The sequence below is a fragment of the Marinomonas pollencensis genome (assembly GCF_003387375.1).
In the GTDB taxonomy this organism is placed as follows: Bacteria; Pseudomonadota; Gammaproteobacteria; order Pseudomonadales; family Marinomonadaceae; genus Marinomonas; species Marinomonas pollencensis.
In genome coordinates this window covers 57,672-173,014 of the sequence record NZ_QUNG01000004.1, presented here as the reverse complement: position 1 = coordinate 173,014, position 115,343 = coordinate 57,672, and the positions used below count along the sequence as shown (strand labels likewise).

The following is a 115,343-nucleotide window of genomic DNA, read 5'->3' as shown; positions in this document are numbered from 1 at the left end:
CGCTAACAGAATTTGTGGTGCGCGCTCTTGGTGCAAAAAAAAATAATTCACCTTCTTTCTAAATTATTTTTATATATTAAATCTGAAAAAACACCTTTCATAGTTCTCTTGTATAGAATAAAAATCTTTTCCATTCATGATCTTAACCGTTTAGTTAACTTTAAGGTTAACTAAACTTTAGTTTTTAAGTTCGTTGTTGGTGCGTGTCTGCACTAAAAAAAACAATTTACTCTATTTTAAAATCTTGATATTAATTTTTATACCAAATGGTAAAAAACTACATTCAATATTTGGCCGGGAGTAAATATGATCTCTGTTTCTGAAGCTATTTCTTATGAGTTTGTTACTGGACCAGACTTATATGCTCTTTGTCAGCAAGCGGCGAAAATACGCGATGCACACTGGGGGAAACAGTTAACTTATTCGAAAAAAGTGTTTATCCCCCTGACCAATATGTGCCGAGATGCCTGTGGCTATTGCACCTTTGTGCAGGGGCCTGATTCTCCTTATGCGAATTACATGTCCCCAGCAGAAGTGTTCAAAACCGCTTATGAGGGACAGCAGTTAGCGTGCAAGGAAGCCTTGTTTAGTTTAGGAGAGCGGCCAGAAGAGAGGCATCAAAAAGCCCGTGAGTTACTCAATAATTTAGGCTACCGCAGCACATTAGATTATCTGCATGATCAATGTGAGAACGTGCTTTTGAATACATCATTGTTACCCCATGTGAATGCGGGCGCCTTGTCTTTTGCTGAGCTAAAACAGCTTAAGCCGGTTGCGGCGAGCATGGGAATGATGCTGGAAACTGTCTCCAATGATTTACTGAAGAAGGGACAGGCCCATTATGCCTGCCCCGATAAAACGCCAAAACGCCGTCTTGATACGATTGAGCAAGCGGGAAAATTGGACATCGCTTTTACCACAGGCCTCCTCATCGGCATCGGAGAAAGCTGGCAAGATCGCATTCATAGCTTGCTGGCAATTCGAGAACGCCATCTGACCTATGGGCATATTCAAGAAGTTATCATTCAGAACTTTCGTGCCAAAGAAGGCACCTTAATGGCGGCTTATCAAGAGCCAGATTTAGAAGATATGAAACGCACTATTGCGGTTGCTCGTTTGCTGTTGCCTGCGCAAATTAGTATTCAAGCCCCGCCTAATTTAGAGCAGGAATACGGTTGTTATATCAACGCCGGTATTAATGATTTTGGTGGAATATCCCCCCTAACTAAAGATTTTATTAACCCAGAACGAGCCTGGCCACAAATCAGCAGCGTCGCGCAAGCCTGCCAAGGTTTAGGTTATTCATTGGCTGAGAGATTAACGATTTATGATCGTTTTTATCAGCAACAAGAGACGTATCTTACTCCGGATCTTGCCCATCGAGTGGCGTTATTAGCTGGGCAATCGGCTTACCCTAAATCGCATCAGTCAGGAGGTGTTCTAGCATGAATCCTATCCAGCCTAGTCATCAAGATATGCGTCAATCGACTTTTATTGACCACACGATCAGTACACCAGTAGAACGGATTTTAGCGCAATGCTTGCAAGGTGAGGAATTGTCAGTCGCTGATGCTTGTGTGTTGTTTGCAACCCAAGGAAGTGAAGCCCAAGCTGTGTTAGACACGGCGGATCAAGTGCGACAGCAACGGGTTGGCAATACCGGAAGCTATGTTATTACGCGCAATATTAATTTTACCAATGTGTGCTATATGGGCTGTCGATTTTGTAATTTTGCTAAGCAAAAGGGTGATAAAGAGGCAGAGTTTTTAAGCGTTGAGCAAGTGGCAGACAGGGCACAAGAAGCCTGGGAGCGTGGTGCTACAGAAGTGTGTATTCAAGGTGGTTTGCACCCAGATATTGATGCGGATTATTACCGCGACCTGATTGTTGCGGTGAAAAAACGGGTGCCTGAAATTCATATTCATGCCTTTTCCCCTTTTGAAATCTGGTACGGCTGTAAAAAAGCACGCCTTACCCCCGAGGTATTTCTAGCGGAGTTAAAAGCATTGGGCCTTGGCTCTATGCCAGGCACAGCGGCAGAGATTTTGGACACCGAGATCCGCAAGCAATTGACCAAAAATAAGCTCACCACAGAAGAGTGGGTACGCATTGTAAAAGCCGCTCACTCGGTAGGTGTTAAAACTACCTCGACCATTATGTATGGCCATGTGGATCAGCCGATTCATTGGGCAAACCACCTTAAATTATTGCGAGATATCCAAAAAGAAACCGGCGGTTTTACTGAGTTTGTACCATTGGGTTTTATCCATTATGAAACCCGTTTGTATAACGATAACCCAGAGCAAGTGCGTCCCGGTCCAACCCGAGATGAACACTTTAAAATGCACGCCATTGCACGGCTAATGCTGCAAGGTCATATTGATAATATTCAGGCATCTTGGGTCAAGATGGGGCCTGACGTGGCGGCTAAAATGTTGCGCTCTGGCGCCAATGATCTTGGTGGTACTCTGATGAATGAGAGCATTTCCCGTGCCGCTGGCGCCACCCACGGACAAGAGGTGATGCCAGCGGATATGGTCGCCAACATTCATTCTGCTGGGTTGCAGGCGATCCAGCGAAATACCTTCTATGACCCCATTGCACACTTTGCATTAGAGACGTCTGGTTTGCAGCGTATCCCTATTCAAGGAGTCGCCTAATGTCTGATTTGACCATTACTTTGCTCGCCGGTGGTGTGGGCGGTGCAAAGGCTGCAGAGGGGCTCGCTGCCAGTATTTATGCTGCCAACACCCAGGTGATTGGGAATATTGCCGATGACGAAGAATTCCATGGGTTATGGGTTTCACCAGACATAGATACCTTAATTTACTCCCTAGGTAATCAGATAGATAGGGAGCGAGGTTGGGGGCGTAAAAACGAGTCTTATCGCTTATTAGAGGAGTTATCCTTACTCGGCCAAGATACTTGGATGACGCTGGGGGATCTTGACCTTGCCACTCATATTTATCGCACTGAGTTACGTAAGCAAGGGGTGCGAGCCAGCCATATTGTGCAGCGTTTAGCCAAACGTTACGGGGCGAGCTTGCCGATTTTATTGCCCACCGATGATGTGGTGCAAACACAAGTAAATACCCCTTCTGGGTGGTTGTCTTTTCAGCAATATTTCGTCCGCGAGCAATGCAAACCTGAAGTGTTAGAAGTGGACTACAAGGGGGCAAATATTGCCCGAGCAACCTCAGAAGCGCTGTTTCAGATCGCAAAAAGTGACCTGATTATCATTGCGCCAAGTAACCCAATAGTAAGTATAGGCGCCATATTAGCAACCCCAGGGATCCAGCAAGCGATTGAAAACAGTAATGCTTATGTGCTGGCTATTTCGCCTTTAATTGCAGGTAAAACGGTTAAAGGGCCTGCGGATAAAATGTTGGCTAGCATGGGCCTTAGCACCGATTCGAAAGGTATTTATCAAGGTTACTCCTCTTTTCTCGATGCCATGGTGATTGATGAAGCAGATCGTGGCGATCTGCCTTGGTTGCATGATCAGGGGCTGGATGTGTTGGTCACGCCGACGCTAATGAAAACCCGTGAAGACAAATGCGCCTTATTAACCAGAGCGGTGGATTTCGCTCAGCAACGCCGCAAGCAGAGGGCCGCTTAATGACGCACTTATGTATTGTGATCCCGATGAAATCTCCCAGTTGTGCCAAGCAGCGTTTGGCGGGATGTTTGTCGGCGAGCGAGCGACAGCAATTGGCGGTCAGTTTGTATGCCAATACTCTGGCGTTTTTTCAGCAGCATTTTCCGCAACATCAGGTCGTGGTGATCAGTCAGTCCTGTGTTGTCTTGTCATTAGCTAAGTCCTACGGAGCTCACGGTCTGCGAGAAGAGGGAAAGGAGGGGTTAAATGAGGCGTTATGGCAGGCATGCCAATGGGTAAAAAAAGCAGGCTTTACTCATCAGGTGATAGTGCCAAGTGATATTTCTTTGTTAGATAAACAAGAATTTGATCTGCTATTTGCCGTCGCCACACAACAGCAAGTGGTCATTGCACAAGCCAAAGATGGAGGCACCAATGCTCTTGTCAGTTCTCCACCTGATGCCATTGGTTTTCATTATGGTCTCCATTCGGCGGCACAACATGCCCAAGCGGCTAAGCGCCAAGGTTTGTCTTTTTGTCAGCTGAGATTGCCTCATTTAGCACAAGATATTGACCAAGGGGAGGACCTTGATAGGGCCATTACACAACAAGCTGAGCATTTTTTGCCATGGTGTGAAACGACTCGAAAATGGCCAGTAAAGGAGCGCCAATATGCCTGATTCTATGACCATGTTTCGCCTTGAAGGCTTGCCAGATTTCCAACAAGGGGATGACTTGGCTGGCTCTATTATCTGCACTTTGGAAGCGCAGGATAAAGTATTAAAGGCCGGTGATATTTTAGTGATTGCCCATAAAGTGGTGTCAAAAAGCGAAGGGGCTTGTATCGACTTAGCTCAAGTGACTCCCAGTGCGGATGCCTTGGCGTTAGCTAAAACCGTCAATAAAGATGCTCGTAAAGTGGAGGTTATCTTATCCCAATCCAAGCGTATTGTGCGTGCGGTTAAACGCCCAGATCAGCAAGAAGGTGTGCTGATTGCAGAGCACAAAAATGGCTATGTCTGTGCCAATGCTGCCGTAGATGAATCCAATGCGGATCACCCTGGGCAACTGATTTTACTGCCGGAAGATCCAGACCTTAGTGCGCAAAGGCTGTGTCAGCGTCTTAGCCGCCACTTTTCCTGTGAAATCGGCATTGTCATCAGCGATACCTTTGGTCGCCCATGGCGATTAGGTCAAACCAATGTGGCCATTGGACTGGCTAATGTGCCAGCGGTGATGAAGATGGAAGGTGAGTTGGATGCGTTTGGTCGCCCATTAAGTGTCACGGCGCCTGCGTTTGCTGATGAGTTGGCCGCGGCGTCTGGTTTATTAATGGAGAAAAGCGCGAAAGCCCCGGTCATTGTGTTTCGTGGCCTTGATTGGCCGATTACTCAGAGCAGCAGCCAGGATCTTATTCGGGCGCAAAGCGAAGATCTTTTTAAATAACAAAAAGGCCCATTTAGACGGCTTTAAGAAAAGGGAAAGAGCATGAGCACAGAGAATGAAAAAGTCGCCATTATTGGTGGTACAGGCCCCCAGGGGAAAGGTCTGGCATTGCGTCTCGCGATGGCTGGAACCCAAGTAATATTAGGCTCCCGTGACGCTGCTAAAGCGCAACAAGTGGCCCAAACGTTAACGGCCCAGTTGGCAGAGCGTGGCGTCCAAGCTGAGATTACAGGATTATCCATGGAAGCCGCCACCCAGGCAGCAGACAGTATGGTTATCTTGTCTGTGCCTTACAGCGCCCATGATGCCACTTTGGATGCACTCAAGCCCTTGTTAGCGGGAAAAATTTTAGTGGATATTGTGGTGCCATTAGCGCCTGGTAATCCGAAGGCCGTTGAGATGCCTGCCGCTGGCTCGGTAACTGAACACGCGCAAATAGTATTGGGCGAGTCGATTCCCGTGGTCGGGGCACTGCACAATGTGTCTGCTATTACCTTGAACGATTTATCGCGTCCGATTAATTGCGACATTTTGGTTTGTGGTAATGATTTGGCGTCGAAAAAATCTGTTATTGGGCTGATAGAGTCCATGGGCACCAAGGCCTACAACGCAGGCTTAGCAGAAAGTGCCCGTTGTATAGAAGCCATTACCCCCATTTTGATTCGCTTGAATATCTCAAAGGATGTGCCTTTCAGTCACGCCGGTATTGCTATTTGCCCGCCTGAGCATTAACGCCATCTAGGGCGGCAATTCGCTGCGCCGCCAGGGGCACAAGGGGTCATTCAGAACGAAAAAGTCAGCGCTAAAAAACGATTAAAAAAGCATAAGAGGAACACATCATGGAATTCGGTATTACTTTTAAAGGGTTTGTTAGCCCAGATCGCGCACGAAATCTGGTTCGTCAGGCGGAAGCGGCGGGTTTCGACTATTGCTGGTTTTACGATTCACACATTTTGTGGCGCGAGTCTTTTGTAGCAATGGCCATGTGTATGGAACACACCAAAACCATGCGTTTTGGCCCCTGTGTGACCAATCCTAATATCCGTGATTGGTCATTGTCGGCCAGCTTATACGCAAGTTTGGCCCATCAAAGTAATGGTCGTTTTGATATTGGACTGGGGCGAGGGGATTCTTCCATGCGAGTGATGGGCAAGAAGCCGGCCACCTTAGCTCGCTTGGCTGAATTTACCACCAAGGTAAAGGCCATGGTTCGTGGTGAAGAAGTCGAGTATGGCGAATGCCCAGAACCGGTCAAACTGCCTTGGGCAACGGGCTATGATTTACCAGTCTGGATTGGCGCATACGGTCCTAAAGCCTTGGCCACAGCCGGTCAGGTTGGCGACGGTTTGATTTTGCAAATTGGTGACCCAGACTTGGTTAAATGGTTTAAGGACCAAGCGCTTAGTGCGGGAAAAGAAGCAGGTCGAGACATGTCGAATTTCAAAGTACAGGCCGCTGCCCCAGCCTATTTTGGCGACATGGATTACTGTATTGAACACACCAAATGGTTCCCCGCTATGGTCGGGAATCATGTGGCAGATATCGTTGAAAAATACGGTAATGACTCTGGATTGGTGCCAAAAAGCTTAACCGATTATATTGAAAAGCGTCGAGGCTATGATTATTCAAAGCACGGACAAAGCGATAATCCATTCTTAGACTTTATCAGCGAAGACATTGTAAAAAGCTTTTGTGTTCTCGGTACGGTGGAAGATCATATTGGCAGAATCAAAGCCCTTGAAGAAGCGGGGACGACGCAGTTTAATATCTACTTAGACAGTGGCGATGAAGAAGAAATTATTGCGCAATATGGCCGTCATATTATCCCTAAGTTTAACCAAGACTAGTCCTAAGCGTTGTGCTCACCATTCTAAATGGTCAACGATTATGTTGGCCATTTTTTATGCGTTATGGCACTGACCAGCGTGCTGTTTACGGTTTTAATTGTCTTACCCTTATTTTTTACAAAGTGCTGATGAAACCTTTGCTAATTACATCACTATACACGCTACTTATAGTAACCATTCAGTTATAAAACATAACCAAGAGGTTAGTTGATAATGAAGCTTAATTCTAACGGGCGTATAATGCCGCCCAATTCGTCATATGTAATTTAATGACATTTCAGGAGTATAGACATGGCAACACCTTCCCAGCACGACCTACGTAATGACTTTCGTGCCTTATTAGCAAGCAATCAATGTTACTACACAGCTTCTACTTTTGACCCTATGTCAGCGCGTATTGCTGCAGACCTTGGTTTTGAAGTCGGTATCTTAGGCGGTTCTGTTGCCTCTCTTCAGGTGTTAGCGGCTCCTGATTTTGCATTGATTACATTAAGTGAGTTTACTGAACAAGCGACTCGTATTGGCCGTGTGGCGCGTTTGCCGATTATTGCGGATGCAGATCACGGTTACGGAAACGCTTTGAACGTTATTCGTACCATCACTGAGCTAGAGCGTGCTGGTGTCGCGGCGTTGACGATTGAAGATACTTTGTTACCTGCTAAATACGGTCATAAATCAACGGATTTGATTCCACTGGAAGAAGCGGTTGGCAAATTAAAAGCCGCATTGGATGCGCGAATTGATCCTGCGATGAGTATTATTGCTCGTACTAATGCAGGCCAGCTAACGATTGAAGAGACGATCACGCGGGTTAAAGCTTATCAAGCGGTCGGAGTCGATGGTATTTGTATGGTGGGGATTCGTGATTTTGATCATTTAGAGCAAATCACTCAACACCTGACTATCCCTGTTATGTTGGTTTCTTACGGAAATCCAGAGTTAAATGACCGCGAGCGTCTAGCTGGTAATGGTGTGCGTATAATTGTAAACGGCCATGCGGCATATTTTGCTGCCATTAAAGCGACTTACGATTGCTTGCGCGAACAACGAGGCATTGCTGAAGGCACTCTTAATGCGTCTGAGCTGTCGACTCGATACTCCACATTAGAAGAAAACCGTGTTTGGGCAAACAAATACATGGATGTGCAGGAATAATTTTTCTTTCGCCGCTGTTCGTTTTATCAAAGCCAAGGATCACCGTGTGATCCTTGGCTTTTTAGTTTTTGAAGAAAGAGGCTGTTAGCCGATTTTATTGAACTCCTCATAGACTTTGCGTAGCCAGACTTTCATGCGCTGACGCTCTGCAATGTTCATGATGCTGCGATCATTAGCCACTGACCAAAAGCTGCTGTTATTAAAGTCAATTTTTTGTGTTAGCTTGGTTTGCAGCTTGGCCAGTTCTAGGATCAAAGCGTCCCTTTTTAGGGCTGTTTGATAGCCATCGGATTTTCTGAAGCGGGTGAAGTCTGTTCCTCTGCCTAAATTTTGTAGCACAATAAAGTCCACAGAAGGCTGCTGATAGCGTTCCAGTAATTGCTCAAGTAATTGGACTGAGTCTGCCCCATCGTCCATGACATGCCATAAACAGACTTGATAGCCCAGTTCATCGAGCAGACCAAAAACGTCGGTTTCTTCAATCCAGACGCCAAGTGGCTGGGCAGCTTGTGCGGCTAGGTCAATAATGAGATCTCTTTCAGGGTAGGCTTCAATAGCGGCTAACATGCCATCTAGGCTGTCTTCCTCACCCATAATAATCGGTGAAGAGTAGTCTTGATAAAAACGTGAAAAAGTCCCATGGGAAGAATCACAATCGAAGCCAATAAAAGGACGTTCGTGATCAATGTAATATTGAGCTAACACACGTGCGGTCATGGATTTTCCAACACCGCCTTTTTCACCACCAACAAAGTGTACTTTAGCCATCCAACTCTCCTTGCAATACATCATGTAATCGACGTTATCTTGGTTCAGTGTCTAGGGGAACCCCTTTTCCTAAGCAGATACTTTAGCAATATTTGATGACGAAAAGTGCCTTTTTCTGAGTATAAAAAAGCCAGCATGAGAAACATGCTGGCTTTGCTAACAAGAGTCGCTTTCTAAAGGGGCAAGCTAGATCAGTTCAAGCTCAAGCATGGCTTGGCGAATGGTCGCTTTGCTACTGTCTTGAAGAGGCACCACTGGCAGGCGACATTCTTCAGAACATAAACCCAGAAGTGACATGGCGTATTTTGGGCCGGCTGGGTTAGGCTCAATAAATAAAGCGCTATGAAGGTTGAATAATTTGTCTTGCAGTTGCGCCGCTTCGGCGAATTTGTTCTCACGACACAGGCGTTGCAGTTCAACAACTTGTTTTGGTGCTACATTGGAAGACACCGAAATACAGCCATTACCACCGCCCACGTTATAGGCAACTGTGGTGACATCGTCACCGCTCAAGAAACAAAAAGGCTTATTGACCAGAGCTCGTTCACGAATAGGGCGAGTGAGGTCTCCCGTTGCATCTTTTACCCCGATAATGCGAGGCAATTCGGCAAGACGAGCTAGGGTGTCCACTTCTAGGCCAACAACGGAGCGTGGCGGAATATTGTATAACACAATGGGTAATTTGCTGTTGTCATGAACGTATTTAAAGTGCTCGTACAACCCAGTTTGGTTTGGGCGATTGTAGTAGCCAGCAACATGCAAAGTGGCATCGGCCCCTGCTTGATAGGCAAACTCAGAATAATTCACCGCTTCGACAGGGTTGTTGGACCCAGCACCGGCTAATACAGGAACGGCCTTGTTGGTTTCTTCGACGGTGATTTCGATGACGCGCTTATGTTCGTGCTCACTTAATGTTGGAGACTCTCCGGTTGTGCCGACAGGCACAAGACCATTAATGCCTTGATCTATTTGCCAACGCACAATGTTACGCAACGCGTCTTCATCTAGCTGACCGTCACGAAAAGGGGTGATTAAAGCGGTAATTGCACCGTGGAACATACTCTAGCCTCATTAAAAGTGGGTAAGCATGTCGCTGAAGAGGAGATAAACCCGTCAGCGAGACATGCTGCCGGGGAATTTTTTATCTTACATCCACACGCCAGCGTTGCAGGGCTTCTTAGCCTTACGTTTATCGCCGTTGTGTTTTGATAAGATAGTATTAAGCATAATGATTATAAAAATCTAATGTCTATGTTGTTATCTATCATGCTGCCGTTTTTGCTATAGAAGGTCAAGGCTCGTAGCCCAATTATCTAGGATTTAGCAATTAATGCTGGCAAAATAATCTTCTACAGCATAGATGTTTTGTTTGATAAATTAAAATTGAAAAATAAGAGAGTTTAAATGGAATTTGCCACTTGGTTATCCTTGGCCGCTATTTGTACTATGGGGGCCATTTCTCCTGGGCCAAGTTTAGCGGTTATTTTAAGAGTGACTTTATCGCAAGCCCCTTTGCATGGCATGGTTGCTGCGATTACACACGGCTTAGGCGTTGGTTTTTGGGCATTATTAACCATGCAAGGCTTGGCTGTATTAGTGACTGAGCATCCTACTATATTTTATTTCTTATCGGTGGCTGGTGGTTTGTATTTGGCTTGGTTAGGAGTGAAGTCAATTCGCTATGCAGGTAAAGGGAATGATATTGATACTGTAGCGCTGAAGTCCTCTTATTGGGAATCGGCTCGTGATGGTCTTCTGGTTGCTTTGATGAACCCCAAGGCTGGGTTGTTTTTTCTGGCTTTGTTTAGCCAGTATGTGCAGGCAGAAATGGCGGCACTGGTAAAGCTTCAGCTCTGGGCAACTGTGGTTGTCATTGATGGTGGTTGGTATATTTTAGTGGCGTTATTGCTAGCGGGTGGACCGCTTTTAGCTTGGCTGCGTCGTCATCGCGTGTGGGTAGACAGAGGTATGGGTTGTCTGCTTATTTTATTGGCCTTAAAAGTGATATTAGGCTGATAAGTGAATTAAAATGAGTGCAAAAAAGAGGTTCAGACATTTTCTGAACCTCTTTTTTTATGCTTTCACTATGAGCCAAAAATGAACGTTTTTTGTTGATTTAGCTGCTTAGTCCAAATGTCGTAAGCTTTACTATTTAGGTGCAGTTTATCCCCTTCAAAAAGAGTGTCTTTAATGTCACCTTGTGAGTCCAGTAGGTTGGCAAATAGATCTAGGTAGCGGGTATTAGGTCGTGTTTTCGCCAAGCGCTCAAGTTGCGCATTGGCTTTTTCTATAGTGCTGCGCATGGCACGTCGTGCAGGGCTACATTTAATGCTTAACAGCATCACAGGAATACCCGGTAAATAACGATCGATTTTTTGCAGCAGCTCGATATAAAGCTCAGTGACCTTATTGCAATCACAGTGATTTCCGATGTCATTGTCGCCTGCATAAATGACCAAAGAGCGAGGGTTATGAGGCAAGATAATCCGTTCAAAATAGTAAACGCAAGCTTCTAATGTCGCGCCTCCAAAACCGAGATTAATGGCTTCTTTAGGGTGAAAATGCTCATCAAAATCATGCCATAAACGCATAGTAGAAGAGCCATAAAATGCCACTGGACGGTCTTTATAAACCTGATGTGCAGTGCGGAATTCAAGCTCGCGGACGTCGGATTCAAACTCGACATCCAGTTGGTTTAATCCCAAGACATTCGAACGGTAACCCGCACGTCCACTGAGGATAGGGTACTGGCGGATTTCTCGCGCAAGCTCAACGGCTTCGTTGACATAGCCACGATACTCTTCTTGGTATTCAGCTAAGAAGTGCGCAACCGCTTTCGGGTCTTGGATATCCACCCGATCAGACAATTTGAATGCCGGCTTGATAACCACTGTATAGATATTATGATCAGCTCGACGGTCAAAGTTAGCCACGGCTAGAGGCACAATCCAAGGTTCGTCGCTGCCCATGGACCCCGCTAATTCAAACGCGTGAGGCAAAAAGGCACCAGGCGACTGATGGGTGCCATAGCTCATGCCCTCGGGGGAGATCATTAATGGGTAGTTCTCTCTTAATGTGTCTTGTGACTGCTGAATGAACTGTGCGTATTCTGGGGTGCCTTTACATAGGTTTTCCCAGCTATCTACAAAGACATTGCCAAAACGCTCATAGTAATCGTCACGCCAGAATTCATTTTCATCACTGCGGCGAACAATACGCTGACCTGAAATACCGTATTCGTTGTCGATAATCATGGCGCTAATGAATTGCGCATCGATAGAGAAACGAAATCCATTCGGCAGGCGATTTGTCGGCGACCCTAACAGGTGGTTGTAAATAAATAGACTGCCGGCTTTTTTGGGCAGATTTTCTAGTCCTTTAATAACGTAAGGCACTTGTTGAAAAGCGAGTTTAAACTGTTCGGTGCCAAAGCGTCTGACATCCAACGCAGGGGTGTCTTTAGGTAAGCTGTTGATGTTGTCATAGGCTTTTTGCAAGTGACGATAGAAGGCATTTTCACGTTGCAAATCTTTTAATATATCCAGGCACATACCTGCGATGGTTCTTTCTAATACGCTACCGAAATGTAGGCATTTATACAGAACACCAAAGGCAGAGGCGGTGGTGATCGCACTTTTGAGTAGCTCACTGACTTTATAAAGAGGTGAACTGACGGGTAATACCGCGGCGTTTTGTTCAATCACATTGCTGACCGCCAATACTTCGTCGTTGGCGATTTGAGATAAGTAGCGCATGCGTGCAGCGAGTAGGTGAGTGCCGACGAGCCAGATCAAACGGTGTAAATATTTGACCGCCAGTTTTGGCATGCTTTCAAACAGAGACAAAAGTTTTTCTTTTGGGATAAACAAAATACTGCTGTCTCGGGAAGAAATAATAGACGTTCTGTTTTTGAGCTCATTGCCCGGAGTACACCAGACTAACAAAGTCCCGGCGCGGGAAATGGAGCGGGTGGTAATAATATCGCCGGTATCAGTTTGGTAACTAATGACCGCTTTGCCTTTGATCAGAAAATACAGGCCATCAGGATACTGATCTTGTTGAGAAATAATGTCCCCTTGGTGGGCCAATAAGATAGAAGATTGTTTGGCTAAGGCATGGATTTCTGTTTGGGTGAAGGTCTCACAAAATGGCGCGTAATTCAGTAACGCAGAGGACTCTTTTAGTGACTGTGTTTGTTGGTCTGGGTTGATAAACGGGCGGGTTTCTTCGAAGGCCAAGGACTCATTAGAAAAAAACGGACGCGTTTGGTTGTGAATGCTTGTCAGTACGGGCAGAGATTGCTCGTAGATAAAGCGCAAGAAGGTATTGGCGAAATCAATATCGCTGTCTAAAAGTTTTTGCAATGCGACGATTGGCAGCGCCAGTACCGTGGACGATTTTGTCGCTTGAAAGGTTGTCGCATAGCGTGATGGGTGGCGGAACGCGGACCAGCCAATCGGTGTGTATTTTTCACTGATTAAGCCAACATTGTAGGACTTTCCTTGTTCTCGGAGAGGGATAGAAATGGCAATTTCTCCGGTTAATATAAAATACAAAGAGTGACCTATTTCAAACTGCTTAGCCAGTAACTCGCCAGAGTTGAGCTTTCTTATGCTCGCAATATCAAGCAATGAGGTGTGCATGTCTTTGCTGATATCAGCCATAAAAGGCATGGCTTGTATCTGTTCAGTTATGTCCATCGTTATTACCTCGATTCTTTTGGCTCTTATTCAGGGCGTTTGATCGTCAGTGTTTGACCAATAAGTGCGTAATCGTTTCCACCAAGACGGCTTAGCGGGTTCAGTTGGGCGCTGTTGATAAGGTTACGCCCGTTTTCTTGTCGCAGAATGTCGTCGTCGACATGTAAGCTTAAAATTTCCAAATAACAGGCACTGAATGACGATGAGCCTATAGGATGCATGTCATAGAGGCGGCAGTGCATCGCAACTTTGGCGTCTGCAATGCGCGGTAGCTGTGTGGTGAAAGTCGTCAACGAGAGTGTTGATCTGGTTAATTCCGATTCTCCGTAAGCTAAGGTTGCGGCGCTGAGGTTTACTGCCTCAACCAGTTCTGCACTGGGAATATGCAAAACACATTCCTGTTCACGAATTAGGTTTTGTTTAGTGTCTTTTTGCTGTTCGGCGTTTTTATTGCCAATAGAGACAACGAGCAGTGCTGGATCGGGGCAAAGCGCAGAAAAGAAAGAAAAGGGGGCAAGGTTATAGGTCTGATTTTCATTGCGAGTCATGATCCAAGCTATCGGTCTTGGGGTGACAGTTTGGGTGATCAAGTGATAGCGGTCGGTGCCGCTGAGTTGATCAAATTGAAACAGCATAAATCTACCTAATCAAATCAAAAGTCAATACTGGTTAAATTACTACAAGTGTTGATGACTTGTGAATGCTTGATGAGAAAGTTAGGCAAATTACTTTTTTATAAATGCAGCTTTGGGAACGCAATGGCAAGGAAAAAAGTGCATTTAAGATAGAAATATGAATTTTGTTTTTTGAATTGTTTAGTTTGATTGTATTTTGAACGATCGAAAGCGCTTAATTTTCAGACACTTATTCACCTAATATCTTGTTTTGGTGAGGATATTATGAAATGAGACTTTGCATTAAAAGCCTTGAGTACGGCTGAGACTATGCTAAACCTAATAAACATACCCAGTTTCTTTCTGCCGGAAAATTTAGGTAACGCCCGTGATTTTAACGGCAATAACCTTGCGACAACGTACCATGAGAGGATGCAGTAATGAGTATTTTTGACCATGTCCAATCTCGCTATGACGCTCAAAAAGATGAAGAAATGTCTCTCGCTGAGTATCTCGCATTATGCAAACAAGATTCTGCTGCTTTTGCTTCCTCAGCCGAACGTCTATTAATGGCGATTGGTGAGCCTGAAGTGATTGACACATCCCGCGATACTCGGTTGAGTCGAATCTTTTCTAATAAACTAATCAAACGTTACCCTTCGTTCGAACATTTTTACGGAATGGAAGAAGCCATTGAACGCATTGTGGCGTTTTTGACCCATGCTGCTCAAGGTTTGGAGGAGTCGAAACAGGTCTTGTACCTGCTAGGGCCTGTAGGCGGTGGTAAATCGTCCCTGGCAGAAAAATTAAAAGAGCTTATGCAATCGGTACCATTTTACGCCATCAAGGGGTCTCCAGTCTTTGAGTCGCCGCTTGCCTTATTTGATGTCAATGAAGACGGTGACATTCTTCAAGAGGAATATGGGATTCCTAAGCGCTATTTGAAAAATGCGATGTCACCTTGGGCGACTAAGCGGCTAAAAGAGTTCAACGGTAACATTGAAGAGTTTAAAGTCGTAAAAATTTACCCATCTGCTCTTAATCAAGTGGCGATTTCAAAAACCGAACCAGGTGATGAAAACAACCAAGATATTTCAGCCTTGGTAGGTAAGGTAGATATCCGTAAATTGGAATACTTTGAGCAAAATGACGCCGACGCTTACAGCTATTCTGGCGGCTTATGTCGTGGTAACCGCGGTATTATGGAATTCGTGGAAATGTTTAAGGCACCAATCAAGGTGCTGCACCCATTGTTAACTGCGACGCAAGAAGGGAACTATAACGGTACAGAAGGGCTGGGCGGTATTCCTTTTGACGGTTTGATTCTCGCTCACTCGAATGAGTCTGAGTGGCAAACGTTTAAGAACAATAAAACTAACGAAGCCTTTATTGACCGTGTGTATACCGTCAAGGTGCCTTACTGTACGCGTGTTACTGAAGAAATGCATATCTATCAAAAATTGCTTGAGCACAGTTCATTGCAGCATTCCCCATGTGCTCCAGATACGCTAAAAATGTTGGCGCAATTCTCGGTTCTGTCTCGTCTCAAAGAACCTGAAAACTCCAGTTTGTTTTCTAAAATGCGCATCTACGACGGGGAGTCATTGAAAGACATAGACCCCAAAGCAAAATCTTTACAAGAATACAAAGACGCAGCGGGAGTGAATGAAGGGATGGACGGCTTGTCGACTCGATTCGCCTTTAAAATCCTTTCTCGAGTGTTTAACTTTGATCCAACAGAGGTCGCCGCGAATCCGGTGCATCTGATGTATGTCTTAGAACAGCAAATTGAGCAAGAACAATTTGACCAGGATCGACATGACCGATACTTACGTGCCTTAAAAGAATACCTAGCACCACGTTATGTGGAATTTATCGGCAAGGAGATCCAAACCGCTTACCTAGAGTCTTATTCAGAGTACGGTCAGAATATTTTTGATCGGTATGTTATTTATGCCGATTTCTGGATTCAGGATCAAGAATATCGTGACCCAGAAACCGGTGACATTTTAGACCGTTCTTCTATTAATGATGAGTTGGAAAAAATCGAAAAACCAGCGGGTATTAGTAACCCTAAAGACTTCCGTAATGAGGTGGTGAACTTTGTGTTAAGGGCGAAAGCCAATAACAATGGTAAAAATCCAAGTTGGTTGAGCTATGAAAAACTCAGAGTGGTGATCGAGCGTAAGATGTTTTCCAATACTGAAGACCTATTACCGGTTATTTCATTCAGTGCGAAATCGTCCAGTGAAGATAAAAACAAACATAATGAGTTTGTTAAACGCATGGTAGAGCGTGGCTATACTGAAAAACAAGTTCGTTTATTGTCTGAGTGGTACTTACGCGTCCGTAAATCTCAATAGAAAGTTAGGTCGATGTGGTATCAGCGAAAAGGCGGGTAGTGTTTATGCGTAAGACTAAGATGTACTGTCTGATCAGTGAAAGGAGGTGGGTATGTCATACATAATTGACCGCCGCCTAAACGGAAAGCATAAGAGCAGTGTAAATCGGCAGCGATTTTTGCGCCGTTATCGTGAGCATATTCGAAAGGCCGTGGAGGAAGCGGTAAACGAACGTAGCATTAAAGATCTGGATCGAGGTGAGAAAATAACCATTCCTCAAAAAGACATCCATGAGCCTACTTTCGGCCATGGTCAAGGTGGAACTGGGTCTATTGTACACCCTGGTAATAAAGAGTTTTCGACCGGTGATCGTATTCCTAAGCCCCGTGGAGGCGCGGCTGGGGGAAGTGGTAACGGTGACGCCAGTGATAGTGGAGAGGGGGAAGACGATTTTGTCTTCCAAATATCCCAAGAGGAGTTTCTTGATTACGTTTTCGAAGATTTGGCGCTGCCAAATTTGCTGAAAAAAGAACTCAAAGAGATCAAAGAGTATTCTTTAAAGCATGCGGGTATTGTCAGTGATGGAACACCGTCTAAGTTAAACATAGTTCGCTCTATGCGCAATGCGTATGCGCGACGTATGGTGATGAACGGCGGTGCAAGACGTGAGCTGAAAGAAGTAGAAGCCGAAATGGCTCGTTTAATGGCGGTGGATTTTGCGTTACGGGACAGCGCGAAAGTGACCGCGCTCGAAGAGCAGATTGAAATGCTCAAGCAGAAGATTGACCGAACGCCATTTTTAGATACGTATGATTTACGTTATAACCACCATATAAAGGAACCTAAACCCAGCAGCCAAGCGGTAATGTTTTGCGTGATGGATGTGTCTGGCTCAATGACACAAGAAACTAAAAATATTGCTAAACGGTTTTTTATTCTTTTATACCTATTTTTGCGTCGCAATTACGAAAAAATAGACGTGGTGTTTATTCGGCATCACACCAGCGCTAAAGAAGTGAGCGAAGAAGAGTTTTTTTATTCCCGTGAAACTGGTGGCACGATTGTCTCCAGTGCACTGACTTTAATGGATAAGATTATCGCCGATCGATACCCATCAGATGCTTGGAATATCTACACGGCACAGGCGTCTGATGGCGACAACTGGGACGATGACTCGACCACTTGTCGTAAAATTTTAGAAGACAATATCATCGATAAAGTGCAGTACTTTACTTACATAGAAATTACTCCAAGAGAGCATCAAAGTTTGTGGTATGCCTATGAACAGGTGCAAAGTGCGCACCCTAAATATTTCTCAATGCGACACATCACCGAGGTTGGCGATATTTACCCTGTTTTCCGGGACTTGTTCCAAAGGAGGCAAAATGAGTCAAGCGGCCAGTAAAGCGAAGCGTCAATATTTGTCAGAAGGGCCTGAGTGGTCTTTTGAATTGATTCAAAAGTATGAGCAAGAAATAGACAAAATTGCCAAAGAGTTTGGCTTGGATACTTACCCCAACCAAATTGAGATCATTAGCTCTGAGCAGATGATGGACGCCTATGCGTCTGTCGGCATGCCATTGGGCTATCATCACTGGTCGTATGGCAAACAGTTTCTCGAAGTGGAGCAAAATTACAAGCGCGGCCGCATGGGGTTGGCGTATGAAATTGTGATTAATTCATCCCCTTGTATTGCCTACCTGATGGAAGAAAACAACATGATGATGCAGGCGCTCGTCATCTCTCATGCGTGTTATGGGCACAACTCATTTTTTAAAGGAAACTACCTATTCAAAACCTGGACCGACGCCAGTGCGATTATAGATTACCTTGTGTTTGCTAAAAAGTATGTACAAGAATGCGAAGAAAAATATGGCATAGAAGAAGTGGAGCTGACGTTAGATTCTTGTCATGCGTTGATGAATTTTGGTGTCGATCGCTATAAACGCCCAGTGCCTTTGTCAGCCGAAGAAGAGCGCTCTCGACAAGAGGAGCGAGAGCAGGCATTGCAGCAACAGGTAAATGATTTATGGCGTACTATTCCGGTGCTGGGAAAGGACGAAGAGAGCATACGTAAAGAACGCATTTTTCCGTCTGAACCCCAGGAAAATTTGCTCTACTTTTTGGAAAAACACGCGCCTTTACTGCGTCCTTGGCAACGGGAATTGATCCGTATCGTCCGTAAAATGGCGCAGTACTTTTACCCACAGCGACAAACGCAAGTAATGAATGAAGGGTGGGCGTCATTTTGGCACTATACCTTGATGAACGCCTTGTACGATAAAGGGCTAGTCAATGACGGCTTTATCTTAGAATTTTTGCAATCACACACCAGTGTCGTGTATCAGCCAGGTTTCGATTCGCCTTACTATTCTGGTATTAACCCTTATGCATTAGGGTTTGCGATGTATTCTGATATTAAACGCATGTGTGAACATCCAACAGAAGAAGATCGTCGCTGGTTTCCTGACATAGTAGGGAAAAATTGGCTTGAGGTATTGGATTTTGCGATGCGAAATTTCAAAGACGAAAGTTTTATTTTGCAGTATTTGTCCCCCAAGTTAATGCGCGAATTTCGTTTCTTTGGCATGGAGAATGATGTGCTCGACCCATTTGTAGAAATTAAAGAAATACACAATGACGAGGGCTATCAAAAACTCCGCGAGAGATTATCTCAGCAATACAATTTAAGTTACCGTGAGCCGAATATTCAGGTACAAAAGGTCAATATTAACGAAGACAGAAGCCTGGTGCTGCGCCATATCATGGATGGAGATCGGCCTCTTAATGAAGACACAGTTGAGGTTATGAAACATTTCCGCAGGCTGTGGGGCTTCGAGGTGCGATTGGAGTCTTGGGGCAAAGATGGTTTAGTTCAGACTTACACCTGCGCTCAAGAAGAATGAGAGCAGGTATGTCAGAGACTGAAACCTAGCCGTTAATACAATTCAATAATGCTGTTAAAAGCAATCACAACTCGGTCTTTGTCACCAAAATAAGGCAAGGCCGAGTGTTTCAAATAAGAGGGAAAAAACACGACTTGACCCTCTATGGGAGTAAAGTCCCAAACCCCTTGAGCACCGAGATACGCTGTGCCAGGGTCCGTGTAATGTTCTGCATTTATGCGTGGGTCGTAAAAACGGTTTAATCCTCCACTGCCTGGTGTTGCCGCGTCTCCAGGTTCTAGGTAGTAAATACCACACCAAGAACAATTTGGGTGTGAGTGTACATCATGGTAGCCACCTTTTTGGGTGACGTGGTACCAAGACTCAATAATATGAGCGTCGGCAGTTGCCTCTTCAGGCCAGAATGAATGATTAAGGCTTGCCGCCACTTCTAAGGTTAATTCTTCTAATATTCGTTTGGTTTCCATCACAGTAGGGTCTTCTTGGTCGAGAAAATCCAAGGTGCTTTCATGCATCCCATGCTTGGCTGTGGGGGCGACAAGGCTATCAATAGCCGTTTTTTGAGCGGCTTTTTGTTGGTAGATTAGATCCAGTAGTGCCTCTTTTAGAAACTCATGGTCTGGTAATTGACTCACAAATAGAGGCGTATTCCAAACATTGAGTGCTTCTAAGGTGATGGCTTCATCATTCATTCTTTTCTACCTAATAACGTAAGAGAGTTATAAAAGTCGTGTGCGAAGGGCGCATGATAACAGGCTAAAAGAATAAATGAAGTCCAACTGGGAGCGCTTTTTCTCTAACTAGAAATGCAGGAATCCTTTGCTTAAGATTTGCCACCTACTGGTGGCTTGGTTTGCTGCTGGCTATTCCGGTCGTGTTTATTTTGCATGTTCTGCAACGGCTTGTTTTATCACGCATTATAGACAATTAATAAAATCAAAAAACTGTTTGTTTGAAGTCTGATTTAGCGGGCTCCTAGCTTCCGCCTTGTTCCACGAAGGCTTATACTGCGGCGTTGATAATGAAACTCAAAAACCAAACGCACAGGGGTGATCGCATATATGGAATTATTTTCAGACAAGCCAGGGGACGAAGGACTGATAGGGCGAGAGCGTCGCTTGGCAATGCTGGCAGTGATGACCACTACAACGATGGCGGTGTTCGATGGTTCTATGGTGAATATTGCTTTGCCGCAGATTGCGCGTTCATTACAGATTTCATCCAGTGACGCAGTACTGGTATCGAACAGCTACTTATTATCGACGGCAATGACCCTGGCTATATTTGCTGCTTTTGTAAAACAAGTCGGCTTCCGTGTGCAATTTACTATGGGGTTGAGTGTGTTCACTTTGGCCTCTCTGGGGTGTGCTTTATCGTCTTCACTGCCGATGCTGGTGGGTATGCGCCTATTGCAAGGGGTAGGAGCAGCGGCTGTGTTAAGTATTGCACCAGCCATTTTCAGATCTATTTTCCCCAACCGCCTATTGGGCCGTATATTGGGAGTTAACGCCTTATTGATTGCCAGTGTGACTGCCATCGCCCCAGTGATTGGTGGTACTTTAATATCAACCTTAAGTTGGCAGTGGCTGTTTATTATCAATATTCCTTTTGGCCTTGTTGCTTTGTTGTTAACGCAACGTGCGATTCCGGGAAAACAAAGCAGTGGACGAGAGGCGTTTGATATTTGGGGAGGACTTTTATCTGCGATAATGCTCGGTGCACTTATTATGACCGCCAATACTTTTTCTCAGGCCGGCGAAGTGGGTATTGACCTTGATACCTTGTTAACAGCTTTGCTTTACGCTGCGGTGTCTATGGTGTCTGGCATTTTGTTCTTTCAGCGACAAAAACGCGCCCCAAAACCTTTGTTGCCATTGCAGATTTTCGCATCATCGCGCTTCTCATTAGCTGCGTTAACTTCATTGGCTTCTTTTATTAGCCAGGGCATTATCTTTATTACCTTGCCGTTCCTCTTCCAAAACGTCTATGGCTATAGTGCTTTTGGCTCTGCATTGCTCTTCACGCCTTGGCCTTTAGGTATTATTTTGGCCGCTCCACAGGCGGGTAAGCTGGCTGATCGATATTCTGCGGCCTTAGTGTCAACGGTAGGTTTATGTATCTTTGTTGTAGGAATCGCACTGCTGGCGCTATTGCCAGAGCAGGCTTCAATTTGGGACATTGGTTTGCGCAGTTTGTTATGCGGCATTGGTTTTGGTTGTTTTCAAAGTCCAAATAACCGCGAGTTGCTGTCAAATGTATCGCGAGAGAATAGTGGTTATGCTTCGGGTATTTTGGCTATTATGCGTACCTTTGGCCAATGTCTAGGGGGCGCGTTTGTGGGCGTGATTTTGGCGCAATACAGCTTGTCTAATGGTACTGAGTCCAGCTTTATATTACGCGAAGCTCAAGGTGTGAAAGTGAGTCTTTGGGTTGCAGCGACGGCTACTATGTTAGCGATTATTATCAGTTTCAGTCGCTTGCGAGCGGTACAGAAAGGGGCCAAAGGCGCGCAATGAGTTTGTCGTATGTGCTGCCAGCGTTTAATACGCTGGCAAATCTAATTCGGTCGTAACCGGTTTAAAGCTACAAAACATCATCACAAGATTGCGAAAGCCTATGTCTAAATCTGGACCTTCGAGCCCTTTAATACCTTGGTCCATCAAGGCAAGATAATTCTGTAAGTACGGTAGCGTTGCTTGGTTATGGCGTGACATCGCGCTTTCGTAAAAAGGAATTCGCTTGTCCCAGATTCTTTGTGCTTGGCAGGCTTGGCGTAAACTACCGGTGCGCATGGCCTGCAATAAGCTCACGAGGGTCTGAGTTTCACGGTTAAATAGCCAGAGGATAATATTAGGTTCCACCCCTTCGCCCAGTAACTGGCTTAAGCAGTGCATGGCCTCTTTGGTTTTTCCCATTAGCAAGCGGTCACTTAAATCATAAATGGAATAGCGGCTGCTGTCCGCGACGGATTCTGCGACCTTTTCTGCGTCTATTTTCGATCCAGTGCCATGTAGTAAAGCGAGTTTTTCAAGCTCTTGGGAGAGGGCTAATAAGTTACCTTCCCCGCGTTCACAAATAATGCTGGCGGCATCTCGAGTCAAAGACAGGTCCAATGCCTGAGCGCGCTGCTGTACCCAAGCGGGTAGGCGATTTGTGTCTATAGGCCAAATTTGAACAAATACCCCCTGTGATTCCAGCTGGGTAAACCATTTGGCTTTTTGTGTGCGTGCATCTATCTTGGGCAAGGTGATCAAGATAGTGTTGTCTGGGGTAAGAGACTGGGCCAGTTGGGCCAGGGCTTTAGTGTGTTTCTCGCCCATTTTGTCTATCTGGATGTCAAACAGACGTTGATTTGAGAACAGCGATAAGCTTTGGTTTTCATTGATGACATCTAGCCAATCGAATTGTGCATCGGCAACAAAACGAAGGCGCTCACTGATGCCTGCCTGCTGGGCGGCACGACGAATGCTGTCGGCCGCTTCTTGGGTCAATAATACCTCGTCCCCTGAAATAATATACAAGGGAGCGAGATTTTTATTGAGTTGTTGAGACAGTTGATCTGCTCTTACTTTCATCAGTGAATTGGCCTGTATGCGAGCTTATTTAATGGGCGCGTAGCCTAAATCATAGATCAATTGGTTCGCCAGCTCTTCACTCATCTCTTCTTCTTTAGACTTGTTGTAAGCGGCTTTGGTGCTTTCTTCAGAATTCTGATTTGAAAGGGTCTTACTGGTGCTTACCGTACGAGGGCCGTATAACGATTTACCATCATCTTGACGAATGAAGTAGCTGGTGCGCATGCGACGTTCGATTTGCGTGATGTCATTAGACGAGTTACGCGCTAACACAGTATCCGCCGTCGTTATGGCGTTTACTTTTAGCTCTAATACATCATCCGCCGCATCTTTAGCGTCAACCACAGTAATGCCAGCACGGGTTAGGGCGATGCGCAAAGAAGTGTTAAAAGTATTGGATTTTGCTTCAGAGGTGAGCGTAATGGTTTTCAGAGCTTGTGGTATCTCGGCTTGCCCGCGTAACTGAAAGCCGCAAGCGGTTACACTTAGCGCGATAAAAGCAAGAAAAAGAGAGCGGGTAGTATTGTTAAAGAATGCTAGCATGGCCATGGTCTCTTATTTGGCAAGAATGAAAAGGGATGGCAATACCATCCCTTGTTGAACACATTAGTTGGCGACAATGTTAACCAAACGGCCGGGCACAACGATGACTTTACGGACCGTTTTACCTTCCAAGAATTTGGCTACATTGGGGTGAGCTAATGCTTCCGCTTCAATCGTTTTGTTGTCTGCACTTGCTGAGACGGTTAATTCAGCGCGTTTCTTACCTAGCACTTGAACCACGATGTTCAACTCGTCTTTAACGAGCGCCTCTTCATCTAACATTGGCCAAGGTGTATCCACAACATGGTCTGTATGTCCAAGGTCAGCCCATAGTTGGTGAGCGATGTGTGGCACGATAGGAGACAACAATAGCGTAGCGGCTTCTAGTGCTTCTTGAGCCACTGCTAAGCCAAGTGGAGAAGTGTCTTCAAATTTACTGATCTCATTACACAGCTCCATTACAGCGGCAATGGCCGTATTGAAGGTTTGACGACGCTCAATATCATCAGTAACTTTTTGAATGGTTTCGTGGGTCTTACGACGTAATGATTTTTGCGCGCCATTAAGAGCGGCAATGTCGAGTTTACCCACTTCACCTGCGTTAGTGTGACGGTAAGACAGCGCCCATAACCGACGTAAGAAGCGCGATGCGCCATCGACACCGGCATCGTTCCACTCCAAAGACTGTTCTGGCGGTGCAGTAAACATGATGAACAAACGGACTGTATCAGCACCGTATTTTTCAATCATTTGCTGCGGGTCAACGGTGTTGCCTTTGGATTTAGACATCTTAGTGCCGTCTTTATTAACCATGCCTTGTGTTAACAAGCGTTTGAATGGTTCGTCAGAGTTTACTAAGCCTGCGTCGCGTAGCAGTTTATGGAAGAAGCGTGAGTACAGCAAATGCAAGATAGCGTGTTCAACACCACCAATGTATTGGTCAACCGGTAGCCAGTAATTGGCTTCTTCTGTCAGCATGGCATCCGTAGCGTCAGGGCAGCAGTAGCGAGCAAAGTACCAAGAAGATTCCATAAAGGTATCAAAGGTGTCGGTTTCGCGTTCTGCTTCTTCGCCGTTAAACATGATGGACGAAAAGTCAGGGTTGTTTTTGATTGGTGAATTAACCCCATCCATGACGACATCGGTTGGCAGTTCAACAGGCAATTGATCCGCAGGAACAGGTACCACAGAACCGTCTTTTAAGTTGATGGTTGGAATTGGCGTACCCCAGTAGCGCTGGCGGCTAACACCCCAGTCACGTAGGCGATAGTTTACTTTTTTCTCGCCAATACCGTTGTTTTCCATCCAGCTGCAAATCGCATCGAAAGCGTCTTGGAATGCCAAGCCATCAAATTCACCTGAGTTGCATAATACGCCTTTCTCGGTGAACGCCGCTTGCTCTAGGTCTATTTCTTCTTCGCCAGCAGGCTGAATAACTTGCTTGATGGTTAGGTTGTACTTCTTGGCAAATTCGAAGTCGCGTTGGTCATGAGCAGGAACCGACATAACCGCACCAGAACCGTATTCCATCAACACAAAGTTGGCGGCAAAAACAGGGACGATTTCGCCGGAAATAGGGTGGATAGCTTTAAAGCCAGTATCCATGCCTTTTTTCTCAACCGTTGCCATGTCTGCTTCAGTGGTTGACATGAGTTTGCTTTCGGCAACAAAGTTAGCCAGCTCGGCATTGTTTTCAGCCGCTTCTAGGGCTAAAGGATGCTGAGTCGCGACCGCCACATAGGTGACACCCATGATGGTGTCAGGGCGAGTTGTGTAAACGGAAAGGCGCTCTTCTTTACCTTCAACGGCAAAACTAAATTCTAAGCCTTCAGAACGGCCAATCCAGTTACGTTGCATGGCTTTGACTTTTTCTGGCCAGCCATCAAGTTGGTCAAGGTCGTTTAACAGCTCTTCTGCGTAATCCGTGATACGGATAAACCACTGTGAGATTTCTTTTTTCTCTACTGTGGTACCACAGCGCCAGCAAGCCCCTTCTTCTACTTGCTCGTTTGCCAGTACAGTTTGGTCTTCTGGACACCAGTTAACGGCCGCTGTTTTTTTGTAGGCTAAGCCTTTTTCGACTAACTGGGTGAAGAACCACTGTTCCCATTTGTAGTATTCAGGTGTGCAGGTTGCGACTTCACGATCCCAGTCATAACCAAAGCCAAGCTCTTTAAGTTGGCCTTTCATGTAAGCGATGTTTTCTGTGGTCCACTTAGCCGGTGCTGTTTTGTGTTTGATTGCCGCGTTTTCTGCTGGCAAACCAAAAGCATCCCAACCCATTGGTTGCAAAACGTTTTTGCCTTGCATACGCTGATAACGAGAGATCACATCACCGATGGTGTAATTACGTACGTGACCCATGTGCAAACGGCCGCTTGGGTAAGGGAACATAGACAAGCAGTAGAATTTTTCTTTACTGGCATCGGCGACGGCTTTGAATACTTTGTTTTCATCCCAAAATGATTGAGCGGCTTGTTCAACCTGCTGAGGATTATATTGTTCTTGCATGATGTTTTATGGTCCCGTAATAGGCGTTAGGTTGGTCGTCACTACACACTTGCTTCTCTAACTAAGGAAAAGACAAGGATTGCATTAAAAATTTGCGTAGAGCCCAACAGAGTCTAAGAATATTCGCTATTTTATAGAGATGAAGCTCTAATGAGAAGGCACAGAGAAGAGGAGTTATGAAAACAATGAAAAAAGATGACCTAAAAGAGCAAAACAACACAGATTTAGTGGCTGAAGCTCGTAAGACCTTGCAAGGGGCGAAGGATTGGCTACTGGACGACGTGTCACTAATAAAAGCTTACTGGCACGACAAAATGGGCTATACCGAGGCCTGGGTGGATGCCAATTGGCATCTTATTCTAGATGAGGGGCATGAGCTGGTTGAGGAACTGGATGAAAAAGAAGATGCCGCGTTGCTATGGCTAATAAATCATGCGAACAATAACCCAGTCCCGCTTGAAGAATGTCATGTGGCTGGGCAGCCAGCTAAAGCTGGGGTTTATCATTGTATGTCTTGCGGCCACGATAACATCATGACAGAAGAAGGGACATTAGCAACTTGTGAAGTGTGTCACTACGGTTTGTTATCGACACATTAATTAGCATCTATTGAAGTAACTAAACCCTTCAGTGCAGGCCATTTGAGAGAGAAGGATTTGCACTGAAGAGTGAGTGACTTATTGATAAAGTCGGCTTTTTAATAGGCTTTTCTTTTCGCTGATACGGCGCTTGCTTAATGCTTTATTACTGCCGTAAGACAACACAAAAGTAATCAGCAAGAGCAATATCACTGGCCAATAGCCCCACTGTACATAGGGGGTAATGCCGCGTAATGTGTTTACTGTGGCGGTTAATGTTGTTCTTTCAAACTGCTTGGCTTCAGCAATAATGTCGCCATTTTGGTCGATAATGGCAGACACTCCGGTATTGGTTGCTCGAATCAAATAACGGCCAGATTCTTTGGCGCGAAAGCGGGCAATTTGCAAATGTTGCCAAGGTCCAATAGAAGCACCAAACCATGCATCGTTACTGATGGTGATCAAGAAGTCACTGTCACGTACCAACTGTCGCACTTGCTCTGGATAGACTATCTCATAACAAATGAAGGGCGCTGCTGCCCATTCACCAACTTGTAAAGTTGGCTGGTTGCTGTCTCCAGCCGAGAAAGACGACATCGGCATGCCAAAGATATCTAAAATAGGCCCAACCAGTGATGCGAGGGGTATGTATTCGCCAAATGGCACCAGATGGCGTTTGTAGTAAAGGCCAAAGCCGTTGCCTGTGGCCCACATCGCATTGTAGTAGATGTTGGTTTTTGAGTTGTAATCCGGCACACCTGTGATCAGCGTGGTGTCGGTGTCGGCTAACTGCTTTCTTAGGGGACTTAAGAAGGGGCGAACTTCATGGTAAAAATAAGTGATGGCGGTTTCAGGCCATACCACTAAGTCACTGTCTAGGTGTTCACGGGTGGCCTTTTCGTAATAGGCTAAAGAGCTTGAGGCCGTGCTTTGCTGCCATTTTAACTCTTGAGGCACATTGCCCTGTACTAGGGTGGTTTTAAGGGTGCCGGTTTGCGAAACCCACTGCTCAGGGAAGTAGTGCAAATACAGGCCTGCTGACCAAGACAGTAATACCGCAAGAATCAGCGCAATATGGTTATGGCTGCTAAATAAGCGTCCCGGAATCAGACAGGCCGTGAGTACAACAATGGCACTGGTGAGCCAGATTCCTCCAATGGGCAATAATTCATACAGCCAAGTTTCCTGAATAGCGTAGCCAGGTAACAACCAAGGAAAGCCAGTGAAAAGGTGGCTGCGAGCAAATTCGCCCAGCAATAGGCTGAAGGCAATCAGCAGCGCAGGGGAAATATGTTTAAAACGTTGAATTAAGCGCCAAGCCAACCAGCCAGATAAAGACCAAAAGAGGGTGACCACGAGTACAAACAATAGGGTGATCAGGGTTGAGGCGATATCGCCGACCTGACCATAGGTGTCAATACTGACGAAAATCCATGATACCCCAGCGCCAAAAAAACCTAAGCCTACGGAAGTGCTACGCCAAAACGCTGATTTGGCTGTTGAGCTGGATAAAATCAGCGTAGCAAAAGCCATCAGAGTAACGAAGTAGCTGGGCCAGAAATTAAATGGCGCAAAGCTGGTTACACCGATCGCGCCAGTTAACAAACCTATGATAAAAACGATATAGGGTGAACGGTTTTTTAACGCAGAAGGGCGTTTCCGCCCCGCTCGAGTGGTTAAGTCGGGGAGGCGATCGGACATATTATTCCATTGCTTCTTCTGTAAGGGTTGAAACTTGTATGGTTTTTACTCGGCGACCATCTGATTTTAGTACGTGAAAATGCAGTTGGTTGAAGGTGATTTCTTCGCCACGGACAGGAACATGTCCAAATTGCTGAACCAGAATGCCACCAATGGTGTCAAACTCTTCTTCGCTGAGATCGGCTTTAAAGAACTCATTGAAGTCCTCTATGGTACACAGCGCAGGGACTAGGAAAACATTACTGTCATCCGTGCTTTGAATATCGTCGTTTTCTAAACGGTCGGTTTCGTCTTCGATTTCACCAACAATTTGTTCTAATACATCTTCAATGGTCACTAGGCCAGAGACACTACCGTATTCATCAAGTACCAATGCCATGTGATAGCGCTTGGTTCTAAAATCATTCAACAGGACATTGAGGCGCTTACTTTCAGGAATGAAGTTAGCCGGGCGTAGGCGTGACATAATGTCATCGAGTACGATCTCTTCGTCTTTGAACAGTAAAGGCAGTAGATCTTTCGCGAGTAAAACACCCAGAATTTCGTCGGGTTCTTCACCCACCACAGGAAAGCGTGAGTGGGAAGAGTCGATGACTTTTCGGATCGAGGTTTTTGGATCGTCTTCGGATTTGATGATTACCATCTGAGAAGGTGGAATCATAATATCGCGGGCTTGTACTTCAGACACTTCCAAAGCACCCTCTACAATCGTAAAGGCATCACGGTCGATAACATCAGATTTTACCGCCGTTTCTAATAGTTTGACGATGTCTTCTCGGCTACGAGGTTCGTCATGAAACGCTTGCGCTAATCGCTCAAACCAAGATTTATGATCGTTGGAGTTACTCGATCGGTCTTCACTCATGGGGTTGTGAACTCACTCTTTTATCAAATAGGGGTCAGGTATCGCCAGAGAAGCAAGCAGTTGTACTTCTAGCGCTTCCATTTCTTCTGCTTCGTCATCATTTATATGGTCATAACCACGTAAATGCAATATGCCATGAATGGTTAAGTGTGCCCAGTGGTGCAAAAGCGGTTTTTGTTGCTCTTTTGCTTCTTGGTTAACCACTTGAGTGCAAATAACCAAATCACCCAGCAGGGGAACCTCTAAATCCATTGGTGCTTCAAATGGAAAAGAAAGGACATTGGTGGGTTTGTCTTTGCCACGGTATTCGTTGTTCAATGACTGACTTTCTGCTTCGTCTACAAGGCGAATTGTCACTTCAAATTCATCGCCAATGGTGGGCAAAGCCGCGGTTACCCAGCGTGAAAAATCTTCCTCGCTGGGTAAGTTGTCCGTGTCTTGGCTGGCGATTTGTAGATCTAACTCTAAATGGGCCATTATTCTGTATTGCTCTTAGTTTCAGCTTGCGCTTTTAGGCGGGCTTCAGTGCGGGCTTTTTTCTCAACTTCCTCTTCTTCATCAAAGCGCTCATAGGCTTCCACGATACGCTGTACAAGAGGATGGCGAACCACATCGGATGCGGTAAAGTGTGTCAAACTGATGCCGTTTACACCGCGTAATACGTGCATGGCATGTGCTAAACCTGACGATGTTCCACGGGGTAAATCGACTTGAGAGGTGTCACCAGTGATCACGGCGGTCGAGCCGAAGCCAATACGCGTTAAGAACATTTTCATTTGCTCTCGTGTGGTGTTTTGGCTTTCATCAAGAATAATAAACGCATTGTTTAGAGTGCGGCCTCGCATGAACGCAAGAGGGGCGATTTCAATGACGTTTTTCTCGATCAGCTTATCGACTAGCTCAAAGCCAAGCATTTCATAGAGGGCATCGTACAAGGGGCGTAGGTAGGGGTCGATTTTTTGCGATAAATCGCCTGGTAAAAAACCCAGTTTTTCACCCGCTTCAACAGCAGGACGAACCAACATGATACGTTCTACTCGATCCGCTTCTAGCGCTTCAACAGCACAGGCGACAGCCAAATAAGTTTTGCCCGTTCCGGCAGGCCCAATACCAAAGTTGATATCGTTTTTGCGAACTTCGCGGACATAGCCTTGTTGGTTTTTACCCTTTGGCTTGATGTAAGCTTTGCGAGTTTTGATAACCAGCTGGTCACTTTGTCTCTTACTGCTTTTGGTCAGCGACTCAATCGCTGATTCCTGCAAATAAAGGTGCACAGTCTCGGTGCTAATGGCGGCTTCAGCCAAGGCTTCTCGATAGAGGTTTTCGATCAAGGTTTTGGCGGCGGCAACACGCTCAGCGTCATCCCCTGAAATATCAAATAGCTCACCACGATAACGAATAGTGACATCAAGGCGAGCTTCGATAAGCTTAATGTTCTCATCAAGCTGGCCGCATAATGCCGCTAAAGCAGGCGCTTCAGCGGGCATTAGACGGGTTTGTTGTGTTGTCTGTGTTGTATCCAAGGGTAACCTTATTTAGTGAAGAACAAAGTCTGTGTCTAGCTCAGAGCTAATCAATTCACCCAGTAGGGAATTGGGGTAAGCGTCTGTTACGACCACATCGGCAAACTTGCCGATTAGCTGCGGATCAGTTGCGCGGAAATTGACAATACGGTTGTTTTCCGTGCGGCCTTGCAGCTGTCCTGGATCGCGTGGAGAGTAGCCACTGATTAGAATGCGTTGAACCTCGCCAACCATAGCCAAGCTAATATCATAGGCTTGTTGGCTGATGCGACGTTGTAGAATAGAAAGGCGCTCTTTTTTCACTTCTTCCGGAGTGTCATCTTCTAAATTAGATGCAGGTGTGCCAGGGCGTTGGCTGTATACGAAGCTGAAAGAATGATCGAAGCCAATTTCTTGGATCAGGTTCATAGTGTCGATGAAATCTTCGTCGGTTTCACCAGGAAAGCCGATAATAAAGTCAGAGGACAAGCTAATGCCTGGGCGCGCTTCTTTGATGCGATTAATTTTATCAATGTAATATTGACGATCATGACCACGTTTCATCGCGCTTAGGATGTTGTCTGCACCGCTTTGTACTGGTAAATGTAAATGGCTTACCAATTTAGGCTCGTTGCGGAAGGCTTCCACTAAACTGTCCGTGAACTCAACTGGGTGAGAGGTGGTAAAGCGTATGCGTTCTACGCCATCGATTTGAGCCACAGCATGAATGATGTCGGCCAGATCGGTTTCGTCACCTTCTTCGTTTTCACCACGGTATGCATTGACGTTTTGACCCAGTAGATGGATCTCACGCACACCTTGTTCAGCCAGTTGGGCGACTTCCACTAGGATGCTTTCAAATGGACGGCTCACTTCTTCACCGCGAGTGTAAGGCACGACACAGAAAGTACAGTATTTACTGCAACCTTCCATAATGGAAACAAACGCTTCAGCGCCTTCAACTCGAGGAGCCGGTAAGTGGTCGAACTTTTCGATTTCCGGAAACGTCACGTCTGTGATGGGAATATGGCTGCCCGCTGCATTGACCATTTCTGGAAGTTTATGCAGAGTTTGTGGGCCAAAAATCATATCAACATGCTTAGCGCGTTTACGAATAGCATCGCCTTCTTGACTGGCCACACAACCACCCACACCAATGACCAAGTCTGGGTTTTTCTGTTTTAGCTTTTTCCAGCGGCCAAGTTGGTGATACACCTTATCTTGTGCTTTTTCACGGATAGAGCATGTGTTTAGCAGTAAAACGTCAGCTTCATCTGCATTATCTGTTAGTTCCATCTCATGACTTTCGCCGAGTAAATCTGCCATACGAGAAGAATCGTATTCGTTCATTTGGCAGCCGTGAGTTTGGATAAAAAGTTTTTTTGCCATGTAACTTATAAACCTAAAATGTGTTCGTCTTATCGACTTTGCACCCATTATATTGGGGATTGACTCTGAATCACAGAGCTGTTGGACATTCCGCGTACTTTAACGTTGAAATAGTTTGTTAACAAGCCATGATGACTTTGCTTTATTTGCCCTGCGATGCCACATTTATAGGGTGGTTTGGGCAAGGGGACGTTATGAAGTATCTGCTTTCAACTTTCATGATTTTAACCATTTTCAATGGGCAGGCTTGGGCAAATGATGAGTCGCCTAATTTCGAACTTGGTTTGGGTGGTGGATTATTAAACAGCAAAGCGCTGTTTAACCTAGATGTGTTGTTAAATATTCCATTAAATGAGGTGTATTCCACTCAAGTTCTGTTAAACAGTAACTATTTAATGACAGGTCGTTCTAAAGACAGTTTTGCGCAATCTGAACTGGCATCTAACTGGTTTGCTCGAAATGAATACGGTCGGCTTGGGGTGGGAGTAGGCGTTTCGGAGCTAAAACCGAAAGACGACAATAAGGAAACCGACCGCAGCCTCGTTGGTCGCGTCATGGCGGATGCGTTTTGGGATGAAGTGACCTTCTCAGGAAATTATACAAGCTACGACAGCACTCTTAATAACCTCAGTAGTACGCGCTTAGGGGCGAGCTATTATCTAACCGAGGATGTGCGTATTTCTGCTTATCGTGAGCGCTATAACGATGAGTCCGCTTGGCGTATTGAAGCCTTTTTTCAACCAGATAAATACCGTCAATTGGCGAGTGTTGGCGTGATTGCGCGTTCAGGAGAAGATAATGATTATCTTGGTGTTATCGCCCGCTACTACTTTGATACTAAGGTTTCTTTGCAAGAACGCGAGCGCCGCTATCATTAACGCGAGCGGGTGGTTTAAGAAAGAGGGCAGGTGCAAAAGCTTGAGCTTAGGTCGCGTTAGCGTCTAATAGCCACCCCATGGCCTCGATTTCTTCGAAATTTGCCCCCTTCCATTTTGTTTAAGCCTGGTGCGTTGTGTTGAGAATATGCTGCCACTCGCTTGCCAAAACCGGCATCACGGAAAGGCGACTGCCTTTCTTTACTAAGGTCATGTCACTCAATGCCGGGTCCTGTTTGAGACGGCTCAAGGTAATGATACTAGGTAATATTTTAACCAGCTCGATATCCACCATAAACCAACGTGGGCTTTCCTTCGTGGATTTTGGGTCGTAATATGGGCTGCTGGAATCCCAGCTCGTGTAATCTGGGTAAGCGCGGCGAGTGACTTGAGCAATGCCGGCAATGCCTGCGGGTTTGCAGCTGGAATGATAAAAGAAGACAAGATCGCCGACTTCCATGTTTTTCATAAAGTTGCGCGCTTGGTAGTTTCGAACCCCATCCCAAGGCGAAGGCCCTTGCTGTTTAAGGTCGTGGATGGAGAACGCATCTGGTTCCGATTTCATTAGCCAATATTGAGGCATGTTTTTCTCGCTTTAATAAAGGTTGGGGGTGCTTCACGCAGTTTTACATTTTATCTACAATGGTGTGATTAAGCCATGGGATAGGGTTTATACCAAATAGTTTGAGGTTAATTGATTGGTCTTAAGGAAGGCGCGAATAAGTCGCTTCAGCCCCTAAGGGCATGGTCTAAAAGCTGGTGTTTTTTGTTAAGTATCTTGTCTATGGGTACACTATTTTGATCCGATACTTGCCGCGAACAGCAAGCTTTTATCCACCTGTTGAGTCAAGAGAAGTGGTTGTTGCCTCCCTTAAGCAATGGCGATATTTAGTAATGGATGGATACAATGGGTCAATTTGCCTGCAAAGAGTTTTCCGCTCTAGAAAAAGAGCTTAAAGATGACTTGTTAGAGTGCTATCAAGACGCTCAACAAGAAATCGAAAACATTATTAATAATATCGAAGATGAAGGTTTTTCATTCGAGAAACTGGATAATTTATTCCGTTCATTGCATAGCATGAAAGGGAACTGTTCAGTGTGTTTTCTCGACCCTTTAGTGGCAGCACTGCACAGTTTGGAAGAAATCGTTGATGGCATGCGCGGCGGCTATATTGCTTACCACTATGATCTAGGGAGTTTGATCAATGTGGTCTTGGAACAAGTGGGAGAATTGTTGCAGCAGCTGTATCAGTATCACGGTGCTGAACGCCTAATTTTAGCAAAGCTGCAATCGGGATTAGATGGTGTTTATGCTTGTGAAAATGACCAGCACCGACCTCGCTTAGCGCGTTATTTAATAGAAGAAATTGCGATCGAATTAAGTGACGCCCCCATTGGTGCGAAAACCACCTCGCTGTTGGTAAAAGTGCAATACAATGAAGCTCAACAAAAAGACATTGACCATTTTCGTCAGTTGAGCAGCAAGTTGAATCGGCTATTAGGTTATTCAGAAGAGCGTGGTGAGCGAATTTTGAAATTATGCCAACTCATTAATCTAGAATGCCAAACCCAAGAAGATCCAGCGCAACTAAGTGCTGCCGCCTATATGCATAATATGGGGATGGCGGTGGTGTTAAACAGCCAAGATGAAGACGCCAAACAGCAAGCAGAATTTAATCACCCTATGGTAGGGGCGAAGTTGCTGAACAAGCACCAAGGTTGGGACGCTGCCGTTGCTATGGTGGAAGCGCATCAAGAGCGTTTTGATGGCTCAGGCACTCCTAATGGTTTGGTTGGTTCTTTAATTCCTCAAGGGGCATTTATCGTTGCGCTTGCAGTGATGTTTATTGATGTTGTCTGGGGTAAATCTGGTAGTGAGTACCGGGCCAGCTCGATGCGTGCGATTCAGCAAGTGAATTTTGAAAGTGGTAAGAGGTTTCCGCCTCCCTTGGTAGATTCTTTTAATGCCGCGATTCGTAAGGTCATAGTAGCGCGTCGTCAATAATCACTGCTAACATTGTCCTTCAATGTTCTGATTTTGCTGTATTTTTCTATGCCTGATTTGCTTTCAACTGTCACCTCTGCTGCATTAAATAGTAAAAAATTGCCTTTGGTGTTTCACCCTCATTACAGTATCCCGTTCCCAGCGGGGCACCGTTTTCCCATGCACAAATTTCGTCTGTTAGCAGAGACCTTGCGTAAACAGGGGATTTTGACTGCCGAAAACGAACATCAGCCTAGCCCCTTATCTCTGTCAATTTTGATGCAAGCCCATGACAAAGGCTATGTACAACGCTTTATTCGTGGTGAGTTGACGGCTCAAGAAATCAAAGACATTGGCTTGCCTTGGTCGGAATGGCTGGTTGAGCGTACTTTGCGAGCTGTCTCTGGTACGATTTTAACCAGTGAGCTGGCATTGCAGCATGGTTTAGCTTGCCACCTGGCGGGTGGAACCCACCATGCACATCCTGCCCATGGGGCAGGCTTCTGTATTTTTAATGACTTAGCGGTGGCGGCATTAGCTTTGGTGAACTCGGGCAAAGCCAAAAAAGTATTGATACTGGATTGTGATGTACACCAAGGCGATGGCACCGTAGCCTTCTTTCAAGACCGGACTGACATTATACCAATTTCTTGGCATTGCGAAGAAAACTACCCCAGTGTGAAGCAAACAAAAGGCATCAATATCGCCATTCCCAAGGGGGCTGAAGACGAATTCTATTTGTCTATTTTACAGCGTACCTTGCCCGCTTTGTTGGCAGAACATCGGCCTGACTTTGTTTTCTATGATGCTGGGGCCGATGTGCACAAGGACGATCGATTAGGCTATGTCAATCTCACGGATAACGGTGTGTTAGCCCGGGATCACTACATGATCAGTCAGTGTGTTGAGCAAGGCATCCCCGTTGCCTGTGTGATCGGTGGAGGCTACGACCGGCAAGAAGAAAGCGTGGCGTGGCGGCACAGTTTATTGCATCAGGCAGCGAATCAAGTATGGCAAGAAACGGGTCTCTCTTCCTCGTAAGCTTATATCGGGGCAGCTTGTATTGTCTTATCAGGTATTTTGCTAAACGAATGTTCTCGGCTACAAGGGGTCATGATTAAGCGGTTAGGGCCCGGTATTGAATGATGAGATCAATAATCTCGTGATCACTGCTAGTAGACTCAAGGGATTTATCAACAGAGGTTCGTTGCGGTAAATAAATATTAAACTTCGACTGCAGCATGGTTGCGATCTGATCGTCTGCGGTGGGGTCAAACCCTTCACCTGCATAATTCTGAATTCGTTGGAAAATGAAATGCTTATCTGTCATAAAACGCCTGTTTTTTAAATTGCTAGTCAGCTTGTTGTCCCATAGGCAAAACGATGAGCACCTTTAAATAAAAGCGTCGTTTTGACTTGTGGGATAGTGGTGTAATGGAGCGTGTTCAGAATAATGAGGAAACATCGGTCTGTTCTAACTTGTCCTAATTTACATTATAGGATCGTCTGTCGCTTTGATAAACCGCAACAAACGCAATGTAAGTACGCTTATCTTACCTTATAACTCCCGCTGCTTATCACTTTAATTTGATTAAAATTGGTATAGATAGGGTAAAGGGGTTAACGACAGACATTCGTCCGTCGCCTTTATCTAAAATTGTGGCAATTAGCCGTGGCAAAAACCTACAAAAGCCAGTGAAGGCGCATTCTTTATCTGTGCTATCTGGTTATCAAATCCCTTTAAACGCAACGCATTGAGTGCTGATACTCCAGTAGGGTTTTACAGGGAAGTGACCCCTTAGTGAGGAGTTCAGCCTGTTGTGGGCAAGATTGATCGGTGTTGTTGATGAGGTAGGCGGCAGTTTCGAAGAGAAACGCCGATTGATCTAGTGTTATTAACTCACGACAGTGTGAGACAGAAAAGCAGAAAGAACGAATGGCTGTTATTCGCTCTTTCCTGTTAAGAATAGAAATAAGCTAAAAAGGGCAGGGGGCGACAAAAGCGAGCCAAGCCTTAGTAAAAGGGTGACGGAACTCCAGTCGATAGGCGTGCAGCAATAACCTAGGATCCGCTTCGGTGTATTCCGGATCGTAGAATTCATCACCAATGATAGAATGACCAATGCTTTGCATGTGCACACGAAGTTGATGAGAACGTCCTGTGTAGGGGGTGAGCCGAACGCGAGTCGTGTTGCCTTCGTAGCCAATGGGCTGCCAAAAAGTGATGGAATCTTTGCTCCACTCGTCAGTGCAGACAATTTGTCTTGGTCGATTCGGCCAGTCGCAGCGTAACGGTTTACGTATTTCTCCCCGTTGACCTAAAAGTTTACCGCGCAACAAGGCGCGGTATTCTTTTTTGACTTCTCGTTCACGAAAGTGCGCGTACATGCGCTTTTGGCATTCGTGGGTTTTGGCCACCAGAATCAATCCTGAAGTGGCTTCGTCCAATCGATGAATGGCAAAGGCTTCACCAAACTGCTGCTCAGCACGATACAAAATAGAATCTTGCTTGTCTGGACCGCGACCGGGCACAGACAAACAATTCGCTGGTTTGTTGATCACAACAAACCAGTCGTCTTCATAAAGTATCTCTAGCCTAGAGTCTGGTGCTCGTCTAGATAATGGCGTTGGCACGAATAGCTATTCCGGCTTAGTGGTGAGAATGATTCGAATCGCATCCAAACGGATTTGATGCTCATCAATACGTACTAAGCCTTCTTGCATGTTCGTTTCTAGGCGCTCAATGTCTTCTTCAGTAATGGCTGAATTAAACGTTTTAAGCTCACTTAAACGTTCAATTTCACTTTGACAGCGGTGCTGATAAGACGATTTTGCCGCTTGAACAATAGGACGAGCTTGGTCTTGAGCGTTTAGCTGATGGGTTTGTAGTACTTCGATCAGATTTTTGCGCAAGGCTGCAACCCATTGTTCTGCAACACGGTTTGGTACACCTTTAAGTTTTTCAGCCCACTTGTCCGCGGTAAATTGCTGATGCAAGAACTTGCCATTAGAATCCGACAGTTGCCACATTGGTGTCATTGGTAATGACTGCGCAAGCTTCAATCTAGGGTGAGCGGTAGCCTCGATAACAAACATACTTTCAACCAAGACTGTGCCTTCAGGAAGTGCCGCAATCGGCAGAATCGCCGAGGTAAGCCTGCCGGAGTCAAAACCTTGAACTTCGTCCATCAGCATGGTGATCAAAGGGTGCTCCCAAGTGGCGAAAGCAACGTCTTCACGCTGGCTGGCTTGACGGCGGTCTAGCATCAGCATTTTGCCTTCTTCTTCGATCCCAGGTAAGGCCTCAAGCATCATGTCAGTAGATGGGCGAATAAACCAAGCGCTTTGCTCTGGGTTGTCATTCATGCATTCTGCATGGATGTTAAACGCATGAGTGACATCTTCAATGTAATCATGCAGGCCGTGGGTTGCTTGCTCATTGATCTGGGAGATCAGTTCACGAGCGCGTTCTGGGCGGCAAGAGCTCATTTCTAAAAGACGGTTACGGCCTTCTTCCATTTGTTTAAGAAGCGCTTCGTGGTACACATGCGCTTCTTCAAGTAGGGTGGCGTCATCATCTTGGCCATGTAAATAGGCGTACAGGCTGTCGCGGAAAGCTTCTTCGACTTTGTCGCCAGCGCCTGTGGTACGGCAAAATGCATTCAATGCATCGTGGTACCAATGGAAAAGACGCTCTTGTACGCTGTCGGCAAGGTAAGGAACGTGAATCTGTACATCTTCGCGTTGCCCTAAACGGTCCAAACGACCAATACGCTGCTCTAGTAAATCTGGATGCTCAGGTAAGTCGTACATAACTAGGTGATGGCTGAATTGGAAGTTACGTCCTTCACTGCCGATTTCAGAACAAACGAGAATTTGTGCACCTTCTTCGTCAGCAAAGTAGGCGGCCGCACGATCGCGGTGGATTAATGGCATTTGCTCATGGAAGTCGGCGCTTTGGAAGCCGGCAAAGGTAAGTTGGTCATTTAGCCATTGGGCCATGTCAGCGGTATGACAAATAACCAGTACTTTATCTGCCTGACACTCTAGAAATTCTTTTAGCCACACCCAGCGAGGGTCTTTTTCCCATAATCCATCTTGAACCTCAGTTTCCGGCTGAACATGGTGGGTTGCAGAGGCAAAAAACTCGTTATTCTCAAGCGGGTAGCTGTGCAATGCTCGATTAGGGAAACCACCGACGGCCGCACGAGTGTTACGGAACATTTCACGCCCAGTACCATGGCGATCAATCAACCAGCTAATGGCTTCTTTGGCCGCTTCAGCGCGCTGCTCTGAGTCACTGTGGTTAAGTTGTGTGAACCATTCTTTGGCTTTGACTTCGCCTAGGTAGTTGCCAAATGCAGCAGGCCAATCATGATCGCTTGTGTCGTCTTGAGTGGTTAATGGCAACAAAGCTTCGGCTAAGCTGGCCGCTTGTTTGAAGGCGTGTTGTTGCGCTTGGTAGCGTTCGAAGTCGTGGTAACGGTCGGCGTCTAGCAATTGTAAGCGAGAGAAATGCTCGCGCTCACCGGTTTGTTCAGGCGTTGCACTAAGCAGCAATAATGACTCGGTTTTCTCGGCGAGACGGGCAACTACTTGATAGCCAATACTTGGTGTTTCTGGGTGCCAAGCAAGGTGGTGAGCTTCATCGACGATCACCATGTCCCATTCTGCATCCAGCATATGTTGCGCGGCTTTAGGATGCTGGCTGGCCCAGTCGATTGGTGCAATCACGAAAGGCTGCTGCTCAAATGGGTTGTCATCACCGTCCATGAAATCTTCATACACGGCATCGTTAATCAGGCTAAATGGCTGATGGAAACGACGCAGCATTTCAACCAACCATTGGTGTTGCAGGTTGGTTGGAGTAAGAATAAGGGCGCGTTTGCAAAGGCCATTAAGTAGTCGTTGATGCAAGATCAAACCCGCTTCTAGGGTTTTACCCATACCCACTTCGTCACACAAAAGAGCGCGTGCCTGTGGGCGGTTTGCAATGTCGTGAGCGAGGTAAATCTGGTGGGGCAATAGCTCGGCTTTGAGGCCCATCAAACCGCGTACTTGAGACGCAGCATTAGCGGCTTGGTGCTCAAGCGTGTGGCGGCGTAAATCAAACCACATGCGGCGTGCTGGTGATAAGGCAAGAATCGAATCCAATTCGTTTTTGTCGTTACGCGGGAACTGTATTAGCGATTCCTCTAACCAATCGTCATCATCACTGATACGGTATTCGATTAAGCCATCAATTTCTTCGACTTCCAGTACAGTGAAAGTCTCATCTTTAAAGGATAATTGGTCGCCAGGGGTAAGGGTGCGACGTACAAGACTGGTTTGGTCGTTTGAGTATTGACGATCCGCTTCTGCATCAGGGAAATGCAACAAGAAGGATTTGTTTTGTTTTTCAATGATCATGCCGACGCCGAGATCAGGCTCGTTGCGGCTACTCCATCTTTGTCCAGTTTGGTACATAGTTACTCGTTGTCCGGTTCAATTAACGTTAAATTGCCTTGGCATAAGTCAGTCAGTGCTTGTTTCTGCTCGGGCCAAGTGCGTTCTATAACAGCAAGGTCAATGACAATGCTGTCAGTGTAGGTTTTGTTGTGTATTTCGATGTCGCTTTGTTCTAAAAAATATTCGATCTTACCTAGTAGAGAATAGGTGATTTTTAGCTGAACAGGGACGCGCGGATACACATTTTCACTTTCGGTTTGGCTTAATGCCTCTTGTACTGCTTGGCTGTAGGCTCTAACTAAGCCGCCAGCCCCCAGTTTGATACCACCGAAATAGCGTGTCACCACGACCGTAGTTTCACCAAAATCCGAATGTTGTAATACATTTAACATGGGTTTTCCGGCGGTGCCTTTGGGTTCTCCATCGTCACTTTGATCCCATAAATGCACGTTGTTGGGAGCGCCCGCGACAAAGGCCCAGCAATGATGATTCGCGTCTGGGTACTGGGCGCGTATTTGGTCGATAAAGGCTTTGGCGGCCGCGCGACCTTGAGTGCGGCTCACTGTGGTAATGAACTGACTATTTTTGATTTCAAGATCAAAGCGTTGCGTGTGTGTTGGGCTTAAGTAGTAATCCATGTAAACTTATCAATTGAATTCAAGAGTGATTGATTTCACTATAAAAAATAGCGGGTTTTAATTCATATGACAGATTGGCTTTCACAATCAGTTTGGGCGTTATCGGGCTTTTGTGTGGGCGCGATTCTACTGTCTGGCCTTGCCAGTCTTATTGTACAGGCTATGCGTCGTCAGTGGCACCATACACAGCAAAAAATGCAGCAACAAAATGAGGAGTTAATGCGCCTTGTTGAGCAGTCTAAGGAGCAGATTCATTATCTGGAAAAAGAATCCATTACCCTAGAGCAACAATTTGCCGCTGCGCAGAGCGTTTGGCAAGAGAAAGAAGCGTTTTATCGTGAGCAAAAAAAGCAAAATGAAACCGAATTTAAGCAAATGGCCCATGAAATTATGAGTCAGCAGGGGCAGCATTTAGCAAAAGAAAACGAACGTCAGCTAGGCAGTTTGCTCACTCCGCTAGGCAGCCAGATCCAGAAGTTTCAAGAAAGTGTTGATAAAAGTTATCAAGAAGAAGCGCGAGAGCGTTTTTCTTTGGTGCGAGAAATCAAAAGCTTGCAGCAGTTAAATCAGAAAATCAGCGATGATGCGATGAGTTTGACCTCTGCTCTAAAAGGGCAAAATAAGCTCCAAGGTGGCTGGGGTGAGGTTATTCTGGAGCGCCTTCTGGAAAAATCTGGATTAGAAAAAGGCCGTGAATACGATGTGCAAGTGTCTGTGCAAACCGAAGAAGGACGGCGCCTGCAGCCTGATGTGGTTATTCATTTACCCGAGGGCAAGCAGATTGTAGTGGACTCCAAAATGGTGTTAGTGAGCTACCTTGCCTATATGGAAGCAGAGAGTGAAGAGGCACGAAACCGTGCCTTGAAGCAGCATTTAGACGCTGTGCGTCGTCATATGAAAGAACTCAGTGCTAAGTCCTACCATGATTTACCCGGTATTACGTCGTTGGATTTTGTATTGCTCTTTATTCCCATCGAAGCGGCTTTTGGTCTTGCATTACAAGCCGATAACGGTCTTTTCAGTGAGGCCTTCGAGCACAATATTATTATTGTTGGGCCATCAAACTTGTTAGCGACCTTACGCACTATTCAAAATATTTGGCGAAATGAAAAACAGAGTCAAAATGCCATCGAAATTGCGCGCCAAGCGGGGGCTATGTACGACAAATTTGCCGCTTTTGTACAGGATATGGATGATATTGGTAATAAGTTAGATGCCGTAGGGCGTAGCCATGATGCGGCGCTGAAAAAGCTAAGCCTTGGGCGGGGTAATTTATTAGCGAGGGCGGAAAAACTGAAGTCGATGGGGGCAAAAACTACCAAAGCGCTCCCACCAGAGCGCCTTAATGACGCTCTAAGTGATGAGTCAGAAGAGGTTTAAAGTGGGTCTCGTTTAGCCACTGACCAAAGTACCTCTACTTGGTTTGCATAAGGTGCCGCTTGCATGTCCAAATAGATAGCTTGCGTTACCTTTTGCAGGTCTGCCTCTGCTGGTAATTTACTTGAATCTGCGATCAGTTCGATGTCTAGGCTGTGAGCGAGGTAGTGTAGACGAGTCTGATGTACCTTCAGGTAGGCGCTATGGCGACGTAATAAAAAGTTCAAATCCGCTAATACTTGATGCCTTGCAGGGCGTTTTAAGTACTCAGGCTTTTCCCCTTCGATAGGCAACTCTTCATCAATGTCATCTTCAGGATCAATGTGCACTAATACGTCGACCACCTGTGGGTGTGCCTTGCGGATAGTGTAAGACACCAGTTCCCCTAGAAAATGCCCTTCACTAACGCTGGCATGATTTGGCACATAAATATGCATATCAAGGTAAATTTTACCTGCCATCGAGCGAGCGCGAACATCATGGGGTGCCATCACATTCTTCAGGCTGTCGGCGGTTTCTTTTATTTGCGCTATCAGTTTTGGGTCTGGGGCACTGTCGACCAATTCGCTAAGGCTTTCCCAAATCATGCTTAGTGCCATTTTGCCGATTAATAGCGCCACTACAATAGAGGCCAGCATATCAGCCCAGGGATAACCGAAATACACGCCGATGAGGCCAATTAGTACAGCAACAGAAGACAGGGCATCACTGCGGCTATGCCAAGCATTGGCAACCAGTAGTTGGCTGCTGATTGCTTCGCCTGCTTTCTTGGTGTAGTGAAAAATGGCTTCTTTCACACCGATGGTGGCCAATAAAGCCGCCATACCATACCAGGTGAATTGCGCTAGTTTTTGGTTGTCTATCGATTCATAAGCAATGCCAGCGGCAACGATGATCAATACCATGCCTAAAAAGACGGTTGTCACTGTCTCAAAACGCAGATGGCCATAGGGATGCTTTTCATCGGGCCCTTGGCGTGCATTGGATGAGGCGAAATAGACAAATACGTCTGTGATTAAATCTGACAGCGAGTGTATGCCATCGGCCATTAATGCTTGGGATTGAGAGAAATAACCAGCGACAATTTTGGCGACCCCTAAGATGGCATCCCAAATGGCCCCAACTAAAGTGACTCGTTTAGCAATCGCTTGTTCTTGTTGCAGTTTTGTCATGAAGCGCTCATTCGTATGGATTTAACAGTGAGTTTAATAACACTCATTTATGCTTGCTATGGCTTGCTTTTTTAGGAAGCAGCCTTGCTGTCTGGCTTCCCGAATGTTCTCCCCAGTGTTATCCACGATATCTGTGGACAACGTTGGGAGTTGGTTAAAAATTAGGCATGTTTTATGCTTCTGTAATCTCGAACCAAAGACAGTAAGAAGCATAGAATTCACGAAGTGTTAATGACATCAAGGCAAAGTTGGCGTCCATATCTGATAAGCCACCACCTTGTGAGTCATTAAAGGCTGCTTCTTTAAGTGCGTCATCAAATTTGATTTTGCGCAATGTTAGGTCTTCATGCAAAACAAAGGTCAGTTTATCAGTCCAACGTAGCGCGACAGATTTTACTGCCATGCCTTGTGCTAAATGACGGGTTACGTCTTCAGAAAGAGGTTCTAGCGCTTTAAAACGGATGGTTGCTTTGTCTTCTGAACCATCTTGAATTTCGCACTCATCGCCGGTTTCTAGGCTGGCTGGCACTTCATTTTTAGTGAGCCAGTCAGTCATTAATGAGGCAGGGGAGACTTGTGCTTGCAATGGGGACATAGGAAAGCTGCCCAAGGTCGTTTGCAAATGTTTAAACAGCAGTTCAGTCATGCTCGCATTTGTGCTGTTGATAACTAAAATTTTAGCTTTTAAATCAATATATGCCCAGATGTCAGTGCGTTTTGAAAAAGCCTTTGGTCGTAAGCTGAAAACCAATTCATCTTTCATGTCGGTTTTTTCTTTGCGACCCACCTTACGGCCTTCCATTAACTCGATTTCGGCAACCTTAGCTTCGAGTTCCTCACGAACAACGGCCGCAGGTAACACTTTTTCTTCTTTTCCCGCGCGAAATAAAAGGCACTGATCGCTCGCCAGGCTCCACTGTTCGCTGTTACGAATAAGAGGTAACCAGCCAAAAGAGAACTCTTCTTGAGAGCCACATTCTGTTAGTGGGAACTCAGGGATTTTGTTAATGAGTTCATTCGTATCGAGTGACTTTGTGTCTTTTAATTGGAAAATCTGGGCATTCTTAAACCACATAATTATCGTCTCACGGCTTCTTTAAAATGTTTTCGACAAACGGACAAATAGCGGTCGTTGCCACCAATTTCTACTTGGGCGCCTTCTTTTACTGGGTTGCCTTGCTCATCAAGACGAATCACCATAATGGCCTTGCTGCCACAATGACAAACCGTTTTTAATTCGATGAGTTTATCAGACCAAGCCAGTAGGGCATTGCTGCCTTCAAATAATTCCCCTTGGAAATCAGTTCGAATCCCAAATGCTAAGACAGGAATGTTAAGCGAATCAACCACATCAGATAAGGCATAGACCTGTTCTTTGGTTAGAAACTGAGCTTCATCAATTAAGATACAGCTTAGCTTGGTTGCCTGGTGTTGGGTGGTAATCTGTGTCCATAGGTCTGACTCTCGGGTAAATACTTGAGCCTCTGCGCTGATACCAATTCGTGATGCAATTTGGCCGCTTTTGTAACGATCATCAATGGCTGCCGTTAGCAACATCACGTCCATGCCACGTTCTTTATAGTTGTGGGCAGATTGCAGCAGTATGGTGGATTTTCCTGCGTTCATAGCAGAATAATAAAAGTACAGTTTGGCCATAGTAAGTCTGTCAGTCGAGTCGTTGTGTTGATTTTTTCAGTTAAAAAACGTACCAGTGACACCAGTAGGTTAACTGTCTAGCGGGTCGGCTTTTTTAGTTTGCCTGTTTTTGACTTTGAAAAAGACAAGGCAATTTGCATTGTAAGCCATTCAGAGCGCTTTACATCATTGAGCTCACAGAGCTGGTCAAGCTTAGCGATGGTTTCTTCATCGACCAAGAGTTCTAAGCGTTTTAGCCCAAGGGCCTTCTCTTTTTCACGCTGGAGGCGTTTGTTTACTTTTAGTTGGTCTTTTCGATTTAAGGGTTGGCTTCGAGGACGGCCTCGAGAGGAGCCAAATAAGTCGATAGTGTTTCTATCGGCGGACGATTTTGCCATGGTATTCCGTACATACAATCAAAAAGTAAAATAAACCGAGACACTGGATAGGCGATTATCCTAGTCACTTTCTCGTTATGGATTTCAGCGCGCTATTATGTGGGAAATTTACCGCCAGTCCAAGGCCAAAGCGATGAGATTGCGTCAATAAAGAAAAAGGCAGTGTGAAAACACACTGCCTTTTGACGTACCTTAGTCACAGAGGTTCAGTTGTGGCTCGCTTGTTGGTGCTTAGCGGCCTCTTCTGCTTTTTGGTTGATGGCAATAAAATCCAATAGAATTTCAGCGGCTTCATGAGCGTAGGCATCGTCGTCGGCTTTATCAGAAGGCTTGATATCCTCAACGGATTTAACCAGCTCAAGACCAAGGGCTTTACGGCGCGTATTTTCTCGTTCCAGTTCGCGTTTTTTGTTCGCTTCGGTTTGTGCTTCGCGGGCTTTTTCATTCAAAGAAATGGTTTTATATTTCTCTGCCTGCGCTTTGTAATCGTTGATTTGATCCACCACCGCAATAAAGTTGGGGTCCTTTTTAATGCGCGCTTCATGGCGAGGCTCCAGCAAAGGAACGTAGGCGTCCATGTTCCAGTAAACCGGATAGCGTGTTTCATGGATTTTGTCCCATGGTAGCGGGTTATCTAGCGCACTTTCGCCGACCAATTTATCGTCAATCAAAGAAGGGAAGGCCATGTCAGGGATCACGCCTTTGTGCTGGGTGCTTTCCCCTGAAACGCGATAAAACTTCGCTTGGGTGACTTTAAGCTGGCCTTTGTCCATGTCTTGTAGTACTTGCACCGTGCCTTTACCAAAGGTTTGGCCACCAAGAATCAATGCACGACCATAGTCTTGTAGTGCTCCTGCGACAATTTCGGAAGCCGATGCGCTCATGCGGTTGGTTAGTACCGCTAAAGGACCGCTGTAAGTGATGTCGCCATCGCTGTCGCCAAGTGGCGTAACACGGCCTTTTTGGTCGCGAATCTGTACCACAGGGCCAGAAGGGATAAATAAGCCGGCTAATGAATTGGCTTCTTGCAATGAGCCGCCACCGTTGTTTCTTAGGTCTAGAATGAGGGCGACAACATTTTCTTTGCGTAGCTCTTCGATGAGCTTTTTGGTATCACGGGTGGAGCTTTTGTAATTTTTGTCGCCACGTTGAATGGCGGCAAAATCAGAATAAAAAGTAGGTAGGTGAATAAGACCAACTTTGTAATCTTCACCATTACGCTTAATGTGAATAATGTCTTTTTTGGCAGACTGGTCTTCTAGTTTTACTTTTTTGCGGACAATGGTGATTTTTTTGCTGGTTTGTCCATCGCCCTTGCTTGGAATGATTTCCAAATTGACCTTGGTGTCGCGCTCCCCACGAATCATTTCCACCACATCGTCAAGACGCATGCCAACAATATCGACCATGGGCTTACCTTCTTGGCCAACGGCAATAATTTTGTCGTTTGGTGCTAAATCCGTTTGTGTGGCCGCCGGGCCGCCGGGCACGAGGCGAACAATTTTGGTGTAGTCATCGTCTGCTTGTAGAACCGCACCAATGCCTTCTAAGGACAGGCTCATGTTGATGTTAAAGGTTTCTGATGCGCGTGGTGCAAAATAAGATGTGTGAGGGTCTAGCGTTGCTGTGATCGCATTGGCGAATATCTGGTAAACATCAACCGCGTTGGTTTGATCCACTTGACGAAGCTGGTTTTTGTATCGGCGTTCGAGAGTGTCGATGATTTTCTCTTCAGAGTCACCGTTCATTTTTAATATCAGAGCACGGTTCTTTAGTCGTTTGCGCCAGTATTCGTTTAGCTCACTTTCTGTGGTGGCCCATTTTAGTTTATCAGGGTCATTATTGAGTGACTCTTGCTTGGTGTAGTCAAAGCCTTTGACTATTTTGGGAATGTCCTTTTCTACTTGGTTCAGGCGATCTTCGATGCGTTTCGCATAAAGGTTGTAGATGGTGTAAGCCACTTGTGTGTCGCCATTACGTAAGGCGTCATCAAAACTGTCTTTGTATTTTGTTAGTTTATCAACGTCGCTTTGCAATAAAAAACTCTTGGATGGATCTAAAGAATCTAAATAATAGTTGAAAGCTTCTTCTGAAATGCGGTCATCGATTGTAGGTTTGTCATAATGTTCGCTTTCTAGCATACTCACCAGTTCTTTAGAAACTGTGTCGTATTCATGGGGCGGCTGGAGTTCTGTGTAGGCAGCGGCTTGCGTCGAAGCAAAGGTTAGACCCGTGAAAAGGCAAAACAAAAGGTGTTTATAATTCATCCGGTATGGGTTCTCTTGGTCTGTATTTACGTTGTTGAGTAAAATCATATTAGACACAGAGCAGTAAGGCCAGTCTAACTGCTAAAAAGTCACTTTTTTAAGGTATTGTCCTGTCAGGAAATTATGGAATATTCTAACTTTAATCAATCATTGTTATCGTTTTTGCAAGAATCACCAACACCATTCCATGCCACAAACAGCATGCGCCAAGCGTTAACCGACGCTGGCTTTATTGAGCTCTTAGAAGAAGAAAGCTGGGTGATTGACGAAGGTGGCAAGTATTTTGTGACCCGTAATGAGTCGTCATTGATTGCCTTTACCGCTCCGCAGTTGGATTTTCACCATAGCGGCTGGCGCATGATTGGCGCCCACACTGATAGTCCTTGCTTGAAACTTAAGCCAAATGCGCATGTGAAACGTCATGGCCATCATCAATTAGGCGTTGAAGTCTATGGTGGTGTGTTATTGCATACTTGGCTGGATCGCGATCTTTCTATTGCAGGTCGTGTTAGCTATAAAAACCAAGACGGTGACATCAACAGTCGTCTAGTGGACTTTAAAGACCCTATTGCAGTGGTACCTAATTTGGCGATTCATTTAAACAGAAAAGCCAACGAAAGCTTTTCTGTAAACCCACAACAAGAAATTTTACCTATCTTGTGTGGGGCTGAAAATGAGTTTGATCTGCAAGTGTTATTGAAAACACAAGTTGAGAAGCAGCATCCAGAGGTACAGGTTGCGAAGGTGCTGGATTTTGAATTAAGTCTTTACGATACCCAGCCACCAGCGTTAGTCGGATTGCACCAAGAGTACATTTGCTCCGCTCGACTGGATAATTTGTTAAGTTGCTTTGTTGGCATGCAAGCCTTGTTAGACTCTGATATGCAGCGCCCCAGTTTGCTGATTTGCACGGACCATGAAGAAATTGGCAGCTTGTCTGCCTGTGGTGCCAATGGGCCTTTCTTGGACGATGTGCTAAGACGTCTATCACCGAACCCAGAGCAGTATGTTCAGGCAATGCAGCGCTCTATGTTGGTGTCTGCAGACAATGCCCATGCTTTGCATCCTAATTACGCCAGTATGCATGATGCTAACCATGCCCCGACCATTAACCAGGGCGCGGTTATTAAAATCAATGCTAATCAGCGTTATGCCACTAACAGTGAAACGGCCAGTGTCTATCGAGATATTGCAAGCGAAGAGAATTACACTGTGCAGAGTTTTGTTGTGCGCAGTGATATGGGGTGTGGTAGTACGATTGGACCAATTACCGCGGGTGAAATTGGTGTGCCAACGATTGATATTGGTTTGCCTACTTTTGGTATGCACTCCATTCGCGAATTAGCGGGCAGCCATGATGCTCACGGTCTGTATAAAGTATTGGCGCGGTTTACTAAACGCGACAAACTAATAACGCGTTAAGTTTTTAAGCTTATTAAAAGCCAAGCTAAAAAAATGCCGGAAACTGATTTCCGGCATTTTTGTGTGTATTGGGTTGTAACCTAGCAGGCAGTTTTATGCGTTACTGCTAACCAACCATTTATCCAATTCACGAATTTTGTCTTCTGTCAGCTCGCCTGTTACTTCAAGCAGTTGCAGTTGCTGCAAAACAAAGTTGTAACGATATTGTTGAAGGGCATCAATGGCATCAAATAAATTCGATTGCGCGTCTAGCAACTCAACCAGGTTACGTGTGCCTACTTCGTAGCCGGCTTTGCTGGCTTCCAATGCGCTGCGACGAGATTTGATCAGTACTTTTTGTGCTTTGACTTGCGCTACTGAGGTTTGCAGGTTTAGCACTAAACTGCGGATGTTTAGCTCAATGGTCTCTAAAGAGTCATCGCGAGATTCGCGGCTGGATTCGGCTTCAGCAGACGCTTGTCTGATGGCGGCATTGATCGCACCACCGCTGTATAGTGGCATGCTAAGCGCCAAGCCGATGGTGCCATTATCGTAATTGCCATTACCGGATGAAACGTCTTCACTGTAATCGTAGTTTGAACGAGACAAGGAGCCAGTGATAGAGACCACTGGAGTACGGCCACTCGCCTTTTGTAACTTGATGTTGTTATCGGCGCTTTGTACCGCAATATCAAGAACATTCAATTCTTTGTTGTTTTTAATGGCTTTCTGGATGAGAGAGTCCACAGACATATTTGGGTCAATTTCAATAGGGTAGTCTTTGTCTAATTCAGGAATGTCTGTGATGACGCGACCGGTTAATTGCAGTAGTACTTTTTGTGCATAAGCAACATTTGAACGGTCGGTGAGTTCGGTTACCTTAACCGCGTCATATTCTGCTTGGGCATCTTGTAAGTCGGTGATAGACACCAAGCCAACGTCATATTGCTTTTGAACTTGATCCAACTCACTTTTATTACTTTTTACTTGTGCTAGTGTGGTGTTCAGTGTTGATTGGGCCATCAATAGATTGAAGTAATCTGTGAGCGCTGTCAGCGAAAGATCTTCTTTCGTGTTTTCATAAGTCACACCAGCGCTTTTGTACGACAGCTCAACAGAGTCTACGCCGTAATCTAACGCCGGTGAGTAGATTGGGTAATCTAAGTCTAAAGAAACTGCACCGGTTTTTGTGCTGTAATCAGTCGTTGGGTTGTCGTCCTTTGCATAGCCTAAGTTACCACTTAAAGATATGCTTGGGTAAAGACTGCCTTTAGTTACTGTTACTTGTTCGCCTTGGGCTTTATAAGTCGCCGCCGCAGCCCGTAAACCAGGATCCGTTTGCAGTGCTAATTTATATACGTCATATAAGCTCTCTGCATGGGCAGTTGTGCTGCTTATGGTCATGGCGGCTATAAAGGATGAGATAATATGCTTTTTCATGGGTTCTAGTGGGCTCTTAGTATGAAATATAGTGATATTACCCTAGGCACAACTCTTATGGCAGTAGGGTATAGGGTATATCTATTATTACTATTGACCATATCATAATCAAAAAACTTAAAAAGACGTGTATTGTGGAAATTCCATGCATAGTGTTGTTTTTATTTATGAATTTTCGTGATTTTAGATGAAGTTTTATTCCTTTAAGCTAACTTGATAGCGTATGGTTTGGCTTGATTGAGGCTGGATTTCTCCCTCTATTTGAGCGCTGCTAGCGTTTATTTGTTTTACGCCTTTTCCCTCAAGCTGACTTATTATTCCGCGCATAGATTGCATAACACGATAAGTTTTTATCTTGTTAGAGTGATTATGAACGGTTAATTCCCATGTTTGTGTGGTGGGTAATTTTTGCGACGTCTTATTAATAAGTGTTAGCTGGCCACTGATGTCTAGGCTTTTATTGCTAGTCACTTCAATGGGATGGTTTGCTCGGGCAATGTTGATCTGAGTATGGTTGCTTGGAATAAGCAAGCCATCACGTTGCCAGAATGTCTGATATTGGCCAGGAAAGGCATCGGCACTGAGGCGGAAGGTAAGGATGTTAGAAAAGGTTAGCGGAATCTGACCTGCGCTAGTAAGGGAGGTGTAGATATTTGCCCTATGTTCACTCTTCTCAATGGCGGATTGCAGCCGGATAAGCTTGATGAGGGTGTCTGTGCCGGCGGCTAGATGGACGCTGTGAAGTGGGTAGGTGACTTCGTTATCCTGATAGTCTGCTTGGTTACTTTCACTCATTCTGACGGTGTTAGCCAGTGCTTTTGCCTGCAAAGGGAGATTAGGGGAATAATGCAACAGACTTTTCTTAACTTGTATGGCCTGGGTGGCGCTATTGTGGATTTGTGCTGAATTGATTAATGAAACCACACCATCAGCAAAAATAAGAGTGCGTTTCGGACTCCAAGAAAGGTCTGTTGATTGATAGCTGACAATACTGGGGTATTGAGCGCTGGGGTGGTTATCTTGCTGAGGTGTGCTGGATGCCTGTAAATAAAAATCATTGCTTGGTAGCACCATGACACTGTTATTGACTTGCAACGAGAAGGTGCCGGTTCGAGCCTCTTGGCTAAGCAGTTTCCCAGTATAAGAAAGTGCTCTCATTTTACTGTCAACGGTGACCGTTTGACCGATATGATGTGACCAATCTCGATAATCGACGGCACGGGTCTGAGTAATAGGAGAAAAGTTCGCCGTAAGAGGCAATAAGCTGCCTTTTGTAACCGTTAAGCTTGGTGCTTGGTTGGCGGTGATGTTTTCTACAATTTGGCTACTATGGGTATTGATTACGGCGCGCACCGATGTGGTTTGGGCTGCGGCATGAATGCTACCTAAGAGCAAAGAGAGGCAGAGGTAGGGCGTCATACTTTTCATAAAAACCTTCTTAGTGTGAGAGGATTTGTTGTCCTTGTGTCGTGCTGCATCTTGTGTCGTGTTAATCTAACGGAAAAATATGGCATTAATATCACAGCCTGTAAACATAGGGATGAGAGTGGAAAAGCGATTATTAATTATTGATGGACTAAATCTGATACGACGACTCTATGCGGCCTTGGAATCAGAGCAAGATATAACGCGGCGGATAGAGCGTACCCAGAGTGTTTCCATTGATGCCTTGATGAAATTAATCAAACAAATTATTCCTTCGCATATTGTGGTGGTGTTTGATGCCAGTGGGCAAACCTGGCGCCATAAGATTTTCCCAGAATATAAGCTAGGCCGAGTGCCGATGGACGATGCCCTACTGGACGCCTTACCGGATTTCGCCAAGGTGTTTCGCTACAATCGTATTCCTTGTTTACGGTTAGCCGGCTGGGAAGCGGATGACTTAATTGCCACCTTGGCGGTTAAAGCAGCAAATCAAGGGGTGAAATCCTATATAGTGTCCACCGATAAAGGCTTCACCCAATTGCTGGATAATGAAAATATCCTGCAATACGATTATTTTGCCAAACTTGGCTATGACAAGGTTTGGATACCTGCTAAATACGGAGTGCAAGCGACCCAATTGACGGACTATTGGGCGCTGGTGGGGGATACCACTAACCGCATTCCAGGAGTGAAAGGCATAGGACCAAAGACGGCTTTAAGCATGATGGAAACCCATTCCACAATAGAAAGTATTTACCAGCACAGCGATACCTTCAGTGAGCGAATTCAAGGCATGTTGGCTGGCAATTACGAGCAGTGTTTATTGTCACGCCAATTGGTATCGTTAAAAGTCGATGTTGAAATCGGCGTGCGCCTTTCCCAACTGGCTTACCAGCCAGTCTAAACGAGCATTTTCGCAGGCTCTGATGAACCATTCTAAGCCTGAGTGCTTAGGACAAGTGGATTCTTTTCTGCAATCTGTCTACCCCCGTGAAAATAAGTGCAAAGACGCCATCTATAATTAAAGTGGCGTCTTTAAATAAGTCATCCGGTTGACTATTAAGCAATTCTTGGTTGTCTGTTTTTTTGCGAATCTGCGCAACAAAATCTCTTATTTTTTGCTTCTCTTGCACGCTGTGGCTCTGGTCGAGATGGTCAATGTGAGCATCGACTTTTCCTAAGGTAAATAGCAGCTGCAGTTTCTTATCGGAGCTTAAGCTATGCTTGGCCGCTACTTGCACAGACAGGGCACGAATTTGCCCTAACGCTTCGGCCATATTCGGCAGGGTTTTAATGTATTGCTGTGCTAAGGCTCGTACCGTGTCATCCTGGCTTGATGTTAGCGCAAATTCATCGGACATATCCCAAAGGCTATCGAGCAATCTGGCAATCAGGCGTGAGTGAGTTTGAAAGCTTTGGGCGCTGTTGAGCGCTGAATGTCGGATAAGCTTTTGCCATTGAATGTATTGTAATTGGCAGCTTAATTGTTTTGGGTAGTTAAGTGTCTGTTCGAGCCTGAGTAGGGTGTTGTAGCGATGACTAATGTCAGCTTTTAATGAGTCTAGCTTACTTGAAAATTCGCTTTGCCCATTTAAAAATCCAGAATGCATACCGCGATGCTGCTGGGTGAGTTTGATTAACTCGATGAGTTGTTTGCTGCCTTCTAAACCTTGGTAGGAACGCCGTTTAGCGCTTTTCTTTGAATAATGATGGCGTGCTATGGCGAGGCCAATTATGCTGACGCATAAGCCGATAAACAAGAGGATCGAGGTCATTGTGCGGGTTCCTTCTGCTCAAGTCGTGAGGACAGCCATTCTAAATATTTGACCATGTCTTTGGTGTCTTGGCTGGCTTTACTGTGGCGTTTACTGATTAAAGTAATGCTTTGCAAACGTTCGCTCATGGCGGCGTTCGAGAGGCGAAATTCTGAGATTAATTGCGTTGAGACACTAATGTCATCTTGTGTTTCTTGGGCGGCTTGGTAAATCAGTTGCAGTGCGTTATCTGTTTCTTTTGCGCTGCTATTGGCGCTGTTGGCGTAGGCGATTAATTCATCACTGGTTCGTTTACAAGCATTCACTTGTTTTGCAATGGAACCCACTAGCGCCGCAATGTCTTGGGTGGCAAGTTCCGTATTGGCGGCGAGTGTGCGTACCTCGTTAGCCACCACCGCAAAGCCTCTACCCGCTTCCCCTGCCCGGGCAGATTCAATGGCAGCATTCAATGACAGTAGGTTGATTTGTGAGGTGATGTTTTCAATTGTTTCTACAAAGCGTTGGATGTTACTGGCGGTTTCGCTTAAGGACGCCATTTGTGATTGATTGCTGTCCACCTTGTCTTGCATCAAAGTAAGTCGCTCTTTTAATTGAGTTTGTGCGTCCTGACCTTGTTCAGATTGAGATTTGGTGTTGGCGGCCAGTTGCGATGTTTGAGCAATGCGCTCTGCAATAGTAGAGATCTTGTCATTCATCTCTTGGCTGGTGGCTGCGAGGGCATCAATGGCTAAGTATTCTTCCTCTGCGCCTTGTGCCACATGGGTGGACGAGTTTTGCAGTTCCGTGGCTGTGTAACGGTTTTCTTGCGAACAGCTGATTAGCAGCTGTTGGTGTCGCTCTAAGGTGCGCAGTAAAGGATTAATACAGTGAGCTAAGCGGTTAAATTCAGCGTCAGAGTGAATAAGGGGTATGACGCTTGGCTGATCTTTTGTTTCAAGAGCCTGTACTAGCTTTTGTAATCTGTTTTTGGTTATTTGGCTGACCGATAGGGAAAAATAGAGCAGCAATAATACTGACAAAGCAACAAACATCGTTGGAATAGTTGGTGTAAAACAGAGTAAGAGGGTGCCGCAGGCCAGTACGATGAGCAAGGTTTGGCGGCCAAAATAGGGCAATGCTGTCATCAGCAAGGTGCCAGGCTTCAATAGCATAATTGCAATCCTTATAGGGTATCCAATACCGTCACGGTTGAGCTGTTTTCTAACCAGCAATAAATAGGCCAGAGCAGTGATAGCCGGTTTTTGGGCTGATGTTGGGCGTGCCGATTAAGAAATGCACCAATAAAGACAGCGTTAGGCGCCATAAAAGAGCAAACTTTGTGGGTTTGTTTGGTTGTGACCAAACATGAGGTTGGAAAAGATGTAAAAGCGCACTTACCCCATGGCACCAAGCAGATTATAATAGCCGCATTTCACGAACTGGATAAATGAGATTGATATGTCAGAGGTAAGAACTCGTATTGCACCATCTCCAACTGGCGACCCACATGTTGGCACCGCTTACATTGCTCTGTTTAATATGGCGTTTGCTCGTAAAATGGGTGGTAAATTTATTTTACGGATAGAAGATACTGACCAAACTCGCAGTACTCCAGAATCCGAAAAAATGATTCTAGATGCGTTGCGTTGGTTGGGATTAGACTGGGCAGAAGGTCCTGATGTGGGTGGTGAATACGGCCCTTACCGTCAAAGTGAACGCGGTGATATTTACGCTCAATATGCTCTTGAACTGGTAGAAAAAGGCCATGCCTTTTACGCTTTTGAAACGCCAGAAGAACTTGATCAAATGCGTATCGAGCAAAAAGAACAAGGCTTACCGCAAAAATACGACGGTCGTGCCTTGGCATTGAGTGCAGAAGAGGTACAAGCAAAACTAGACGCCGGTGTGCCCTACGTTATTCGGATGAAAATCCCTGAAGAAGGCACCTGTGTTGTTCAAGATATGCTGCGCGGCACTATTGAAATTGATTGGTCTCAAGTCGACATGCAAGTCTTGTTGAAAGCTGACGGCATGCCAACTTACCACCTTGCGAACGTAGTGGACGATCATCTAATGAAGATCACCCATGTTATTCGTGGTGAAGAGTGGATCAACTCTGCGCCTAAGCACATTTTGCTTTACCAATACTTTGGTTGGGACATGCCGACATTGTGTCATATGCCATTGCTGCGTAACCCAGATAAGTCAAAATTATCAAAACGCAAAAACCCAACCAGTATCTTGTACTACCAACGTATGGGTTACATGGCAGAGTCTGTCATTAACTATCTTGGTCGTATGGGTTGGTCTATGCCTGATGAGCGTGAAAAATTCTCATTGGATGAAATGATCGAGCAATTCGATATCCAGCGTGTGTCTTTGGGTGGCCCCGTTTTTGACGTTGAAAAACTGAGCTGGTTGAACGGTATGTGGATTCGTGAAAACTTGAATCCTGAAACTTTTGCTCAAAAATACGTTGAATGGGCGTTAAACCCTGAGTATTTGATGCAAATCATTCCATTAATTATGCCTCGTGTAGAGACTTTCTCAGACGTAGCAGATGTCGCAGGCTTCTTCTTAAAAGGCATGTTGCCGATTACCAAAGAAGATTTTGCTAGCGTTAAAATGGAAGAAGAAACCCTACGTAAAGCCATGCAGTTTTCCTTATGGAAACTAGAAGCTTTACGTACCTGGGAAAAAGATGAGATCTTTAATACATTGAAATCACTTGCCCAAGCGATGGAAATTAAGCCGAAAGATTTCTTCGCGCCTCTATTTGTTGCCATCTCTGGTTCTAGCGCGTCTGTGTCTGTGTTTGATTCGATGGCGATTCTCGGTCCAGATCTTTCACGTGCTCGCATGCGAGCTGCCGTGAATGTATTAGGTGGACCATCTAAGAAAGAAGCGAAGCGTTGGGAAAAAGAGTTTGCAGTCCTATAACGGCTGCCCTTAACCTTAATCGACGTCTTGATAAGTCGATAGGGGTGAACATTTTTAATGCCGCCAGATAAGGCAAAGAAAAAAGGCTTAGTGATATTTTCACTAAGCCTTTTTTTTAGCTCGGTTCAGTTAGGAACGGTGTTGATGCCGCTATTTAGTGGTGAAAACACGGGTCTTACCGTCTAGGTTTGCTACCTGATCATGAATATGGCGGGTATTGCCTTCGATGCTGTTGATGTGGCTGTTGTCTCGTTGCAATTGTTGTGCGATATGGTCCATCTCTTCACTCATGTGCACGGCCGTTTTCGCTACTTCTTGAATAGAGCGAGCCATATCAATGGAAGAGGCTGAGCTAGTTTGAGCATTCTGCTCGATTTCTTGGATAGCCAGCTCGGCTTTCTCACTGAAACTTTCAATTGCATGGAGACTTTCTTGGCCGCTTTGCATGGTTTCAATGGCGGTTTGAGTAGAGGTTTGAATGGTGCTTACGATATCGGTGATCTTGGCAGTAGCATCCACCGTCCTTTCTGCCAAGGAGCGAACCTCATCCGCGACCACAGAAAAGCCGCGACCCGCTTCACCAGCACGAGCAGCTTCAATCGCAGCATTCAGTGCCAATAGATTTGTCTGGCTAGCCAGATCATTGATCATGCCTATCACATTATCAATGTCTTTGGAGAGTTGGCCTAATTCGTTCAACTGGATGCCAGTTTGATTCACCACGCTGATGGTACTGGCGAGATTAGACAGTGCGCCCTTGATGGTTTCGGCCCCAACTTTAGCGGACTCATAGGTGTTTTGAGACTGGTTGCTTAGTTCGTCTGTGGTGCTTGAAATACTCGAAATGGTGGTGGAAATCTCTTCAGTAGCAGCGGCTAATGAATTGGTTTGTTCGCTGACCGAGCGGTTGCTGTCGGCGATGTTTTTCACTGACTGATTGAGCTCAGTAACCATGCCCGACACGTCCTGAGTGGTGCTCACCACATCACCAATAACGGATCCAAGTCCATCCGTCATTTCATTAACCGAGCTGCAAAGGGAATCAAACTCGTCGTTACGTTTGTTGTTTACAAATAGGCGAGCGGTAAGATCGCCGCTTTTTACTTTGCCCAAATCTCGGATAATTTGATTGAGTGTTTTATTAACGCTACGTCCGATGCCCAGCATCATTAAAGCGGCAACAATGGCGACAATAATACTAACAATAATTAGCCCGGCGCTGGCATTCTGCGAACTTGCTGACGCTTGTAAACGCGCATCCTGTACGGCGCTTTGCATGAAATTTGCCGCCGCTAAACGTGCATCATGAAAGGCCTTTTTATTTGCTTGGAACTGATTTTGCAAAGTGACCAATTTGTCATTGGCTTGATCGTAGTTTTGTAGCGCAGCAAAATATTGATCGATCACTTCACCAAAGCGTTCTTGTAGACCAAAGTCGACAATGCGTTTATGGAATTTTTCGTACTTTTCCATGAAGGCGTTTTTGTTGGCGCTGGTTGGCTCAAAGATAAAATTCTTTTCTGCTTCACGAACCGGTAAAAATTCTTGTTTGACCAAGCTTAGGAAAGACACAGTGTCGGTCACTTGTACGCCCAGCTCTGAAATATGTCCTTTAAGGCCAGTAGAGCCATTAAAGCCAACAATTTGTCTTTGGTGAACCAGCTGTTCTAAGGTTTTTGTGTAATCAGCGACGGAGTTTTTCACTTCATTTAAGCGTTTTTTGGCTTCTGGGGAAGAAACCAATTGCAGATTATTATCCAGGGTTTTCATGGATTCACTGGATTCAGTTTCGAGTTTTTTCAAAAAAGGCTGGTAAGATTTGTCATTGATGGTGGAAAGCGTTTCATACTCTTCCATCAGGGTAATAACTAAGGTTGCCAAGTCTTTGTCTACCCGTGTTAATACTTCGAACCTTTCCGATGCAGAAGTCTGGGTATTCAATCCTTGTAAAGCCACTACGGTAACAATAACAAAACCAATAATCGCGGCAGACAATAAGGCTATAAGCTTGGAGCGAAAACTTAGGTTTGACAACATAAATGATACCTATATTTCTTATTATATTTTATGGGCCAATGATAGAGCCGGTCAGCAGCCAGTCATTGGTTAAAGGCGTGCGAACACACTCTTTGGCCTCAACATCTGGATAAAAACTTGCTATTCGTGCATGCATCTCATCTGAATGCTAGTTCTATTGACGAGATGCTTAACAAAGATTGCAAACTTTTAGACCATGTCCTTCAGAGCTTTTAAAGAAAACGCCACTCTGTGTTGCGCTGCTGTAACAGATTCCTTTAGCATCACGACTTAATTGACGATTCCTGTTAAAGCTTGAGGCTGAGACGAGTTATTCGCACTTTCCTTAAAGCTGAAACACTGCTTTGTAGAGATAGATTCAAAACAAAGCCTGATCCTCCTTACATTCTATTTCTAGTTTGTCTTATTTTGCAATTAAATGAGGCCAATAATTGACCCTATTTTAGTCAGGTTGTGTAACTAGGAAGTAGGTGATTAATTTTTTTAGATTAAATGTCGTGAGGGCTTAACCAAATATTACTAATACGGTTGCCGGTAAAAGTAATTCTTCCTTGATAACGCATACGGCCTGTTGAGGTGAATTCAAATTGATAACTGCGTTTGATGCAGGGTTGGTGGTTTTCCCAATAAGGTTTCCAGCCATTACCAGCAACGCTGTCATCTAGAAGTTGAAGGTTGAGCTCTTGGCAGTGTTGCTTAGCGCTAATAACAGCACGTTCGCGTATGGTGCTATTGCGCCACCAACCATAGAAAAGGCTCGCGATAAGTAATAAAAAAATAATGTCGGACAATTGCAGGTTCATGATGTTCTATTTAAAAAGTGGAATGGACATCATAACGAATCGGTTGGCAAAAAAGAAATGCGTGACCACCCCCAAGCAGGAGAGAAAGGAGGAGTGGTCACGTGCTTCACGCTGTTTGAGCGAGCATCATAAATATCCATTAGATAAGGTGAAATTTGGTCATTCGGGGCAGCGAATGTGCAGTCGTCCAAATTTTGAGTCGTGACCCTTTATCTAATGTGCCAGTCAGGTGATATTTATGCGGCTTCTACCGCTCTTTCTGCGTAAAGTTGGATTACCCACTGCTCAACGCGCTGGTCAGTGAGTTCAAATTGTTGATCTTCGTCAATTGCCAAGCCGACAAAATGTTCTTTGTCTTTTATGCAGGCTCTAGACGCTTCAAATTCATAGCCTTCGGTTGGCCATTCACCAATAAATGTGGCTTGTGTCGGGGCTAATTTCTCGTAGAGCCAGCCCATGGCATCGACAAAGTAATCACCGTAACCGAACTGGTCACCTAGGCCGTATAAAGCAATGGTTTTATCCGCTAGAGATAGTTCGCTTAACGCATCTCCTAGTTCTTCCCAGTCTTCTTGTATGCCACCAAAGTCCCATGTTGGTATGCCGAGAATTAACATCTCGTAGTCTTCAAGTTGGCTGACTTCAATGTCTTTGATGTTATGCATTTCTACTTCAACACCTAAGTCTTTCCACTGACTAACGATTTTAGTGCCGACTTCTTCGGTGTTGTTGGTATCTGTGCCATATATTAAGGCAATTGACGGTTGGTCCATGGTATTTCAATATTCCTATTACTAGTGAATTTGTCCGTATTGATGGCTGCTAACGCCAAAGTGTTGAATAAAGATTGCTTCAAATTGAGATTCAGTGAAGCCGCTTTTAGCCACAACGGACGATTTTGAATGAGGGTTTTGGCGAAGCATTGCGGCCGCGTATTGCATGCGGCTGCGCATTCCGTAGTCGGCAATGGATTGGCCAACTAGGTGTTGAAAGCCCAGAGTCAATGCTTCGCTATTTAAGCCCACGCGGTGGGCTAGTATATCTGTTTTTAGCCCCGCATGATCTGGCGTTTCTAATAAATTTTGTGCTTGAAATACTTTTTGTTGACAGCCTTCACAGCGGGCTAAATGATTGAGCATTTTAAGCTGTTCTACAAAGGTACAAATACAAGAGTAAACATGGCCAATTAAGCTGAGTGTTTGTGTTTGATAAGTCAGCATTAATTGACAAATAGCACGGTTTTTTTCTGTTACTGGCAAGCTAATGGTCTGGCTGCCTTGGCTAAGGCTAGTGAATAAGTTGCTAAAGTAATGGCTCACTTGTTCTTCTGTTTCGTTGAATAGCACGGCTAATTGCTCTGTGCCCACATGGATTTGAAACAAGGATCTTTGCTCGCCAGATGCCATCACAAAGTCACCAACAATGTCTTGGGTTTGGTAGCTGACTTGTATGCTTTCAACCTGCTCAATGCTATCAATTGGTTGGCTACCAATAAGTGAGAAATAAAAGCCCTGTTGTGCTTGTTCAGTAAGGCGAGTCTCACTATGACAAGAGAGGTGCTGGTCAATAATCTGCAAATTAGGAAGCAAGCTGATGTGACGTTTGTGGCCATTTATTGACGCTGCGAAATGCGATGAAATATCACCTTGCGCATCATAGGCATCATGTAAATTAATATGCAGCATGTCGTACCTCTGTCCTGATAATGGTTATCATTAAAGAGGGTTTTTTGCTTAAATGCAAGTGATTATCATTAAAAAGTTTGTTTTTTATTGTGCCCACTGAAATCGGGCGAATCGCTTTCTTACATTAGGTTTAAACTGCGTAATATGGTTACCCCAATACTGGTGCTAAGCAGTGATGCGATGGTGGTGATAACAATGATGTTAGCCGCAAGTGTGGCGTTGCCGCCCATTGCTCTTACCATAATGTAGCTGGCTGAAGCGGAAGGGGCGGACGACATCAAAAATAAGACACCCAGTTCCATGCCTCGATAGCCTAGAAGGTAGCCGCCGAAGGTGATAATAAAAGGTATGAAAATCAGTTTCGCAGAGGATGAAAGCACTGCGGTTGTTATGTCTTTTTGCATTGCCTTAAAGCTTAACGAAGCCCCAGCGCAAAGTAGTGCCAGCGGCAAAGTCATTTGTGCAAAATAATCGCCTGCTTTATGCAGGGTAGAAGGCAAAGTGAGCCCGGTAGAAGAAAAGATCAAGGCGGCAATAATGGCCAGGATCAGTGGGTTCTTTGCGAGCCCTTTAAGGGTTTGAGCAATACTTTTTTTGGCATCCATTGAGCGATTTAAGCAAATCACAGAAAGGATGTTGTACAGCATGGTTACTCCGCCAAGGTAAATAGAGGCAACAGAAAACACTTCATCACCGTAGGCATTAACACAATAGGCCAAGCCGATAATACCCATGTTGGAGCGAAAAGCGCCCTGAATGACCACGCCGCGATCCCCTTTGTGCGGGATGAGTTTGATCATTATTACTTCTAACAGTAGATAGGTGGCAACCACCGCAAGCATGGCATAAATAACGAGGGAGAAATCTGTATTGCTGCTGAGCTTGGTCTTCGAAATGCTGATAAAAAGTAGGGCAGGAAGGGTGACGTTAAACACCAGTTTAGAGGCTACATCAATGAAGTTGTCATTGATCAGTTTTACTTGGTAGAGAAGAATTCCTAACACCAATATTAAAAATATAGGCATGGTGATAGAAAAAGAAAAACCAAGTACCTCTAAAAAGCTATCCAACGTCATTCCTTATGATTAAATGGATTTAGATTATCTATTAATCGTTGTTTTCGAATCGGTAACCTGCACCGTAAACAGAATGAATGACATTCAGTTCAGGAGCAACGGCTGAGATTTTCTTACGCAGCTTTTTAATGTGGCTGTCAATTGTGCGATCACTGACGACGCGGCTGTCTGCATAAATGCTTTTCATAATAAGGTCGCGGCCAAACACACGGCCCGGCTCTTTGATAAGCAATTGTAGTAATTGGAACTCAACGGTTGTTAGGTCGATAAGTTCACCTTTATAAGTAGCGCGTAGACGGTCAACGTCTAGGTCAAAGCCATCCGTACGTGGAGATTCGGTTTGATCCAGTTCAACACGGCGTAGATTTGCTTTCACGCGAGCAACAATTTCGCGAGGGCTAAATGGCTTACATACGTAATCATCTGCACCCATTTCTAGACCAATAAGACGGTCAATTTCTTCTGCTTTGGCCGTTACCATAATAATTGGAATGCCACTAAATTGACGCACTTGCTTGCAAATTTCGATGCCGTCTAACCCAGGTAACATAAGGTCTAAAAGGATAAGATCTACGTGATTGTTTTTCACATAGTCTACTGCTTGATCGCCACGATCAATATGGTGGTTTTCATAACCCGCTTGGTCTAGGTAAGCGCCGACTAACTCAGCTAATTTTGGTTCGTCTTCAACAATTAGTATTTTGCTCATAATGCTTTTTGTTCCATATTAATTTAAAGGGAATTCTATTCTTATTCCTAAACCACCCTGTGGCGAGTGATAGGCGCTAATGTTACCCTGATGGCCATCGACAATATTGGTGCAGATTGCTAGGCCTAGGCCGCGGCCACCTGTCGCTCTGTTGCGTGAGTTCTCGACACGATAGAACTGTTCGAAAATTCGATTCTTCTCTTCCTCATTAACTCCTGGTGGAGTGTCTTCAAATAACACAACGGCAGTATCGTCTTCTCTTGATAATACTATACTAAGTTTTCCGGGTGCATTTGTGTATTTTAATGAGTTATTCATTAAGTTAGCAAAAAGCTGGTGCAATCTGTCTGTATCGCCGTTAATTATGATCGGGGCTTTCTTGATAATATCAAGCTCCACATCAAGACCGGCTTCTTTATAGCGTAATGTCATGGATTGGACGGTTTGTTCTAGGATTTCATTTAAATCCGCGTCTTCCATTTCATAGTTCAAGTTGCCTACATCATGCATGGATAACTGGTTTAAGTCATCAATTAGACGCGTAATATGTATTGTCTCTTGTTGCAAAGAAGAGAGGCTTTCTGGTGTTACCTTAATGATGCCGTCCTGCATGGCCTCTATTTCACCACGTAAAATGGCAACCGGCGTACGCAATTCATGAGCGGTATCTGCCACCCAGCGCTTTCTAGATTCACGGGTATTTTCAAGGGTAATCGCAAGGTGGTTAAAATCGTTACCCAAATCGGCCAGCTCATCTGAGCCATGGATTTTAATGCGCGTATCAAAGTGTCCTTTTGCAAGTTTGCGTGTTGCTTCGCGAACGGTGCAAAGAGGGCGGCTTAACCATTGTGCTAACGGCCATGTGAGTAGTGCGGCAATGGCGAGCATAAAGGCAGATATTAATAAAAAGGCTTCACCCTGTTGGCGTACAAAGCGCAAAGTTTGGTCTTGTACCAAGGCGCGCATTGAACTCAAGCCAATATAACCGACGACTTTTTTGTTGACGATCACCGCATGCGTTTCTGCCTTATCAAACGGTACGTCGCCGATGATGCTTTTTTGGTCTTTATCAAAGAGCAAAAAACGCTGGCGATAGTATTGAGAAGGATAAATGAGATCCAAGTTTGGAGTGCTTGGTGGCGGCACGAGATCTCTTAGGTTTTCTAAGCGCTCTTTATGCCAATCTTTTTCCATTTGGCTTTCTTGGATTAAGAAATACCAATCATCGTAATAGATATAGAGGTTGGCCGTTCTATTGGCCATTTGCTCTAAGAAGTCACGATCTCGTTCTGTAGCATAAGACACAAAGCCACGGTCAAAACTCCATTGAAAAACCTGCCACATAGAAACAATAACTAGAATGTTACTAAGTACAAAAATGGCAAACAGTTTATGGCGTATTTTGAATTTCTTGGTAATTCTCATAGTGGAATAAAAGAGATCCTGTTGTAGGTAGACTCATGCGATTGTCGAGAGTCTCAATCTATTGGCTAGAATAACACCGCCAAGAATAAGATATAAAGCCGTGTTATAGAATGTTTATCATACTGTTTTATCAATAATGTTAGCTACTTGGCTGCGGTGTAAACAATGAGGAACTTGTTTTTACAGGCCGCTTTTGCCTCTTTTATACCGAGAATATAAGCATTTTAATGGATAAAACGCGACCTGCCATTTTATTTGCGAAATTCTTGCGGGTTATGTGCTAACCAAGTTTTTTGAAATTTGTGGCTGAGGTAATGGGGAATGCCGTCCCTGTTGCATTGTCATTATCTTTGTCTGGTTGGATTGGTTCGAGGTTTTTCGGCGCTCTCATGTATTGGGAGGAATAGTCTAAATTGGTTTTAAAGGAGGAATCTCTCTCTAGCAGTTCCTTCTTTTTGTCCTTCACGTTAGAATCTGCCTTTTAAGAACCCGTAGAATAGGAAAATGTAATGGGCAGAGCCTTTCAAAACCGCAAAGAGTCCATGGCAAAAACGTCTGATCAAAAAGCCAAGGTTTATAGTAAATACGGCCGTGAGATTTATGTCTGTGCAAAATCCGGTGGTATCGACCCAAATGGTAACTTGGCACTGCGCTCGATGATTGACAGAGCGAAAAAAGATCAGGTGCCAACCCATGTAATTGATAAAGCGATTGATAAGGCGAAAGGTGGTGGCGGAGAAGACTTCGACACAGCACGTTATGAGGGTTTTGGCCCAGGTAACACCATGGTTATTGTAGATTGTTTGTCTGATAACCCAAATCGAACTTTCGGTGATGTTCGTACTTGTTTTAACAAGGTGAAGTGCAAAATTGGTGGTCAAGGCAGTGTGAGCCACATGTTTGATCACAGTGCCATTTTTGTGTTTGATGGCACTGATGAAGAAGCTGTGTTAGAAGCGCTAATGATGGCTGATGTGGACGTGACTGATATCGAGCTTGAAGATGGCAAGGTAACGGTATTTGCCCCCAATACTGAATACGGTAAAGCGAAAGCAGCCTTGTTGGAGGCCTTTGGCGAGATCGAATTTGATGTGGATGAAATTCAATTTGTTGCACAAAATATGACGACAATTGAAGGGGAAGATGTTGAGCAGTTTGAACGTTTTCTTGACCTTTTAAATGATCTGGACGATGTCCAACGTGTTTATCATAACGCTGAATTTTAATTGATAGTAAGTGTTATTGTGCTGCTTTTTATTGCTTAGTGGTAAAAAGCAGCACGCTGTATTTTACGTTTTAATCGCATCTTTATGCGTGCTTTATAGGTAATGATATGTCTGAACGGCCAACCCCTCCAGAAGATTGGGAATGTTGTGAGAGTGAATGTTCTCCATGTGTTTGGGATACCTATTACGAAGAACTTCGTGAATGGAATGCTGAGCAGAAAGCAATGAAATCAGCGACTGCTGAAGCTAATGAGGGTGCTGCTGATGTCAACAAAAGCGACGAAAAAAGCCAGCGTTAAATCTCCATGTGTGAATTTATGTTTGCTCAACGATGATGATGTTTGTGTTGGTTGCTACCGTACTGGAAAAGAAATCAGTAGTTGGGGGCGAATGTCAGCAGAAGAACAACGTCACGTGTTGGTAAAGGTTTCTGAGCGCGAACAAGCCAGTCAATTTGTTAGCTGATACGTTTTTTGGTCATTTGTTGGCGCTCGTCTAGATAATGTCTTAGGGTTACTTCTCCTCTTCTTTTTTATTTTTCAGTTCGATCCATTGTGACATGTATTGTGTGCTTTTTAAGCTATGGTGTCTGAGCATCTTGCCAAGAAAATGCTTTTTTCTTAACGCGTCTTTAAGGGTCAGCTGTCGCTCTATGCGGGTTAGTAACTTCGGTTCCCATGCTCTTTTGTCGTAACGTGAATCAAGAATAGAAAAACCGTTGGCTTGCATTAATTGCCAGCTATCATGGTCTTGATAAAGTGACACAGCGGCATCAACAAAGGTGTCTGGGTCATCGCTAACGACCCCATTCCAAGGTAAGTGACCGTGCATCGCTTCGGCGCCAATCTTGCTGGTAATGCTAGGGGTGCCCATTTGCATGGCTTCGACCAGTTTGCCTTTGATACCGGCGCCAAAGCGTAACGGCGCTAAGCAAAGTCTGGCATGTTTCATCACTTCTTGAGCGTCTTTCGCCCAGCCTTTCACTAAAAAGCCTTCTTTTTCATTGTGCAGCTGTGTGGCTTTTGGCGGAGGGTATGCGCCATAAATATGTAGTTCTGCGCGAGGCAATCTTTTGCGTATCTTTGGCCAAATGTGCTGTTTAAGGTATAGCACGGCGTCCCAATTCGGGGCGTGTCTGAAATTGCCTATGGTAATGAAGTGTTGGCGTTCTTCAAATGTTGGAAGCTGGCCATAATGACCAGAGGGATCGAGCATAAAGGGAAGGTGGAATACATGGGATTCTGGGACGTAAAACTCGTCTACCAGCAAGGCTGTCTCGTATTCAGAAATCATTAAAGTAAGGTCGCAGCGATGTATGGCTGCTATTTCCCGGACGCCTAAATCACTGTATAGATCCTCTTGCTGAAAAGCTTTTTTTTGCTTCAGTGCTTGGTGACGGGCTTCTCTTAATGAGTGGAGGTCCTCTGTGTTTAAAACACGCAGACTGTTAGGGGCGTATTTTTCTACCCGCCAGCCAAACTGCTCTTCCATCATAAAGCGATCAAACAAGGTTACATCTGGGTGCAGTGCCGCTACATATTCGTCGAATGATGAGTCATTCAGTGTGATTTGATCACAATCAATACCGAGCTCATCGAGGTTGCTCATGTGCTCGGTTTGTTGTGCTGGACTGGCGAAGGTGATTTGCCAATTTGCGCTGCGAAATGTGTGTAGCAGTTGCATCATGCGGCTGCCCGCCGCGGAAGAGTTAGGCTCTGGCCATACATAGCCAATCACAAGTAGATGCATTGAGGGTCTCTTTGCAGAAAATAGGGAACGAATGTCCGCTTATTGAAAGTCAGCGAGGACATATGGAATAAGCTATTGTATCATTGTGCGAAGATTTGTCTTGCCTGATAAAAGCAGCTTTTGATCGGGTGAGGTGTAAGCAAAACATGACGTTGAGAAGATAATATGATCATTAAGCCAAAGATTCGTGGATTTATTTGTACCACCACTCACCCGGTAGGGTGTGAGCAAAATGTAAGAAATCAAATTGCTCTGACAAAACAGAAAGGCCAGATAGAGAACGGTCCTAAAAAAGTGTTGGTTATTGGTTCTTCTAGTGGCTATGGCCTGTCTTCTCGCATTGCTGCCGCCTTTGGTTCTGGTGCTGCAACGATTGGTGTTTTCTTCGAAAAGCCTGCTACAGAAAAGAAAACAGGCACGGCAGGTTGGTACAATGCTGCGGCTTTTGATAAAGCGGCGAAAGAAGAAGGTTTGTACGCCAAGAGCATCAATGGCGACGCTTTCTCTAATGAAGCGCGCGAAAAAGTGATCGAGCTTATTAAGCAGGATCTTGGTGAAATAGACATGGTTGTTTACTCATTGGCATCGCCAGTGCGCAAAATGCCAGAAACGGGTGAAGTTGTACGCTCTGTTTTGAAACCAATTGGCCAGCCTTACCGTTCAACGGCGATTGACACCAATAAAGATGTCATTATTGAAGCGGAAATTGAGCCTGCTACTGAAGAAGAAGTGGCGGCAACTACCACAGTAATGGGTGGTCAAGATTGGGAGCTATGGATGTCTGCTTTGCAAGAGGCGGGTGTGTTGGCTGACGGTGTTCGTACTGTTGCTTACTCTTATATCGGCTCTGATATTACTTGGCCAATTTACTGGCACGGTGCATTGGGTAAGGCAAAAGAAGATCTAGATCGCGCTTCTGCAGCCATCAATGAGCAGTTGTTACCTTTACAAGGTGGCGCTAACGTTGCGGTGCTTAAATCGGTAGTAACCCAGGCATCGTCGGCTATTCCTGTTATGCCTTTGTACCTTGCTATGGTGTTTAAGGTAATGCGCGAAAAAGGCCTGCATGAAGGTTGTATGGATCAAGTATATCGCATGTTCGCTGAGCGCTTATACAACAACCATAATCCAGCCGAATTGGCTGATGATGCCAATCGCCTGCGTTTGGATGATTGGGAGTTGCGTGAAGATGTACAGCAAGCTTGCCGTGACCTATGGCCAACGATTACCGATGAAAATTTATTCTCAGAAACGGACTACCAGCTTTACAAAGATGAGTTCTTGAAGTTGTTTGGTTTTGGTGTGGAAGGTGTGGATTACGAAGCAGAATCCAACCCTTTGGTTGAGTTTGATGTTATTACCCTGTAATAATTTTACAAACTCATGATAAGAGGAGGCTGAGTGTTGCTTGGCCTCCTTTTTTAATGGTGCGTTATCTCTTATAGTAGAAGCTTAGCTTCTGGGGGGATTATGAAAAAGTTGGCAGGGTTTGTGTTGGTATTGCCTTTTGTTGCTCAGGCTCAAACCGTTGAGATTCAGCCTGTGGATATTATTTACGGCAATCAAGTGATTCATGGTCGTCATCAGGTTGTGTTGAGCTCTCCAGATAAAGTGGCGGTAATCCCAGCAGACAAAAGCAAGGTGTCATTGCTTGGGCCAAATGTCGTGGTGTCGGCGACGGGGGCTGACCGTTCCTATCTTGAAGAGCAGGCGATTGCGAAAAGAGAAAAAGCCATTTATGACGAAGTGAATAAGCGTACCGAAGAGGCGCCTTTCACTGTGCTTTTTACTGGTCATATACCGGATGATATCCAAGAGAAGCGTCTGCGTATGATGCCGGAAATTGGGGTGTTTGGTGAGCAGTTAAACAAGCTTGAAGAGTCTCAAAGTGATTCGTCTTCTGCGCAAGATGTGATGCCTGATTCTGGCGATTTCTCCGAAATCAAACCCAACTCACCCAATAGTAGCGCTACAAATAATGCGGTGGCGCCTAACGCTAGCCAAGAGGCTAAGTTGGAAAAGCTAATCGGTGGCTAATACCTGAGCGACTTGCTCTTTTGAGGGCGCTTTATTGAGTATTAGGTTGTTGCCTTCCGGGTGTGCTTTAACCCAATGTCCCTTCTGTTTTAATTGCTTATCTAACTTCTTGTTGTGAATGAGAATTTTTGCTGTATTACCGTTCTCAATTTTCTGCTTTATGTATTCAATAAAACCTGCCTGAGTAATGCTTTTTGCTACTTCAACAGCTTGTTTTTTATGGTCGAAATTCTGTTTTTGCTTGGCGATCTCGTGCCATTCATCGTAAGCGTTATCGTCTAGATTTCTAGGTTTCTTGCTTAGTGTGCTGATAAGGTTGTTTTTGGCATACTGAAAATCTGACTGAGGCAGTGTTTGCAATAATACCGCTTGTGTTTTGATAAAGTTTTCGATGGCGTGAACCAGTGTGGTGGTGTCTTTGTCTGGCGATTGAATGACAAAGCCAAGGATCGGTGTGTTGCGCGTGCTTAGGTCTTGGACGCCCACTATATAGCCCATTTGCTGCTCAGTGCGCAGTTGATTGTAAAAGCGACTGTTTAAAATATTGCACAAAATGGCAAAGTATGACATTTGCAGTGAGGCTTGGAATTCCGATTTTTTTTCCGCTTGTGGGCCTGTGTCGAGCAGTGCGTAGAGTACGGTGCTGTCTTGGCTGATGGAAGGGAATCGGTGCTCCAGTCGTGCTTGGGCTGTAAGTTGTTTGGTTTCTATCTTGGTCGATAGGTGTGGAGTCAGTTTGTTTGCAACGCGCTCATGCAGTGTGTTGGCGAGTTTTAGTGCGTTCTTTTCTGATATGTCTCCGGTGCTGTAACCCACAATATCAAAGTGACTTTTTGCTTTTTTAATGTGTTTTTGGAGGTCGACAATCGAGCTTTTGTCGAGCGCTTCTAAGAGTTCTTTGGTTGTAAAGCTGTTCTTGGTGATAAGGGTGTTCAGAGCGGTGTTGGCGCCTTGGTACGCTTGTCGGCTTTTTTGGTTTTCAAGATCTTGTTTTAGTTGGGCTTTTGCACGCTGGAAATCTTGTAGTGTGGGGCGAAATAAAAACAGCTGATCCACTAGCCAAATTAGGTAGTCTCCCTGTTTGTCTGCATAGCCTGTGGTGTTGAAGGAAATGCCATTTAAATGGGGATAAAGGCTGTAGCCTAGTCCTGCAATATAAGGTTCGTAGGTAGATTCACTAATGCTGGCATTTACTGTGCGGGTCCATAGGTGGTTGAGTATGCTGTTCTTAGCTGTGTTGGCGGCTTGGTCAAAGCGAATAGATAAAAAGTTAATGGCGGTAGGTTTTTGGAAGCTGGCGTCCGCTTTATGCCAAAAGGTGAAGTCTTTTTTCTGATAGATGATGTGTGGTTTTTGATCTTGCTCATCAATCATGGAAAAGGAGGTTGGGATAAATGGGTTCTTCTTAGGCAGTGTAACGTGCACGCTTTTGGTGGCGTAATGCACCATGTTTAAAAAGGTTTGACTGAATTGGTTGTTGCTGTATTTGCTTTGATACCAAGGTTCTAGCTGCCATTTTATCGGGGTTTTAGACCAGTTTTTTGGTAAGGGGTGTGGACTGGCAACTTGTACGACAAGGTTTTTGTCTGTGAGTTGTTGCAGGATGTCTTGGATCTCTTGGTTGCTGGCCATTTGGCTGGTTTTAAAGCTGTTTAAGGCGTCTTTCGGTGGCACTGACAGCATTCTGGATGAAAGTAGCTTAGCGAGTGATTGTGGGGGGATGTAGTTGTGGTAGTCGTAGGTCAGCTGGCTAAGAGTGACTTCTTCTTTTAGATAAATAGGGTTGATTGGCGATAGCTTAATGGTTTCTATGGTTGCAAAGAAAGATTTAGCCACATCATCGATGTGCTGAACGCCTTCCTTGGTTAAGCGAATGTCGGTGCAAAACAGTGCGTTGTGTTGGTAATCGGGAGACACGCTGCTGCTGAGGCTGTTGATATAGCCTGCATCTTTTAGTTTAGCGTAGAGCGAGCCCTTGCTTTCATTGCCTAAAATATAAGAAAGGTATCGAGTTGGAGTGGTGTGATAATTTTTTTCTTGGCTATCAATTTGGTAGCAGAAAGACAGAGTGTTGCTGTCAATTTCAGGTCGTGTGAATTGCAGTTGAGGGGCGCCTGGTTTCAATAAGCTTGATGCTTCAGGTCTGGGTTTTACATTGCCTGAAGGGATTGCTGAAAAGTATTTTGTAGCCAGTTCGTCAAGCTGCGCAATGGGAAGATTTGCGATCAGGACTAGAGCCATATTATTGGCCACATAGTTTTCTTTATAAAGCGTGAGTAATTGCGTTCGCAGTGGGTTGCCGGGGCGATCTTTAAGTGTATCTAGGCTACCAACAGTAAATTGGCTCTGGGGGTGCTCAGGGTTGAATAGGGTTTTAAAGGCTTGGTTTAAGCGGCGCCGCTGGCTATTGAACTTTGCTTTGTATTCGGCGTTTACGGCATTTTTCTCTCGCTGTGCCGAGTCTGCTGAAAGCAGGGGGTCGATAAAAAGCTGAGAGAAGCGGTCGAGTGCAGCGCGATAGTGAGTGCCTTCTACGTCAAAGAAAAAATTGGTGGAATTGATGCTGGTGTAAGCGTTATAGCTGCCACCGTGGCGGCTGATGAAAGATTGGTAGCTGCCGGCTTCCGGGTATTTCTTGCTGCCTAAAAGTAGCATGTGTTCTAAAAAGTGAGCTAACCCTTGTTGGTTTTTTGGGTCTTGATAGCTGCCAACATTTACTGCCATTGACGCCGCGAAGCGTTCAGCATGCGGGTCATTTACCAGAATGATGTTAAGGCCGTTTTTTAGTGTTGTTAGGCGGTAGGTGTTGTGGTCTGTGATGGCTTTATCGAGTGGGGTGAGGATGCGGCTAGTTGGTGTGTCTGCTAAAGCAAAGTTCCCGTTTAGAATAAGTGTGCACAGTAATGAGCTGACCAATGCTTTAAAGAGTGTTTTCATATCACGATACTAACCAAAGGATTAGGTAGCGCGCAATGACGAACAAGTCATTGCGCGGTTGTTTATGTTGCTTGGGCGTCCAGTGATTTACCATTGATGCCTTCGCTGTCGTCACCCATAAGATATAAGTAAACAGGCATAATGTCTTCCGGTGTGGGTAACGTCTGAGGGTCTTCTGCTGGGTAAGCTGAGGCGCGCATTGTGGTGCGGGTGCCACCTGGGTTAATGGCGTTACTGCGTATATTTGAGGTGTTCTCCAGCTCATCAGCGAGCAATTGCATCATGCCTTCCGTCGCAAATTTTGATATCGAGTAAGCCCCCCAATAAGCGCGTGCTTTTCTGCCAACGCTGGAAGTGGTGAAAACAATGGAGGCTTTAGGGGCGGCTTTTAACAGCGGTAGCAGTGCTTGATTGAGCATGAACTGGCTCGATACGTTGACTTTCATTACTTGGTCGAAGATTTCGGCGTCGTAATTTTCGAGTGGGGTGCGCTCGCCCAATAGGCTGGCGTTGTGCAATATGCCATCCAATCGACCAAATTCATTTTGCAGTGTGTTTGCAAGCTCGGTAAAGTCGTGCTCGCTGACGCCATCAAGGTTCAAAGGGACAATGGCAGCTTGAGGGTAGCCTTGGGCTTCAATAATGTCGTAAACCGCTTCAAGCTTCTTGGTGGTGCGGCCCAATAAAATAACCGTGGCGCCATGTTGGGCATAGCTGAGGGCGGCCGCTTTTCCGATACCGTCTCCTGCACCTGTTACCAGAATTATCTTGTCTTTGAGTAGTTGCTCTGGGGCTTGATAATCAAACATAACGCCTCCTTAGGTATTTATTATTGGGCTTAGGCACTTGGCTTCTGAGTGTGCATCATATAATTCACTGAAACATCTTTGTCGGTCAGCTTGTAGTGCTTGGTGATTGGGTTGTAAGTCAATCCAGTCATGTGGCGCACTTCCAATCCTGCTTTTCTGGCGTAGTTGTTTAGTTCGGCAGGCTGAATGAATTTAGCATAGTCATGGGTGCCTTTGGGCAGCATGTTTAAAATGTACTCTGCGCCAATAATGGCAAAAAGGTATGCTTTTGGGTTGCGGTTAATAGTCGAGAAAAAGACATGACCGCCAGGTTTAGCAAGCGCCATGCAGGCTTGGATAACGGATGCCGGGTCAGGTACATGTTCTAGCATTTCAAGGCAGGTGACCACATCATAAGTGCCGGCTTCGCGAGCGGCGATTTCTTCAGAGGTGATTCTTTCGTAGTCGATGTCTAGTTTTGATTCTTCTAAATGAAGTTTGGCGACCGCAAGAGGGGCTTCACCCATGTCGATGCCTTTGACTTTGGCGCCGAGTGTTGTCATGGCTTCTGATAGGATGCCGCCGCCGCAGCCCACATCAATGACTTTTTTACCGGACAGTCCAGCGCGCTCGTTAATGTAGTTAACGCGCAGTGGGTTGATGTCGTGTAAGGGTTTGAATTCGTTCTCTGTATCCCACCAGCGGCTGGCTAGCGCTTCAAACTTAGCCACTTCAGTAAAGTCTACATTGTTGTGTTGTTCGGTTGTCTTGGTCATGGTTTATTTCCAGTGGTGTTGTAGGGCTCTGTGCGACATCACGGTGTTTTAAAGTAGGTGTGTGTCGGCCTATTTGTGACGCATTAGCCAAAGTATTCCTTTCATTATAACGAGATCACTAGGGGCAACCAATAGTAAACTTGGCTTGCTCTGTTATTCTTTGTCAGTTAAGTGTCTGATTGCGGCCTTAAAATTTGCCAAATTGGGTTGCTAGGGGCTGTCATTAAATAGCAAACAAAAGATACTGTCGCAGGGGTGTTATTTAATTCCTTATGGTACAATGCAGCGCTTATAAAAAGATATCAGGGCGTCTGTCAGAGTCCGAGGCATAAGGATCGGTTGTATCTATGGGTGAATTAGCCAAAGAAATTATTCCCGTCAGTATCGAAAACGAACTAAAGGGTTCCTATCTAGATTACGCGATGAGCGTAATTGTTGGTCGAGCATTGCCGGATGTGCGTGATGGGTTAAAACCTGTCCACCGTCGTGTTTTGTTTGCAATGAATGAACTGAAAAACGATTGGAATAAACCGTACAAAAAATCCGCACGTATCGTCGGTGATGTAATCGGTAAATACCATCCACATGGTGATGTGGCTGTATACGACACAATTGTTCGTATGGCACAACCTTTCTCCATGCGTTACACCTTGGTGGATGGGCAAGGTAACTTCGGTTCTGTTGATGGTGATAGCGCTGCTGCCATGCGTTATACCGAAATTCGTATGGCCAAAATTGCCCATCATTTATTGATGGATCTCGAAAAAGAGACGGTTGATTTTGTACCAAACTACGATGGCACAGAGTTTATGCCGTCGGTCATGCCGTCCCGAGTACCTGGCTTGTTGGTCAATGGTTCTGCCGGTATTGCGGTGGGCATGGCAACCAACATTCCGCCTCATAATTTGGGCGAAGTGATCGATGGTTGTTTGGCTGTTATAGATAACGCCGACATCACCATTGATGAGTTGATGGAACATGTTCCAGGACCAGACTTTCCGACAGCGGCCTTTATTAATGGTCGTGCTGGTATTGTCGAGGCCTATAAAACGGGTCGCGGTCGAATTTATATGCGTGCCCGTCACCATATAGAGGAGATGGAAAAAGGCAATCGCCAAGCCATCGTCTTTACCGAAATTCCTTATCAGCTAAATAAAGCGAAAGTCATTGAAAAAATCGCTGAGTTGGTAAAAGAGAAAAAGTTAGAAGGCATTAGCGAGCTGCGTGATGAGTCCGATAAAGACGGCATGCGCATCGTGATTGAGCTGCGTCGTGGTGAAAACCCAGACGTGGTGGTCAATAATATTTTCACGCAAACACAGTTGCAGTCTGTTTTTGGTATCAATATGGTGGCCCTAGTAGATGGTCGCCCGCAGTTATTGAACCTCAAACAAATTTTAGAATGCTTTGTGAAGCACCGTCGTGAGGTAGTGACGCGTCGTACTATTTACGAGCTGCGTAAAGCGCGTGAGCGTGGTCATATTCTGGAAGGTTTGGCAGTGTCACTGGCCAATATCGACCGTGTTATCGAGTTGATTAGAACTTCTCCAACCTCAGCGGAAGCGAAAGAAAAACTGGTTGCTGAGTCTTGGCAGCCAGGCAATGTGATGGCTATGTTAGAACGTGCTGGTTCGGATGCATGTCGTCCTGATGATCTTGAGGCTCAGTATGGTTTTGTGGAGGGGGCTTATCACCTGTCTCCAGAGCAAGCGCAAGCCATTCTAGATTTGCGTCTGCACCGTTTGACTGGCCTAGAGCATGAAAAACTCATGGCAGAGTACAAATCTCTGATCGAGTTGATTGCTGAGTTGTTGGAAATCTTATCGAACCCTGATCGCTTGATGGAAGTCATTCGTGAAGAGTTGGAAGAAGTGCGTGACTCTTTTGGTGATGCACGTCGTACTGAAATTTTGACTTCTCGCCAAGATCTGACGATCGCTGACTTGATCGATGAAGCGCCGATGGTGGTGACAATTTCGGATACCGGCTATGCGAAATCACAACCATTAGAAGAATACAAAGCGCAGCGTCGAGGTGGTCGTGGTAAATCAGCCTCAGCCATGAAGGATGAAGACCATATTAGCCATCTGTTGGTAACAAGCAGTCACGATACCGTGATGCTGTTTACTAACTTTGGTAAAGTGTATTGGTTGCGTGTATTTGAAATTCCAACGGCCAGCCGTAATTCGAAAGGTCGCCCAATCGTGAACTTGCTGCCGTTTGCAGAAGGCGAGCATGTTTCTGCTTTATTGCCTTTGACGACGCCAGAAAAATCTGACGCCGACTCAGAAGTGGATGAAGACGCACAGGAAGCAAGCAGCTACATCTTTATGGCGACGGCCAACGGTACGGTTAAGAAAACCGCGATGGAACACTTTGCTCGTCCTCGCTCAACCGGCTTGATCGCGTTAAGTCTAGATGAAAGTGATGCGCTTGTTGGGGTGGCTCAAACCACTGGCAATGACGACATTATGTTGGTGTCCAGCTCTGGTAAAACGATTCGTTTCTCGGAAGGTGACGTGCGTGCCATGGGACGTACTGCAGCCGGTGTCCGTGGTATTCGTTTAGGTGAAGGTGCCAAAGTGGTTTCTTTGATCGTTCCTCAAGAGGGTGCGGCGGTCTTGATGGCATGTGAAAACGGCTATGGTAAGCGCACCTTGATCGACGACTTCCCTGTTTATGGTCGCGGTGGTCAAGGGGTTATCGGCATTCAAGTATCTGAGCGTAATGGCCCAGTGGTTGGTGCAACTCAAGTTGATGAAACGGATGAGATTATCTTGATCACAGATCAAGGTACCTTGGTTCGTACGCGTGTTACAGAAGTGTCTTGTCAAGGCCGAAATACGCAAGGTGTTACCTTGATTCGCCTGACAAACGAGGAGCACCTAGTGGGTGTGGTTCGTGTTGTTGAAGACGATGAAGGTGATGTGGAAGACGGGGAAACGCTGGATGTAGATGAGGCGGCAGCGCCGGCTACTGCTTCTGGTGAGACACCTGATACCACCGAAGACCAAGAGTAATAGAAGCGGCGCACCTTGGTGCGTCGCTTTTGTTTAAGTTAGATCCTGGATACTAGAGGTAAAAAACAGGATGAGCCGAGTTTATAATTTTTGTTCTGGTCCAGCTGCACTTCCTGAAGAAGTTCTAAAAAAAGCGCAGTCTGAATTGTTGGATTGGCACGGTGCTGGTGTTTCTGTAATGGAAATGAGTCATCGCAGTGCTGAGTTCATGTCTATTCTTGCTTCTGCAAAAGCGCGTTTGGCGCGTTTGCTGAATATTAGTGATGACTATGAGATTTTGTTCGCTCAAGGTGGTGCTTCTACTTTGTTCGCACAGATTCCGGCCAACCTAATGAATGGTTTTGACTCGGCTTGTTATCTGGATACAGGCGCTTGGTCAACAAAAGCGATTAAAGAGGCAAAGAAATACGGTCAGGTTAATGTGGTTGGCTCTTCAAAAGAGCAGCGTTACCAAACTGTCCCAGACTTTTCTACTTTGACATTGGACGAGAGTGCGGCTTATTTGCACTTGTGCCCTAATGAAACCATTGGTGGTTTAGAGTTTTCCGACTTGCCAGAAACGTCTTTGCCGATCGTAGCGGACCTGTCTTCGACTATTTTGTCGCGCAAAATTGACGTCAGTAAATATGGCATGATTTACGCGGGTGCCCAAAAAAATGTTGGCCCAGCGGGTGTGGTGATTTGTATTGTGCGCAAAGATTTATTAGCGCGCAGCAGTGATGATCTGCCAACGACTTGGAGTTTTGCCAACTTGGCGAAAAACGATTCGATGATCAATACGCCACCTACTTTTGCTATTTATTTGGCGGACTTGGTGTTTGAGTGGTTGGAAAATCAAGGTGGTGTAGAAGCCATAGAGCAAGCCAATATTCGTAAGGCAGAAGCGTTATACCGAGCGATTGATGAAAGTGATTTTTACTCAAATCCGATCGATCCAGCTTATCGCTCACGTATGAATGTGCCGTTTGTGTTGGCGGATAAATCGCTTGAGGCTGTGTTTTTAGAAGAGTCCGAAGCCGCAGGGTTAAGAACCTTGGCAGGGCATCGTTCAGTTGGTGGGATGCGCGCGAGTATTTACAACGCAATGCCAATGGAAGGGGTGCAAGCCTTGATCGACTTTATGCATTCTTTTGAACAGCGTCACGGATAATTATTATGGCAAACACTAAACAAGCTGTGCCTGATACGTTGCCATTGTTGAGGGATCGTATCGACTCTATCGACTCGCAAATTCAGGCGTTAATTAATGAGCGTGCACAGTGTGCGCAAAAAGTAGCGGAAGTGAAACTGGCGGAGCAGGGTGGTGACGCTGTTGTGTTTTACCGTCCAGAACGTGAAGCTCAAGTGTTGCGTCGAGTTATGGAGCGTAATGAAGGGCCGCTTGGTAATGAAGAGATGGCGAAGATATTTCGCCAAATCATGTCCTCTTGTTTGGCGCTTGAGAAACCAATGCGCATTGCCTTTTTAGGGCCAGAAGGCACCTTTACGCAGCAGGCCGCATTGAAGCATTTTGGTAAATCGATTGTGAGCGCGCCCATGGCAGCCATCGATGAGGTGTTTCGCGAAGTAGAATCGGGTGCTGCCAACTATGGTGTGGTGCCTGTCGAAAACTCAACCGAAGGGGTGGTTAATCACACGCTGGACAGTTTTCGTGATTCGCGTTTGAAAATTTGCGGTGAAGTGGAAGTTCGGATACATCATCACTTATTAATAAGTCCGCACAGCAATGCGGATGAAGTGACGCACATCTATTCTCACCAGCAGTCCTTAGCGCAGTGTCGTGCGTGGCTGGATCGTTATTGGCCTCATGCTGAGCGTGTGGCGGTAAGTTCGAACGCCGAAGCGGCTCGTTTGGCTGCGGAGGCGGGTAAAAATGGTCGTGCTGTGGCGGCGATTGCCGGTGAAGTGGCCGGTGAGATGTATGGTTTGATGACAGTGTCAGCCAATATCGAAGACCGTCCAGATAATACCACGCGCTTTTTGATTGTTGGCAACCAAGAAGTGCCAGCAAGTGGTAAAGACAAAACCTCGCTACTGATCAGTGCTAAAAACGAACCAGGTGCTTTATATCACTTATTGGAAGCCTTTGAGCGCCATGGGGTTGATATGACACGTCTTGAAACACGCCCTTCGCTGATGAGTCGTTGGGGTTATATTTTCTACATAGACTTTGTTGGCCATTATCAAGAAGAAGGTTGTCAGGCTGCGATAGCAGAATTAAGAGATCGCGCTTCTGAAGTGAAGGTGCTTGGTTCTTACCCTGTTGCGGTACTTTAGTTTAATGGTTGGTGTGGTTTGTGAATAATAATGACTCAGGAAATACGGTTGGTGCCCTGCTAGGGGATAAACCATTTGGTAATGTGTTGATTGTTGGGCTTGGCATGATTGGCGGCTCTTTTGCTAAGGCGCTCAAAGAGCGAGGCTTAGCAACTCTTTATGGTGCAGACCGTAGAGAAGGAGAGTTGGCGTTAGGCGTGTCTACGGGGGTTATTGATTACCCGGCAGAGCTAACAGAGCAGTGTATTGCCAACATGGATGTCATTGTCTTGGCGACCCCTGTTAGGGCAATGGAGTCGGTATTATTAGAAATAAAGCCTTATTTGAAGGCCTCTACCTTGCTGACGGATGTTGGGTCAACAAAAGGCAGCGTGGTTGAGGCGGCCAAAAAAGTGTTTGGTGAAGTGCCTGCCAACTTTATTCCGAGCCACCCTATTGCGGGGGCTGAAAAAAGTGGTGTATTGGCGGCCAATTCTCAGTTATTTGAAAAGCACATGGCAATCGTTACGCCTTTGTTCGACAGTGACCCTAGCTTATTAGATCGTTTGCACCAGTTATGGGCGGCATTGGGTTCAGATGTAGTGAGCATGGATGTTAAGCATCATGATCATGTGCTGGCTTCGTCTAGTCATTTGCCGCATTTGCTGGCATATACCTTGGTTGATGCGTTGGCGAACAGCGAGCGTAGCCAGGATGTGTTTAAGTTTGCTGCAGGTGGTTTTCGTGATTTCACGCGAATTGCTTCCAGTGACCCGGTGATGTGGCGCGATGTGTTTTTATCAAACAAAGAAGCGACCTTAGCGACCTTAGATCTTTTTACCGATCGTTTAGCGGTAATGAGAGCGGCAATTGAGCAAGGCGATGGCGCGGGTATGTTTGGTGTGTTTACCCGAGCGAAGTCGGCTCGCGACCATTTTTTGCGGTTATTGGAGCAGCGTACTGCTGGTCAATCCAAAGAAGTAAAGCCGCTGTCTATGACGGTTTCTCCGGCTTCAGCCATTAAAGGTGAGATTTTTTTATCTGGTGACAAGTCATTGTCACATAAGGCAATTACACTAGCGTGCCTATCATCTGGTGTCAGTCATCTAAGCAATATTGACTTGACTGGTGATGTTCGTATCACGATGCAGGCGTTTCGTGATATGGGTGTGGTGATCGAAGAAATTAGCGCGGATCAATTGCGCGTGCACGGTGTCGGTTTGAAAGGCTTAAAAGCGCCTATCGCGCCGATCAATGTGCACCAGTCAAGTGCCGCTTTGCATCAATTGATGCCTGTTCTGGCGGGTCAAGATTTTCCTGTTACCTTGGTGGGTGAAGGGGAGTTGTTGAGCCAGCCGATGAAGGAATTGTTTGATCTAGTGCGTGCTATGGGTGGTCATGTGATGACGGCAGCGGCGGATTGTTTACCTGTATCCCTTGCGCCTTCTGTGCCGCAGACGGTTTCATTGGTGCTGAAGAATGGCTCTAAAAGGTTACATGGGGCCGCTTTGCTGGCTATGTTGTATTCCCCAGAAGCTGGTGAGTTGCGAGCCTGCAAATACGGTATTGCGCAAACCAAGGCGCTGTTTGCCTATTTTGGTTTGCAGGTAACCCTAGATGAGGGAGTAGTGCGCCTTGACTCTGCTGTGCCTCAGGGGGCGCAGATAAAGCTGCCAGGGGATGTGACGCAAACCGCGTGGTTGGCCTTGTCGGCTGCGTTGACGCCGGGTTCTAGGTTGGCCATAGAGAATGCTTTGGTAGGAGATATGGCGTCTCCTTATGTGCCGTTTTTGAAAAAGATTGGCGCTAATGTGCGGCTTTTGGGTGATCATTCGACAGGCTTTGATCAAGGACGTTTAGAAGTGGCATTCGCGCCACTTGTTGGGTTCGATTTAAGCGCTACAGAAGTTTATGGCTTGCGCAATGAATTGGCGCTGGTTTGTGTTGCCGCCGCTTATGCCTCAGGGGTAAGTGTTATTCGTGGCTTATCGGATCTGCCTTATTACTATGAAGATAGGGTCTTGTGTTTGGTTGATGCATTGACTCACTTTGGCATTGTTTGTGAATACAGTGCAGGACAATTGACTATTACTGGGGGGATTCCTCTGGGGGGTGAGTTGGATTGTGCTGGAGATTATCGATTGGCGTTAGCGATGTTAGCGCTGGGGTTGCGAAGTCGCGAAATGACGCGCGTGAATGATTGCCAGGCATTATTAGAAGAATTTACTGAATTAGGGAGTGTTGCGGCGCAGTTAGGTTTTCACTGTGCGGTGGTGCAATAGAAATTGAAGAGGAATGTATATGATAAATCAAGCTCCAGTCATCGCGATTGATGGTCCAAGTGGTGCCGGTAAAGGCACTGTCAGCCAGTTAGTCGCAGAGAAGCTGGGATGGCATTTGCTTGATAGTGGTGCGTTGTACCGTTTGTTAGCGTTGGCGGTATCTCATCATGGGATGTCAGTCGAAGACGCTGACACACTGAAAGTGTTGGCTGAGCATTTGGATATTCAGTTCAAGCAATCAGAAGATAGTAAAGTCGAAATTGTGTTAGAAGGTGAAATCGTCACTCAAGCGATCCGCACCGAAGAAGTAGGTCACAGTGCTTCCAAGTTAGCGGCGATTCCCGAAGTGCGTGAAGGTTTATTGTTGCGTCAGCGCGCTTTTGCTCAAGCTCCTGGGTTGGTGGCAGATGGTCGTGATATGGGAACCGTGGTTTTTCCGAATGCGCCGATCAAAATTTTCTTAACCGCTTCAGCAGAAGAACGTGCTCAGCGCCGTTTGTTGCAATTGCAACAAAAAGGAGAGGCGGTTAATCTAGAAGAACTTGTGCAATCTATTAAAGAAAGGGATGAGCGAGACGCGAATCGAGCGATTGCTCCCCTTGTTCCAGCGGCGGGTGCGCTGGTGATTGATAGTACTAATCTTTCTATTGAAGAGGTTGTTGAGATCGTTTTTGCTGAAACAGTGAAGGCTGGTCTGATATAGCCTGTTCTTTTGTGCGTGTAAAATGTGCTAGAATAGTCTAAATGTTATTCAAGTCGGTGGGAGACCAGCAACGCTTCCATCGCAATAATCATAAAAATTGACCCGTATTTGCTGGTAATACGGATAAGGCCAAGTTCTTTTTGGCCAACTATATAGGAAATACAATGACTCAAAGCTTCGCAGAACTGTTTGAAGAAAGCCTATTAACCGTCGAAATGGCGCCAGGCTCAATTGTTACTGGTATTGTTGTTGATATCGACAGCGAATGGGTAACTGTTCATGCAGGTCTTAAATCTGAAGGCGTAATTCCTCGTTCTCAGTTCCTAACGGAAAGTGGTGAGTTCAACGTTAACATCGGTGACGAAGTTAAAGTTGCACTTGATGCTGTTGAAGATGGTTTCGGTGAGACTAAATTGTCTCGTGAAAAAGCGAAACGCGCTGAAACTTGGGCTGTTCTTGAAAAAGCCTACGAAGAAGGTGCCATCGTCAATGGTGTTATCAATGGTAAAGTCAAAGGTGGCTTCACAGTTGATATCGCAAACATCCGTGCTTTCTTGCCAGGTTCTTTGGTAGATGTTCGCCCAATCCGCGACACGTCTCACCTTGAAGGTGTGGATCTAGAGTTCAAACTTATCAAGCTTGATCAAAAACGTAACAACGTTGTTGTATCTCGTCGTGCCGTTATGGAAGCGACTAACAGCGCTGAACGCGAAACACTACTTGCTTCTCTAGAAGAAGGTCAAGAAGTTAAAGGTATCGTTAAGAACCTTACAGACTACGGTGCGTTCGTTGATCTTGGTGGTGTTGATGGTCTTCTACACATCACTGACATGGCTTGGAAACGCATTAAGCACCCAAGTGAAATCATTGCTGTTGGCGATGAAATCGATGTTAAAGTACTTAAGTTTGACCGCGAGCGTAACCGTGTGTCTCTAGGTCTTAAGCAATTGGGTGAAGATCCATGGGTTGCTATCAAAGCACGTTACCCAGAAGGTACTAAAGTAACTGCTAAAGTTACTAACTTGACTGATTACGGTTGCTTCGCTGAACTTGAAGAAGGCGTAGAAGGTCTAGTACACGTATCTGAAATGGATTGGACTAACAAAAACATCCACCCATCTAAAGTTGTTCAGATCGGTGACGAAGTTGAAGTTATGATCCTTGATATCGACGAAGAACGTCGTCGTATCTCTTTGGGTATCAAGCAGTGCACCATGAACCCATGGGAAGAGTTTGCTACATCTTTCAACAAAGGCGACAAAATCTCTGGCGCAATCAAGTCTATCACTGACTTTGGTGTGTTCATTGGTCTTGACGGCGGCATCGACGGCCTTGTTCACCTATCTGACCTATCTTGGGAAGAAACTGGTGAAGAAGCAGTACGTGCATACAAGAAAGGTGATGTTCTTGAGACTGTTGTATTGTCTATCGATGCAGAACGCGAGCGTATCTCTCTTGGCGTCAAACAGCTTGAAGAAGACCCATTTGTTGGTTTCGTTGCTGAAAACGACAAAGGCACTATCGTAAACGGTACTGTTGCTTCTGTAGATGCTAAAGGTGCGGTTGTTGTTCTAGCTGAAGGCGTTGAAGCTACTTTGAAAGTATCTGAAATCAGCCGTGAGCGCGTTGAAGATGCAACAACTGTATTGAAAGAAGGCGATAAAGTAGAGGCTGCGATCATCAGTGTTGATCGTAAAGCTCGTACTATCACTCTTTCTATCAAGCAGAAAGATGCTACTGAAGAAAAAGCTGCGCTTAAATCTCATTCTGAGAAACAGCAAGTTGAAGCAAATGGTCCAACCACTATCGGTGATTTGATCAAAGCTCAACTAGAAAACCAAAACTAAGTTTTGATTTTCGTTAGTTAGTAAAAAGCGGGCTTAGGCCCGCTTTTTTTATGTCAATTTGATGATAACGCGTTGACAAGAAAACTATACATAAAACATGTGGATAACTGTGGGTATAGACTTTGGGTGACGCCTTAGCGAAGTGATTTAAGTAGGGTTTTTGTGTCTTCTTCGTCCCAATTTTCTTTTTCTAATAGCTGCTTTAATGACTCGTTTTGCTGTGTTTGTTGAAGGTTTTTTTTGAATTTCGCAAAGTGCATTTCTTTGATTAATTTTTCATCGTAAGAAGAGCGGTAAAGTGGTGGTTTTGTGTCGCTTTCTGCTTTCTCAGTTTTGTTTAGCTTATCTATGTTCTGGTAGGTTTTTAAAAACGCTTTTTTATTCATTCGTTTCCCCTATTGGGCTGGGTTCAATATGGAGTACTTCAAAATACTCTGGATGGGCGCGCCATCTAATATTCAAATCCCACAATGTGATGCCGTGTTCTTTGCCTTCTTTTTGTTGCAGGTATGAAGGTCTTGGGTCTTGTTCAATGACTTGTTTAATTAAAGTCTGAATGTCTCGCTTGTGCAATGATTGATAGTGATCGCATTGGGTCTTTGCTAGTGGGGAAAAAACCACAAGAGTAGTGCGATCGGGAAGGGGGGCGAAGCCACCTTTTGCCTCAGGAATACTGTCAGCGTATGGAATATAAGGCTTAATGTCTAAGACTGGGGTTCCATCGAGTAAATCGGCGCCGAGTAACTCAATAAAAATCCGATTGCTTTTTTGGTAAATGGCGCCGAGCTTAATAACGGAAAGTCCAATGGGGTTCGGTCTGTGTGTTGCTCGAGTAGCAAACACGCCGATTTTTTCTTTTCCGCCTAAACGTGGCGGCCTAACTTTGGCTTTCCAGTTTTCTTTCATGGTGGCATGGAAAATAAACTGCACCCAAATGTGTGAAAAATCTTCTAGCCCATCTAGGGTGTCGAGTCGGTTAAATGGTGGTAGTAACTCTATGCTGGCGGTGGACTCTGTAACTAGACCTGGTTGTCTAGGAATGCCAAACTTTTCCTTATAGCAGGAGTGAACAATGCCAATGGGATTAAGGGTGAAGTGCGCTGGAGCAGACAAGGGTGCTTCCTTTTTTTGATCAAATTCAAGGCTAAAGGATTAAATACTTTGTGTTAGTATAATGGCAAGATAGTCGTATGGACGATAAGTTTTTGTGGCTAAGCTATTACTTTTTAACCGAATTAGAGATTAAAAATGTCTTTAGAATCCTATATGAATCAAATTGGTCAGCAAGCCAGAGCGGCGTCACGTCAACTTGCTAAAGCGTCCACAGAGCATAAAAATAATGCCCTATTAGCGATGGCAGATGCGCTGGAGCAAGCACGACCTCGATTGATAGAAGAAAATGCCAAAGACATTCAAAATGGTGAAAAAAAGGGCTTAGATGCCGCTTTGCTTGACCGTTTGTTGCTCAATGATGCGCGCATTGACGGCATGATTGAAGGGCTTAAGCAAGTAGCTGCTCTGCCTGACCCAGTTGGTGAAATCACCGATATGCTGTATCGCCCATCAGGCATTCAGTTAGGCAAAATGCGAGTGCCATTGGGCGTTATTGGCATTATTTATGAGTCGCGTCCTAATGTGACCATTGATGCAGCCAGTTTATGTTTAAAATCAGGCAATGCGACCATTTTACGGGGCGGGTCTGAGGCTTTTTATTCCAACCAAGCAATTGCAGAAGCAGTAACGGCAGGGCTAAATGCTGTTGGCTTGCCAGAACATGCGGTGCAGGTGTTGAATACGACGGACCGTGATGCGGTTGGACGTTTAATTAGTATGCCGGAATTTGTTGATGTGATCGTGCCACGAGGCGGAAAAGGTCTAATTGAGCGTATTAGTAAGGACGCTCGCGTGCCTGTGATTAAGCACTTGGACGGTAACTGCCATGTTTATATCGATGATGAAGCGGATCTAGAAAAAGCCGCTAACATTGCGTTGAATGCGAAAACGCGGCGTTATGGTGTGTGTAATGCCATGGAGTCTTTGTTAGTGCATAAAGCGGTTGCAGCAGAGGTTTTGCCTGCTTTAGCATCAGCTTTTGTGTCAAAAGGCGTTGAGTTGGTGGGATGTGACGCTGCGCGCTCTATTGTCATGGACATGGGGGTAGCGACAGAAGAAGATTGGTTTACGGAATATCTAGCCGCTAAGTTGTCAATTAAAGTGGTTGCGGATATGGCAGAGGCCATTGAGCATATTAACCATTATGGCTCGCATCACTCTGATGCGATTGTTTCGCAAAACTATACTAAGACTCGTGCCTTTATGACGGAAGTGGATTCTGCTTCCGTGATGGTAAATGCCTCCACGGCTTTTGCTGACGGTTTTGAGTACGGCCTCGGCGCTGAGATCGGCATTTCAACGGATAAAGTTCATGCTCGTGGACCTGTAGGGCTTTTGGGTCTGACCAGCCAGAAATACATAGTGTTAGGTGATGGACATACTCGTGACAACTAAGCAAGAGCAGGCTTCAGGTGTGGCGATTATGGGGGGGACATTTGACCCAATTCATAATGGTCACTTGCGCACCGCAGTTGAAATTTTAGATCGCTTCAATTTTAATGAATTGCGCTTAATTCCTTGTTTTCAGCCAGTGCACAAAGGTTTGCCAAGCATTACAGCAAAGCAGCGTTTAGCGATGGTGGAAATGGCCATTTCGAGTGATCCTAGGTTAACGGTTGATGCACGAGAAATTGTTCGTGAAGGTCCCAGTTATTCGATTGACACTCTCAAAGAGGTGCGTGCCATCATTGGGCCGGATGAGCCCTTGATCATGGTGTTGGGAATGGACAGTTTTTTGTCAATTCCTACTTGGGCGAATTGGCAGGAGCTGATTCACTATGCGCATATTTTGGTCGTTTCTCGTCCTGGCTGGGAGCCGGATCTGATTTCAGAGTTAAATGCTTTCTGCGAAAACTATCGTGCCGCTTCATCGCATGAGTTACAATGCGCGCCCTCAGGTTTTATTTGGTTGGAAACGCTGCCGTCCTTGGAGATATCTTCAAGCATGATAAGAGCTCTGTGTAAAAAGCAGGAATCGATAGCGTATTTGCTACCAGAACCCGTACAAACATACATAATAGACAATCAATTATATCAGGATAACGTAACTTTATGAGTCAGCCTAATCTCACAGCGGATCAAATCTTAGCTTTAGCAGTGGAAGCACTGGAAGATGTCAAAGGTGATAAGATCACTGTGTTGAATGTTTCAAAACATACCGACATGATGGATTACATGGTCATTTGTACTGGTACCTCTAAGCGTCATGTAGGTGGTTTGGGTCAAAATGTCATTGAACACCTTAAGACTAACGGACTTCAGCCACTAGGTTCTGAAGGTCGTGGTACCGGAAGCGATTGGGTTTTGGTTGATCTTCATGACGTGGTCGTCCATGTGATGACAGAAGAAGCGCGAGCTTTTTACGACTTAGAGAAACTTTGGGATATTAAACCAGAATCGATGTAAGGTTTTGCAATGCGCGTTCGACTGATTGCTGTCGGTACTAAAATGCCGAAATGGGTGACGCAAGGCTACGATGATTACGCTAAGCGCCTGCCTAAAGATTTTGCTTTAGAGTTAGTGGAAATTCCCATGTCACCACGGGGAAAAAACACCGATATACCAAAAGCAATTCGTAAAGAAGGTGATCTCATGCTCGATGCAATTCCCCAAGGAGATAAGGTCATTGCGATGGAGGTCCTCGGTAAAGAGTGGTCTACAGAGCAGTTAGCGGATCAAACGGGGAATTGGCGCATGGAAGGGTATAACGTCAGTTTATTGGTGGGTGGCCCCGATGGACTGGACCCACGTTGTACCGCGAAAGCAGATCAAGTCTGGTCGCTTTCTCGTTTAACACTGCCACACCCTATGGTTCGGGTTATTCTGGCTGAGCAAATATATCGTGCTTGGACCTTGATGAATAACCATCCGTATCATAGATAGAGGATTGTTCGTTGAGCCGTCGGTATAAAAATTTTCGCAACTACAACCAAGAAAAGTCATTGACGCAATCGCGTATTATTATTGCTGGATTGTTGGTGTTGCTGTTGGCGGGGGTGTTGATGGCTCGCTTATTTTACCTTCAAGTTGTAAATCACCAGCTTTATCAAACCAAAGCCGATGAAAATCGTGTGATGCTGGTGACTGAGCCTCCTCCAAGGGGTCTCATTTATGATCGCAATGGGGTGGTGCTCGCCGACAATCGTCCAATCCATAGTTTGACAGTGACGCCGGAGCGCATCAAAAGTATGCCTCAGTTGCGCAAAATACTGTCAGGGCTGATTGATATTAGCTCTGATGAGTGGGATCAGTTTGATGAGAAGCTCAAAGAGTATCGCCGCCCCTACCAATCTATCACCTTAAAATCTCAACTCACAGATGAAGAGTGGGCCCGTGTGGCGGTTAACTTATATAAGTTAGATGGCGTACAGGTTGAGGCTCAACTCACTCGTTATTACCCTTATGGTAAAGCATTTGCTCATGCGGTTGGTTATGTCGGACGTATTACCACAAAAGATTTAGAGAGAGTAGATAAACAGGCTTACCAAGGTGCCTTGTTTATTGGTAAGACTGGCGTAGAAGGTTATTACGAAAGTACCTTGTTTGGTAAGCCTGGCATTCAAAAAGTGGAAGTAAATGCACGCGGTCGAATCATGGAAGAGTTGGGGCGTGAGAACCCTGTACCGGGTAAAGATGTGCATTTGTATATGGATGCACGTTTACAGCAATACGCTTACGACCTTTTAGGTGACTACAAAGGGTCAGTGGTGGCGATAGACCCAAATACTGGTGGCATTCTTGCCTTAGTATCTAAGCCAGGGTTTGATCCCAACTTGTTTGTTAGGGGGATTTCCTACAAGGACTACTCGCTATTGCGCGACTCGAAAAGCCTTCCTTTGTTTAATCGGGCACTCCGTGGCGGTTACCCTCCAGCGTCTACCATTAAGCCTTTTATGGCGTTAGCAGGCCTTGAGTATGGTTTTTCATCATGGACTGAACGTTATTTTGCCCGAGGTTATTACCAAATTAATCCAGGTGGTCGTCGCTATCGGGACTGGAAGCGTGGCGGCCACGGCTGGATTGATTTAGAGCGCGCTGTGATTGAGTCAGTGGATACTTATTTCTATCAGCTGGCCAATAAAATGGGCATCACGCCGATACATGATTTCTTAGCGCGCTTTGGTTTTGGTAAAAGTGTGCTGTTGGACTTAAATGGCGCGAGCATAGGTTTGCTGCCATCCAATGCTTGGAAAAAAGCCAAATACAATGAGCCTTGGTACCCAGGGGACTCAGTGAATGTGGGGATTGGTCAAGGCTTTATGGTAGCAACACCGATTCAAATCGCCACAGCGGTGTCGGCTATTGCGGCGCGCGGGCATTATTATTTTCCGCGTATGGCACAAAGTATTGGTGATCAAGCGGCACAGTTTGAGGACAAAGAGGCGGGTCTTCATAATATTACGCTGAAGGATCAGCGTAACTGGGAAAAAATTGTCATAGCCATGCGCAAGGTGATAACCGATCCTAAGGGAACAGGGCGACGCTTACAAGGAACGGACTACACCATAGCCGGTAAAACCGGAACTGGGCAAGTATTCAGTCTGCAAGATGGTGAAGAGTACGAAGCGGATAAATTGGCGAAGCGGCTTCATGACCATGGCTTATTTATTGCCTTTGCACCGGCCGAAAAGCCCAAAATCGCCGTGTTTGCTATTTTTGAGAACGGCGGTGGCGCGGCGAAGCCCGCCGACCTAACGAAAAAGCTTTTTGATGCTTATATTGATGGCAAATACCCTAAACGCTACGACTATTTAAAAGGTAACGCCAGTGAGTGATACGGTTTATAGAAGAGTGTTGTCGTTTGCCAATGCTCGCCTGTGGAAATTGATTCACGTTGATATCTTGCTGTTGGGGTCGCTGCTGCTTCTGATGACAGGTGGCTTGGTAGTGCTGTATTCCGCCTCTGGTCAGGATATGGAGATGGTAGAGCGGCAGATTCTGCGTTTTGGCATAGGTATGGGGGTGTGTTTGGGGCTTGCTCAGTTACCGCCCAAATACATGCGTCGTGCCTCACCTGCTTTGTTTGTGTTTTTGGCAATGCTGTTGATTGGCGTGTTGTTGTTTGGGGTCGGGGCAAAAGGGGCGCAGCGTTGGTTGGCTTTGCCAGGCGGGCTGCGCTTTCAGCCTTCTGAGATTATGAAAATTGTTATGCCGATGATGATTGCTTGGTATTTTGCAGATCGTCAACTGCCGCCTAAGTTAAAAGAAGTCTTGTCCGTTTTAGCATTAATTTTTATTCCTGCACTGATGGTCGCCAAACAGCCAGATTTAGGTACCGCTTTGTTGGTGGCAGTGTCGGGTATTTTTGTACTGTTTTTGGCTGGGCTTGGTTGGCGTTATATTATTGGCGCAGCGGTTTCTGCCCCTGCAGCTGGCTATGTGTTGTGGCACTTTATGCACGATTATCAACGTCAGCGCGTGTTGACCTTTCTCAACCCCGAAAGCGACCCATTGGGCTCGGGGTGGAATATTATTCAATCTAAAACGGCGATTGGCTCCGGTGGCTTATACGGAAAAGGGTGGCTAGAAGGCACTCAGGCGCAATTAAATTTCTTACCAGAAAGTCACACGGATTTTATTATTGCGGTGCTGGGCGAAGAGTTCGGTATGTTGGGTTGCGGTATTTTAATACTTTCCTACTTGTTGGTTATTTCGCGTGGTTTGTATGTTTCGGCAACGGCAGAAGATAATTATGCTCGTTTGTTGGCGGGAAGTTTAACACTGACCTTTTTTGTTTATATGTTTGTAAATATCGGCATGGTGTCAGGTATTTTGCCTGTGGTTGGGGTACCCTTGCCTTTGGTCAGCTATGGTGGAACATCCATCATAACGATTATGGCGACCTTTGGTATTTTAATGTCGGTACAAACACATAAAAGGGCGAGATGATGATAAAACTAGCAGTAGGGATGTTTCTAGTACTCGGCTTGGTAGGGTGTAGCAGTGCAGGTCAAATGCAGCAGCACGCGTTGGGTGATAAGCTCGGAGTGAGTAATCAACTGCTGGATAATGCGCCAGATAAAAAGGCTAATTCTTATGCAGCCAACCCACAAGTGCAGGCGTTTATTACGCGTTTGGTCGAGCAAGATGGTTTCGATAAAAATGCGCTGGAGTTGGCTTTCTCACGGATAAAAATACGTGAAAAAGTCATTCAGAAGTCGGATAACCAGCCAGAAGTCATTACCCCTTATTACGAATACAGTGCGCGTTTTGTCAATCCGCAGCGTATTGCCAGCGGTAAAGCATTTGCGCAAAAGAATAAACATTGGCTGTTAAAGGCGGAAAAACAATACGCTGTAGATTGGCATGTGATTGTCGCACTTATTGGGGTGGAGACTTACTATGGTCGTATTACCGGCTCAAAAGATGTCTTTACCTCGCTTACTACGTTGGCGTTTGATTATCCAAGACGCCAAGCTTATTTCCAAAATGAGCTGCGTGCTTATTTGTTGTTAGCACGTGAAAATAATTGGAACATTGGTGCCACAAAAGGGTCCTATACTGGGGCCATGGGAATGGTGCAATTTATGCCAACGAATTATCGCAAGCTGGCTGTGGATTATGATGGCGATGGACACATTGATCTTTGGCAGTCTGATGCGGATGCGATAGGCAGTGTGGCGAACTATTTGCAGCACCATGGCTGGGAATATAACCAGCCGTATTGGGTCATGGCAAGCGTTGAGGATCCGGATGCGATAACCGAGTGGGTTAACCACGATCGCAAACCGATCAAAACAGCGGCCCAATGGTCGGCCCTGAAAGTGCTGCCTAAACAGCACTTCCTAAATAAAAAAATGGGGCTGGTTGGGTTGCGAACCAAAGCAGACGAAGTCACTTATTGGCTCGCCTATGAAAACTTTTTTACGATTATGGATTATAACCCAAGTCGACGTTATGCCATGTCAGTGTTGGCGCTTGCTGAGAACATAGGAAAGAATGATTAAACATTGTAGGTTAGTGTTGTTAATTGGGTCATGTATCGCGATATTGAGTGGCTGCTCGTCTAATACAATGAGTTCTGCTGAGTATGATAAAGCCTCTGCGGGAGGGCGTTACACCATACTGAAGGATCATGCCCCTGACCATGATGTTAAAGTGGATCATTTGCCCGACTTGGTGCCTAAATGGGAACCCAAAAGCCGTGGGGGAAATAAGAGTCCCTATGAAGTATGGGGTAAAAAGTATTGGGTAATGAAGTCGGCCAAGGGGTATGTAGCAGAGGGAACCGCGTCTTGGTATGGCATGAAATTTCACGGTCATACTACTTCAAATGGGGAAACATATGATATGTATGCCTTTTCAGCAGCCCATAAATCGCTTCCTTTACCGACCTACTTGAAAGTAACGAACCTGGATAATCAGCGTTCTGTCATTGTTAGAGTCAATGATCGGGGGCCTTTTCATGGAGACCGATTGATAGACCTTTCTTATGCCGCGGCAGTGCGTTTGGATTATCAGAAAAAGGGGCTGGCTCACGTTAGGATTGAGGCGATAACACCGCCCAAAGGTGGGGTTTATCAAGCCACAACGAAGGTGAATGCGACGCAGAAAAAAGAACTGAGTCCCCCAGTGGTATTGGCTTCACCCACACCACCACTGGCACAAAAGAAAACCACAGTCAGCTCTGTGTTTAGTCATCTGCAGGTGGGGGCTTTTTCGACTTCTGAAGCGGCCGCGCGCTTAAAAAATCAGCTGTTTGCTGTCTTTGATACGCAAATTAATGTCGAGATAGTGCAACAAAGTGATGCTCTTTATAAAGTTTTAGTTGGTCCTTATGGCAGTGATGCAGAGCTGTCTAATTGGCAACAAAAGCTCTATGATGCGGGCTTTGCAAAGCCAGTACGAGTTGCGATGTAACTGTAAAGGCGAATTCCTTAGACTAGAGATTCATTTTTCTCTCTAGTATCATTTGTAAACTTTTTTAACCAGACGATGTTGTAGAGTATGAAACGACTCCTAATTATTTTATCCGTATTCCTTGGTATCACAACCAATGCCGTTCACGCAGAGCCCTCGCTCATTCCTGCGCCACCAGAACTAGCCGCGAGCAGCTATATCCTAATGGATGCTTATACCGGTGATATCCTTGTGTCTCACAATGCGGATGAGAAATTACCGCCTGCGAGTCTTACTAAGTTAATGACCGCTTACATCACCGAGTATGAACTGGCTCGTGGTGATATTTCTGTTGATGATAAAGTGACCATTAGTGAAAAAGCGTGGCGTATGAAGGGATCTCGTACCTTCGTTCGTGAAGGGACAAGAGTGCCTTTAATGACGCTGATGCAGGGTATGATTGTTCAATCTGGTAATGATGCAACGGTTGCTATTGCAGAGCACATTGCCGGCAGTGAGTCAGCGTTTGCTGATTTAATGAACCAACATGCGAAATTACTTGGCATGAAAGGCTCACACTTTGTCAACGCAACGGGCTACCCAGCGGATGATCATTATTCCACTGCCCATGATATTGCGATTGTGGCGCGTGCAACCATTACTCAGTTCCCTGAGAATTACCCTCTTTACGCAGAAAAATATTTCACTTACAACAACATCCGTCAGCCTAACCGTAATCGTCTATTGTGGCGTGATAAGTCTGTTGATGGCTTAAAAACAGGTCATACTGAAGCGGCAGGTTTCTGCTTGGCGGCCTCTGCAGTACGTAATGGTACACGTTTAATTACCGTTGTAATGGGTACCAAATCTGACGAAGCTCGTGCTAGTGAGTCACAGAAGCTTTTGGATTACGGATTTAGATACTACGAAACACGTAAACTTTATAGCCGTGGCCAAGTGGTCAATGACGCTCGTGTTTGGGGTGGCAGTCAAAATACCGTGAAAGTTGGTTTTGCTGATGATGTGTTGGTAACATTGCCGCGTCAAGACGCAGATTCCCTTCCTGCAAGCTTGCAAATGAACCCTGAAATTGAAGCACCAATCAAAGTGGGCGATGTATTAGGCAAGATTGTAGTAGGCACTGCAGATAATATTGTTCTAGAACGCAATGTTGTCGCGCTTGAGCCAGTTGAGCAAGGTGGCTTCTTTAAGCGTATGTTTGATAAAATCAAACTTTTCTTTATGAATTTATTTTAGATCTTAGGATCTAGTGGATGAACGATGGCTCTGATTACAAAAGATGGCGATCAAGCTGAAAATGCAGTTGATGCGCCAAAAATTGAATTTCCGTGTGACAATTATGTGATCAAAGTGGTCGCGCTTGATACCGATAATGGTCATCTAGATATTGTGAAATGCATGCAAGTGCATGCGCCTGAAATGGGCGATGAGGCGACCAATGTCAACCGTTCAAGCAAAGGCCGTTTTGTTAGCTACAGCTTCCGTATTGTGGCCCAGAGCGAAGAGCAGTTAGCAAAATTACACAAGGATCTAATGGCGCTTGAAGCGGTTAAGATGGTTCTGTAATGAATCAACAACTTATTTGCCGTGATTTAGGTGTGATTGGTTATGAGACAACTTGGGAGAGAATGAAATCATTCACCCAAGTTCGCTCTAAAGAAGATCAAGATGAAATTTGGTTACTTGAACATCCTTCTTTATTTACGCAAGGACAAGCGGGTAAAGAAGAGCATTTGCTTGCACCAGGGGATATCCCTGTCATTCAAGTGGATCGAGGCGGGCAAGTTACTTACCATGGCCCGGGGCAATTAGTTGCTTATGTACTGATTGATTTAAAACGCCTAGGAATAGGGGTGCGGGATCTTGTTACAGTGCTTGAGAACGCGATTGTAGAGACGCTTAAGCTCAATGCTATTGATGCTTATGCTAAGCCAGATGCACCAGGTGTTTATGTAGATGGAAAAAAGATCGCCTCTTTGGGCCTGAGAGTTCGCCGAGGTTGTTCTTTTCATGGATTAGCGCTGAATGTGGATATGGATCTATCACCATTTAACCGTATTAATCCATGTGGCTATCAAGGTCTTCAGATGGTCGATATGGCTCGCTTGAGCAGTCAGGTCGATTTTTCTAAGGTTAAAGTTCAGTTGGCTAATCAGCTTGCTGAACAGCTCGGATATCAACATCCGACTATCCAACAAGGGTGGAAATAGAATGACTGCAGAACGCAAACGCGTTGTCCAAGGCGAAAAACTTCGCGGTGCCGATAAAATGGCCCGTATTCCAGTAAAAATTGTTCCTACTGAAGAAATTCCACGCAAGCCAGATTGGTTGCGTGTAAGAATGCCAGCTTCTCCGGAAATTGCTCGTATTAAGCAAACCCTACGCGAACACAAGTTGGCTTCTGTCTGTGAAGAAGCAAACTGCCCTAACTTAGGGGAGTGTTTTAGTAACGGTACAGCGACCTTTATGATTATGGGTGAAATTTGTACCCGTCGTTGCCCGTTTTGTGATGTTGCACACGGTCGTCCAAATGCCTTAAGCCCAAATGAGCCTAAGGAACTTGCTGAGGCGATCCGTGATATGAAATTGAAATATGTGGTGATCACTTCCGTTGACCGTGATGATCTACGTGACGGTGGTGCACAGCATTTTGTTGATTGTATTAACGAAACGCGTGCGTTAAGTCCAAATATTGAGATTGAAACCTTGGTACCGGACTTCCGTGGCCGTATGGAAACGTCGTTGGACATCTTACAGCTTGCGCCACCAGATGTGTTTAACCATAACTTAGAGTCTATTCCTCGCCTTTACCGCCAGGTGAGACCAGGTTCTGATTATCAATGGTCGCTCGATCTATTAAAGAACTTTAAAGATCGTTGCCCAGATGTTCCAACGAAATCTGGCTTGATGGTGGGTTTGGGTGAAACATTCGAAGAAATCGTTGAGGTACTAAAAGACCTACGCGCTCATAATGTTGATATGCTGACGATTGGTCAATATCTACAGCCTTCGAAACACCACTTCCCAATGGCGCGTTTTGTACCGCCTGAAGAATTTGCTCGCTATGAAGAAGTAGCAAAAGAATTAGGCTTTAAACACGCAGCGTGTGGTCCTTTAGTTCGTTCTTCTTATCATGCAGATAAGCAGGCTCACGGCGAACGCGTTTCTTAAGCCATAACAACAGTACTAAAAAGAGCGGAGTTAGGGGTGTTCCCTTAGCCCCGCTTTTTTATTATCTCATGATCATAAAAACGCTATGAGTCAGTAGCGCTAGCTCGACACAGAATCGCTGTCAAAATTTTGTGTCGTTGTAATTATTCGGATGTTAGGAGGCAATATGAAGCCTTGGTCAGTGAAAGATTCTATTGAACTTTATAATGTGACGCACTGGAGTGCGGGTTTTTTCTCTATTAATGATCAGGGTCGTGCCATTGCCTTACCTGACCGAGAGAACAGCATTGATTTGACTGAACTGTCTAAAGCATTGAAACAGCAGGGGATTCCTTACCCTTGTTTGGTACGTTTTCCTAATATTCTGCATTCTAGAATTGAAAAAATCACCCAATCATTTTGCCAGGCAATTGAGCATTATGACTATCAGGCGAATTACGCCATTGTGTATCCTATTAAGGTGAATCAGCAGCGTCGTGTGGTGGAAGAGATCACCGGCTGTCAGCCTGATAACTCTTCTAGTGTTGGGCTTGAAGCAGGCAGTAAGCCTGAACTAATGGCGGTGCTGGCGATGCATCAAAGCCCGAATGGGATCATCGTTTGCAATGGCTATAAGGATCGCGAATTCATTCATTTGGCGCTGATGGCCGAAAAAATGGGGCATCAAGTTTTCATTGTGGTTGAAAAGTTGCATGAGCTCGATTTGATCTTGGACGAGGCGAAAAAAATTGGCGTGAAGCCGCGCATAGGCATTCGCATTCGCTTAGCTTCCACAAGCTCAACCCATTGGAGTAATAGTGGTGGCGAAAAATCCAAGTTTGGTTTAACCACGTCGCAGTTATTACGCGCGGTAGATCGTTTGCGTGATTTGAATATGCTTGATTGCCTTGAGTTGATTCATTTTCATCTTGGTTCACAAATTACCAAAATTCGTGATATTCAGAACTCATTAAAAGAGTGTGCACGCTATTATTCTGAATTGCATCAAATGGGAGTGCCGGTGAAATGGGTCGATGTTGGTGGGGGGCTAGGGGTTGATTATGAAGGAACCCGCTCACAAAATGCCTATTCAGCCAATTACAGTATTAGTGAGTATGCGAACAATGTGGTGTTCGCTTTTCATAATGTTTGTGATCAGTATAACCTGCCACACCCGAACTTGATTTCAGAATCAGGGCGAGCCGTGACCGCACACCATGCGATGATGATTGCAGATGTGTTTTCCCATGGGGCGGAATTATTACTCATTGAACCGCCGAGTGATGACAGTGTCTTGGAAATCCAGCGGTTATGGGATTGTTATCAGAGTTTAAAGCATGATGAGCACGATGATAGCCGATCCTTAGTGGAAATTTATCACGACTTATTGGATGACTTTAATGACAGTTTGACGCTTTATAATCATGGCCAGCTAAATCTTGAGCAGCGCGCTCAAGCTGAGAACTTGTTTGTTGTGGCGTGTCGTAATCTGTTGCCTAAGTTAGACAGTCGCAATCGCGGCCATCGCCCTGTTATCGATGAGCTTAACGAGCGTCTGGCAGAGAAGTTGTTTGTCAACTTGTCTGTTTTCCAGTCCATGCCGGATGCCTGGGGGATTGATCAATTATTTCCGGTATTGCCACTACAAGGCCTACAGCAAGCCCCTTCATTTAGAGGGAAAATTCAAGATATTACTTGTGACTCGGATGGTTGTTTATATCGCTATGTGGACGGTCAAGGGATAGAGTCCTCGTTGCCTTTGCCACCACCACCGGTGAATGAAGATTATCTAATGGGCTTTTTCTTAGTGGGTGCCTATCAAGAAACACTCGGTGATTTGCATAATCTTTTTGGTGACACTGCGTCTGTGGATGTGTACCTGACTGAAGAGGGATTTCGAATTGACCATGTGTTGATGGGTGACAGTGTTCAAGACGTTCTAAAGTACGTAAGCTATGATGAACAGGCACTGCTTAAACGCTATCAAGATAAAGTCTCAGCCAGTGGCTTAGAGGCCGTTGAGCAAGAAAACTTGATCAGCACTTATCAAAAAGTACTGCGCGGTTCGACTTACCTTTCGTGATAATGAGAAAGCAGATCAAGGCGTTTAGCTGCGCTTCTTGGTCTGCTTTAGTTTTAGTGTATTGTTTTCGTAAAGGCCTGTTTTTATTGTGAATTGTAATAGATAAAGCCTTTAACCAGACCTATACTTATGCTGTTTTAGCTTGCCTGCCAATGGGTAAACCTAGGCATCGAATAGGATGCTATCTGGCATATTTAAAGAGCCGTTTCATTAACTAGGATGACTATGACAACGCCTTCTCCAATGAGCGCGCCTTGTTATGCAGTGCTACTGTCTAGCAGTGTGATGCTTGAGAACATGACTTACCGGATAATGGTCGATAAATTGATTGATCTAGCCAAAGGGCAGGATGGTTTTTTGGCGGCTGAGTGTTCGTTAGGTGAAACCGATTTACTGCTGACCTATTGGCAAGACCGTGCTACGGCTGAGCATTGGTTGAATCATCCTACGCTACGGCGCACTTTGTTGTTAGCAGAGCAGTTCTGGTTTGAGTCTTATCATTTACGCTTGTTTGAAGTGCTATCAACTCATTCATTCAAACAAACGAATTCAACGGACCATAGTTCCCGTTTTCCACGTATTACAACCGCCCGTGGTGTGCTTAAAATACTCGAAGAGTCCCAAGCGGACTTGCTAAAGGCATATGTCACCGAAGAAAAGCATTTTTTAGCACCCTGGGAGCCACAACGCGCTGAGGCTTATTACTCAATTGAGCTTTGCCGTTTACGGATTCGCGAAATGCGTCGAGATTTCTTAGAAGATCAAGGGCTTGCCTTATGTTTTCTGTCTCCAGATGAAACGCGAATGCTAGGCTATGCTAATTATTCGCATATTGTACGAGGCGTTTTTCAATCGTGTCATCTTGGCTATAGCTTAAGAGAGTCAGAACAAGGCAAAGGCTTGATGCATGAGCTATTAACAGCAGGAAACCATTATTTACACAAAGAGTGTCGCATTGATCGCATACAAGCTAACTATATGCCTAGAAATGCTCGCAGTGCAGCGGTATTGAGTCGGTTAGGTTTTAGCAAAGAGGGTTATGCAAAAAACTATTTAAAAATAAATGGTCAATGGGAAGATCATGTGTTGACCGCTCTCGTCATGCGCTAACGATTAGCTGCGCTCGGTTAAAGTGCAAGTACGCGGCCTTTTTCTGGGTAAGGCGTGGTGATACTCAATACGGTAATGCTTTTGCGGTTATGGTTAAACAAGGCTTTACGGGTCATCCTAGGTAAATATTGACCAATGCTTGGGCATAGCTTGAAAGCTTGTTTGTTAGTTGAAATGGCGAGCTCGCCTTCTAGGCAAATTAGGTACTGGTCCGTTTTTTTGTGGTAATAAGGGGTGTCTTTGTAATGGGCTGGATAGAGATGGATCGAAATAGCGGCATCCGCTCCCTGATAAAGAGGCCAGGTGGTGATGCCATTTTTATCGGCAAAGGAATCGCTGCTGCCGGAAGAAACTTTATGGAACGCAATAGCTTTTTCGGTGGCGGCATGAGCGTCCGATAAGTTGATGACACAGAGTGTGACCTGTGGTGATAAGAGGGTTGCAACCGTAATCGAATCGCTTGGTAGCCAACTGCCTTGATGTTTTTTTAGTTGTATTTCATTGTCTTGGTTTTTCAGAAACAGATCGCCAGATAAGACAAAAATAAAGCATTTTTCGGGGGCCTGATAAAAACGGCTTGGAGTAGACGATTGTACGAGATACTCATGACGAATGGCGATTCTGTCATCTCGGTGAAGGATTGAAGAGCAACCACCTTTGCCGAGTTCATGCTGGATTGGGTAGGGAGTAAATGCTGTGTGATATTGGTTCATATAAATCCTTTTATCATGCTGCCTGATAGATAGGAAGGAACACACTCCCTAAGATAAACTTCTGAGCTAAGGTTGCAGGTGATCACGAAGTTTCTTTATAGTACGGTCAAACTTTTTTTTCAATTACTGATGTGTGCGAATAACACATCATAAAACGCGGTAGAAGGAAATTCTCCTTGAGTGAGTTATCAAATTTCGAATCGAATGAAACCCTGTCATTAAAAGACTATACAGAAAAAGCCTACTTGAATTATTCAATGTACGTTATTTTGGACCGAGCTTTGCCGCATATCGGCGATGGTTTAAAACCGGTGCAGCGTCGAATTGTTTATGCGATGAGTGAGCTTGGGTTAAAAGCGACCGCTAAGTATAAAAAATCCGCTCGAACGGTAGGGGATGTATTAGGTAAGTTTCACCCTCATGGCGACAGTGCTTGTTATGAAGCCATGGTGTTGATGGCCCAACCATTTTCATACCGCTATCCATTGGTGGATGGGCAAGGTAACTGGGGGGCACCAGATGACCCTAAATCGTTTGCGGCAATGCGTTATACCGAATCTCGCCTGTCTAAATACGCCGATGTTTTATTGCGCGAAGTCAGTCAAGGAACCGTAGATTGGGTGCCTAATTTTGATGGTACTTTGCAAGAGCCTTCCGTGCTGCCAGCGCGTCTACCTAACCTTTTATTGAATGGTACAACAGGGATTGCGGTGGGTATGGCAACCGATATTCCGCCCCATAACCTTCGTGAAGTGGGTGAGGCTTGTATTCATTTACTGAATCATCCGAAAGCCGAATTAGATGATTTACTGAATTATATTCAAGGTCCTGATTTTCCTACTGGCGGTGAGATAGTGACGCCACGTAGCGACATACGAAAACTCTACGAAACGGGTAAGGGGCAAATCAAGTCTCGCGCACGTTATGAAGTGGAAGAGGGAGAAATCGTTGTCCATGAGCTTCCACATCAGGTGTCTGGCAGCAAGATTCTTGAACAAATTGCCGCACAAATGCAGGACAAAAACCCAGCTAAAAAGCTGTCTATGGTGGTAGATCTTCGAGATGAATCCGACCATGAGAACCCAACTCGTTTGGTTATTGTGCCCAAGTCAAACCGGGTCAATATTGAGTCTGTGATGACCCACCTGTTTGCGACCACTGATTTAGAAAAGTCCTATCGCGTTAATATGAATGTGATTGGTCTGGATGGTTTGCCGCAAGTGAAGCCATTAAAAAACTTTCTGGCAGAGTGGCTACGCTTTCGTATTGATGTGGTACGTCGTCGTTTGCAGTTCCGTTTGGATAAAGTGAACAGTCGGTTACATATACTGGCAGGTTTGCTGGTGGCTTTTCTGAATATCGATGAAGTCATTGAAATTATTCGCACCGAGGAAAAGCCTAAAGTCGAACTGATGGCGCGTTTTGGTTTAACCGACATTCAGGCTGAAGCCATTCTAGAGTTAAAGTTACGTCATTTGGCGAAGCTCGAAGAAGTGCGTATTAAAGCCGAGCAAGAAGAGTTAGAGAAAGAGCGCTTACAGCTTGAGGCCTTGCTTTCCTCTGACGCTAAGTTAAAGAAATTGATTTCGACTGAAATTCGCGAAGCCATCGACGCCTTTGCTGACGATCGCCGTACTCCTATTGTAGAGCGTAAGGAAGCGCAAGCCTTTAATGAAGAGGATCTGCTGTCAAATGATCCTATTACCGTGGTGATCTCTAAGCAGGGCTGGATCCGTGCAGGTAAAGGGCATGATCTTGATGTGGAAGGGTTAAGCTATAAAGCGGGGGATGGCTACTTAGTGAGCGCCAAAGGGCGATCAAATCAGACCTTGGTGTTATTGGCTTCAAATGGCCGAACTTATTCTATTAAAGCGCATACCTTGCCTTCTGCGCGTGGGCAAGGTGAACCGATTACTGGGCGCATTAGTCTTGAGAAAGGCGCTACTATTGTCGCAGCGGTGCTGAATAATGAAGAGGCCTATTACCTAATAGCCAGCGATGCAGGCTATGGTTTCGTAGCACAGTTGAAAGACCTTTATGCGAAGAACAAAGCGGGGAAAGCGACCTTAACCTTGCCTAAAGGGGCCCAGGTGATGGCGCCAGTGCTGGTGGAAAATCCAGAGAAAGGGCGTGTTGTTGTGGTGTCGAATGAAGGTCGTATGCTGGCCTTTGATGTTGCATCTTTGCCCAAAATGGCAAAAGGTAAAGGCAATAAAATGTTAAGCATTCCTAGTGCTCGAGCGGCGGAAAGAGAAGAGTTACTGGTCTCAATGGCGTGCGTATTACCCAATGATTTATTGCTGGCTTACGCGGGCAAACGTTTCTTGTCTTTAATGGAAAAAGATTTGCAAGACTACTTAGGTGAGCGTGGCCGACGTGGCTTGAAATTGCCGCGTGGCTTTCAGCGAATAGATACACTGGAAGTCAAAGCAGGGGAAGGAAAGCCTTATCGTGGTGATGACACGCTAGGAGAAGGTTAGGGAAGAGCTAATAAATGGACTAAAGTATAAGGCTTATTAGGTATTTTACTTGGATCATTAGCGGGCTGACGACCTTTCACAAGGGGGGCGTTAGGCTCGAGCGTACAATAGTTCGTTGACATGTAGTGTGTAACGGGTGTCTTTGGTTTTAATGAGGAACAACAAGATGAAAGGTAGTCAAAAGGTAATAGACGGCTTGAACAAGCTGTTAGCGAATGAGCTTGCTGCGATAGATCAATATTTTATTCATTCACGTATGTACGATGATTGGGGTATGGATAAGCTTTATGAGCGACTAAACCATGAAATGGAAGAAGAAACACAACACTCTGATTGGCTGATCAAGCGAATTTTGTTTCTTGAGGGCGTGCCATGCATGACCAAGCGACGTGATTTGTTAGTGGGTTCTGATGTGCGTTCAGCGATGCAGAATGACCTAACCCTAGAGCTTGAAGTCGTGGCGTGTGTGCGAGAAGCCATTGCGCTGTGTGAAGCGGAAGGGGATTATCAAACCCGTGAGATGCTGGAAAAACTCTTGTTTGATACCGAAGAAGATCATGTCTATTGGTTGGAGCAACAGCTGGGATTGATGGACAAAATTGGCATGCAGAATTATATCCAATCACAAATGGGTAAATAAGGGAGCTTACTATGAAAGGTGATCGTGGTGTATTAGCGAGCTTAAATAAAGTGCTAGCCAATGAGCTCGTTGGCATAAACCAATATTTTTTGCATGCGCGTATGTTTAAAGATTTTGGCTTTAGTGCTTTAGACAAAGCAGATTACAAAGTCTCTATTCAGAAAATGAAAAACGCTGATCGATTAATTGAGCGTATTTTGTTTCTTGAAGGTTTACCTAATCTGCAAGACTTAGGTCGTCTGCGTATTGGTGAGAACAGCGAAGAGATGATTGCGGCAAATTTGGCTTTAGAGCTAGATACGCTACAAGTATTAAAAGACGCCATTGCTTTATGTGAAGAGAAACTCGACTTTATGAGTCGTGACGCTCTAGAGAAAATACAAGAAGAGCAGGAAGAGCAAATTGATTGGCTAGAAACGCAGCAAATGCTAATAGCATCCTCTGGACTGGAAAATTACCTTCAGTCTCAGATGTAATGATTTAAGCGGCTTGAAACTGGGTTTCTGCAATTTGCAGAAGCTCATCGTTTAATATCTTCTTTGCGCATTGGCAGCACTTGCCACACTGGTTTCCCAAGTTTGTTTCTTGGTACAGTGCTCTCATTGTGGTTGCACCTTCTTGGATCGATTGTTTAATTTGACCATCGGTGACACCGTTACAAAGACATACGTACATAAATGAAAATCACTCTCGTTAATGTTCCAATAATGCGATTCTAGTTCGAATGCAAATGATTATCAACGGATAAAAATTTATCTATTTAAATTCTTTAATAGATTTTAACTTTGAGTGAATTTTGTACGAATCAATCGTCGATTGATTCGTACAAAGAGAAGGCTTCAGTAGGGGGGGCTTTCTTGTTGGCTATTTGAGCGCTGGGCTTTTGTTGGCTATGTCGGTAAGTATTTTAAGAAAATCTTCAGGAGTGTGGGCGCCATGGACCATATATTGATCATTGATCACATAGGTTGGTGCTGAAGTAATTTCTAAACTCTTCAAACGATCAATTTTTTTCTCCACAATACTGCGCGCCTTATCTTGAATCGCGTATTGCAGCTCGTTTTCTTTCATGCCAATGCTGAGCGCAATTTCTTCCAGCTTGGCTTGTTTGCCAATATCTTGACCTAAAGTAAAGTGCGCGTGGAACAAAGCCAGTGCCAAAGGGGTTGCTAAGTCCACCTTGCTTGCCGCTAAAATAAACTGATGTGCGAGCTTAGTATTAGGTAAGCGATCTTTTTCTGAAAAATTAAAGGTGATGCCATTTTCGATGCCAACTTGCTGCAGCGCGTGAGTGGCTTCGGTTAAGCGCTCTTGGCTACCAAAACGTTTTGTTAGGTAGCTTTCCCTATCTTCCCCTGTAGGGGGAATATCAGGATGCAGTTCAAATGGTTGCCAGCGAATATCGATACGATAATCGTCGCCTAATTGATCAATTGCTTGTTTTAATCTTGTGTACCCTAAATAACTCCAAGGGCACACGACATCTGAAATGATATCGATGCGTAGATCTGCCATATTTTCTCCTAACGGGTAGTGCTGTAACTGTAATTAATTGACGCTCATCGCAATGCATTGGCTGATTTCATTGAGTGATCGACCACTTTCTTTTTGCCAATGATTGAAGGCCGCTTGGGCTGCTAGAAGCGCAGATTTTGTGTCTTTTCCTGTGCTGATAATCTCGTTTAGACGTAAGTAACCCTCGACATCGCGGGTCATTAAAAAGGTGTCCTTGCCCATGATGCGTAAGGTATATGGGCCAGTGTTACCACCAAGTCGCTTTCCATGTTGTTTTAGATAGAGCCATAACCCTATGATGTCATGACTGGGCCAGTCCGCAATAAATTTAGCAAAAGAGCCATGACTGAGTTGGCATTCATGGATCATGAGGGCATTTTCTCGAATCGTCATGACTTTGCCTAAGTGGCGAATAATGCGTGGATCTTTGGCTTTTTCTTCCCACATCTCATCATGAATTAAGAGCATTTTCTCGATGTCGAAGCCAAAGAAGACGCTTTCAAAGCCTTCCCATTTATTTCTTACCACTTGCCAATTAATGCCTGACTGAAAAATTTTCTGCGAAAAAGCCGCCAACCAGCGGTCATCGGAATGTTGGCAAAGTTGTTCTGAGCTGGCAGGTTTAGTGAGCTGCTGCTCTAGCGTGTGTTGTCCGCCATGCCTTAAGGCGGCGCGCTCATAAATTGTTTGAAATGGTTCGTACTGCATCACGGCTCCTTTTTTCTGGCGGCAAGTTTACCACAAGGACTGTAAGCTGAGCGGGGTCGATAAAAGGAATTGATGTGGTAATTTAGTGATGTCTGATACGGCTTTGTCTTATAATGCGATGAAATACATTCAGATGGATCGAGAGAAGTTAAATGACACACTTAAGCGTTAACTTGAATAAAATAGGCTTACTTCGGAATTCTCGTGGCAGAAACTATCCAAACATGGTCGAAATGGCAAAGCGCACATTGGATCTAGGGGCATTTGGTATCACGATTCACCCAAGGCCAGACCAGCGTCATGCGACCTATCAAGATGCCTATGACCTAAAAGAATTGCTAAAAAGCTACCCGACAGCTGAGCTGAATATTGAGGGTTTTCCGGACGAGCAGTTTTTAAATGTGGTATTAGAAGTGGCACCTCATCAATGTACTTTGGTACCTGATGATCCAAATCAGTTGACCTCGGACCATGGCTGGAATATTGCTCGTGATCAAGATGCGCTGCGTCCTGTGATTGCTAAGTTGAAAGACAAAGGTATTCGAGTGGTGCTGTTTATGGACCCTGATGCAGACAATATGGCGCTGGCGAAAGAAGTCGGGGCGGACCGTGTAGAATTGTATACCGAAGCCTTTGCTAACCAGTACGGTGAAGAAGGTTTTGAAACAATAGCACAGGGTTACCAAGAGGCTGCGCAAGCAGCATTAGAAGTCGGGCTTGGCGTGAATGCAGGGCACGATCTCGATCTTACAAACATTGAAATGTTATGTCAGCCAGGGCGTATTACAGAGGTGTCTATTGGGCACGCTTTGACGGTAGAAGCGCTCGACTTAGGCTGGGATAATGTGATCAAAGCTTACTTAGCAAAATTGTCTTAAAGAAGCGGCCTGCGGTTGATTAATGACTAATTCAAAGCGCAAGCGCTGTGCAGGTTGTGGTTTTTTGCAATCACAATGTGTCTGTCATTTGCGGCCTGAACCTCGACAGCTTGGTCTGCGCATTATTGTGCTACAAGACCCTAAAGAGGCAAAGCATGCAAAAAACACGGTGACCTTGCTGACCTTGGCGTTGCCGCAAGTCACGTGTATTGCAATGGATGACAGCACCTTGCTCGCACAGCTGCAGGCGTTAGATCTAAGCCAGTGGCGCTTGCTGTACCCAAGTGAGCAAGCGCAGCCCATCGAGACTTTACAGGATACTGAAGCAACTCAGATTGAAGGGGTGATTCTAATTGATGCGACTTGGCGCAAAGCCAAGCGCTTTTATTTGAGTCAGCCGTTTCTTCATGGAATAAAGGGGCTGTGCTTTGCGTCGCCGCCCCCGGCACAGTATGAAATTCGTAAGTCGCCCGATGCTTATGCGCTCTCTACCCTAGAAGCATGTTGTTATGCTATTGAACAAATAAGCGCGGAAAACATGCAACCAATCAGAGATTTTATGGTCGCATCTATTGACTGGCAATGGCGTCATCAACCGAGCAGCCATAAACACCCACCAGCCACTATAACGAACACATTAAGGTAAGGTCATGGATAAGCAAACAGAAATAGAAGCGGCGGTATTTCGTCGCCTTTTAAAGCACCTAGATGAAAACAAGTCAGTACAGAACATTGATTTAATGAATTTAGCGGACTTTTGTCGTAATTGCCTAAGCAAATGGTATGTCTCAGAAGCTCAAACAAGAGGTGTCGAGATAGAGTATGAAGCCGCGCGTGAATATGTTTATGGTGAGCCTTATGCAGACTGGAAAAAGAAATACCAGCCTGCTGCCACCCCTGAGCAGTTGGCTGCTTTTGCCGCGAAAAACGATAAATAAGGCTTTTCGTGCTGTTGCGCCGCTTTAATCCTCTGTTTTTTTTAGCCAAGACGGCCCGCACTCAAAAGCGGGCCGTCTGTTTGGCGTTGATTCTGTGTGTCATTCCCCAATTTTGGTTGTATGCTGATATTTCAAACAAATATTTTGCCATCGCGCAAAAGGTTGGCAAACAATATGGCAGAGGCGCAGAACAGAGGATTTTTGCTTGGCGAGCAATGATTGATGAATCGAAGGATCTGCCCATTGCTGAAAAGCTGAAGGCGGTGAATAATTTCTTTAATATGATGGACTTTGTCAGTGACATTAAACATTGGGGTAAAGAAGATTATTGGGCTACGCCGATTGAGTTTTTGGCCTCCAGGGGGGGAGATTGTGAAGATTTTACTATTGCGAAATATTTTGCATTGCGTGAACTTGGTGTGCCAGATGAGAAGTTGCGTCTGGTTTATGTTAAAGCGTTAACCCTTAATGAGCACCATATGGTGTTGGCTTATTACCATACTCCAACCTCTGTTCCCGTGTTGTTAGATAATTTGGATAAAGAGTTGAAGCCAGCCTCGAAGCGACCAGATTTATTACCTATTTATTCTTTTAATGCAAAAAATCTGTGGTTGTCTAAAGAAAAAGGGCGTGGGCAGCTAGTAGGAGGTTCATCACGATTAAGTCTTTGGACCGATTTAAATAACCGACTCGCTAAGTACAATAACTAGGAGAATCAGAGTGACGCTATTTCGCCAGTTGATGATGACGATTGTTGTCATTTTTTCAGTAATACTAGTGGTTGTGATGGGAATTAATTTCAATACAACGAAAGGCTATTTGATCAACCAATTAGAGTCGACAACACAAGACTCAGCCACGTCACTTAGTATGTCAGTGTCTGATTTTATGGCCGCCCAAGATTATGCCTCAGTCGACAGTAGCATTAATGCCGTGTTTGATAGTGGTTATTTCTCTGAAGTACGAATTCATGTTTACGCTACAGACAAAGACATCATCCGTTCTAATCCAATGAAAATTAATGGTGTCCCACAATGGTTTATTAAACTGATTAGTTTTGATGTGCCGCAAGCGAATGCGGTTATTTCCAATGGCTGGAATGAATTAGGTCAGGTCTACATAACGGGCAGTGCAGGTTATGGTTATTACCAGCTATGGTCAGCCACTCGAGACTTGCTGTTGTCATTTGTGATTATCGGTGTGTTCACCATCTTGTTTGGCAGTATCGCACTGCGCTACCTATTTAAACCGCTGGCAGAAGTAGAAAAACAAGCGGAAGCGATTCAGCAAAGACAATTTATTAGAATGGAAAAACTGCCCAAAACTCGGGAGTTGAAGTCCGTAGTGCAGTCAATGAATCGACTGACCGAAAAGCTTGAAAAAGATTTTGATGCAGAAGCGGAAACGGTCCAGTGGTTACAAGCAAAAGCCTTTAAGGACCCAGTGAGCGGTCTAGGGAATCGGCACTTTTTTGAAAGCCAAGCCAAGTCCTATTTCTCCAGTAGCGACCGAACCATGGATGGCTTAATGCTGGTAAACCTGTCCGATTTGGGCAAGCTAAACAATGAGCGAGGCTTTGAAGCGGCGGATATGTTTATTCGTGCTTCCGCGCAGATTATGACCGAGAAAGTGAACAGTGTTGCGTCTTCTGTGTCAGTAGCTCGCTTGTCTGGTGCGGACTTTATTATTTTAATTCCGAATATCGACCAAGCAAGATTGCAAAAGGTGGTGAACGATATTTTAGAGGGCTTGATGACCCTGATACCGAATCAAGTTTCTTACGGCGAAGCGGTGGCTAATATAGGCGCTGTCGCCTTAAGTGGTAATGTCAGTCGTTCTAGTGCAATGGCTCAAGCTGATGCCGCTTTACGTGAAGCTAAAGCCAGCGGCCCCAATACAAGTCGAGTGTTTGATGCCATTACAGGCCAAGAGATGGCGATCGGTAGATTGGCATGGAAAGAGATTTTAGAGAAAGCCATTTTGGACAAGGCTTTCTTGCTAAGAAAGCAGAAAGTTGTCTTTTTTGAAAGCGATAGTAACGTCATGCATGAAGAAGTGTTCGCCAGTTTAGAGCACGATGGAAAGCAATATCATGCAGGTTATTTTATTGGCTTGGCAGAGCAGTTTGATCTAGGTGATCAATTGGACAAAGTTATTATTCAGCGGGTGATTGAGTTTATCTCACGCCGAAAAGAGATAGTGAAAACACCTCTGGCGATCAACTTGGCAGCCTCGGCTTATGCAAAAGAAGCCTTTATGACTTGGTTGGACCAAACACTACAGGGGTTAGATCATACTCTGCGCAGTCAGCTCGCCTTTGAAGTCACTGAACAAAGCGTGCTTGGTGCTGAAGAACAGGTGTTGCGCTTGTCTCAAATGCTCAAAAAACACGGCGTGTCTTTTGGGGTAGATAATGTCGGGAAGCAGTTTACTACTTTCCATTATTTGCAGCAGCTAATGCCAGACTATGTGAAGGTTGACCCATCTTATACCAAAATGGCGACAGGGAAGGAGTCAGAATCTTTCTTTATGCATATCCTGTGTAAGATGTTTAGTAGCTTAAATATTCAAGTCATTGCAACAGGAATCGAAAGTGAGCAGCAATTAAGTCGCTTGGCCAAATTTGATATTGCCGCAGGCCAGGGGTTCGTTGTCGCGCGGGCGCAAGACATGTAAGCGAATTGATAGTCTATTTACTGTTTATTGTGTATCTAGATAGAAGTCAGTGAGAAACGCGCTACAGTGACTGATTGAATAGCCTATGTTAGTTTGGCTTATATCAATGAGTCATTGTCACTGCTAGAAAACTCTTCGTCGATAAGGCTCTCGTCGCCACTGCTGTGTACGCCACGTACCCATTTTCGGCTGAGCAATTTTTTCTGTGCCGCTATAGGCAGTTCAGTGAACTGAATAATGCGCTTTTCAGATAATAAATCGATTAAATCCTCGATGATCCGCATCATGTCGTTATCTGAACCAGACAGAAGTTCTTGGGTGTTGGTTTCAGTGCTTTTGAATTTCTCTTCTAATAATGCGGCAACGATTGGGTCATCAGGCGCCACCAGTACCTTGTAGTCATCAGACTGGGTTGTTGCGACATCAATGATAGCGCCATCTTTGTTCACTTTTGCGTAGAGCACGATGTTTCTCCAATGTGTTATTTTGTATAGTTCTTTAATCAGACTTTCTATCTTACTTGATAAGAACTATTCTAGACTATAAATAGGTAAAGTAGATGTTTAAGTCTATGTTTTTTTTATGTTTAAGGGGTAAAAGGAAGTATGTCTGACTCTACCCGTACGGGGCAAGACCACACCACAGCGGAAGACGCAGCCACGAATGCCCAAGTGGAAACTCAGCCCACAGATGACACCACTAAACCTCATAGTGAGGCATCAGAAGAGGCGCCCACCGGTGCACAGCAGGCCCAATGGCAAGTCGCAGGGAGTGATCTAGAATATCCCAATCCTTTATTAGACTGCTTGGTGTTACTGAGTAAATATTTTCATAATCCATATTCTGCCGATTCAATTGCCGCAGGGCTTCCCATTACAGATAACGATATGACACCAGCGTTGTTTAAGCGCGCTGCACAACGTATCGGCATCAGCTCGCGCTTTATTAAGCGACCTTTGCTTAAAATACCTAGCATGGTGCTACCTGCCGTGTTGTTGTTAAAAGATCATCAAGCTTGCGTTTTATTGAGTATCGATCATCAAAATAAAACGGCCACGGTAATGCGACCTGAAGCAGGAGAAGGGGAGTTTACGCTGTCTTTGGATGAGTTGATGGCGGCTTACAGTGGGTATTGTTTCTTTGTTAAGCCGATTTATCAGTTTGATAAACGGTCTGAAAAAGAAAGCGAGAAAGCGAGCAAAAAGCATTGGTTCTGGGGCACGATTACTCGTTCGTGGCGAATTTATCGCGATGTGTTTATCGCCTCCTTATTGATTAATGTTTTCGCGGTCGCTAGCCCTCTTTTTGTTATGAATGTCTATGACCGAGTGGTGCCCAATAACGCGTTTGATACCTTGTGGGTATTGGCGATTGGCGCGACGGTTGTCTATATGTTCGACTTTTTATTGCGCACATTGAGAGCCTACTTTATTGATATTGCAGGAAAAAAATCAGATATCCTGATTTCAGCCTCGATTTTTTCTAAAGTAAACAACATTACTATGGCGTCGCGTCCCCAGTCGGTTGGGGCGTTCGCTAAAAACCTACAAGAATTTGAGAGTATCCGCGACTTTATCACCTCTGCCTCTATTACCACTTTAGTAGACATTCCATTTATGTTCCTAATTGTGGGGGTTATTTGGTTAATTGGTGGGCCAGTAGGGTATATACCTATCATCACGATATTTTTGATTCTCATGTACAGTGTGATTATTCAGGTACCGTTGCGCCGTTCTATTGAAGAAAGCCAAAAAACCGCATCGCAAAAAAATGCCGTGTTGATTGAAAGTTTGTACAACGCAGAAAGCGTTAAGTTGAATAATGCGGAAGGTGTATTGCAACAGAAGTGGGAAACGGCGGTTGGGAATATTGCGGATTGGGGGGTAAAAACACGACAACTGGCTCAATCCAGCTCCTCATTTGCTGCTATGGCACAGCAGTTAACCACAGTCGTTATTGTTATTGTGGGTGTTTATCAAATTTCTGAAGGCAATATGAGCATGGGGGCGCTAGTCGCCTCGGTGATGCTAACAGGTCGAGCTCTTGGGCCGATGGCGCAGGTAGCTGGCTTGGCAACCCGCTATAACCAAGCTAAGTCTGCGTTTACTTCATTGAATGAAATCATGAATTCGCCGGTTGAAAACCCAGACGATGTGAAGTTTGTACATCGTCCAAAATTTGACGGGGCGTTTCAATTCGACGCGGTAAGTTTTGCCTACCCAGAGCAAGAACAAGCAGCGATCAGTGCCATTAATATCAATATCAAGCCGGGTGAAAAAGTAGGGATTATCGGCCGTATTGGTTCGGGTAAATCAACCCTGGGCAAGTTAATGACAGGGCTTTATACCCCTATGGATGGCGCGGTACGTGTGGACGGTGTGGACGTGCGCCAAATTAACCCAACAGACTTACGTCGCAATGTTGGTTCGGTTTCGCAAGACGTCACTTTATTCTACGGCTCTATTCGCGACAATATCGTGATGGGTGTCCCTTACATGGAAGATGAAGCCATTTTGCGTGCTGCTGAACTGTCTGGGGTATCTGAGTTTGCCAACCGTAAGCCTAGCGGGCTTGACAGTATTGTGGGTGAGCGTGGCATGCAATTGTCTGGTGGTCAACGCCAAAGCATTGCTATCGCTCGGGCCCTGCTATTCGATCCGCCGATCCTTATCTTAGATGAGCCTACTGCCTCTATGGATAACACCACAGAGACCAGAATGAAGCGCCGACTCATGAATGTTGTGAAAGACAAAACCTTGATCTTAATTACCCATAAAGCATCCATGTTGGATATGGTGGATCGGATTATAGTGATGGATAACGGTCGATTAATTGCAGATGGTCCTAAAGCGCAAGTTCATGAGGCGCTTCGACAAGGCAAGCTTAAGGTTAGTTAACATGACAAAAAAATCGAACAAGATATCACAGTCTGATCTGGGCTTTTTAAATGACAAAAACTCGGCCCTGATGCTAAAAACCCCACGGGGTGGGCGCATTATTCTATGGGTGATTTTTATTTTTGTGGTCGCGGCTGTTGTTTGGGCTGATAACACAGAGTTTGATGAAATCACGGTCGGTGATGGTAAAGTCATCCCTTCTAGTCAGGTACAGCAAATTCAAAATTTAGAAGGCGGTATTCTTAAAGAGATTAACACTCGCGTAGGGCAGACCGTTGAGCGCGGGCAGATTCTGATGACGATTGAAAATACAGAAGCGCTTTCTTCCCTTCGAGAGCAAGAGGCGGAGTCGGTTAACTTACGAGCTCGAGCCACGCGCCTACAAGCAGAGGCGTTAGGGGAAGAGCCAACGTTTGACTCAGAAATGCGTGCCTTACACCCAGATGTAGTGAACCGTGAAATGGAGCTGTATAAAAACCGCGCAGCATCATTACGCAGTAACCAACTTGTCTTCGATCAACAAGTGGCACAAAAACAACAAGAAATTGTTGAGCAAAAAGCCAAACTCAGTAATCTACAGCGTAGCTTTGAGTTGTCGACCGAAGAATTAAACTTAACGCGGCCTGCTTTCGAGCAAGGTGCGGTTTCACGGGTCGAGTTGCTTCAGTTAGAGCGGCAGGTAAACCAGCTAAAAGGGGATTTAGAAGCAACAAAGCTGGCGTTACCTAGGGCGCGTTCGGCGTTAAAAGAAGCGGAAAATAAGCTTAACGAGAGCAGTGCGAAATTCCGTGCGGATGCGCAGGAAGATCTCACTAAGGTGCGTAGTAAGTTGGACCAACTTCGTGAAGCAAATGTTTCTTTGCAAGATAAGGTTTCGCGAACACAAGTCCGGTCACCAGTGAAAGGGATTGTTAAACAGCTACAGATTAATACGGTGGGAGGGGTTATTACCCCAGGTATGAATTTGTTAGAAATCGTCCCTATTGAAGACTCCTTGCTAATAGAAGCAAAAGTGCGACCAAAAGACATAGGCTTTATTAAGCCTGGACTGCATGCAGTGGTCAAACTGACAGCATATGATTTCTCTGTCTATGGTGGCTTGCAGGCGACGGTCGAAAATATCAGTGCCGACACCATTTTGGATGAAGAAGGTGAGAGCTTTTATTTGGTACGCGTCAGAACAGAGCGTAATTATCTGGGCAGTGATCAACAAAACCTGCCTATCATACCAGGTATGCAAGCCACTGTAGATGTAATCACAGGTAAGAAAACCTTATTAGATTACTTGTTGAAGCCTATCATCAAAGCAAAACAAAATGCTTTACATGAAAGGTAACAAACCGAGGTTGCGTTAGACAAAAGCATAACAAATTTTCACAATTAGCTTTTAGTATCACGAGTAGAATGAAAGCTAAAGAGATTAAAAGGTGAAAGACGCTTTGAATATTTTGTGTTGGAATACCGATGATGCAGTTTGGAATCATTGGCAAAAAGTCGTCGAAAAAGGGATTGTATTAACACGGGTTGTTAAGCTGGAAGAAGTACGCTCTCATCTTGATAGACAAGCAGACAAGGCTTATCAGTACATCTTTGTATTTTTAGAAGATGAAGCCTTCTCGAAAAAAGTAGAAGAGGTGGCTTTACTGCGCCGTAGTTACCCTGATACTAAAATAGTGGTTTTTCCCAACCAACCGAGTCAGGCCGCCGCGCTTAGGTTGCTTTCTCTTGGCGTGAGTGGTCAGTGTGCTCCTTATATTGGTGCAGAGCAGCTTGCTCTTGTTTTGTCGGTTGTTGGTGCGGGTGAAATATGGGGGGGGAAACAGTTTATTGAAAACCTGATCGCACAATCTTTACCCCAAGCTCAGTCTAATGAAGATACCGAGTTGTTGCAGTCTCTATCGGAGCGTGAGCAAGATGTAGTGCGTTATATCGCCCATGGTTTGTCGAATAAGCAAATCGCCAGCGAAATGGACATTACTGAAAGAACGGTGAAATCTCACCTAACGACTGTCTTTAAAAAAACGCACACAAAAGATCGCCTTTCGTTGGCTCTTTTGGTGCAAGGCTCCACTTTTGTGCATTAATACCTTCCTTGCAACATAATCCAATGACGTTAGCGATAGTTTCTATTGCTAACGCATTTGATTTCATTAAAAAAATCTCCTCATCGCTTTTCTAAATGCTCTTTTTTTGGCTCCTTAGGGGCTAACTCACTTTATTTTGTCTCATTATGGCGCACTTATTGCTTTGTATAGGTTGTTTGTAGCGGTTGTCGAGAGACTATACATGTCCCCCCCAGAAAAAGAATTGACTGTCATGCTGGTTGATAACGAGCCTGCCCGAGCGGCTATTGTCGAACAAGCGATGTTGGACAGTGGTTATCGAGTGATTCGTCGCCTTGAAAATGCTCAGAATTTGACTCAAGCAGTGAC

The 115,343-nt window shown here is 45.2% G+C and carries 104 protein-coding genes (2 of these 104 cut by a window edge); 59 read left to right on the top strand and 45 right to left on the bottom strand.

Features of this window, described 5'->3' with window-relative positions:
• The 9 genes from DFP81_RS07600 to DFP81_RS07560 all read left to right on the top strand — a co-directional run.
• On the top strand, positions 1-62 hold the 3' portion of the coding sequence (locus DFP81_RS07600; protein WP_115897176.1) for a TetR/AcrR family transcriptional regulator. The gene continues 598 nt to the left of window position 1, outside the view; only the last 62 of its 660 coding nucleotides appear in the window; its start codon lies off the left edge, out of view; its stop codon occupies positions 60-62.
• A 244-nt stretch (positions 63-306) separates the two neighbouring features.
• On the top strand, positions 307-1,449 hold the full coding sequence (gene cofG, locus DFP81_RS07595) for a 7,8-didemethyl-8-hydroxy-5-deazariboflavin synthase CofG (protein WP_115897175.1): 1,143 nt from the start codon (positions 307-309) through the stop codon (positions 1,447-1,449).
• Positions 1,446-2,660 carry a 5-amino-6-(D-ribitylamino)uracil--L-tyrosine 4-hydroxyphenyl transferase CofH gene (gene cofH / locus DFP81_RS07590; RefSeq protein ID WP_220342867.1) on the top strand — a complete coding sequence of 405 codons (1,215 nt, stop codon included), beginning with the start codon at positions 1,446-1,448 and terminating at the stop codon, positions 2,658-2,660. The genes cofG and cofH overlap by 4 nt, the downstream gene beginning before the upstream one ends.
• Positions 2,660-3,619: a 2-phospho-L-lactate transferase gene (gene cofD, locus DFP81_RS07585; protein WP_115897174.1), complete on the top strand. Its 960-nt coding sequence runs from the start codon at positions 2,660-2,662 to the stop codon at positions 3,617-3,619. The genes cofH and cofD overlap by 1 nt, the downstream gene beginning before the upstream one ends.
• Positions 3,619-4,278: a 2-phospho-L-lactate guanylyltransferase gene (gene cofC, locus DFP81_RS07580; protein ID WP_181903055.1), complete on the top strand. Its 660-nt coding sequence runs from the start codon at positions 3,619-3,621 to the stop codon at positions 4,276-4,278. Before cofD ends, cofC begins: the two co-directional genes overlap by 1 nt.
• Positions 4,271-5,044: a coenzyme F420-0:L-glutamate ligase gene (gene cofE / locus DFP81_RS07575; RefSeq protein WP_115897172.1), complete on the top strand. Its 774-nt coding sequence runs from the start codon at positions 4,271-4,273 to the stop codon at positions 5,042-5,044. Before cofC ends, cofE begins: the two co-directional genes overlap by 8 nt.
• Positions 5,045-5,086: 42 nt before the next feature.
• Positions 5,087-5,776, top strand: a complete 690-nt coding sequence (gene npdG, locus DFP81_RS07570; protein WP_115897171.1) for an NADPH-dependent F420 reductase — start codon at positions 5,087-5,089, stop codon at positions 5,774-5,776.
• 107 nt (positions 5,777-5,883) lie between these two features.
• Complete coding sequence (locus tag DFP81_RS07565; protein WP_115897170.1) at positions 5,884-6,891, top strand: TIGR03842 family LLM class F420-dependent oxidoreductase; 1,008 nt, start codon at positions 5,884-5,886, stop codon at positions 6,889-6,891.
• A gap of 291 nt (positions 6,892-7,182) precedes the next feature.
• Entirely contained in the window at positions 7,183-8,046 is an 864-nt protein-coding gene (locus DFP81_RS07560; RefSeq protein ID WP_115897169.1) for an isocitrate lyase/PEP mutase family protein, read from the top strand.
• An 84-nt stretch (positions 8,047-8,130) separates the two neighbouring features.
• Here DFP81_RS07560 and DFP81_RS07555 read toward each other — a convergent pair whose 3' ends face one another.
• Together DFP81_RS07555 and dapA are read right to left on the bottom strand one after the other, a co-directional pair.
• Complete coding sequence (locus DFP81_RS07555; protein WP_115897168.1) at positions 8,131-8,814, bottom strand: P-loop NTPase family protein; 684 nt, start codon at positions 8,812-8,814, stop codon at positions 8,131-8,133.
• 186 nt (positions 8,815-9,000) lie between these two features.
• Positions 9,001-9,873 carry a 4-hydroxy-tetrahydrodipicolinate synthase gene (gene dapA, locus DFP81_RS07550; protein ID WP_115897167.1) on the bottom strand — a complete coding sequence of 291 codons (873 nt, stop codon included), beginning with the start codon at positions 9,871-9,873 and terminating at the stop codon, positions 9,001-9,003.
• Positions 9,874-10,218: 345 nt separating this feature from the next.
• Between dapA and DFP81_RS07545 the strand changes: the two genes are divergently transcribed.
• On the top strand, positions 10,219-10,830 hold the full coding sequence (locus DFP81_RS07545; RefSeq protein ID WP_115897166.1) for a LysE family translocator: 612 nt from the start codon (positions 10,219-10,221) through the stop codon (positions 10,828-10,830).
• A 68-nt stretch (positions 10,831-10,898) separates the two neighbouring features.
• On the opposite strand, the gene DFP81_RS07540 is transcribed toward DFP81_RS07545, so the two are convergent.
• Positions 10,899-13,514 (bottom strand): cyclic nucleotide-binding domain-containing protein, encoded by a 2,616-nt coding sequence (locus DFP81_RS07540; RefSeq protein WP_115897165.1) that lies wholly within the window; start codon positions 13,512-13,514, stop codon positions 10,899-10,901.
• A gap of 26 nt (positions 13,515-13,540) precedes the next feature.
• Complete coding sequence (locus tag DFP81_RS07535; RefSeq protein ID WP_115897164.1) at positions 13,541-14,149, bottom strand: flavin reductase family protein; 609 nt, start codon at positions 14,147-14,149, stop codon at positions 13,541-13,543.
• 419 nt (positions 14,150-14,568) lie between these two features.
• Between DFP81_RS07535 and DFP81_RS07530 the strand changes: the two genes are divergently transcribed.
• The 3 genes from DFP81_RS07530 to DFP81_RS07520 all read left to right on the top strand — a co-directional run bounded on the left by DFP81_RS07530 (position 14,569) and on the right by DFP81_RS07520 (position 19,376).
• Complete coding sequence (locus DFP81_RS07530) at positions 14,569-16,491, top strand: PrkA family serine protein kinase (protein WP_115897163.1); 1,923 nt, start codon at positions 14,569-14,571, stop codon at positions 16,489-16,491.
• A 91-nt stretch (positions 16,492-16,582) separates the two neighbouring features.
• Positions 16,583-17,875, top strand: a complete 1,293-nt coding sequence (locus tag DFP81_RS07525) for a YeaH/YhbH family protein (RefSeq protein WP_115897162.1) — start codon at positions 16,583-16,585, stop codon at positions 17,873-17,875.
• Positions 17,856-19,376, top strand: a complete 1,521-nt coding sequence (locus DFP81_RS07520) for a SpoVR family protein (protein ID WP_115897161.1) — start codon at positions 17,856-17,858, stop codon at positions 19,374-19,376. Before DFP81_RS07525 ends, DFP81_RS07520 begins: the two co-directional genes overlap by 20 nt.
• 32 nt (positions 19,377-19,408) lie before the next feature.
• Here the strand turns inward: DFP81_RS07520 and DFP81_RS07515 are convergent, their stop codons facing one another.
• Entirely contained in the window at positions 19,409-20,068 is a 660-nt protein-coding gene (locus DFP81_RS07515; RefSeq protein ID WP_115897160.1) for a putative 2OG-Fe(II) oxygenase, read from the bottom strand.
• Positions 20,069-20,437: 369 nt separating this feature from the next.
• Between DFP81_RS07515 and DFP81_RS07510 the strand changes: the two genes are divergently transcribed.
• Entirely contained in the window at positions 20,438-21,892 is a 1,455-nt protein-coding gene (locus tag DFP81_RS07510; protein WP_115897159.1) for an MFS transporter, read from the top strand.
• 24 nt (positions 21,893-21,916) lie between these two features.
• Here the strand turns inward: DFP81_RS07510 and holA are convergent, their stop codons facing one another.
• The 3 genes from holA to leuS all read right to left on the bottom strand — a co-directional run bounded on the left by holA (position 21,917) and on the right by leuS (position 26,005).
• On the bottom strand, positions 21,917-22,951 hold the full coding sequence (gene holA, locus DFP81_RS07505) for a DNA polymerase III subunit delta (protein ID WP_115897158.1): 1,035 nt from the start codon (positions 22,949-22,951) through the stop codon (positions 21,917-21,919).
• Positions 22,952-22,975: 24 nt separating this feature from the next.
• Positions 22,976-23,494 (bottom strand): LPS-assembly lipoprotein LptE, encoded by a 519-nt coding sequence (locus DFP81_RS07500; RefSeq protein ID WP_115897323.1) that lies wholly within the window; start codon positions 23,492-23,494, stop codon positions 22,976-22,978.
• 63 nt (positions 23,495-23,557) lie between these two features.
• Positions 23,558-26,005, bottom strand: coding sequence for a leucine--tRNA ligase (gene leuS / locus DFP81_RS07495; RefSeq protein WP_115897157.1), 2,448 nt, complete (start codon positions 26,003-26,005; stop codon positions 23,558-23,560).
• A 176-nt stretch (positions 26,006-26,181) separates the two neighbouring features.
• Between leuS and DFP81_RS07490 the strand changes: the two genes are divergently transcribed.
• Positions 26,182-26,604, top strand: a complete 423-nt coding sequence (locus tag DFP81_RS07490; RefSeq protein WP_245959112.1) for a hypothetical protein — start codon at positions 26,182-26,184, stop codon at positions 26,602-26,604.
• A gap of 78 nt (positions 26,605-26,682) precedes the next feature.
• Here the strand turns inward: DFP81_RS07490 and lnt are convergent, their stop codons facing one another.
• The 5 genes from lnt to miaB are packed head-to-tail and all read right to left on the bottom strand — an operon-like array spanning position 26,683 to position 32,040.
• Entirely contained in the window at positions 26,683-28,284 is a 1,602-nt protein-coding gene (lnt, locus tag DFP81_RS07485) for an apolipoprotein N-acyltransferase (protein ID WP_115897156.1), read from the bottom strand.
• Position 28,285: 1 nt separating this feature from the next.
• Positions 28,286-29,149 carry a CorC family transporter gene (locus DFP81_RS07480; RefSeq protein ID WP_115897155.1) on the bottom strand — a complete coding sequence of 288 codons (864 nt, stop codon included), beginning with the start codon at positions 29,147-29,149 and terminating at the stop codon, positions 28,286-28,288.
• A 12-nt stretch (positions 29,150-29,161) separates the two neighbouring features.
• Positions 29,162-29,626, bottom strand: a complete 465-nt coding sequence (gene ybeY / locus DFP81_RS07475; protein ID WP_115897154.1) for an rRNA maturation RNase YbeY — start codon at positions 29,624-29,626, stop codon at positions 29,162-29,164.
• On the bottom strand, positions 29,626-30,672 hold the full coding sequence (locus DFP81_RS07470; protein WP_115897153.1) for a PhoH family protein: 1,047 nt from the start codon (positions 30,670-30,672) through the stop codon (positions 29,626-29,628). The genes ybeY and DFP81_RS07470 overlap by 1 nt, the downstream gene beginning before the upstream one ends.
• A gap of 12 nt (positions 30,673-30,684) precedes the next feature.
• Positions 30,685-32,040 (bottom strand): tRNA (N6-isopentenyl adenosine(37)-C2)-methylthiotransferase MiaB, encoded by a 1,356-nt coding sequence (gene miaB, locus DFP81_RS07465; RefSeq protein WP_115897152.1) that lies wholly within the window; start codon positions 32,038-32,040, stop codon positions 30,685-30,687.
• Positions 32,041-32,234: 194 nt separating this feature from the next.
• Here miaB and DFP81_RS07460 point away from each other — a divergent pair, with 194 nt between their 5' ends.
• Positions 32,235-32,918: a hypothetical protein gene (locus tag DFP81_RS07460; protein ID WP_115897151.1), complete on the top strand. Its 684-nt coding sequence runs from the start codon at positions 32,235-32,237 to the stop codon at positions 32,916-32,918.
• A 118-nt stretch (positions 32,919-33,036) separates the two neighbouring features.
• On the opposite strand, the gene DFP81_RS07455 is transcribed toward DFP81_RS07460, so the two are convergent.
• Positions 33,037-33,498: an EVE domain-containing protein gene (locus tag DFP81_RS07455; RefSeq protein WP_115897150.1), complete on the bottom strand. Its 462-nt coding sequence runs from the start codon at positions 33,496-33,498 to the stop codon at positions 33,037-33,039.
• Between the two features lie 324 nt (positions 33,499-33,822).
• Between DFP81_RS07455 and DFP81_RS07450 the strand changes: the two genes are divergently transcribed.
• Together DFP81_RS07450 and DFP81_RS07445 are read left to right on the top strand one after the other, a co-directional pair.
• Positions 33,823-34,920 carry an HD-GYP domain-containing protein gene (locus DFP81_RS07450; protein WP_115897149.1) on the top strand — a complete coding sequence of 366 codons (1,098 nt, stop codon included), beginning with the start codon at positions 33,823-33,825 and terminating at the stop codon, positions 34,918-34,920.
• 48 nt (positions 34,921-34,968) lie between these two features.
• Positions 34,969-35,940, top strand: coding sequence for a histone deacetylase family protein (locus DFP81_RS07445; RefSeq protein WP_115897148.1), 972 nt, complete (start codon positions 34,969-34,971; stop codon positions 35,938-35,940).
• A 76-nt stretch (positions 35,941-36,016) separates the two neighbouring features.
• On the opposite strand, the gene DFP81_RS07440 is transcribed toward DFP81_RS07445, so the two are convergent.
• The 4 genes from DFP81_RS07440 to DFP81_RS07425 all read right to left on the bottom strand — a co-directional run bounded on the left by DFP81_RS07440 (position 36,017) and on the right by DFP81_RS07425 (position 40,985).
• Positions 36,017-36,229 (bottom strand): hypothetical protein, encoded by a 213-nt coding sequence (locus DFP81_RS07440; RefSeq protein ID WP_115897147.1) that lies wholly within the window; start codon positions 36,227-36,229, stop codon positions 36,017-36,019.
• A 647-nt stretch (positions 36,230-36,876) separates the two neighbouring features.
• On the bottom strand, positions 36,877-37,533 hold the full coding sequence (locus DFP81_RS07435; protein WP_115897146.1) for an RluA family pseudouridine synthase: 657 nt from the start codon (positions 37,531-37,533) through the stop codon (positions 36,877-36,879).
• A gap of 6 nt (positions 37,534-37,539) precedes the next feature.
• Positions 37,540-40,365: an RNA polymerase-associated protein RapA gene (gene rapA, locus DFP81_RS07430; RefSeq protein WP_115897145.1), complete on the bottom strand. Its 2,826-nt coding sequence runs from the start codon at positions 40,363-40,365 to the stop codon at positions 37,540-37,542.
• A 2-nt stretch (positions 40,366-40,367) separates the two neighbouring features.
• Positions 40,368-40,985, bottom strand: a complete 618-nt coding sequence (locus tag DFP81_RS07425) for a YigZ family protein (RefSeq protein WP_115897144.1) — start codon at positions 40,983-40,985, stop codon at positions 40,368-40,370.
• Between the two features lie 66 nt (positions 40,986-41,051).
• On the opposite strand from DFP81_RS07425, the gene DFP81_RS07420 reads away from it, so the two are divergent.
• Positions 41,052-42,365: a DNA recombination protein RmuC gene (locus tag DFP81_RS07420; RefSeq protein WP_115897143.1), complete on the top strand. Its 1,314-nt coding sequence runs from the start codon at positions 41,052-41,054 to the stop codon at positions 42,363-42,365.
• On the opposite strand, the gene DFP81_RS07415 is transcribed toward DFP81_RS07420, so the two are convergent.
• The 5 genes from DFP81_RS07415 to DFP81_RS07395 form a co-directional block, all read right to left on the bottom strand.
• Positions 42,362-43,534 (bottom strand): cation diffusion facilitator family transporter, encoded by a 1,173-nt coding sequence (locus DFP81_RS07415; protein ID WP_115897142.1) that lies wholly within the window; start codon positions 43,532-43,534, stop codon positions 42,362-42,364. The two genes, DFP81_RS07420 and DFP81_RS07415, sit on opposite strands and share 4 nt — an antisense overlap.
• Positions 43,535-43,706: 172 nt before the next feature.
• Positions 43,707-44,609, bottom strand: coding sequence for a recombination-associated protein RdgC (locus tag DFP81_RS07410; RefSeq protein WP_115897141.1), 903 nt, complete (start codon positions 44,607-44,609; stop codon positions 43,707-43,709).
• 2 nt (positions 44,610-44,611) lie between these two features.
• Positions 44,612-45,190: a thymidine kinase gene (locus DFP81_RS07405; RefSeq protein ID WP_115897140.1), complete on the bottom strand. Its 579-nt coding sequence runs from the start codon at positions 45,188-45,190 to the stop codon at positions 44,612-44,614.
• A 77-nt stretch (positions 45,191-45,267) separates the two neighbouring features.
• Positions 45,268-45,567, bottom strand: a complete 300-nt coding sequence (ybfE, locus tag DFP81_RS07400) for a LexA regulated protein (protein ID WP_115897139.1) — start codon at positions 45,565-45,567, stop codon at positions 45,268-45,270.
• 206 nt (positions 45,568-45,773) lie between these two features.
• Entirely contained in the window at positions 45,774-47,882 is a 2,109-nt protein-coding gene (locus DFP81_RS07395; RefSeq protein ID WP_245959111.1) for a carboxy terminal-processing peptidase, read from the bottom strand.
• 75 nt (positions 47,883-47,957) lie between these two features.
• Here DFP81_RS07395 and DFP81_RS07390 point away from each other — a divergent pair, with 75 nt between their 5' ends.
• Complete coding sequence (locus DFP81_RS07390; protein WP_115897137.1) at positions 47,958-49,256, top strand: M18 family aminopeptidase; 1,299 nt, start codon at positions 47,958-47,960, stop codon at positions 49,254-49,256.
• A 93-nt stretch (positions 49,257-49,349) separates the two neighbouring features.
• Here the strand turns inward: DFP81_RS07390 and DFP81_RS07385 are convergent, their stop codons facing one another.
• Both DFP81_RS07385 and DFP81_RS07380 read right to left on the bottom strand, forming a co-directional pair.
• Entirely contained in the window at positions 49,350-50,675 is a 1,326-nt protein-coding gene (locus DFP81_RS07385) for a TolC family outer membrane protein (RefSeq protein ID WP_115897136.1), read from the bottom strand.
• 195 nt (positions 50,676-50,870) lie between these two features.
• On the bottom strand, positions 50,871-52,103 hold the full coding sequence (locus DFP81_RS07380) for a hypothetical protein (protein WP_115897135.1): 1,233 nt from the start codon (positions 52,101-52,103) through the stop codon (positions 50,871-50,873).
• A 118-nt stretch (positions 52,104-52,221) separates the two neighbouring features.
• Between DFP81_RS07380 and xni the strand changes: the two genes are divergently transcribed.
• Positions 52,222-53,004 (top strand): flap endonuclease Xni, encoded by a 783-nt coding sequence (gene xni / locus DFP81_RS07375; protein ID WP_115897134.1) that lies wholly within the window; start codon positions 52,222-52,224, stop codon positions 53,002-53,004.
• Positions 53,005-53,050: 46 nt separating this feature from the next.
• Here the strand turns inward: xni and DFP81_RS07370 are convergent, their stop codons facing one another.
• Positions 53,051-53,875: a nitrate- and nitrite sensing domain-containing protein gene (locus DFP81_RS07370; protein ID WP_115897133.1), complete on the bottom strand. Its 825-nt coding sequence runs from the start codon at positions 53,873-53,875 to the stop codon at positions 53,051-53,053.
• The gene (locus tag DFP81_RS07365; RefSeq protein WP_115897132.1) at positions 53,872-55,026 is read right to left on the bottom strand and encodes a methyl-accepting chemotaxis protein; all 1,155 of its coding nucleotides are present in this window, start codon (positions 55,024-55,026) and stop codon (positions 53,872-53,874) included. Before DFP81_RS07365 ends, DFP81_RS07370 begins: the two co-directional genes overlap by 4 nt.
• Before the next feature lie 286 nt (positions 55,027-55,312).
• Here DFP81_RS07365 and gltX point away from each other — a divergent pair, with 286 nt between their 5' ends.
• A complete protein-coding gene (gene gltX / locus DFP81_RS07360; protein WP_115897131.1) occupies positions 55,313-56,794 on the top strand; it encodes a glutamate--tRNA ligase in 1,482 nt (493 codons plus the stop codon).
• 150 nt (positions 56,795-56,944) lie between these two features.
• On the opposite strand, the gene DFP81_RS07355 is transcribed toward gltX, so the two are convergent.
• The 7 genes from DFP81_RS07355 to DFP81_RS07325 all read right to left on the bottom strand — a co-directional run bounded on the left by DFP81_RS07355 (position 56,945) and on the right by DFP81_RS07325 (position 64,529).
• On the bottom strand, positions 56,945-58,831 hold the full coding sequence (locus DFP81_RS07355; protein WP_115897130.1) for a methyl-accepting chemotaxis protein: 1,887 nt from the start codon (positions 58,829-58,831) through the stop codon (positions 56,945-56,947).
• A gap of 488 nt (positions 58,832-59,319) precedes the next feature.
• Positions 59,320-59,634 carry a DUF3301 domain-containing protein gene (locus tag DFP81_RS07350; RefSeq protein WP_115897129.1) on the bottom strand — a complete coding sequence of 105 codons (315 nt, stop codon included), beginning with the start codon at positions 59,632-59,634 and terminating at the stop codon, positions 59,320-59,322.
• A gap of 236 nt (positions 59,635-59,870) precedes the next feature.
• Positions 59,871-60,407 (bottom strand): flavodoxin, encoded by a 537-nt coding sequence (locus tag DFP81_RS07345; protein WP_115897128.1) that lies wholly within the window; start codon positions 60,405-60,407, stop codon positions 59,871-59,873.
• 21 nt (positions 60,408-60,428) lie between these two features.
• Complete coding sequence (locus DFP81_RS07340; protein WP_115897127.1) at positions 60,429-61,319, bottom strand: helix-turn-helix transcriptional regulator; 891 nt, start codon at positions 61,317-61,319, stop codon at positions 60,429-60,431.
• A gap of 119 nt (positions 61,320-61,438) precedes the next feature.
• Entirely contained in the window at positions 61,439-62,389 is a 951-nt protein-coding gene (locus DFP81_RS07335) for an AEC family transporter (protein ID WP_425453662.1), read from the bottom strand.
• Between the two features lie 37 nt (positions 62,390-62,426).
• Positions 62,427-63,104 (bottom strand): response regulator, encoded by a 678-nt coding sequence (locus DFP81_RS07330; protein WP_115897125.1) that lies wholly within the window; start codon positions 63,102-63,104, stop codon positions 62,427-62,429.
• A gap of 18 nt (positions 63,105-63,122) precedes the next feature.
• Positions 63,123-64,529, bottom strand: a complete 1,407-nt coding sequence (locus DFP81_RS07325; RefSeq protein WP_115897124.1) for an ATP-binding protein — start codon at positions 64,527-64,529, stop codon at positions 63,123-63,125.
• A 509-nt stretch (positions 64,530-65,038) separates the two neighbouring features.
• Between DFP81_RS07325 and DFP81_RS07315 the strand changes: the two genes are divergently transcribed.
• From DFP81_RS07315 to DFP81_RS07305, 3 genes are all read left to right on the top strand, one after another.
• Entirely contained in the window at positions 65,039-65,755 is a 717-nt protein-coding gene (locus tag DFP81_RS07315; protein ID WP_115897122.1) for a YebC/PmpR family DNA-binding transcriptional regulator, read from the top strand.
• Positions 65,756-65,862: 107 nt separating this feature from the next.
• Entirely contained in the window at positions 65,863-66,054 is a 192-nt protein-coding gene (locus tag DFP81_RS07310) for an oxidoreductase-like domain-containing protein (protein WP_115897121.1), read from the top strand.
• Positions 66,020-66,220 (top strand): DUF1289 domain-containing protein, encoded by a 201-nt coding sequence (locus tag DFP81_RS07305; RefSeq protein ID WP_115897120.1) that lies wholly within the window; start codon positions 66,020-66,022, stop codon positions 66,218-66,220. Before DFP81_RS07310 ends, DFP81_RS07305 begins: the two co-directional genes overlap by 35 nt.
• 48 nt (positions 66,221-66,268) lie before the next feature.
• Here the strand turns inward: DFP81_RS07305 and DFP81_RS07300 are convergent, their stop codons facing one another.
• The gene (locus tag DFP81_RS07300; RefSeq protein WP_115897119.1) at positions 66,269-67,504 is read right to left on the bottom strand and encodes a glycosyltransferase; all 1,236 of its coding nucleotides are present in this window, start codon (positions 67,502-67,504) and stop codon (positions 66,269-66,271) included.
• Between the two features lie 165 nt (positions 67,505-67,669).
• Between DFP81_RS07300 and fabV the strand changes: the two genes are divergently transcribed.
• Both fabV and DFP81_RS07290 read left to right on the top strand, forming a co-directional pair.
• Positions 67,670-68,872 carry an enoyl-ACP reductase FabV gene (gene fabV, locus DFP81_RS07295; protein WP_115897118.1) on the top strand — a complete coding sequence of 401 codons (1,203 nt, stop codon included), beginning with the start codon at positions 67,670-67,672 and terminating at the stop codon, positions 68,870-68,872.
• Between the two features lie 102 nt (positions 68,873-68,974).
• Positions 68,975-69,541 (top strand): hypothetical protein, encoded by a 567-nt coding sequence (locus DFP81_RS07290; protein WP_115897117.1) that lies wholly within the window; start codon positions 68,975-68,977, stop codon positions 69,539-69,541.
• On the opposite strand, the gene DFP81_RS07285 is transcribed toward DFP81_RS07290, so the two are convergent.
• From DFP81_RS07285 to ubiG, 3 genes are all read right to left on the bottom strand, one after another.
• On the bottom strand, positions 69,527-72,478 hold the full coding sequence (locus DFP81_RS07285; RefSeq protein ID WP_115897116.1) for an insulinase family protein: 2,952 nt from the start codon (positions 72,476-72,478) through the stop codon (positions 69,527-69,529). The two genes, DFP81_RS07290 and DFP81_RS07285, sit on opposite strands and share 15 nt — an antisense overlap.
• 62 nt (positions 72,479-72,540) lie before the next feature.
• The gene (locus DFP81_RS07280; protein ID WP_115897115.1) at positions 72,541-73,287 is read right to left on the bottom strand and encodes a YciK family oxidoreductase; all 747 of its coding nucleotides are present in this window, start codon (positions 73,285-73,287) and stop codon (positions 72,541-72,543) included.
• 29 nt (positions 73,288-73,316) lie between these two features.
• Positions 73,317-74,042 (bottom strand): bifunctional 2-polyprenyl-6-hydroxyphenol methylase/3-demethylubiquinol 3-O-methyltransferase UbiG, encoded by a 726-nt coding sequence (gene ubiG, locus DFP81_RS07275; protein ID WP_115897114.1) that lies wholly within the window; start codon positions 74,040-74,042, stop codon positions 73,317-73,319.
• A gap of 347 nt (positions 74,043-74,389) precedes the next feature.
• On the opposite strand from ubiG, the gene gyrA reads away from it, so the two are divergent.
• From gyrA to rpsA, 6 genes are all read left to right on the top strand, one after another.
• On the top strand, positions 74,390-77,062 hold the full coding sequence (gene gyrA, locus DFP81_RS07270; RefSeq protein ID WP_115897113.1) for a DNA gyrase subunit A: 2,673 nt from the start codon (positions 74,390-74,392) through the stop codon (positions 77,060-77,062).
• Between the two features lie 70 nt (positions 77,063-77,132).
• Complete coding sequence (serC, locus tag DFP81_RS07265; protein ID WP_115897112.1) at positions 77,133-78,212, top strand: 3-phosphoserine/phosphohydroxythreonine transaminase; 1,080 nt, start codon at positions 77,133-77,135, stop codon at positions 78,210-78,212.
• Between the two features lie 5 nt (positions 78,213-78,217).
• Positions 78,218-79,339 carry a prephenate dehydratase gene (gene pheA / locus DFP81_RS07260; RefSeq protein WP_115897111.1) on the top strand — a complete coding sequence of 374 codons (1,122 nt, stop codon included), beginning with the start codon at positions 78,218-78,220 and terminating at the stop codon, positions 79,337-79,339.
• A 20-nt stretch (positions 79,340-79,359) separates the two neighbouring features.
• Positions 79,360-81,600, top strand: coding sequence for a prephenate dehydrogenase/arogenate dehydrogenase family protein (locus DFP81_RS07255; RefSeq protein ID WP_245959110.1), 2,241 nt, complete (start codon positions 79,360-79,362; stop codon positions 81,598-81,600).
• A 19-nt stretch (positions 81,601-81,619) separates the two neighbouring features.
• Positions 81,620-82,303, top strand: coding sequence for a (d)CMP kinase (gene cmk / locus DFP81_RS07250; RefSeq protein ID WP_115897110.1), 684 nt, complete (start codon positions 81,620-81,622; stop codon positions 82,301-82,303).
• Between the two features lie 164 nt (positions 82,304-82,467).
• The gene (rpsA, locus tag DFP81_RS07245; RefSeq protein ID WP_115897109.1) at positions 82,468-84,150 is read left to right on the top strand and encodes a 30S ribosomal protein S1; all 1,683 of its coding nucleotides are present in this window, start codon (positions 82,468-82,470) and stop codon (positions 84,148-84,150) included.
• A gap of 134 nt (positions 84,151-84,284) precedes the next feature.
• On the opposite strand, the gene DFP81_RS07240 is transcribed toward rpsA, so the two are convergent.
• Both DFP81_RS07240 and tsaA read right to left on the bottom strand, forming a co-directional pair.
• A complete protein-coding gene (locus DFP81_RS07240) occupies positions 84,285-84,536 on the bottom strand; it encodes a hypothetical protein (RefSeq protein ID WP_115897108.1) in 252 nt (83 codons plus the stop codon).
• On the bottom strand, positions 84,529-85,263 hold the full coding sequence (tsaA, locus tag DFP81_RS07235) for a tRNA (N6-threonylcarbamoyladenosine(37)-N6)-methyltransferase TrmO (protein ID WP_115897107.1): 735 nt from the start codon (positions 85,261-85,263) through the stop codon (positions 84,529-84,531). The genes DFP81_RS07240 and tsaA overlap by 8 nt, the downstream gene beginning before the upstream one ends.
• A 135-nt stretch (positions 85,264-85,398) precedes the next feature.
• Here tsaA and DFP81_RS07230 point away from each other — a divergent pair, with 135 nt between their 5' ends.
• From DFP81_RS07230 to DFP81_RS07165, 14 genes are all read left to right on the top strand, one after another.
• The gene (locus DFP81_RS07230; RefSeq protein ID WP_115897106.1) at positions 85,399-86,658 is read left to right on the top strand and encodes a glutamate-5-semialdehyde dehydrogenase; all 1,260 of its coding nucleotides are present in this window, start codon (positions 85,399-85,401) and stop codon (positions 86,656-86,658) included.
• Complete coding sequence (gene nadD, locus DFP81_RS07225; protein ID WP_245959109.1) at positions 86,648-87,319, top strand: nicotinate-nucleotide adenylyltransferase; 672 nt, start codon at positions 86,648-86,650, stop codon at positions 87,317-87,319. Before DFP81_RS07230 ends, nadD begins: the two co-directional genes overlap by 11 nt.
• Positions 87,316-87,669, top strand: coding sequence for a ribosome silencing factor (gene rsfS, locus DFP81_RS07220; RefSeq protein WP_115897104.1), 354 nt, complete (start codon positions 87,316-87,318; stop codon positions 87,667-87,669). Before nadD ends, rsfS begins: the two co-directional genes overlap by 4 nt.
• Positions 87,670-87,678: 9 nt before the next feature.
• A complete protein-coding gene (rlmH, locus tag DFP81_RS07215) occupies positions 87,679-88,146 on the top strand; it encodes a 23S rRNA (pseudouridine(1915)-N(3))-methyltransferase RlmH (RefSeq protein ID WP_115897103.1) in 468 nt (155 codons plus the stop codon).
• Between the two features lie 11 nt (positions 88,147-88,157).
• The gene (gene mrdA, locus DFP81_RS07210) at positions 88,158-90,038 is read left to right on the top strand and encodes a penicillin-binding protein 2 (RefSeq protein WP_115897102.1); all 1,881 of its coding nucleotides are present in this window, start codon (positions 88,158-88,160) and stop codon (positions 90,036-90,038) included.
• Positions 90,031-91,152, top strand: a complete 1,122-nt coding sequence (rodA, locus tag DFP81_RS07205) for a rod shape-determining protein RodA (protein ID WP_115897101.1) — start codon at positions 90,031-90,033, stop codon at positions 91,150-91,152. The genes mrdA and rodA overlap by 8 nt, the downstream gene beginning before the upstream one ends.
• Positions 91,149-92,210: a lytic murein transglycosylase B gene (mltB, locus tag DFP81_RS07200; protein WP_245959108.1), complete on the top strand. Its 1,062-nt coding sequence runs from the start codon at positions 91,149-91,151 to the stop codon at positions 92,208-92,210. Before rodA ends, mltB begins: the two co-directional genes overlap by 4 nt.
• Positions 92,203-93,123: a septal ring lytic transglycosylase RlpA family protein gene (locus DFP81_RS07195; RefSeq protein WP_115897099.1), complete on the top strand. Its 921-nt coding sequence runs from the start codon at positions 92,203-92,205 to the stop codon at positions 93,121-93,123. Before mltB ends, DFP81_RS07195 begins: the two co-directional genes overlap by 8 nt.
• Positions 93,124-93,210: 87 nt before the next feature.
• Positions 93,211-94,359 carry a D-alanyl-D-alanine carboxypeptidase family protein gene (locus DFP81_RS07190; protein WP_115897098.1) on the top strand — a complete coding sequence of 383 codons (1,149 nt, stop codon included), beginning with the start codon at positions 93,211-93,213 and terminating at the stop codon, positions 94,357-94,359.
• A gap of 24 nt (positions 94,360-94,383) precedes the next feature.
• Positions 94,384-94,689, top strand: a complete 306-nt coding sequence (locus tag DFP81_RS07185; RefSeq protein WP_115897097.1) for a YbeD family protein — start codon at positions 94,384-94,386, stop codon at positions 94,687-94,689.
• Positions 94,689-95,333 carry a lipoyl(octanoyl) transferase LipB gene (gene lipB, locus DFP81_RS07180; RefSeq protein WP_115897096.1) on the top strand — a complete coding sequence of 215 codons (645 nt, stop codon included), beginning with the start codon at positions 94,689-94,691 and terminating at the stop codon, positions 95,331-95,333. The genes DFP81_RS07185 and lipB overlap by 1 nt, the downstream gene beginning before the upstream one ends.
• Position 95,334: 1 nt before the next feature.
• A complete protein-coding gene (gene lipA, locus DFP81_RS07175) occupies positions 95,335-96,294 on the top strand; it encodes a lipoyl synthase (protein ID WP_115897095.1) in 960 nt (319 codons plus the stop codon).
• 166 nt (positions 96,295-96,460) lie between these two features.
• Complete coding sequence (speA, locus tag DFP81_RS07170; RefSeq protein WP_115897094.1) at positions 96,461-98,356, top strand: biosynthetic arginine decarboxylase; 1,896 nt, start codon at positions 96,461-96,463, stop codon at positions 98,354-98,356.
• 225 nt (positions 98,357-98,581) lie between these two features.
• Positions 98,582-99,466 (top strand): GNAT family N-acetyltransferase, encoded by an 885-nt coding sequence (locus tag DFP81_RS07165; RefSeq protein ID WP_115897093.1) that lies wholly within the window; start codon positions 98,582-98,584, stop codon positions 99,464-99,466.
• A 17-nt stretch (positions 99,467-99,483) separates the two neighbouring features.
• On the opposite strand, the gene DFP81_RS07160 is transcribed toward DFP81_RS07165, so the two are convergent.
• A complete protein-coding gene (locus tag DFP81_RS07160; protein ID WP_115897092.1) occupies positions 99,484-100,179 on the bottom strand; it encodes a cupin domain-containing protein in 696 nt (231 codons plus the stop codon).
• Between the two features lie 176 nt (positions 100,180-100,355).
• On the opposite strand from DFP81_RS07160, the gene parC reads away from it, so the two are divergent.
• The 3 genes from parC (at position 100,356) to bfr (DFP81_RS07145) (ending at position 103,775) form a co-directional block, all read left to right on the top strand.
• Positions 100,356-102,659, top strand: a complete 2,304-nt coding sequence (gene parC / locus DFP81_RS07155; protein ID WP_115897091.1) for a DNA topoisomerase IV subunit A — start codon at positions 100,356-100,358, stop codon at positions 102,657-102,659.
• A 166-nt stretch (positions 102,660-102,825) separates the two neighbouring features.
• On the top strand, positions 102,826-103,299 hold the full coding sequence (gene bfr / locus DFP81_RS07150) for a bacterioferritin (RefSeq protein ID WP_115897090.1): 474 nt from the start codon (positions 102,826-102,828) through the stop codon (positions 103,297-103,299).
• 11 nt (positions 103,300-103,310) lie between these two features.
• Positions 103,311-103,775: a bacterioferritin gene (gene bfr, locus DFP81_RS07145; protein WP_115897089.1), complete on the top strand. Its 465-nt coding sequence runs from the start codon at positions 103,311-103,313 to the stop codon at positions 103,773-103,775.
• A gap of 4 nt (positions 103,776-103,779) precedes the next feature.
• Here bfr (DFP81_RS07145) and DFP81_RS07140 read toward each other — a convergent pair whose 3' ends face one another.
• The 3 genes from DFP81_RS07140 to DFP81_RS07130 form a co-directional block, all read right to left on the bottom strand.
• Positions 103,780-103,974, bottom strand: coding sequence for a (2Fe-2S)-binding protein (locus tag DFP81_RS07140; RefSeq protein WP_115897088.1), 195 nt, complete (start codon positions 103,972-103,974; stop codon positions 103,780-103,782).
• 189 nt (positions 103,975-104,163) lie between these two features.
• Complete coding sequence (locus DFP81_RS07135) at positions 104,164-104,814, bottom strand: DsbA family oxidoreductase (protein ID WP_115897087.1); 651 nt, start codon at positions 104,812-104,814, stop codon at positions 104,164-104,166.
• Positions 104,815-104,847: 33 nt separating this feature from the next.
• Positions 104,848-105,522 (bottom strand): DNA-3-methyladenine glycosylase I, encoded by a 675-nt coding sequence (locus DFP81_RS07130; RefSeq protein ID WP_115897086.1) that lies wholly within the window; start codon positions 105,520-105,522, stop codon positions 104,848-104,850.
• Between the two features lie 152 nt (positions 105,523-105,674).
• On the opposite strand from DFP81_RS07130, the gene DFP81_RS07125 reads away from it, so the two are divergent.
• The 5 genes from DFP81_RS07125 (at position 105,675) to DFP81_RS07105 (ending at position 110,014) form a co-directional block, all read left to right on the top strand.
• Positions 105,675-106,400, top strand: coding sequence for a pyridoxine 5'-phosphate synthase (locus DFP81_RS07125; RefSeq protein ID WP_115897085.1), 726 nt, complete (start codon positions 105,675-105,677; stop codon positions 106,398-106,400).
• 22 nt (positions 106,401-106,422) lie between these two features.
• On the top strand, positions 106,423-107,046 hold the full coding sequence (locus DFP81_RS07120) for a tRNA-uridine aminocarboxypropyltransferase (protein WP_115897084.1): 624 nt from the start codon (positions 106,423-106,425) through the stop codon (positions 107,044-107,046).
• Between the two features lie 4 nt (positions 107,047-107,050).
• Positions 107,051-107,338, top strand: a complete 288-nt coding sequence (locus DFP81_RS07115) for a DUF1244 domain-containing protein (protein ID WP_115897083.1) — start codon at positions 107,051-107,053, stop codon at positions 107,336-107,338.
• A gap of 215 nt (positions 107,339-107,553) precedes the next feature.
• Entirely contained in the window at positions 107,554-108,048 is a 495-nt protein-coding gene (locus tag DFP81_RS07110) for a transglutaminase-like cysteine peptidase (protein ID WP_115897320.1), read from the top strand.
• A 10-nt stretch (positions 108,049-108,058) separates the two neighbouring features.
• Positions 108,059-110,014 carry a bifunctional diguanylate cyclase/phosphodiesterase gene (locus DFP81_RS07105; protein ID WP_115897082.1) on the top strand — a complete coding sequence of 652 codons (1,956 nt, stop codon included), beginning with the start codon at positions 108,059-108,061 and terminating at the stop codon, positions 110,012-110,014.
• Positions 110,015-110,112: 98 nt separating this feature from the next.
• Here the strand turns inward: DFP81_RS07105 and DFP81_RS07100 are convergent, their stop codons facing one another.
• Positions 110,113-110,478: a hypothetical protein gene (locus tag DFP81_RS07100; protein ID WP_115897081.1), complete on the bottom strand. Its 366-nt coding sequence runs from the start codon at positions 110,476-110,478 to the stop codon at positions 110,113-110,115.
• 141 nt (positions 110,479-110,619) lie between these two features.
• Between DFP81_RS07100 and DFP81_RS07095 the strand changes: the two genes are divergently transcribed.
• The 4 genes from DFP81_RS07095 to DFP81_RS07080 form a co-directional block, all read left to right on the top strand.
• Positions 110,620-112,911, top strand: a complete 2,292-nt coding sequence (locus tag DFP81_RS07095; RefSeq protein WP_115897080.1) for a type I secretion system permease/ATPase — start codon at positions 110,620-110,622, stop codon at positions 112,909-112,911.
• Between the two features lies 1 nt (position 112,912).
• Positions 112,913-114,247 (top strand): HlyD family type I secretion periplasmic adaptor subunit, encoded by a 1,335-nt coding sequence (locus DFP81_RS07090; RefSeq protein ID WP_115897079.1) that lies wholly within the window; start codon positions 112,913-112,915, stop codon positions 114,245-114,247.
• Between the two features lie 91 nt (positions 114,248-114,338).
• Positions 114,339-114,995, top strand: a complete 657-nt coding sequence (locus DFP81_RS07085; RefSeq protein ID WP_245959107.1) for a response regulator transcription factor — start codon at positions 114,339-114,341, stop codon at positions 114,993-114,995.
• A gap of 202 nt (positions 114,996-115,197) precedes the next feature.
• Positions 115,198-115,343, top strand: the 5' portion of a protein-coding gene (locus DFP81_RS07080) for an ANTAR domain-containing response regulator (RefSeq protein WP_245959106.1). 457 nt of this gene lie beyond the right edge of the window; only the first 146 of its 603 coding nucleotides appear in the window; the start codon lies at positions 115,198-115,200; its stop codon lies beyond the right edge, outside the window.

Coding starts and splice junctions, on each gene's coding strand:
- DFP81_RS07240 (WP_115897108.1), bottom strand. CDS start 84,536: ATGAATAAAAAAGCGTTTTTAAAAACCTACCAGAACATAGATAAGCTA.
- DFP81_RS07095 (WP_115897080.1), top strand. CDS start 110,620: ATGTCTGACTCTACCCGTACGGGGCAAGACCACACCACAGCGGAAGAC.
- DFP81_RS07290 (WP_115897117.1), top strand. CDS start 68,975: ATGAAAAAGTTGGCAGGGTTTGTGTTGGTATTGCCTTTTGTTGCTCAG.
- DFP81_RS07285 (WP_115897116.1), bottom strand. CDS start 72,478: ATGAAAACACTCTTTAAAGCATTGGTCAGCTCATTACTGTGCACACTT.
- speA (WP_115897094.1), top strand. CDS start 96,461: ATGAAGCCTTGGTCAGTGAAAGATTCTATTGAACTTTATAATGTGACG.
- DFP81_RS07395 (WP_245959111.1), bottom strand. CDS start 47,882: ATGATTTTACTCAACAACGTAAATACAGACCAAGAGAACCCATACCGG.
- DFP81_RS07130 (WP_115897086.1), bottom strand. CDS start 105,522: ATGCAGTACGAACCATTTCAAACAATTTATGAGCGCGCCGCCTTAAGG.
- DFP81_RS07305 (WP_115897120.1), top strand. CDS start 66,020: ATGTCAACAAAAGCGACGAAAAAAGCCAGCGTTAAATCTCCATGTGTG.
- DFP81_RS07135 (WP_115897087.1), bottom strand. CDS start 104,814: ATGGCAGATCTACGCATCGATATCATTTCAGATGTCGTGTGCCCTTGG.
- DFP81_RS07535 (WP_115897164.1), bottom strand. CDS start 14,149: ATGCTGTTTCAATTTGATCAACTCAGCGGCACCGACCGCTATCACTTG.
- cofE (WP_115897172.1), top strand. CDS start 4,271: ATGCCTGATTCTATGACCATGTTTCGCCTTGAAGGCTTGCCAGATTTC.
- rapA (WP_115897145.1), bottom strand. CDS start 40,365: ATGTACCAAACTGGACAAAGATGGAGTAGCCGCAACGAGCCTGATCTC.
- DFP81_RS07110 (WP_115897320.1), top strand. CDS start 107,554: ATGATTGATGAATCGAAGGATCTGCCCATTGCTGAAAAGCTGAAGGCG.
- cofC (WP_181903055.1), top strand. CDS start 3,619: ATGACGCACTTATGTATTGTGATCCCGATGAAATCTCCCAGTTGTGCC.
- DFP81_RS07555 (WP_115897168.1), bottom strand. CDS start 8,814: ATGGCTAAAGTACACTTTGTTGGTGGTGAAAAAGGCGGTGTTGGAAAA.
- DFP81_RS07520 (WP_115897161.1), top strand. CDS start 17,856: ATGAGTCAAGCGGCCAGTAAAGCGAAGCGTCAATATTTGTCAGAAGGG.
- DFP81_RS07410 (WP_115897141.1), bottom strand. CDS start 44,609: ATGTGGTTTAAGAATGCCCAGATTTTCCAATTAAAAGACACAAAGTCA.
- DFP81_RS07405 (WP_115897140.1), bottom strand. CDS start 45,190: ATGGCCAAACTGTACTTTTATTATTCTGCTATGAACGCAGGAAAATCC.
- bfr (WP_115897090.1), top strand. CDS start 102,826: ATGAAAGGTAGTCAAAAGGTAATAGACGGCTTGAACAAGCTGTTAGCG.
- DFP81_RS07510 (WP_115897159.1), top strand. CDS start 20,438: ATGGAATTATTTTCAGACAAGCCAGGGGACGAAGGACTGATAGGGCGA.
- DFP81_RS07370 (WP_115897133.1), bottom strand. CDS start 53,875: ATGACCTCGATCCTCTTGTTTATCGGCTTATGCGTCAGCATAATTGGC.
- DFP81_RS07500 (WP_115897323.1), bottom strand. CDS start 23,494: ATGCTAGCATTCTTTAACAATACTACCCGCTCTCTTTTTCTTGCTTTT.
- pheA (WP_115897111.1), top strand. CDS start 78,218: ATGGCAAACACTAAACAAGCTGTGCCTGATACGTTGCCATTGTTGAGG.
- DFP81_RS07560 (WP_115897169.1), top strand. CDS start 7,183: ATGGCAACACCTTCCCAGCACGACCTACGTAATGACTTTCGTGCCTTA.
- DFP81_RS07330 (WP_115897125.1), bottom strand. CDS start 63,104: ATGAGCAAAATACTAATTGTTGAAGACGAACCAAAATTAGCTGAGTTA.
- DFP81_RS07315 (WP_115897122.1), top strand. CDS start 65,039: ATGGGCAGAGCCTTTCAAAACCGCAAAGAGTCCATGGCAAAAACGTCT.
- DFP81_RS07450 (WP_115897149.1), top strand. CDS start 33,823: ATGGGTCAATTTGCCTGCAAAGAGTTTTCCGCTCTAGAAAAAGAGCTT.
- DFP81_RS07490 (WP_245959112.1), top strand. CDS start 26,182: ATGAAAACAATGAAAAAAGATGACCTAAAAGAGCAAAACAACACAGAT.
- DFP81_RS07345 (WP_115897128.1), bottom strand. CDS start 60,407: ATGGACCAACCGTCAATTGCCTTAATATATGGCACAGATACCAACAAC.
- DFP81_RS07455 (WP_115897150.1), bottom strand. CDS start 33,498: ATGCCTCAATATTGGCTAATGAAATCGGAACCAGATGCGTTCTCCATC.
- DFP81_RS07445 (WP_115897148.1), top strand. CDS start 34,969: ATGCCTGATTTGCTTTCAACTGTCACCTCTGCTGCATTAAATAGTAAA.
- DFP81_RS07480 (WP_115897155.1), bottom strand. CDS start 29,149: ATGAGTGAAGACCGATCGAGTAACTCCAACGATCATAAATCTTGGTTT.
- DFP81_RS07185 (WP_115897097.1), top strand. CDS start 94,384: ATGGCTCTGATTACAAAAGATGGCGATCAAGCTGAAAATGCAGTTGAT.
- npdG (WP_115897171.1), top strand. CDS start 5,087: ATGAGCACAGAGAATGAAAAAGTCGCCATTATTGGTGGTACAGGCCCC.
- DFP81_RS07300 (WP_115897119.1), bottom strand. CDS start 67,504: ATGCATCTACTTGTGATTGGCTATGTATGGCCAGAGCCTAACTCTTCC.
- DFP81_RS07460 (WP_115897151.1), top strand. CDS start 32,235: ATGAAGTATCTGCTTTCAACTTTCATGATTTTAACCATTTTCAATGGG.
- DFP81_RS07565 (WP_115897170.1), top strand. CDS start 5,884: ATGGAATTCGGTATTACTTTTAAAGGGTTTGTTAGCCCAGATCGCGCA.
- DFP81_RS07385 (WP_115897136.1), bottom strand. CDS start 50,675: ATGAAAAAGCATATTATCTCATCCTTTATAGCCGCCATGACCATAAGC.
- DFP81_RS07090 (WP_115897079.1), top strand. CDS start 112,913: ATGACAAAAAAATCGAACAAGATATCACAGTCTGATCTGGGCTTTTTA.
- serC (WP_115897112.1), top strand. CDS start 77,133: ATGAGCCGAGTTTATAATTTTTGTTCTGGTCCAGCTGCACTTCCTGAA.
- lipA (WP_115897095.1), top strand. CDS start 95,335: ATGACTGCAGAACGCAAACGCGTTGTCCAAGGCGAAAAACTTCGCGGT.
- holA (WP_115897158.1), bottom strand. CDS start 22,951: ATGAAAGTAAGAGCAGATCAACTGTCTCAACAACTCAATAAAAATCTC.
- gyrA (WP_115897113.1), top strand. CDS start 74,390: ATGGGTGAATTAGCCAAAGAAATTATTCCCGTCAGTATCGAAAACGAA.
- DFP81_RS07530 (WP_115897163.1), top strand. CDS start 14,569: ATGAGTATTTTTGACCATGTCCAATCTCGCTATGACGCTCAAAAAGAT.
- leuS (WP_115897157.1), bottom strand. CDS start 26,005: ATGCAAGAACAATATAATCCTCAGCAGGTTGAACAAGCCGCTCAATCA.
- DFP81_RS07540 (WP_115897165.1), bottom strand. CDS start 13,514: ATGGACATAACTGAACAGATACAAGCCATGCCTTTTATGGCTGATATC.
- DFP81_RS07355 (WP_115897130.1), bottom strand. CDS start 58,831: ATGTTGTCAAACCTAAGTTTTCGCTCCAAGCTTATAGCCTTATTGTCT.
- DFP81_RS07280 (WP_115897115.1), bottom strand. CDS start 73,287: ATGTTTGATTATCAAGCCCCAGAGCAACTACTCAAAGACAAGATAATT.
- ubiG (WP_115897114.1), bottom strand. CDS start 74,042: ATGACCAAGACAACCGAACAACACAACAATGTAGACTTTACTGAAGTG.
- cmk (WP_115897110.1), top strand. CDS start 81,620: ATGATAAATCAAGCTCCAGTCATCGCGATTGATGGTCCAAGTGGTGCC.
- DFP81_RS07165 (WP_115897093.1), top strand. CDS start 98,582: ATGACAACGCCTTCTCCAATGAGCGCGCCTTGTTATGCAGTGCTACTG.
- DFP81_RS07125 (WP_115897085.1), top strand. CDS start 105,675: ATGACACACTTAAGCGTTAACTTGAATAAAATAGGCTTACTTCGGAAT.
- mltB (WP_245959108.1), top strand. CDS start 91,149: ATGATGATAAAACTAGCAGTAGGGATGTTTCTAGTACTCGGCTTGGTA.
- DFP81_RS07190 (WP_115897098.1), top strand. CDS start 93,211: ATGAAACGACTCCTAATTATTTTATCCGTATTCCTTGGTATCACAACC.
- rlmH (WP_115897103.1), top strand. CDS start 87,679: ATGCGCGTTCGACTGATTGCTGTCGGTACTAAAATGCCGAAATGGGTG.
- DFP81_RS07365 (WP_115897132.1), bottom strand. CDS start 55,026: ATGCTATTGAAGCCTGGCACCTTGCTGATGACAGCATTGCCCTATTTT.
- DFP81_RS07310 (WP_115897121.1), top strand. CDS start 65,863: ATGTCTGAACGGCCAACCCCTCCAGAAGATTGGGAATGTTGTGAGAGT.
- gltX (WP_115897131.1), top strand. CDS start 55,313: ATGTCAGAGGTAAGAACTCGTATTGCACCATCTCCAACTGGCGACCCA.
- cofD (WP_115897174.1), top strand. CDS start 2,660: ATGTCTGATTTGACCATTACTTTGCTCGCCGGTGGTGTGGGCGGTGCA.
- DFP81_RS07425 (WP_115897144.1), bottom strand. CDS start 40,985: ATGGATTACTACTTAAGCCCAACACACACGCAACGCTTTGATCTTGAA.
- DFP81_RS07420 (WP_115897143.1), top strand. CDS start 41,052: ATGACAGATTGGCTTTCACAATCAGTTTGGGCGTTATCGGGCTTTTGT.
- ybfE (WP_115897139.1), bottom strand. CDS start 45,567: ATGGCAAAATCGTCCGCCGATAGAAACACTATCGACTTATTTGGCTCC.
- DFP81_RS07380 (WP_115897135.1), bottom strand. CDS start 52,103: ATGAAAAGTATGACGCCCTACCTCTGCCTCTCTTTGCTCTTAGGTAGC.
- miaB (WP_115897152.1), bottom strand. CDS start 32,040: ATGGCAAAAAAACTTTTTATCCAAACTCACGGCTGCCAAATGAACGAA.
- lipB (WP_115897096.1), top strand. CDS start 94,689: ATGAATCAACAACTTATTTGCCGTGATTTAGGTGTGATTGGTTATGAG.
- DFP81_RS07545 (WP_115897166.1), top strand. CDS start 10,219: ATGGAATTTGCCACTTGGTTATCCTTGGCCGCTATTTGTACTATGGGG.
- DFP81_RS07115 (WP_115897083.1), top strand. CDS start 107,051: ATGGATAAGCAAACAGAAATAGAAGCGGCGGTATTTCGTCGCCTTTTA.
- dapA (WP_115897167.1), bottom strand. CDS start 9,873: ATGTTCCACGGTGCAATTACCGCTTTAATCACCCCTTTTCGTGACGGT.
- DFP81_RS07140 (WP_115897088.1), bottom strand. CDS start 103,974: ATGTACGTATGTCTTTGTAACGGTGTCACCGATGGTCAAATTAAACAA.
- DFP81_RS07525 (WP_115897162.1), top strand. CDS start 16,583: ATGTCATACATAATTGACCGCCGCCTAAACGGAAAGCATAAGAGCAGT.
- DFP81_RS07325 (WP_115897124.1), bottom strand. CDS start 64,529: ATGAGAATTACCAAGAAATTCAAAATACGCCATAAACTGTTTGCCATT.
- DFP81_RS07195 (WP_115897099.1), top strand. CDS start 92,203: ATGATTAAACATTGTAGGTTAGTGTTGTTAATTGGGTCATGTATCGCG.
- DFP81_RS07160 (WP_115897092.1), bottom strand. CDS start 100,179: ATGAACCAATATCACACAGCATTTACTCCCTACCCAATCCAGCATGAA.
- DFP81_RS07440 (WP_115897147.1), bottom strand. CDS start 36,229: ATGACAGATAAGCATTTCATTTTCCAACGAATTCAGAATTATGCAGGT.
- rpsA (WP_115897109.1), top strand. CDS start 82,468: ATGACTCAAAGCTTCGCAGAACTGTTTGAAGAAAGCCTATTAACCGTC.
- bfr (WP_115897089.1), top strand. CDS start 103,311: ATGAAAGGTGATCGTGGTGTATTAGCGAGCTTAAATAAAGTGCTAGCC.
- DFP81_RS07415 (WP_115897142.1), bottom strand. CDS start 43,534: ATGACAAAACTGCAACAAGAACAAGCGATTGCTAAACGAGTCACTTTA.
- DFP81_RS07340 (WP_115897127.1), bottom strand. CDS start 61,319: ATGCTGCATATTAATTTACATGATGCCTATGATGCGCAAGGTGATATT.
- rsfS (WP_115897104.1), top strand. CDS start 87,316: ATGAGTCAGCCTAATCTCACAGCGGATCAAATCTTAGCTTTAGCAGTG.
- cofH (WP_220342867.1), top strand. CDS start 1,446: ATGAATCCTATCCAGCCTAGTCATCAAGATATGCGTCAATCGACTTTT.
- DFP81_RS07350 (WP_115897129.1), bottom strand. CDS start 59,634: ATGAACCTGCAATTGTCCGACATTATTTTTTTATTACTTATCGCGAGC.
- DFP81_RS07390 (WP_115897137.1), top strand. CDS start 47,958: ATGGAATATTCTAACTTTAATCAATCATTGTTATCGTTTTTGCAAGAA.
- DFP81_RS07120 (WP_115897084.1), top strand. CDS start 106,423: ATGACTAATTCAAAGCGCAAGCGCTGTGCAGGTTGTGGTTTTTTGCAA.
- DFP81_RS07230 (WP_115897106.1), top strand. CDS start 85,399: ATGTCTTTAGAATCCTATATGAATCAAATTGGTCAGCAAGCCAGAGCG.
- DFP81_RS07515 (WP_115897160.1), bottom strand. CDS start 20,068: ATGAATGATGAAGCCATCACCTTAGAAGCACTCAATGTTTGGAATACG.
- ybeY (WP_115897154.1), bottom strand. CDS start 29,626: ATGGCCCATTTAGAGTTAGATCTACAAATCGCCAGCCAAGACACGGAC.
- fabV (WP_115897118.1), top strand. CDS start 67,670: ATGATCATTAAGCCAAAGATTCGTGGATTTATTTGTACCACCACTCAC.
- lnt (WP_115897156.1), bottom strand. CDS start 28,284: ATGTCCGATCGCCTCCCCGACTTAACCACTCGAGCGGGGCGGAAACGC.
- cofG (WP_115897175.1), top strand. CDS start 307: ATGATCTCTGTTTCTGAAGCTATTTCTTATGAGTTTGTTACTGGACCA.